Genomic DNA, 115343 nt, shown 5'->3' on the forward strand with positions numbered 1-115343 from the left:
AGCCAGGATTAAAGGAAATAAATGAGGTGGAACACTTTCTGCCTGGTGTAGGCAGCCGCCATCAGCATGTGATGGAAAACGGGGAAAAGATCATGATGTTCACCAGTAGCTTTTCCTATGATCCTGATAAAAAGATACAGTTTAGTGAGACAGACGAGAAGCGGAAAAATTCCACCTATTATACTATTGAAAAAGCGCCTGACGGCAGATCCCGGCTAACGATGGAATTCTATCTGCATAAAAATCCCGTGCGACAGGTATTGTTTAATCTTTTTGAGAGAAACAAGCTGGAATCTAATCTGCGCCAGTCGCTGGAGAATCTGGCCCCTATTGTGAAAGCGATGGTATTACCACTTGAGTTCTGAGTATTCGTTGCTGAAAATCAATCGATACATTACGCATTTTATATATCTTGCGCCCGAGGATTATCCCCCTTTCTATCAACCTATGAGATCAAGACAATTATACCTGCTGCTAACGCTTATGCTGGCAGCGATCTGTACGTATGGGCAAACAGCACCCCCTTACAAAAAAGATGTTGATAGTGCTAAAGCCTATCTTACACGCAAGAACAGAGATTATACGAAAGCGCTCCGCTTCTATGAAGCGTCTTTCGCAAAAGGCAACAATGAGCCTGACGACTATTATAATGCCGGCTGTTGCGCCTCGCTTGTACAGAAACAACCGACAGCATTCAAGTACCTGAAAAGAAGTATCCAACTGGGATACATGAGCCAAAGCTGGATGGAAGGCGATAAAGACCTGACGTCCCTTCATGCTGATCCGCAGTGGCCTCTCCTGCTTAAAGAGTTTGATAATCAGATCTTAGCAATTGAAAAGCTATTTGCAGGCATCAAGACAGTGAAGCCATCTGATCTTATTCCCTATCGTAGTGCCGGATGGTGGGGGTATATGGACAAACGCACCAAAAAGGTAATCGTAAAACCAGCCTTCAGATCACTGGGCTTTATGAGCACCTGTGCAATTTTCAAGTACAGATATGAAGATATTGAGCTTCTTATTACATCACAAGGCAAAGTGACGAAGGAGCCTATTGACGATCAAAAAGATGTTGTTTCATACTATGATGAGGCGGAGGAAGAGGCCAAATATCCTAAACACATCAGCAGTAAAGATGGTTTCAAGGGGTTCAATATGGATGAGAATGGAAAGATCACTACATTCTCCGACATCTATACCGGCGTGTCTCCCGTGTTCTTTAATATTTCGGAACCGTTTAAGCTCAATAATGCTTATCATGCTATCGTCCATAAATCCAAGAGAGACGGGATCATAGACCAGCAGGGAAACCCGTTCCCGGGTTTTAATTTTGTGCATAAAGACCTTGTATGGAACAACCGGGTACCGGGCTCATTGAAATGGTTTTATATGACTGATACGCTTGGCAAGTCAGGATTTATAAATGAAGATGGAGATAAGAAATGCTATGGTGAATTGCTAAGTTATCCATTCTATAGTAATGACAGATTTAATTTAAGCGTCCAAAACAATAAAGACAGCAGTGGCATACTGGATGTCAGTACAATGGAATGGGTGCTGAAGCCTCAACCGATCCACATCACGAGGACAGAGATCTCTCACAATGGAGACTGCCATCTGAGTAATGTAGAGATAAAAGACGAAAATATAATCGGTGTTTACTACCTGGTAGAAAAGGGCGAGAACGCGTATTACATAGATAAACTGGGCACTAAATACTGGCCTAAATAAGACAATCCAATAAAGCAATATAGAAGAGCAACCTGCGTTCGTTCCGGACGGGTTGCTCTTTTTGTTATGTATCTCTTTGCCGGGATATTTGGTTACAGTCAAGGTTAACCCAGCGCTAAGCCCTGAATTCCCTCCTTTCGGGAAATCTGACCCTTACTTCGGGAAATCCAGCTATTCTTCCACAGGGCAAAACGTATGAACTTTGAGGTATCAAAATCATTCAAACACAAACTCCTGAAAAATGAAACACGCATTAATTCTGACACAAGATATGGCTACTGCCAGTACTCAACCTTCAACCCGTAAAAATCTTATTGTGCGACTGGCACAACAGGTTGGCGATCTTAATCTGCCTTTCCTGTTTCTTGCAACTGCGATGGCCGTTATGTTACTTTGGGCCGGCAGTTATAAAATGACAAACCCGGGAGCAGAGGGCATCGTACCACTTGTAACGAATAGTCCTTTGATCAGCTGGCATTTCAAATTCTTCGGTCCCTATATTGGTTCCGATCTGATCGGGCTTACGGAAATAACGGCTGCGGTACTAATCCTGATTGGACTATTTAAACCAAAGGCTGGAATTGTAGGCGGATTTATTGGCGTGGTTATGTTCTTTGTTACCAGTACCATGGTAATCACCACACCTGACGCAATTACGCACGTGAATGGCATGGGTTACCTATCCTTCATGGGATTGTTCCTGTTCAAAGATCTAATAGCACTTGGCGCTTCTCTTTATCTTATCAGTTACTTTGGCAAGAAGGCAATAAATGAAGAAAATAAGGGGAAATAGGCCCCTGAAGCATGGCTTTGATACGAAGACGGTTGTTTTGTTCCGGTGGGATTACGCAAACCTGTAGTTGATGTTGCGCCCTGTTTCATAAAGATGAACAGGGCGCTTTTATTTTATACCGATCATTTAATGATCTTCTCGATCCAATTTTTAGTTGCTTCAATCAACAAAGGCATCGTATCTACCTTCCTACCAGCTTTAAACGAATGATCGGCGCCTTCCAGTTTGACAAGGCTGGCCTTTTTCAATGGCTTGCATACTGCTTCAATCAGGTCCCATGTAGCCAATGTGTCTTTCGTTCCTTGCAAAAACAACATAGGAACTTTTACATCTTTCAGATGTTCCGCACGATCGGTCGAGGGTTTACCTGCAGGATGCAAAGGGAAACCATAGAAAATAATTCCTTTCACATCCTTACGCTGATGTAATGCCAGGTATTGAGAGGACATCCGACCTCCGAATGATTTTCCGGATATAAGTAACGGAAACGAAGGATATAACTCAAGTGCTTTATCAATAGCAGCTTCTATTGTCTGATGGGCTACAGCAGGTGTATCGGGCCTCATCTTCTTTTGCTCAGTGAAAGGAAAATTAAAGCGCAGCGTAGCAATACCCACTTCTGCCAGGCCTGCTGCCAACGTTGCCATAAATGCATGATCCATACCGGCTCCTGCCCCATGAGCTAGTGTCATGATACAGGTCGCATTTTTTGGGACCATTGATATTGCGGATACTTTTCCCGGGGCAGGCGATATAGTTAGTGACAGAGACTTTGTAGCCATAATTCATCGTTTATAAGAATCAAAGATAAGAATGGTTATGAATTGTTTGGGGCCTCTGACTGCATGCAGTTATAAACATGAACACATATCATTGCGTTAACATATCTTTGCTTCCATATTACCAATACCTGTGTAATGACAACCCTAGCTGTTATATTTCAATTGTTCATTCTGGTTGCATGCCTGCGCTCATCTCAAAGCAGAAATTATACAAAAAAAGAACGGTCAAGGCAGTTGACGTTCACAATTATGAATTATCCTGAGTGGGAAGACTTCTGGATAAAATTCAAGTTCGCTTTTTTACAGAAAAGCAATCTTCAGATATTAGGACTTGTAAATTTTCCCTTGTTGCAGAATGATGAAAATGTGGGCGACATTGAGTTCCTGGATAAATGGGCATCACAGCTTAATGGTATTGAAACTGCAACAGAACCGGTAGAAGTTGAAGATTTCCCTTCATATGCAAAACACATTGCTCATATGGATACAGTGCGGCATATCAACTTTGAGCAGATGGATCTATATTTTGCAAGAGTAAATGGTTACTACCGGCTTGTTCAGATAATAACTCCGCGATAAATAATAAACGACCGCACTATGTCTGACAAAAAACGCCCATCCGGACCATACGGGAAAACTTCCTGATGAGAAAGGCCGCAAAAAAATGCTCGATTTCATCCAGCAACTGTAAAAGTCTGCTACCTTTACGTCTCCATATACCACCAGTCAAATGAGCCGAAACAACTGGACAAACGACAAATTGTTCGAACGATTACTAAACAATAAGTCCACCGACACCTACAGAGATAACATTAAAGCACTATGGAGCCGCCCGGAAAAAGAGGTGCTTAAAAAGTGTAAAGAGCTTACCAGGTCGGCAATTCCCCGGGAAAGGCGTATAGGCATAGATGTACTCTCTCAGCTGGGCGGGATGGACCGTCCTTTTGGAGCGGAAACCCTGGCATTATACCTAAGGATCCTGCCAAAGGAGAAAGATCCCAAAGTACTCGAATCGTTGTTACATGCCATCGGACATAATAATACCGGGCTGGAAAATAAGGACATCGATCAACTTTCATCTCTTAAGAAACACAGTTATGCAGTAGTCCGCTTCGGATTGGTCTTTGCACTTAACGGCATAGACAAGCCAGTGGCGATCGATACGCTGATACACCTATCCAGTGATAAGGACACGGATATCCGTAACTGGGCCACTTTTGCGTTAGGTGAACAGATCAGCAGAAACAACAAAGCTATACGTGATGCGCTGTGGGCACGAGTAGACGACCAGGATGAAGATACCCGGCTGGAAGCCGTAATGGGCCTGGCGAGGCGAAAAGACCCACGGGTATATGACGTTATTACCAGAGAACTGGCTAACGGAGAAGCAGGTACCCTGTTATTTGATGCAATTGCCGTGTTGGGTAGTGCTGATTTCCTTTCAGCGCTTGAAAAGTTACAGCAGAAATCTGCAAAAGATGATTCGATCCATCCCAGCTGGCGGTTGAAGCTCCAGGAAACGATTGACGCATTAAAAAGCTAGACGGGTTTTAATCTACCGTTAGTATCATGTCATATCTATGCATCCCATTGGAATAGCCGTTTTCGGTATACTTAACGGTAACAAATCCATATCGTTCAAAAAACGGTCGGCTGTGTTGTGTGGTATCCAGGATAATACTGGCGCCAGGGTACAATTCCCTGATCTTACTAAGCCGGTAGATCAGTAATTGTTTTCCGAAGCCTTGTTTATGAAACTTTCTGTCCACTAAGCCCCAGGCAAAAGTTACTTCGTTTTTCTTTTCATCATAGCCAAAGCCTCCGCAACCAACTAAGGTCTTTCCGCTGATAGCGACGTAATAATGGCTATGTTCCTTTTCTGCCACAAACAGGTCCAGCCAGTTTTCATACTGCGATACTTCGGCTTCTGTGAAGTAATCAGGTACATTGGAGATAAACGCATCAAGACATTGCTGTCTCCAAGTGCTTGTATATTCAGTGATATGAATGGGTTCGGGTAATGACATTTTGATACAGGTAACAGCAGACCTTCCTCCTGACTGCAATTTACCGAAATAAGCGGCATAAAATAATATTCCATTTGTACATTCTGAAATATCAGAATAACGCTTGCATTTTATTGGCACGTTTTACTTATCTGACGCTCCTGCGAAGCCATACCAATAAGTTGTGGCAGAAGCATCTATGGTGCCACCGTCCCAACTTAGCATTTCCATATCGAATGAAAATGTTTTACTAAAGGGGATAGCATCCAGAATCCTCGTACGGGTGAAAGTGTTATAACCTGCAGAAGAGGGTTGATCGGCACGTGGCGCATTGGCAAAAGGTGTCTGGTACAGGACTACAGGCGCCCAGGAGGTGTTGTAATAATCTTCCAGTCCGGTACCGAATTCTGATGGGAAAGTTTCCTGATCAACGTATGCCTTTGCGTCTCCTTCGCCATACCAGGATTTCATATGATTGTTTACAGATAAGGTATTACCCAGATACACTCCTTTTCCCCGGATACTGGCAAAGTTCCAGTCGATCGGACCGGCAGGGTCATTCTTCGCTACCTTGCCTGCATCATAGTCCCATTTGGCGTCTTTTATGTCCTGTTCGAATTTATAAGTAGTATGGAAATACATGGTACGATCATTCCACCTGAAAGGCGTAATAGTAGCTTTAACATCGAGGCTTATTTCGACGTCATATTTATTCTCGATAGTAAGAACGGCAGATTTACTGTAGGGCATCACCCAACGACTAGTAAGTGTGCCGGAATCAGATAGCTCCCGATACCAGCTTTTGACCGGCTTTCCACCAAAACCGCCGCCGATGAAATCGCCTAAGGGACATAATACTGTCTGATGTCCATCGAATTGTATTTTAAGCATGACTGAACGCCACAGTTTTTCCTTGTCTTTTTCATCAATAGATGTAAGACCTAATTTTAACATGCGGATGGCGGCAGCACCATTGGGCATAGAGATCGATGCCGTTTTGCCGGGGGCCAGTTTTAGATGCCTGACAACATCTTTTCCCTTAACAGGGGGAGGATTCCAAAGTACCGCTTCTGCTTTATCAATAGCAGTTTTGTAACGTTTAAGATCATCCGTAGCAAAGGTCTCGACCCTGGTACCGGGAGTATAGGTCCGGTAGTTGATCTGGTAATAATGCGGCGTCTTCATGTTGGCACTGTCCGCAAACTGCCAGGTGATCTTACAATGCTTCTGATAAGGTACGGGAAAGTAAAGTGTGTTACCGCCTTTGCCTTGCGGTTCATAGCTGGAATGCGGATTCAGCAATCCCGGGCCTAAATCGAATCCGGCTTTCATCAGGTCGAAGTCGGATATGATCAATGATGCGTTTTCTTCGTTATCAAAATAAAACCGCATTGTACCTTGTTTTGCAAGCGTCGTCAACCAGAACCGGACAATTACTCCCGGGCCATCTGCGTCCATCATTACAAACTCATTGTGATCATCTTTCTTTTCCTCACGGATAAACTGATTGAAGTCGCCATTAGCGAACCAGCCGGGTTGCTCCGGAGAGATGGACCTTCTATCATAACTACTGGCCTGTTTTAGTGTAAAGGATGGAGATGGGAACTTTGTGACAGCATCAAAATCCGTCATTTCATTTAACAGGGAATTTATAGTAATGACAGGTTGCGCATTTCCTTTGTAAAGGCCTAAAGTACAGAGCAGCAAAAGTACGATGGTGGAATTTATCTTCATATCAATTCAGTTGATAAGTTTAACAAGTGCAGAGAGCAACAAACATTTCTGAAGCTGACATATGTCAGATTTACCAATTTCACAGCCTCCTATTTTTGTGCAACAAACAAACGGTAATGAACATATTTACGCTAACGGCTTTCACTGACCTGCTTGCGGATACGGCTCAAGCTATCCTGGTGAATTCCCAGAAAGGACGCTATATATTTCAAGGGTACGGACCTGATAACTTCCGGTTGTTCCCGCAACAACTTCAGATATCGTTCTTCAGCACTGAGACATATGGCGTTGATCTGTCCATCCTGCAGCCATGAAAGGAGACGGTCCATGATTGTCATTTCAAGTTCATAGCCATGATGGAATTCCTTGCGGATGATAAACATTTCTTCTTTACCCCATTCCAGCACTTCTATATCGGTCAATGCTTCCAGCGCACATGTAGAAGGCGCCCCATTAGCGAGGTATAGAGGTGTAGATATAAAGTCATTACTCGATATAAGCCCCAATGTATAGTCAACCTCATTATGCACGCGGAATAGACGCACAATGCCTTCATTCAGGAAATAAAGGCGCTCCACGGGCCGCCCTTGTTCCATGATCACAGTTCCCCTGGGGATGGTCCTGTGAACGGTAACTGACCGGAATACTTCCTGTTCAGTATCATTCACAAAAATTCCCCTGGCTTTTATATAGCCGCATATTTTTTCATATGGAATATTTTGCATCACCATCGTTTGACCAGATTGATAAATATAATAAAAATGCCGTGTAACCAATATAGTGGCACGGTGCCATCACTATAAACATTTTATATCCACCACGACATGCCTAAAGTACCCTGGTGGGGGGTGTTAACTCCAAATATCATGCGGCCAGGATTCACCTGGCTGCTTTTTTTTGCCTGATAAGCGACACCTATTAAAAACGCATGGAAGTGAACTGACTGGCTATCAAAGGTGTTGGCTCTTTATATCATCAGCCCTGAAGATCAATATTCATGAAGATTCAATACATTACATGGTAATATGTTTTGCATAATACCGACAGATATATTAACTTGCCTTAACTTAAATCCCATATATGAAAACATGCCTGACTATCATATTTTCAGTCATTTACCACCTCTCATTTGCACAAACAGACCAGGAGCTGTCGACCACCATCATCCGCCTGGACAGTCTTTTCTGGGCGACATACAACAACTGTGACACTACAAAAATGGGATCTTTCTTTACGGAGGATGTAGAATTCTATCACGATATAGGAGGTCCTACCCTGGGCCTCCATGACCTGGTCCATTCATTTAGTAAAAATCTTTGTAGCAATAAGGATTTCAGGCTTAAAAGGGAGGCCGTAGAGGGTAGTTGTAAGGTGTATCCGCTAAAAAAGGACAATGTGATATATGGCGCTATACTTTCGGGCGACCATGTATTTTATATCCTGGAACCGGGTAAAGGAGAGAGACCGACTGGTCAGGCCAAATTTACACACCTCTGGCTACTTAATGACGGAGTATGGAAGATGAAGAGGGTCTTAAGTTATGACCATGGTCCTGTTCCATATAAGAACAAGAAAAAAGAGATCGTTTTATCAGAAAAGGAAATAGCAAAATACACGGGCATATACAAAGGTCCGCAGTCTGGCGATATAGAAGTATTAGCCGGAGCAGGATATCTGATCATGAAGATAGGCGAACATAAGTTTAATATATATCCCGAAAAAGAAAGTGTCTTCTTTGATAAAACCCGGGATCTGACCTTTGAGTTTGTGAAGGGCGAAAAGATGATGGTCAGGGAGAATGGGACGGTAGCAGAGGAACTTATCATCGTTAAATAACACCCTTGCTTTTAACGCCTTAAAACAAAATAAGCTTTCAATATGTTAATGTATCGATCTATGGTACTTATTCAGCGTGTGAGATAAAACGGACTTCTTCCTGTAATTCTTAACTCCCAAAACTTAAAACTGATGAATCATTTACGATTTGCCTACGTACTCGTTTATGCAACTGTAATGATTTTCCTGACCGCCTGTGGTGGAGGCGGAAGGGAGAAAAACACGGCGGACACAACGCTTACAGACACCGACACCGCTGCCAGTAGTGTTAGCGCGACAACCGAAACAAATACGACTATTACGACACCGCAAAATATGATGCTGGTGAGACACAAAGTAGCCAATTTCTCAAAGTGGCTACCCTCGTATGACGAACATGATTCCATGCGGTTGGCCAATCAGATCCATAGTTATGTGATCGGTCGCGGTGTGAAAGATTCCAATATGGTCGTTGTTGCTTTAAAAACAGATGATCCAGACAAGGCAAAAACCTTTGGCAAAGATCCCAGTCTCAGGAAGGCGATGCAAAAAGGTGGTGTAACAGGAGCGCCTGATATCACATATGTTACTATGACCTACCAGGATACTGTTATGCTCCAATCGGACGTAAGGTCATGGACAACCTTTACTGTCAAGGATTGGGACACCTGGCAGAAAACATTCGAAGCAGGCAAGCAGGATAGAATAGATAATGGTTTAGCAGTAAGGGCATATGGTCATGAAGCGGACGATAATAAAAAAGTGGTGGTCGTAGTGGCCGTACTTGACTCTGCCAAAGCAGCCGCATTCTGGAAATCAGACATGCTTAAACAACGAATGGCCGAAGGTGGTGTTGTGGGAAATCCTGAAAGGTTCCTGTTCCGCGTAGTAAAACGATATAAATAACATTGGCATTCCCGAAAATCTAAATCTACTCACCTGTGTTCTGTTGCCAAATATTCCGTTTAATGTTTGATCGGCATACCACAAATAAGAACGGCGGCCATCCTGGAAGGATGACCGCCGTTCTCTCTCTTAGTAATATTATATAGGGATAGTTATTTCTTTACTTTTTCTGGAACTCGTTCTTCACCGTTCTGATGACTAACCTGGTGATATTTCCCGCCCTGGGCTTCATGTCATCTTTCACAGAAGACTTCACCAACAAGCCTGTTTTAATATCTACCGTGATGGTTCCTTTCCTCGAATAGGACGCCTGGATCTCGTTGTTAACAACGGCAGCAGAAGATACTGCAATCTCCATCTCATTACCTTCCTCGGACTTCACTACATATTCTGCTCTCAATGGGCCCACATGATGGTTTTCATCTTTGTTCCATTTATCACCTATACCTATTTCTTCTTCAGGAACGTAAGAGAATGCTCCGTCAAAAATCTTTGCGATCTCCTCATTGTTTATTGTGCTGCGTACTGTTTTTCCATAACTCTGTATAACAGCCGGGTCTTCTTCTCCCATACCATCCAAAGCGATGCTGACCAGTGTATCTACACCTGTTACTTTATCCACCCGCCAGTCTGCATTAAAATATACATTAAACGACTTACCCAGTATTCCTTCGTTTAATTTACGCAAGCGGTCATTCTGTTCATGTAATTCGCCGCTCGTGCTTTTTACAACAAATTCCTTGAAATCGTCCGAGTTGAACCCTGTAATATCGTGTGTAAACAGGTGTTCATTTTTCTGATTGATTTTCAGATAAGTGGCCTTTACCATTAGCTTACCTTCCGCGGTCTTTCCTATTACGCGGAGGAACCAGCTGGTTGAATAATTTTGATTGATGGCACGTACACCATCTTCATGAATGTCGGAAATGGTGGTGTTCTTGAAAATGTATTGTTCTCCCGGATTCAATACCGGATTGATTGTCCTCTTTACCTGCCCGGATGAAATGATTGAGAAGAAGATAAGGCTCATCAACAGGACAGCACTCTTTTTGATCATAGGTATAATGCTATTGGTTTAAGTAACAAATATATCAATTTGATCATATAAATTAAACGGGGGCCTGTAGCTACCTCTAATTTTAATGTAGTAATAATATTGCGGCTTCTTGTAACCCGCTCATCTTCAGACGTCAGCACCATAAAATTGTCACGGGTATATTTTGGATCGGATGAATTCATCCTCCGGTTTCTTGTTGTAGATTAAGGTTTTGTGAAAACCATTACCGGCCAAATCGCTGGAGTAACCACATAATCAGTGTAAGCACTGCACTGACCAGGAGCATTGTTGTGATGGGGATGTAGACCTGGTAATTTTCCTTTTCGATTCTGATATCTCCCGGAAGACGCCCCAGAAACCGCAGCTTATCGCCCAGGAACCATATAATGATCCCCGCAACAACTATCAGTATCCCAATGATCACTATCATTTTACCAACACGTTCCATAGTCTTTCTTTAATATGCTATCCGTCAGCCAATACACCTGACCTTCCAAATTTAGTCTAATTTTCTCTTCCGATCCTTTGTGTCCGACGTAGTCAGATACCCAGTGTCCTACCTCATAAATCACCATTTCCTGCTATCTTAACTTTCTTCTGAACCAGTGCCGTTTCCACATCCAAAAGCCACTGAGTACCACAATGGGAAGGAAAACAAAACGAACGGCATTAGTTGCTGCGGGAATGTCAGACACCGGGCCATAAATGTATCCGAGAATGGGAATACTCAGCAGAATATGCAACCAGCGGATGATCTTTCTTTCGGTAGATGCTTTCATGATGATATGTTTGCTTCAATACAAAGCTATCAACCATGAGTAAGCAAAATATTGGAAAGTAGACTTAAGGGGTAAATGTGTAGACAAAACAGGTGCTGAGTGCCAGTCCGTTATTGAGACAACTTGCAAATATATACGCTTCGTCTATCTGCTGTTACAGTACTATCCGGGAGGCCTCACGACCTCCCGGATAGTATTTATCCCGAATGGTCGGTATATAAATACCACTTCCCCCTGATCTTCTTCATCAAACCGGAGAACCTTCCGTTGATCATTTTGCCGTCAGGGCTTTTCACATGAAAAAAGCCTGATACATAATAATATCTTTTTGATAACCTTTCCAATCGCGCACCATCCAACGTTAACTGTCCCATTCTTTCTTTAGGCCAGTACTTTTTATAAAAAGCCAGTATGCTGTCCTTTCCGTAAACTGCGCCAGTGCTGTAAATCATGCGTGTAGAGTCGGACGGAGCATACAAGTTTACATAAGCCTCAATATCTCCCGCATTCCATACCCTCTCCTCTTCCCGCATTACAGCAAGTATAGCTTTTTCATCTTTTGATTGGCCGAAAGTTGTGATTGACAGCAACAGACAGATGAGCGTGATGCAATATTTCATGATTTTAAGTATTATCAGTGAAAAGATAAGATCTATATCATTTTACTCCCAGGACTTCCCTGTGCTGCGCATCAGCGAGATTTTGTACAAACCAGTGCGGGTATAAAGGTGCAGGCCGGGTAATATCATCCAGTGTTTTAAGCTCTGTATCGCTTAATGTTACATTCACCGCATTCAGATTATCTTCCAGCTGACGAATTTTGCTGGCGCCTATAGTGATACTGGACACAACCGGTTTGCTGAGCAGCCATGCCAAAGCTACCTGCGCCGGAGAAGCATTATGTGCAGCGGCTATTTCTTTCATGACATCCACCACTCTGAAGCCCATTTCTTTATCAAAAGGAATAACGTCAAAACCGGAGAGGCGGTTATCCTGGTCTTTCAGACTTTCCCGCGTATACTTTCCACTCAGAAAACCACCCGCCAAAGGGCTCCAGATGGTCATACCTATGCCAGCATGCTGCATAAAGGGAACAATGTCATGTTCTACATCACGTCCTACCAGGGAATAATATAACTGACCATTACAGAAAGGCGCCCAGCCTCTCTCCTTCTGCATCTGCCAGGCCAGCGCCGCTTTCCAGACAGTCCAGTTAGAAAAGCCTACATATCTTACTTTACCGGCCTGTACCAGCGTATTGAGTGTTTCGAGCGTTTCTTCCAATGGTGTATAAGGGTCTTCCTTATGCACGATATACAGGTCTATATAATCAGTATTTAACCGTTTCAGGCTCTGCTCACAGGAATATATGATATGGCGGCGGGAAAGCCCGGCCTGTGTAATGGGTTGTCCTGTCCGGAAGCCTACCTTAGTCGCAATCACCACTTCCTGTCTGCGTTTACCCAGTGCTTTGCCAAGCATCATTTCCGACTGACCACCTGAATAGCCGTCTGCAGTGTCAAAAAAGTTAATGCCGGCTTCCAGGGCTTTATCTACCATGGTTTGCGCGTCCTCTTGCGTAACTTTATAGATAGCTGTCAGAGATGGATCATTACCGAATGTCATAGCGCCGAAGGAAAGCCTGGAAACAATAAGACCTGTATTACCAAGTTGCGTGTACTTCATTATGTGGGTTTTAAAATATAAGAGGATGCTTAGTCCGTTAACATTAACGAGCGGCTAATGTAAGACCCTCTCACTGAAATAGCAATATGATAAGATTAAGCTTTGCCGTTGCACGTTTATTTTTTATTTTTAATTACATTGAAAGCCGCTATAAAACCCATTCACCATGGAACAGTCCAGAAGAGACTTCCTGAAAACAACCGGCTGCCTGACTATAGGATTTTCACTCGGCGCCCTCTACACGACAACTTCCGCGTTGCCGCTGCAGGAATTACCAGGTTCACTTAAAAGATATCCGAATATCGACGCCTGGCTGGAAGTACTCGCCAATGGCAATGTACGCGTATTTACCGGTAAAATAGAACTGGGTCAGGGAATCCGTATTGCCATTGCACAGGTAGCAGCAGAAGAGCTGGACCTTGATATTCATAAAGTGACTGTTTCACTGGCCGAGACCGGCGTAACACCCAATGAATCTTATACTGCCGGCAGCGCTTCCATTGAGACAAGCGCAATGTCTGTACGGTATGCCGCTGCGGCTGCAAGGCAACAGCTGTTACAACTGGCAGCCAGCCGGTTAAATGTACCTGTGGCAGAACTGCAAATGTCCGATGGCAGGATCAAGTCAAAGGACCGCATACTTACATTTAACGAATTACTGGACGGTAAGAAACTAAGCGGTGAGATAAAAATGCCGCTACCGCTGAAAGCAAAACAAGACTATCATATTTCCGGCAGGTCCGTTCACCGGGAAGACCTTTCCGACATGGTAAGCGGAGCGCCTGTGTTTGTGCATGACCTGCGCTTTCCGGATATGCTGCATGCGCGCATTGTACGCCCTCCTGTTTATGATGCGAAACTGGAAAGTTTCAATGAGTCATCTGTAAGGTCGAAGGTACCTGGATTACAAAAGATCGTTGTTAACGGAAGTTTCCTGGCTGTTATTACTAAAAACGAATACCAGTCCATACAGGCACAAAAGGTATTGTCTGAAAATGCAAAATGGTCGTCGGTAAACCCACTTGAAGGTGGTAACAACCTTGCTGTCTATCTCCGAAAGTTGCCTGTAAATTCGCAGAGCGTGGAGAATAAGGGAAATATCTTCAGCGGTGAACCTACCCTACGCGCCAGCTATTTCAAGCCATATATCATGCACGGCGCCACTGGTCCGTCTTGTGCGGTAGCGTTGTATGAAGATCAGCAGTTGCATATCTGGACACACAGTCAGGGGGTATATCCGTTGAGGGAATCGCTGAAAGATCTGTTACAGCTGCCGGCGGAGCGTATTCATATTAAGGGTGTTCCCGGTGCCGGATGCTTTGGCCACAATGGCGCAGACGACGTAGCAGCTGAAGCCGCGCTGCTTGCAATGCAGCTACCGGGCAAGCACATACGCCTACAGTGGTCAAGGCAGGAAGAACATGGCTGGGAACCATATGGCAGTGCCATGATGATGGATGCGGCAGCGGTATTGGACGGCACTGGAAAGATCAGTCACTGGCAATATGCCTTATGGTCAGATACCCATAGCACCCGTCCTGGTGGCAAAGCAGCAAATTTATTACCTGCCAGCTATCTGGAAAAGCCATTTCCTGCAAGCCGTTCCACTTACAGCGGAGGGGCGTCCCGCAACTCAGAGCCTTATTACAATTTCCCTAATGTAGATATAAAAGCACACTCCTTCACTGGTCCGCTACGTGTATCAGCACTTCGGAGCCTGGGCGCTTTCGCCAACATCTTCGCTGTTGAATCTTTCATGGAAGAACTGGCGGTGGTTGCCGGAAAGGACGCTTACACATTCCGGCTTATGCACCTGGAAGATAAACGCGCCATTGCAGTATTGGAAAAGCTCCGGTCTATGGCCCCTGTGAAAACCGGCAGTAATGGCAATGCCATTGGTATTGCTTTTGCCCGGTACAAGAACAGCGCAGCCTATGCTGCGGTAGCTGCCCAGGTGCAGGTAAACAATGGCGAGGTAACAGTACAGAAGATGTGGGCGGTTATTGATGCAGGAGAGATCATTAATCCTGACGGCATCAAAAACCAGACAGAAGGAGGTATGGTGCAAGCTGCCAGCTGGACGCTGCGGGAACAGGTAAAGTACGACACACAGATCAGAAGCCTGGACTGGATCTCTTATCCGGTAATGACTATGAACCAGGCGCCGGCAGTAGAAGTAGCTCTAATAGATCGTCCGACAGAAGAACCTCTGGGGGCAGGCGAAGCTGTACAAGGGCCTGCAGGTGCAGCTATTGCCAATGCCGTCTACCATGCAACCGGTATACGTGTGCGTGACCTGCCGATATCACCGGAAAAGCTTTTATAGCCTGGCAGCTCATGGGGCGCTTTTTTTCTCAGTAGCTTTCCGTACCTTATTTACTTCTTCCAGCGTAAATGTTTTATCCTCCTTATTCAGATACTGGCTGACAAAGGTGAGAATGGAAGCAACGGCATGATCGTCGAGCGCATCTCTGTGCGCAGGCATTACACCATTGTAGGTTTTGCCCTTCACTTTGATTTCTCCCTGCAAACCATTCAGCACAATACTAATAAACCGTTCCTTGTTTCCTCCCAACCATTCAGAGCCACGCAAAGGCGGATAACGGTTATTATCCCCCATTCCATCACTCTGGTGACAGTTAGCGCAATAAGCATTGTATAACATATGCCCGTGCATTGCTCCGCCTTTGCCCAGGTTATCTGCTATTTCGTCCGGTGTCTTGATATAAGTGCGCGACTTACGGGCTTCCATACGGGTTAATTGGGCGTCGCCGAACCTGGTTTTATCCCCCTTATACATCACCCTCCATATCTTGCCTTTATTCGATTCTGAGATATACAAGGAACCATCCGGACCTTCCGCCAATCCCATTGGCCTGTATAGGGCATCGCTGGTATTTACGACCGTGTCTACGCCCGTAAAACCGTCTGCGAATACTTCCCATTTGCCGGTGGGTTTTCCTTTATCAAACGGCACGAAACAAACGATATAACCTGCCTGGGGATAAGGCGACCGGTCAGTAGATCCATGGAAAGCGATGAATACCCCCTTTTTATAGCGATCGGGAAACTGGTTACCACGATAAAACAACAGCTCCATAGGCGCCCAATGCCCGGGGAACCCCATTACCGGTACATCAAATTTGGCCGCGCGGCCTATTATCTTCCCATCTCCGCCATATCCCGGCTGTAGTATGTTCTTGCCCTGCATATGGTCAAAATAGGCATAAGGCCATCCGAAATCAGAACCTTCGGTCACTTTTAATAATGGCTCTGATGGCAGCACTGCCGCCTGCCAGGACGTAAATAACTGTGGATACCTGGTATGGAAATTATCTATACCATTCATTACAGCATACAGGCAGTCGTCTTCATCGTTCCATGCTATACCCAATACGCTCCGGATACCGGTAGAGTACTTGTATCCGTCCTGTTGTGTCTGACCTTCCTTATCAGCGTCGAAGCGCCATATTCCTCCATGCCATTTCAGATCCGGTGCAGGATCAACTCCCTTTCCATTTGGCATACCACCAGGACCATTTGTCTGCACGTCCTGCGCTGCGTCTGTAGGAGCTCCAAACGGAACGTACATATTACCTCGCTTATCAAATGCCATTGGTTTAGCCGTATGCCAGTGGCGTTCAACATTCTCATCTTTGTCGATCAGGATCACTTCTGTTTTGCTGTCGGGAATGAGCTGCCCCGCCTTCAGTTTATTTCTGAGCACCTGCCGGAGCGTGGAGGTGTAGAGATAACCGTTATGTACCACCATACCAACGGGCAAGCCTCCTTCATCTTTATAACCGCCGAAATAGGCGATGATATCTGCCTTGCCATCGTTGTCGGCATCACGAAGACCAACGGTGCCGCCGGCGCCCTTCATAAGATCATTATACACCAGCTTCACGTAGATATCGCCATTGTCATTTACAGCAATGTGTCTGCCACGACCAACGCTGTCGGTTACCACTACAGCTTCGAAATTATCAGGTAAGAGGAGTCCTCCGTTGTCGGGATCACCTGGCGGCAACGCTGGAGGCGGTGCTTCGTTTTTGCATCGTATAATTCCCGTAACTATACAACACAATAAGCCCCATTTGAGATAGGAACGGAATAATTTAAAAGCAGGAAAGGAGGACCTGTGCATGCTCTTCTCGTTTTAATGTAAATCAAAAAATGCTGCTTCCCTCGTTTACACTAATATAAGGGAATCCTTATTTTCATATGAGATATCTAATTAGTTAGTAGTCCAACAAAACAACAGCCAGGCCCCTGTCTTTGTTGTGTATATTAGTACGTTCCTGAAAGCTTATTATTCCATAAATTCGCCAAAAACGAATTACGTACTATGGAAAACAGCAGTCCGCAAAACAAGTTAAAACACGAACAGGTACAATACATCGAGTTCCTCTCCAGGGATCTTGCACGCGCCAAAGAGTTTTATACCAACAGCTTTGGCTGGTCATTTACTGACTACGGGCCAAACTATACCGCTTTCGAGGGCGATTATGTTGATGGTGGTTTCACCACCGGAGAACCTATCAGAGGAACTGTGCTAGTAGTCCTTTACTCTGATGATGTTGAAGCAACTAAACAAAAGGTGATCAATGCCGGAGGAATTATAGTAAAAGACATATTTGACTTTCCAGGTGGCAAGCGGTTTCAATTTACGGATCCTGACGGCTATGAACTTGCGGTTTGGTCTCTTTAATGACCTGTGTTGCATACCGGTTATCCGCTCAAAAAATCCATCTCTGTTTACGGAGCTTCACGCCATTAAAGCACCGTAAACAGGAAAGGATACTTTCTGAATAAACCGTATGCTATCGAGCTTTTTTATTGGTTTCCAGACTTTTGATATTCATACCCTATATACCTGACAATTTTTCCGTCTGTATCTTTCACACTAATGAGCCTCCCCAGCTTGTCATACTCATAGAAGTTTGTCCTTCCTGCCGCATCTGTCTCACTGGTTACGCCAATCTGTGGAGCATAAGTATAGGTAATTACCTGCGCTATGCTGCCTGCCAGTCCTGTCCTGATCTTATTCAATTCATCGCGTAGTGCCTGATCGCTGGCCGGGTTCTGAAGAACGGCCTGGTTAACGAAGGCGGCAACAATCGCATAGGTACTTCCTGCTACCCTGGCGACCGGGTATTCGTTCTTATATCCCCAGAGGTATACTTCATGTACGTCATTGGTTTTAGCCTGTTCCAGCAGGTTACCGTCGGCATCATACCGTATATAATCCAGGCGCTTTTCCGGTGTGCCGTCGCCATGCACGATATCTTTGCCTGATGGCGTTATCAAGCCATTGAAAAAGCTGAAATTGTTTTTCTCCCGGTAAGTCTGCACATTACTTCGGGTGATGATCGTTTCGATCCGTTCACTGACCATATTCCTGGCCCACATACTATCATATACGGCCACTCCTGCATAACTGCCTGGATATTTATACGTGGTGGATACCGTTGATTGATCACTGGCAACGAAGTTCTCATTGGTCATCTGAAGATTGGCAGCGTCGTACTGGTAGCTCGTTCTGGTCACCTGCACATTTCCATTAACATCATACAAGCTATCGGTTTTTGATTTCAGAACAGGCCAGTACTGACAGATCTTATACATCGATGGTATGAAACTCCAGTGGCTCGTCTCCGGGCAGGTTCCAACAGGCGTGTAGTCAGATTTACGGATACCGACTTTAGCCGCCCATATCCACTTATAATTAGGGCTTCCCGGCGTGTTGTTATAATTATATTCGTTATTGGTAGCACGTATCACTTTTCCTGCATTATTAAATACTTTATGGCCCAATAATATGCCTCTGAGGTCTTCTTTACTGACCTTCGGCGCATAAGGATAGCTGTTTCCTCCCTCGTCGTACAATCCTGTAATTGAATAGTAAAACTCCTCTCCTCCGTTTTCTGCATATTCGCCACTCAGCACACTCACTTTAGAATACCCTACTACGGAGCCCTGCGTACGACCCAGTGCAATCAGAGATGTAGCATGCCGGGTAAAATACGGCAGGTCACCATGTTTATAGGTAGCAGGCTCCCCAATAGAGGTACTCGAATTACAGTAATAGGAGGTAAAGGATATATCCTCGTACTTCGGATAGTCCAGCAGTATGCCGGAAGAAATACTGTCATTCAGCATATATTTATATCTCTTCACAATATCGTTACCGTGACTGATACCGTCATACAATGTGATTCTCTTTATCCTGTTGCCGCCTGCCATTTTGCTATATACAACAGGCGCCGTATAATAGTTGTATTTCTTATAGGTAACCGTGATACGCGCTTGTTCTGTAGCCTGATCGCGGCTGGCAATGAAATAATATTTACGTCCCTTGCTAAGGCTGAATCCCGTCAATGTAAGTGTCTGATTATGGGAGTCGCCTGCTACCGCCACCAGCTTCCTGTTCTCATCATAAATGGAAACTTCCGCAAGTGCGTCACCGGCTATTCTTCCTTTTACAAAATAAGTTACAGCAGTTACCTGTCCGGGAATATCCGGGATAACCAACTCCAGTGTGTCTGCGGCCCTGGCAGGTATGGCTGACAGACCAACTGTATTGGCGGCGGAGGCGGTGATAATGACTGTCGAGTCTTTGTGTGTAGGCGAATACTGGTAAGTGCTGTTGAAATAGGAATACCTGTGCGGTTCATACTCAAAAGTAGCTGTTCCACCGGTAGGATAGGTAATGGTTTGCAACAGTCCTTTCTGCATACTGGCGCTGTCGGGTTCTCTGTTGGCACCATCAAGCATTACGCCCAATCCATCATTATACGCAGGAATGAGCGTATTGTTATGCTGACCGTTGTAATAGCCCCAATGGTCCTGCGAAAAGGATCTTTTAGAAGGGAGATCTTCCGGAGAAATGTATGTAAACCTGTATTTCAATGTATCTGTCCCACCGATCTCAAAAAAGGATGATAGCAGCATCCTCTTTAACATCGGACTGGCGGCGGTGCTGTTAGTATAAGCCTGGTTGAAGTTTACTCTTTTATACAGGGTATATGTTGTTCCTGTCGCCGTGTAAATATTCAGTGCGCTGACCCTGTATTTATTACCGGAATTAACATCCTGTCTGTCGGCCGTAATGGTCAGCTCCACCTTCCCGCCATTATATACAACAGACGAGAGTACATAAGTATTTAAGGTCTGATAGTTCATCGTTGTGCTTTCCCGGTGAATGTCCATCGAACTCCCTTTAGGACCGCAGGGCGTATGTGACTGGCCTTCTATGAGATCGTAGTACGACAGTGAAGGTAGTCCGTCTTCAAACGTATATGTGACCGGTGTATAGTTAAAGCCGATGGTATCTCTCAGATTAGCAGAAACAATCCTGTTCAGGAACCAGGCAGATTTTCCGGCTACGATACTGATACCATCTCCCGGATAAGTTTCTGAGCTGGTGGAAGAGCTTTCAATTGTCCTGAACTCATAACGGGTACCGTTTTCAATAGTAATAACGAATCCATTGGCTACACTTCCGCTTATTTTCCAGGCTTTAAAAGGAGAAAAGAACGGCGCGCCATTTTTATCAAAGAACAGTTTAGCCGATTGACCATCAAAATTGAGATAATATAGGTCGGGCGACATATCAGTCCGCCCTTCACCGATGTCCTTCTTATTACAGGTGGTAATAGTGTTAAGCCAGTTGGCGGGATTAGCGTCTGTCCACAGTGGCATTTTCAGTTGTGTAGCAGCAGCTGTATATCCGGGTGTAGCTGAAGTCTCGTCCGGCTTTCCCAGTATGGAGCGGCTGATGGCTCCTCCTACAGACAGGTCCCAACCCATACCTACCCAATTGCCCTCCTGCTCCACAGGAATTCCTCCACCACCGTTATAATTCAGGTTAATGGCATGTTTCAAGCTCCCACACCTGATCGTGAAAAGAGGGAAATCAATCCGTGGCGTACCACTGTATGCGCTTACAGGTACATCGGCAATACGGACCATTTCAGCAGCATTTGACGATGGTTTATAAACAGCGGTGGGCGCAGTAAGGTCAAATTTTGCCAGCTGGCCATATACGTGCAATGAATGAAATGCTGCAAAAAGGAATAGCAGTCTCTTAAAAGTGGTAGTACAGGACATGTAAAAGAATTATGGTATTAAAGGATATTAACTGAACCTCTGTAAGGTTGTCAGATTTGGGTAACTATCCTTCTATGCTGATAACGCCAGTGGTTCTTTGGGCTACAAACGGCATATTCAGTATAAGGACTTCTTCACAACAGGCTTAACAAGTAAATGCTGACCTGACGAAATAAGGAAATATCCGGCAGACAAATAATAGTTCCTGAAAATGAACGAATAATGAACAATTGAGTAACTGGCTTTTGAGCAAATAAGGCAATTCATGATTAACCTGGGATCAGCAGGGGGGAAATTTGGCGCATTCTCCCCTGTAATTTGCCCTTTTCAGCCCCCCTCGCCTGGCGTTAACAGATTTATATTTGTACTGCAAACCACACACTCCATTATGACATAGAAGTATTCACGGTCTGCATTAAAACTTAAAAAAATGGCAATAGTAAGTCCTTATCTGAACTTCCAGGGCACCTGTGAGGATGCTTTTAATTTCTACAGATCCGTTTTTGGCGGTGATTTTATGAACGGCATTATGCGGTTCAGCAGTATGCCGGAACATTGCAAGCCGGGAGATGAAAACCTGGTAATGCACGTCGCCCTCACCATTCCAGGCGGTAACGTTATTATGGGCAGCGACTTTCCCGACTCGTTTGGAGAGTTTAAAAGAGGAAATGATTTTTCGATGGCCATTTCCGCTCAATCGGAAGCAGAAGCCCGCAAGTTATTCGATGCACTCAGTGCTGAAGGCAAGGTAGACATGCCGCTCGACAAAGCTCCCTGGGGTGCATTATTCGGCCAGTTGAAAGACAAATATGGCATCACCTGGGCAGTCAACTACCAATACGAGCCTATTCCCCAAAATTAACATTACCGCCTGATGTATAAGTGAGATCTTACCCGGTATTATTTCGCGACATACATCAGGTCCTCGAAATCATGTGCAGCTACGAACAGGGGAACGGAGGCCCAGGCAGCTTTGCCCTTACTTGCAGTTACGGTCAGTTTTACAAGTTCCTGCAAACGCAGGATCACGAGATACTCATGTAACTCACATGCTTGTCTTAGGTCATTGTCGCGGTATCCTTCCGACTGCATATAACGTTGATTGGCTTCCTGCAGGGGCTCATAACCTGTAATTGTCATACTGCTCTCTGACTCGCCGGTGAACTCCTTCAGCCAGTCAAGATTTTCTATGCTATGTTGTGAATCATAGCTCAACAGGTGGATGAACCAGCGTTGATATTGCGTAGAGAAACTATTCATTTCAATATAAATAGCCTTGATATCCAACTGTTCATCCACTTCTATTGTCTCATAAAACTCGTTCAGGAACTTCACCAGGCCTGATTGCAGGTGTAACAGATCTTTTCCAATGATCTGATGGAAATCTGTTTGCTGCAGCTCACTAAGCCTTGTTTCCGTCTCCCGGATCGCTTCTTCTATTTTTCCGGCCTGTATGAGGCTTTCAATTTGCTCCATGATTCTTTATTAGTTAGGGCTGCAATATATTCTATTCTGAACTTGTAAAATGATTTGCTTTTTATACCCGGTGCAGCCTCAACTTAATGCCCGTTTCAGGTAATAACCTGTATGTGACTCCGGATGCTCACACAGGTCTTTAGGTGTTCCTTCAAACATGATCTGGCCTCCTTTATGTCCGCCTTCAGGCCCGATGTCTATAATCCAGTCAGCATTCTTGATAACATCCAGATTATGCTCGATCACAATGACCGTATTTCCACCATCCACCAGACGGTCCATCAAAGAGATCAGGCGGCCAGTGTCAGACATATGCAGACCGGTAGTCGGTTCATCCATCACATAGATACTCCCTCCCTTATGCAGCTCACTGGCCAGTTTGATACGCTGGCATTCGCCGCCGGAAAGCGTACTTAGTGGCTGTCCCAGTGTCAAATATTCCAGCCCCACTTCTATCAACGTTTGTAGTTTCTTCGAGATCTCTTTTATAGTGAAGAAATCATTAGCCTCTTTAACGGTCATTTCCAATACTTCAGAAATGTTCCGGCCATTCAACTTATAAGCAAGCACTTCTTCTTTATACCTCTTACCCTGACATACCTCACAAGGCGTCTTTATACCTTCTAAAAAAGCGAGATCTGTGTATATAACGCCTGTACCCTGACAGTTCTCACAAGCTCCTTTTGAATTAAAAGAGAACAGTGACGCATCCACACTATTCGATTTTGCAAAGGCCTTTCTTATCAGGTCCATCACTCCTGTGTAAGTAGCGGGGTTAGATCTTGTAGAAGTTCCTACTGCCGATTGGTCAACCACAATTGCCTCCGGATGTTTTGACAGGAACGCATGATGCACAAGAGAGCTTTTACCGGAGCCAGCCACTCCTGTGACTACCGTTAATATCCCTGCTGGAATATTAACGGATATATTTTGCAGATTATTGACCGTGGCATGATTGACGGATAAATACCCTGTCGCCCTCCGGTAGTTTTCTTTCAACGTAAAGGCATGGTTCATATATTTTCCGGTAAGGGTATCGGATTCAAGCAAGCCTTCCAGGTTACCTTCATACATGATATTCCCACCTTTTGCCCCTGCCATCGGACCGACATCCACAATATGGTCTGCGATCCTGATAACATCAGGGTCATGCTCTACTACTATCACCGTGTTTCCCTTATCCCTTAGTTTGGTAAGCAGGGAATTAAGTCTGTAAACATCCCTCGGGTGTAAGCCTACACTCGGCTCATCAAAAATGTACAGTACATCGATGAGGCTACTGCCAAGATGTTTTACCATTTTTACCCTTTGGGACTCTCCTCCAGACAATGTATCGGTAGCCCTGTTAAGGCTCAGATATCCCAATCCCATGTCAACCAGGTGTTGCAGGCGCTCTGTCAATGTTTCTATCATTGGTTGCGCTACAGGTTCCTTTATTGTTTGCAGAAAAGGGATCAGTTCTTCCACCTCCATTGCCGATAATTCCGCGATGTTATATCCCTCTATTTTACAGCCCAATACCTGCTGATTCAACCGGGCGCCTTTACATAAAGGGCATGGCCCGTAATGCAGGTACGCGGAAACCATTTTCTGGGTACGTTCCGACAGTGTCTTAAGATCACGCTTGATATAGGAACGGTTGAATTTCTCTATGATACCCATGAAAGTCGCATTCATCGAACCTTCTCCCATCCGTAGTTTAAACTTTGTGGGAGGGCTGTACAACAGCAGGTTCATCTCTTCCTCTGAATAATCACGCAGTTTCTTATCTACATCAAAATAACCGGTGTTGCCATACATCTCTTTTTCCCAGCTTGCGAACCCTGGAACCTGTAAAGCACCTTCTCTGAGTGACTTATCGGGATCATAAAATTTGGACCCATCAAATCCCAGTTTCTGTCCTAATCCATTACACTCCAGGCACATACCCTGCGGGTCGTTAAATGAGAATGCATTTGCATATCCCACAAAGGGCTTTCCTACCCTTGAGAAAAGCAGGCGCAGTACCGGTGAGATATCTGTTACTGTACCCATGGTAGAATGGGAGCCGCCGCCCAATCGCTTCTGATCCACGATAATAGCCATGCTCAATTTTTCGATAGCATCTGCATGGGGTTGAGGATAACGCGGAAGCAGGTTCCTGATAAACATGCTGAAGTTTTCATACAACTGCCTCTGCGCTTCATTTGCAATGGTATCAAAAACAATAGAGGATTTTCCCGAACCGGACACGCCTGTGAATATGTTAATCTTCCTCTTGGGTAAACGTACATCTACATTTTTCAGATTATTTTCCCGCGCACCACGTATTTCGATGTATTCCTGGACCATAAGCATTGAATTGGGTTTACAATTAAAGTGAAGGTATTCCGGATAAAGTCGGCAAAAGTATTATTTAAATTCTGATTAAATGAAGTTATTCTATTCAATCTTTCCATGTGCTACTCATCAGGAAAACATGTTGCAGATTTATATGTCCATCATATAGCTTTCCTTTAACCAGACTACACTTTCCGGCGATATTCAGATTGCACAAAATTCAGAAAAGAACAGTAAATTTATAAACGTAGCAATCTGAAGAGGCCACTATATTGACCTAACAATATGCGCTTATGAACAGGACATTCTACGCTGTTTTAGTGAACACGCTTACCGCCTCTCTCACAAATACCATCGTTTGGTTTGCGGTAACCTTCTGGGTGTATCTGGAAACGAGGTCTGTGCTGGCCACTTCTGTCATGGCGGGTGTATACCTTGCTACAGTGGCATTGTCCGGCTTTTTCCTGGGATCGCTGGTAGACCGCCATCATAAAAAGAAAGCAATGATGATATCCAGTGTCTGTTCATTGCTTTTATATCTGCTGGCATTTCTTGTTTATGTATCCTCACCGTCTGAAAGGTTCAAAGATCCGTCATACTTCATGCTGTGGGCCTTTATTATATTCAACCTCTTAGGCGCCATAGCAGGTAATATCCGCACAATAGCACTTTCTACCCTGGTTACTATTCTGATACCTGAAGATGCAAGGGATAGGGCCAACGGCATGGTAGGCACTGCCAACGGTGTTTCCTTTCTCGTAGCTTCCATCTTCAGCGGTTTGATCATAGGCTTCCTGGGCGTATTCTGGATGCTGGTCTTCGCGATTGTGCTAACCACCTTCGCGATCATTCATTTGCTGACCATCTCCATCCCCGAAATGAAAATAGCACATACCCATGCAGAAGATGATGTAAAACATATAGATATCCGGGGTACTATCAGGGTGATACGGCTTATTCCCGGACTCTTCGCACTTATCTTCTTCAATACCTTCAATAACTTCCTGGGTGGCGTTTTTATGGCCCTAATGGATGCCTACGGTCTATCGTTAGTTTCCGTACAGGTATGGGGCATATTGTGGGGTGTACTGACGTTGGGCTTCATAGTAGGCGGGATCGTAATATCAAAGAAAGGACTTGGACAAAAGCCACTGCGCACGCTCTTCCTTTCGAATATCATCATGTGGACGATATGCATATTCTTCACTATGAAGAATTCTATCGTGTTGCTGGCATGCGGCATGTTTATATACTTATGCCTCATTCCTGTGGTAGAAGCCGCTGAACAGACCATCATACAGAAGCTGATCCCCCAGGAAAGACTGGGAAGGGTATTCGGGTTTGCGCAAAGTATTGAACAGGCGGCATCACCGCTGACTGCTTTTATGATCGGACCAATAGCTCAATTCATTTTCATCCCTTTCATGACCACCGGCGCAGGCGTTGATCTGCTGGGCAGCTGGTTCGGAACCGGAACAGACCGTGGCATCGCACTATTATTTACGATAACAGGCATTATTGGATTGATCATCACCGTACTTGCCATGCAGTCATATGCATACCGGAACCTGGCGATGAACTATCAGAAGGGCCAGTAAGGGAACATCAACCGCCAGTTCGATCCCCGGGATACTATTATTAGCACCTGGCCGGACCTCGACACATAAAAATAATAGTATATATTGCACCCTTCTGAATACCCAAACTATCGTACATGTTAGACGAGGATTTCTTCCAGTTTTTAGAATACCGCATCACTGAAGCATTTAAAGAAACAGATGATGAAGAACTCAGGCTATTCTGGTGTGATGGCGTTTTACCGGCAACGAATGAGCGCGGCCGTCTTTCCCTGCAGCATGTAAAGCATCATAGAAAGATTGTTACCCAGGCTTTTATTGGCAGAGAGGGCCAAACGAGATATGACCTGGTTTTGAAGATCGGCGATGAAGCCTTACATAGCTATACCCATAATCTCGATCTTAAGGTATGTGTTCCTGATACGGACGCCCTTAGTTGGTTTACTATAGATACTGAAAAAAGAAAAATAGAAATACAACTTAAATGAGTTGCTGATATTCCGTTTTATACTTCCGGATAGAACTCCACTTTCATAAAATCGACCCGCCACATGAAGATGCACCTACGCCCGGCATGCTAACGGCTACGTCAATACTACGCAGTCTTCAAAAAGCTTTCATATCTGGCCTATTATCCCTAAGTTCGTTTAAAAAAGTATGGGCAGGCCTGTTTCAAGACGAAAGTTCATTTTCACTGCCGCTACCGGCGGCATAGGATTGGCAACGAGTAGCCTCAATCGCCTGGTGGCGTCAACCAGTCCATTTTTGGCTACCAAAGGCACTGCCACTTTGTTTTCCGATACACGGAAAGCCCCGGGGGATGATCTATATTCGCTTAGCCATGCGCTTACGGCTACCTGGGCCAGTACACTACTTGGCTTACAGGAAAAAGAGACGCAGTCTCCCGATTATGGCGGTATACGATGCCCTGGTTATCATAACGTACATGGACGCATAGGCGACACCATTTATCCCTTTATGCATATGGCCCGCCGTACAGGCGATACCCGCTACCTCGATGCGGCAGTACTCCTGTTCCGTTGGATGGAAGCTAACGTTAGTCAGCCCGATGGTTCCTGGCTCAACGAGAAAAAAGACAGCTGGAAAGGCACTACTGTTTTCACCGTGATCGCCCTTTGCGATGCATTGCAATATCATGGGGATCTGATGGACACCTCTTTTAAAAACGCCCTGCATGACAGACTGTTGAAGGCTGGTGAGTTCATCGACAAGACTGTTAACATTGATTACGGAAACATCAATTATCCGATATCCGCATCCTATGCACTGTCGCTGCTGGACACGCTATATGACCAGCCGAAGTTCAGGGAAAAAGGAAAGCTCCTTGCCCATCAATCGATGAAGTTCTTCTCCCGCAACAACCGTTTTGTTTTCGGCGAAGGTACCCCCTACTATGAAGCTAGTAAAAAAGGATGTTTCTCTGTCGATCTCGGGTACAATGTAGAAGAGTCGCTGCCTAACCTGGCCTTATACGGCCTGTTGAATAGAGATGAGGAAATACTGGAGATGGTCACAGCTTCTCTGCAAACACATATGGAATTTATGCTGCCTGATGGTGGCTGGGACAATAGCTGGGGCACGCGTAACTATAAATGGACCTATTGGGGTAGCCGCACTTCCGACGGATGCCAGCCTGCTTATGCCCTGCTGGCCGATCGTGATCCCCGCTTTTACAGGGTCGCGTTAAAGAACACTCAGCTACTGCAACAGTGTACTACCAATGGCCTTCTCCAGGGTGGCCCCCATTACAACAGTCACCATGTACCCACAAGCGTGCACCATACCTTCTGCCATATCAAAGCGCTGACCACCATTCTTGATCATAAACAGTCAGGCCATTCTGGTGAGAAAATAACACCCATTCCGGTAGTTGCGCTCCTTCCACGGGAGACGGCTTATGGCCTGCGTTTCTTTGAGGATATCCAAACCTGGCTTGTCGCTACAGGGAAATTCAGAGCAACCGTAACAGGATACGACAGGGAATACAAAGCTATGCACAATGGTCATGCATCGGGCGGAGCACTGACCATGTTATGGCATGAACAAACCGGACCATTGCTGGTAGCCAGTATGAATGCCTATCAATTGGTTGAAAAAGGCAATATGCAGGCAGATAACGACCCACATGCTATGCCGCTGACGGTAAGGGCAGAATTGACGGTTAATGGTATCACCTACATGAATATATCCTGCCTTGACGCAACAGTCAGTACCAGCCAGTCAGGTAACAAGATCATCATCCGATCCAGCTCCAGGCTGGTCGATCAGGATCAGAACGATCCACCGCAAGGTGCGGTACATTGCCATACCGAGTATATATTTTCACCGGAAAAGATAAGCCTTTCGCTGAACTGTGATAAGGTACCTGTTACTTACAGGCAAGATGTCCGCGTCGTTGTACCGGTAATTGCTGCATCAACGGAAACGGTAGAGGTAGTGAATAACAACAGCATTAAGATCCATAAGAACAAGTCCCTGCTGACGATAACGGCAGACCAGCCACTAAACAGGTTACCTGTTACCGCCGACCGGATATTCAATTTCGTCCCAGGACTGGAGGCTGTTCCTCTCGCCATTGCCAGACCCAAAGGAACAATTGTCTTAACAGTTGAATAGTCACTTCACTTTTTCACCTTAACCATTTCTTCGTTTTCCTTCTTCCTGAATTCAACGATCCCTTTTATAAAATCCAACGGCAGTACTTCACTATTAGGAAGCTGAATGGCCGATTTACTCACCTTATACCTGCTCAATTCCTTTTCAAACTTTTTACGCAATGCATCACTATATGGATATGACAGCGAAATATGCTTAGCATATGCAGAGTAATAGATCAGATACCCGTTGTATTTGAAGCAGGGTATCTGATAACTTATCACTTCTTCCACTCCGGGTACGGCCTTATGAATAACTGTACGAATAGATTGCATTCTCTCCTGCAGTTCAGCAGGAAAACCGCTTTGGTACTCGTCTATTGTTTTATAATCAGTTTTTGCCATGTTAGAAAGGGTTTTAGCGTTGTCTTACCGCAAACAGGCGATTAACATATTCACCCGCAAGTCTCCTGACATAAAAATAAGGGCATATGAATTAAATCATACGCCCTGTAAACGACTTTTTGAGGGGGTATTTGCGACTTATTGCGAATCCCCATCCGTCTTCTCCTGAAATGCAGTCATTAACGCTTTAGCCTCTTCTGATGAAATAATTGAAACACAGCCATGACGTGCTTCTGGCGGGAACTTTACATCCTCCTCAACCTTCCAGTGCAGCAGGTCGGGCGAGTAAGACGCCCCAAAACGGTCGGTCATACAGTAATCATATAACAACAACCATCCTTTTTTATTCGGATCTTTTATCACTGTTGGACCTTCTGTAATTACAGGAACGATCTGCCCATTATTTAACGGCCCTTCGATGACCTTATAAGGCCCATAAACATTTGTGGCCGTAGCTACCCGGATAGCGCGTCTTTCTCCTGTCTTTGAGCCAAACTCTTCCTCCTTATGAAACAAATAATACTTTCCCTGATGCTCCAGCAATGTTCCGTCAATTACGGAATATGACGGTTCAAAAAATACCTTTGCGGGTGAGAATACCTTCCAGTCGCGGGTCGTACAATACCATAACCTGCTTTTCTTCCAGCCGGCATCTTCAAATGAAGAGGACCAGATCAAGATATACTCTTTGGATTTTTTATCATAAAACCATTCAGGCGCCCATATATTCCTGGCCAGTAAAGCGCCTGATTCATTCCTTACATCTTTCATCAAAGGCAACGTACCCTCCACCTGCCAATGAATGAGATCCGGTGAAGTTAAATAAAGGCAACTTGGGCCGACCTTCTCTCTGTCTTTACCGCCACCGCCTGTTGATAATATCCTCCATAATCCGTCCGGTCCACGGCGTACATAGGGGTCCCGTACATGCTGGTCCCATACCGGTTTATTATTGTTTAACGGCGTCCAATGACGTCCGTCAGTAGATAAAGCCATATGCATCTTTTCTAACAGCATAGGGTTCGGTAATGGCACCTCAACAGTGTTTCCCTTTGCATCAATTTCTATCCGTGTCGGATAACGTTGACGGAAGTAGGTTAACAACCAAACCTTCTTTCCCGTTTCTATTTTAAAGCTTTGCTGATCTGTCGTTTTTGCTGATGCTGTTTGGGATGATTGTGCCGGACTAAATGTCTCATTTTCCCATTTCAAAGGCATATTCGATAAATACCAGGACTTTCCATCCCCAGTATTATTCCCTTGAAAAAACAGATAATATTTCCCATCTTCTGCCTTAAATATATCCGGATGTCCTGACTCGCTATGATTCCACTCCCCTGCTTTCCCATTTGCAAGAAAAGGTTTTTCTGATGTACGTTTCCAGTGGATGCCATCTTTACTCTCCGCAAGCCCGATCTGCTGCGGAACATTATTATAACTGCCTGCATAAAACATATATAACAGGCCGTTCTTCTCAATCACCGAAGCGGCCTCAATACATTTGCCTTCCCAGGGTAGTTCGGGTTTCAGTATAGTGCCGTCATAAGCCTGCTTCCAATCTGCTCTTGAGAAGTCAGTCCCGGCAGGAGCCGTTGCCACGCCTTGCATCTGCACCTCTCCTTTAGGGTCCCGTGTGGCGAAGTAGAGGAAATATTGATCTTTATAGAACGTGACTTCCGCGTCAATGGCCCTTCCGCTGGTCCAACTACCTGTTGGCCGGAATACCGGATTACTGCTGTTCTTTACAAAATGGATCCCATCAGTCGAGTAAGCATGGCAGATGGCGTCTTTGGGACCATTACCATAGGTTTGATAGAAGAGGTGTATCGTGTCTTTACGAACCAATGCTCCCGGAGCACATAAACCATTCTTCTCGTATGCTTCCTCTCCATTCAAGTCTCCTACCTTTTGCCAGTCCATCAGGTTATTGCTCTGTGCAATACCAATATGCCAGCCTGCGCCATCCTTGCCAGGTATGGAATAGTACATCCAGTATTTATTCTTAAACTGTACGATCTTTGGGTCTTTAGCGATAGGTCTCCCTGAGGACGTATCGGTAAAATACATTCGCGGTTTTTCCTGTGCTAACAAACCTCCCGGTAAAAGAAACATGGTGCTGATCACCATCATGAGATAACGAAGCTGCATTTTCAATCTTATTTAGTCGCAATCAGTAAACTTAGCAATCATTTGTGTTATTTTTTAATCTTTTCTAACAAGACAAAAATGCCAGCTGCTGCCTTTTCATACGGAACTGCATATATAAGAATAAATTATAAATTTACACTTCTTATACAAGACAAGCTTGCAAGATATAGACCATGACAAAGCACATGTATGAACTTTCACAAATATTGCATTTTGTTAAGGATCAAACCGGAGCAGACGAAATATTTGAAAATAGCGACATTAATCAAGATCTGGGCTGCGATGGAGATGATTTTGATGAACTGATCAACAAATTCTCCACAGAATTTAATGTTGACCTATCAACATACCTCTGGTATTTTCACAGTGCTGAAGAGGGAAACAATATAGGCGGGGCCATATTCCCTCCCCCCAATGAAAGAGTTAAACACATTCCGGTAACACCATTGATGCTGCTTGAATTTGCGCAAAAAGGCAAGTGGGATTTAAAGTACCCGGAACATCAGATTCCAAAAAGACGATATGACCTGATCACAAATCTGATAATAATCATAGTGGTTTTCAGCCTGATCATCTATAAATGTGCGAGCAGGTGAATCAGGGTGTAATTAATTCTACCGGACCTTTAATCTCTATTTAGCCGCAGGCGTCTTTTCCGTTTTCCATTTAATAACATGGTACACAGCTCTCGTAGTGCCCACATTCTTAATACCATGTAATTGATTAGACGCCTGGAAGATAACAGAGCCAGGGCCAACACGTTTAGTGATACCGTTTACAGTCGATTCAACCGTACCCTCTTTTATAATGATCAGCTCTTCGTCCGGATGTTGATGTGGCGGGTGTGGCGCTTCTCCGGGATTCAGCGTCGTTACATGCAATTCCAGTTCATCCAGCGTTGGCGTGGCCGATTGAAGGAACTGACGTACTTCCCCCGTTTTTGTAGGCTTAGCTTTGATCTCATTCCAATCATATATTGTTGACGATAAAGGAAGCTGCTGGTCTTTATGTGCAATAATGGCCATTGGGATACACATTACCAGGATAGTGATGCAGATGAAGGTTATTTCCCGCTTTGTCATTGTAAAATGGTTTAGGTGGGATTAATTTACAAAATTTGTTATTATTCATTTCACATAAAAGTCACCGATTCTCTTTTATATTTGCGCGAATAAATCGTACTTATGCCTCAATTTGAACTACCCTATTTCGGAATGCTGGATTCCGACGCCGTTGATAACTACTATGAAGCAGAAGCATCAATAGCAGGTAATCCGGTACAGGTTGACCTGAATTTTGAAAACGAAAGCGTTAGCGCCGACGTTCTTAACAATGTGAAACAATTCCTGCTTGCAGTTGAGCAGCATCTACCCAAATGTAAAGAGTATATTCTCAATGAATACAAAAATGGTGAAATAGTCCAGGAGTATATTCAATATCATAAAGATGATATGAGCGAAGGTGTATTATGTGATGAGCTGGGAATTAAAGGAGGCGATATCGACCAGCAACTTGTAGCAAAATTGCAGCCTGTAAGGATCGGTATATATCCTGAGTCGGAGAATTATATAACGTTCGGCTATTCTTTCAGCAATGAACTTACACCGAGTGTGCTGGAGATCACTGCGAATAAAAACATCGAATTGCAGAATATGTATATGGAATACTAAGATAGTATAGCAACTAACTTCAGAAAAGCTTCAGGTCATTTCATCTGAAGCTTTTCATTTTCCCTATCAAGAAGTATATATTCAAGCAGCTCCTGATGATCTACTCAAACAAGGTGTCATGAAAACACCCTCATCTGATTTATTTGGCAAATTAAACTACTCATCGTAATTTTAGTATCAGTGATAGGTAACTAGCCATAGAAGAACGAGTTACACCCCAACAACTAATAGCCATATTTACTTACCCCAAAAACACAGGCCTTTTATGTTTGAGGACATAAATAAAAGGAATTCGTCTGTCCCATCGTCTCAAAATACCAACAATGAACCTGTAAACACTGCTTTGGAAAAACCGCAGCAATCCGGCACATCCCAGAGTATACAACTGCAGATTCCACAGGTAAACCTTCCCAAAGGAGGCGGGGCACTTAAGTCCATCGATGAGAAATTCGAAGTGAACGGCGCCAATGGTACCGCTTCTTTCAGCATTCCCATTCCATTCTCTCCTGCCAGGAATGGATTTGTTCCTACAATGGGCCTGTCTTATAATTCCGGTAGCGGCAATACCGTTTTCGGTCTCGGATGGACCTGTGATGTCCCGGCCATACAACGACGGACAGACAAGCAATTGCCCACATACACAGATGAGGATATCTTTATCTTCTCCGGGATGGAAGACCTTGTTCCCGAGCTGGAATATAATGTTGACAAGTGGGAGCCTAAGATCACCGTCATTGGTGATTATACCATCAAAACATTCCGTCCCCGTACAGAGGGCAGCTTCTCCCGTATCGAACAGATCTCGCATCCTGATAAAGGCATGTACTGGAAGGTTACTACGCGCAATAACATCACCACCATCTTTGGCCGTAGCAGCAACAACCGGCTTACACATCCGCATCATCCGGAAAAGGTCTTCAAGTGGCTGGCGGAGTTCAGCTTCGATTGTATGGGCAACTGGATCATATATGAATATGAGGCCGAGAACAGGGATAACGTCCCAAACGCCACACATGAAAAGAACAGACTGGCCCCTGCTATACAACCTTTCTCCAACAGCTATCTCAAAAGAGTGAAATACGCCAACAGGGTACCTTATTACATCAACCCTGCCGACGTATATGATCCGCAGCCACCGGATGATGAACGCCACTTCTTTGAACTGGTGTTCGATTACGGTGAACATGATACGGATACACCACGGCCTGCGCCTGATACCACATGGCCATGTAGGGACGATCCCTTCTCAGATCATCGCGCAGGCTTTGAGGTACGCACCTACCGCCTCTGCCGCCGTTTCCTGATCTTCCACTACTTTGAAGAACTGGGGAATGATGCCTGTCTTGTACGTTCCCTCGATCTCACACATAAAGGTTCATCTATCAATAACAGCGGACAACATGAGCTGACCTATCTCTCCGCCGTCAACCAGTCCGGTTATATCCGCAACAACAACACTTATTCTAAAAGATCATTTCCGCCCCTGGAATTCGAATACCAGGAACTACAATGGAACAAGAGTATCCGTACCGTTTCTCCGGAAAGCACCGTGCATATGCCCGCAGGTATCAGCAGTGCCTACCAGTGGGTAGACCTTTACAATGAAGGCATATCAGGTATCCTTTCGGAACAGGGGAACGGCTGGTACTATAAAAGCAACCTGGGAGATGTGGATGAAGCGAAGGAAGTAAAGTTCTCTCACGCCAGTCCTGTCATTCCCAAACCTTCTTTTCTGGGCATCCAGGCAGGCACACTCACCATACAGGACCTCGATGGTAATGGCAGCAAACAGGTGGTTGTCAATTCTGAGGGATTACAGGGCTATTTTTCGCTGTCTGACGACCAGGAGTGGTTACCATTCCGTCCATTCGAACAAAGGGCTAATATAAGGCCTAAAGACCCCAATATCCGTCTCTTTGATGTGGATGGGGATGGGCTACCAGATATCGTGATGAGCGAAGACAATGTTTTCTCCTGGTTCCCCTCCAAAGGCACCAGAGGATATGACGCCCGCAGGAACGCCTTCAAACCTTTCGATGAAGAGCAGGGCGCTGCCATTGTATTTTCAGATCCCCTGCAGAGTATCTTTCTCTCCGATATGACGGGAGACGGCCTTACTGATATTGTCAGGGTACGCAACGGGGAAGTATGCTACTGGCCGAATACCGGCTTCGGGAACTTCGGCGCTAAAGTAACGATGAGCAATGCACCCGTATTTGATCATCCCGACAATTTTAATTCTTCTCTTCTCCAACTGGCGGACGTCAGCGGTACTGGTGTCAGCGATATCATTTACCTGGGCAGGAACAGCTTCCGCGCTTTCCTCAACTTAAGCGGTAACGCCTGGAGTGATGCGCATGAAATAGATCCTTTCTTCCGCATCAGCAAGCCGGGACAACTGGCGGTGATTGATCTCCTCGGTACGGGTACTGCCTGTATCGTATGGTCTTCCGATCTTCCCGGCGATAGTCTGGCCCCTATGCAGTACATAGACCTCATGGACAGCAAAAAGCCGCACCTGCTAACCAGATACAAAAACAACCTGGGAAAGGAAACGTCCGTCAGCTATAAAAGCTCCACCTGGTTCTACCTGAAAGATAAACAGGAAGGAACGCCCTGGATCACTCGTCTGCCTTTCCCTGTGCATGTGGTACATAAAACACTGCTGGAAGATAAGATCAGTAACTCGAAGTTCAGCAGTGAATATCGGTACCATCATGGTTACTACGATCATGCAGAACGTGAGTTCCGGGGCTTCGGTAAGGTAGAGCAGATCGATTCTGATTTTTTCGCCACCTGGCAGAAGAACAATGCAGGTACACAACTGGAACCTTCTGAAACATTGTTTCAGCAACCCGTACTCACCAGAACATGGTATCACACCGGCGCATTCATCGGCCGTGAAAAGATCCTGTCACAATATGAGCTGGAATATTGGTACAACATCCTGGAGCAGAAAGGTTTTCCTGTTGCGACCACAGAGCCTTCCCTTCCGGATGCGCTCATTACCATTGCAGGCAATCTCGCGCCACAGGTCACTGCGCTTAGTACAGAGGAATACCGGGAAGCCCTGCGCATCTGCAAAGGCATGATGTTACGGCAGGAAGTATTCTCCCTGGATACCCCATTACTAAATCCGACCGACGATGAAATAAGACGGGGTCTCACTCCTTTTTACACCGCGACACACAACTGCCACATCAAGCTTTTACAGCCACGTGCGCAGAACAAAAATGCAGTTTTCACTGTCACCGAAAGTGAGGCGCTCACTATTCAGTACGAAAGGAATCCATCCGATCCCCGGATGTCCCATACACTTAACACTGTCGTGGACGACTTCGGACTGGTACTCGAAAAGGCGGCTGTTGTTTATCCCAGGCAGGAAGACGATGCTACTTTGCCTGCGGAGGTCATAGCAGCGCAGAACAAGACCTTTATCTGCTATAACCAATTCACATTTACCAACGATATTACAACGCCTCTCATCTACCGTCTCAGGTTACCAGCTACCTCCCGTAGTTATGAGCTGACCGGTATTTCAAAAACAGGTACGTTGTATCGTTTATCTGATTTCAACAATGTACTGGCCGCCGCTACCACCCCAATCGCATATGAACAGACAGCAGGCGCCATTCCAACAAGGAGGCTGATAGAAGACCAATGTACCACTTACCTGGATGATACCCTTACAACGGAATTGACCGTAGGTCAACAAGGCGCCGTTGGGCTTAAGTACCAGCAATATCAGCTGGCGTTCACTTCCTCATTGCTTCAACACATCTTTGCACCAAAGATCAGTCCTGCGGAAGAAAACACCCTGATGACCAGCGGCCATTATGTACAAAGGGCAGGACATCCTGGCTGGTGGGTATCTTCCGGTATCATCTATAACGTTTTGAGCGGCGAGACCATTGCAGATGCAAAGGCCCGGTTCTATGCGCCCCTGCTCTACACCGATCCTACCGGCGCTCCTACTACTGTGAGTTATTACAAAGATTATTTCCTGTTGATACAATCCACAGAAGATCCATTGCAGAACAGCACGCATGTGGACGCCTTTAACTTCCGCACGCTGCAACCTGCTATTGTAAGAGATAGCAACGACAATATCACACAAACCCTGTATGATGAACTTGGTTTATTAAAAGCGGTAGCCTTCCTGGGTAAAGACCTCAATAATGATGGCATCGCGGAACTGGATATTTCGGATGATCTATCCGGTATAACAGAGCTGACCTTACCCGCTGAACAATCTGCCATAACAACGTTCTTCAGTACAGAAGACTCCGTAGCGCTGATGACTGCCGCAGCAAATTTACTGCAACATGCTACCATCCGTTATGTATACGACTATGACAAGTACCGCACCAACGGTGCACCGGTAGCAGTGTCTACCATCACACGGTCAGTACATCATGCTGACGTATCACCGGATAATCCACTGCAGATCTTCATTGCCTTTGAATATACCGGTGGTGCCGGTCAGCCCGTCATGGCAAAGATGCAGGCCACACCAGGTATTGCCACCAAAGTAGTCGTGAATAGTGATAATACATATACCGTTACACAAGTAGATACTTCTGCTCAGAACCCGCAAAGGCTCAGATGGATCGGTAACGGCCGTGTTGTGCTCAACAACAAAGGAAAACCGGTTAAACAATATGAGCCGTATTTTTCAGCTACGCCATTCTACGAAGCACAGCCGGAACTGATAGAGACAGGCGTCTCTCCTATTGTCTACTACGACCCGCTGGGCAGGATGGTCCGTACGGTATTGCCGGAAGAAACCTTTACAAGGACAGTCTTCACACCGTGGAAACGGATGGTGTACGATGTGAATGATAACGTAACGCTGTCCAACTGGTACCTGAAACGCATCAACAATGAAATAGACGCAGAACTGATTGCTGCAGGTAAAGATCCGGCACGGGAGAAAGAAGCGGCGCAGCAAACTGCAGCGCATGATGATACACCTTTTACCATGCACCTCGACCCGCTGAACAGGGACATCTTCAGCGTAGAGCATAATGTGGCAGATGGATCGGATGAGTTTTACAACACCTTCACCATCATGGATATTGAAGGTAATATCCATTCCATCACAGACCCGAGGAACAATGTTGTGATGCGTTACCGGTACAACATGCTCGGACAGGCAGGTTACCAGCAAAGCATGGACGCAGGAGAACGCTGGGCCCTAAGTAATGTAACAGGTAAGCCGATTAAAACATGGGACAGCCGCAATCACACATTCCTGTTCACCTATGATGCTTTGCAACGGCCGCTGGACTCCCGTGTTACGGGTGGTGACGGCCCTGTTCCACTAAACAATGTATTCAGCAGAACAAGTTATGGAGAAGCGGCGGCAGATAATAAACAACACAATCTCCGTGGCCGGGTGCATATTGCCTATGATTCAGCAGGGAAACTGGAATCAGTTGACTACGACGCCAAAGGCAACCTGATACTTTACAACCGCCGCCTTACGACGGATTATAAAGAACTGGTGAACTGGTCTGTTCCCAATCCGGATACACTATTGGAAGCAGATACTTATCTCACAGGTGCAACGTATGATGCCATTGCCCGCATCACCCGAAATTCCTTTCCCGATGGCAGTATGCTTGAGCCCCGTTATAATGAAATGAGCCTGTTAAGGGAGATCCGGGTGAACGGGACTCTCTTTGTGAAGAACATTGATTATAACGAGAAAGGACAACGCAAAAGGATCGTATATGGCAATGATCTCAATACCCGTTACAGTTACGACAAATTCACCTTCCGCCTCAACCGCCTGGAAACCACACGTAATAACAACGATCCCCTGCAGGACAATTATTATACGTATGATCCCAGCGGCAACATCACACATATTGCTGACAAGAACATCCCGGTGGTATTCTTCAACAACCAGAAGATAGAAGGTGTTTCCAATTACCGCTATGACGCCGTTTACCGCCTCATTGGTACTTCCGGCAGGGAACATTCCGCAACAGCGGGTTTTGATCCTTCGGATAACTTTAATGACTTTCCCTTCCTCCAGGAATACAGTCAGGGCAACGCGCTTGGATGGCGAAATTATACCCAGGACTATCAGTATGATTTCGCCGGCAACCTCAAACAGGTAAAGCATACGGCGGCAGGAGGCGATTGGACAAGGGACTATACTATAGACGGCGCCAGCAACCGTTTGCTATCGACTACCACAGGTGGCCCTGCATTCGCGTACCCGCATCATCCTACGCATGGTTATATCACAGGCATGCCTCATCTCACGTTCATGCAGTGGAACTTCAAAGACCAGTTGCAGGCGGTGTCCAGGCAAGCCGTCAATGCCGGCACACCGGAAACCACCTGGTATGTGTATGATGGCGCTGGCCAACGAATAAGAAAGATCACTGAAAGGCAGGCAGCAGAAGGCGTCACTCCATTGAGGAAATCACAACGTATCTATCTGGGCGCAGTTGAGTTGTTTGAAGAATATGACAATGCCAACAACCCCGTTCTGCAACGTAACACACTGCATATACTGGACGATACGCGCCGCATTGCCCTTATAGAAACACGCGTTTCGGGTAATGACGACGGTCTGCAGCAACTCGTACGTTACCAGTTCGATAATCACCAGGGCTCCGCCTGTATTGAAACAGACCAGGATGCCCGTGTGATCAGTTATGAGGAATATCATCCTTTCGGCACTACTTCCTACCAGGCAATTGACAAAGATATTAAAGCAGCCTATAAGCGATATCGCTATACAGGTATGGAAAGGGACGAAGAAAGCGGGTTCCAGTATCACAGTGCCCGTTATTACGTGCCCTGGCTGGGCAGATGGCTTAGTGCCGATCCTATAGGTATCGGCGACGGACTGAATGTATACCGTTATGCGAGGAACAATCCGCTGATGTATGCCGATACCAGCGGTACCTGTTGCTCCGATTCCGTCGCCATAGAAACCAATGAGAAGAAGACCAAAGAAAAGAAGGAAAAAGAAGAGTTAACAGAAGCCGCTGTATCTACACTTACAGGAAATGCTCCTGGTGGCAGTTCCAAAGGTGGTGGCGGTTTTGGCGGCAGTTCTAAAGGAGGAGACGGCCCTTCCGGTAAATCCGGTGATGCAGGCGGTTCAATAGGAGACAGCATCCTGAACGGACTGAAAGGCCTGGGCAAATGGATAGGTGAAGGTCTTAGCAAATTATGGGACTGGATCAAAGGCGCAGCATCTACCGTATGGAACTGGATCAAAGGGGCTGCAAGTGCTGCCTGGGATTGGATAAAAGGCGCCGCAACTACTATCTGGGAGGGCATTAAAGGCGCCGCCAGCGCAGCGTGGGACTGGATCAAAGGTGCTGCTGCCACTGCCTGGAACTGGATCAAGGAAACGGCCAGCGCTGTATGGGAATGGACCAAACAGAAAGCGACTGAATTCTGGAACTGGTTTGCCGGTGATGACGGCTTCCTGGAAGATTTCCTGGAAGTAGTAGGCCATCTCACATGGGGATTGCCCGCTACTGCAGCAGGTTTTCTTTTCAGCCTTGTCAACTTCACCATCGGCAATATCGTAGTAGCTATCCATAACGCCATAGAACCGGCAAACAATCAATGGGAATACGCCAGCATTTCTATTGGCGGACCTAATAACGAAAATGACATCATCGGCAACTACGGCGGTCTCCTTAATCTCGGCGGGCTCCAGGAAGCGGTAACATTAGGCCCGTTCGTATTCTTCCAGGGGTCAGGCGCAGCAGCAACATCCGCAGGTGCCACAGGTATACAGGACTATTATGCAAACCATGAAAACGTGCAGCCGATCTACCTGTCAGCTACACCTCTTCGCGTAGCAGATCATGAAGAAGGACATGAAGACCAGAACCTGTTGTATGGTCCGTTCACCCTACTACTTGGTTTTATCTTCAGTCTCATACCTAACTGGCTCAAGAAACAGCATAGCACCGGATGGTTCTGGTACGACAGACAGGCCAATAAATGGTCAGGCGGCAACAGTATTGCCAATCCAAATCCGAACGTACATCCATAACATATACATTCATACTTAAACCCCCAAAAAATGACAGATCCTAATTTGGTTTACAGGGTATATGGCACCGTAACTGACGTACAGGGTTTTCCTGTTCCCAATATACTCATCAGAGCTTTTGACCGCGACCTGCGTACTGAAGAACTGCTTGGAATGGGCCAGACGGACGGTGCAGGGAAATATGAAATACGCTACAGCCCGGAATCCTTTAAACGGGCGGAAAAACAATATGCAGACCTTTCCCTCAAAGCATACGATACCACAGGGAAACAGCTGCTCTATGAACAGACGATAGATCAGATCATTTTTAATGCCCCTGCCGACAAAAGAGTGGACATCGTCATACGCGTGGCACCGAAGCCATTGGAGAATGAATTTGATACCATCCTGCGTGCACTGCCACCGCTTATTGAAAACGTTCCTCTCACCACTTTACAGGAGGACGCCAAAACCCGTGATATCACTTTCCTCACAAGGGAAACGGGCATTCCTGCCCAACGGTTGCAGTACATCGTTGTTGCACACCGTCTGCAGGAACTTTCGAAGATAGATGCCGCCTTTTTCTACGGCTTGTTCCGCAAAGACACCCTGCTGAAACTGGACCTGGCCAAAGCATTCAACGCCCGTGTACAAATAGATATCAATGCCGAACCTAAACCTATCCTCTATGATGCAGCCCTGGCGGATGAGAAGCTGATCGATGCTGATATCAAAAATGCTATCAAGGAATTGATCATCCCCCAACGTGTGGCGACACAATTGCGGGAAATAATGGCCATGCTCAGCCAGTACCGTGAAGAGGCCCGCAAATTCGAAGAAGAAGAAAAGCGGAAAAGGATCACAGATACGCTGACTAACTTCCTGATGAAAGATAAACTGGGAGAAATGCAGCAGCTCTTTGATGCCAACAGGCAGGACTACACTAAATTCCTGGATGCTATCTCTGCCGCCAATTTCTTTGCTACTGCCGATGATAAAAAACGTACGCAGGTAACTGTCGCCCTGGGCAATGTACTGGGCTTCAATGATAAGATCATCAATACGGTAGCTGCAACACAAAAGATCGACAAGCCACAGGATATTAAGAAACTCGCAAAGCTGAACAGCGCCGGATGGCGGGATGTACTGACGCAGTCTTCCAAAGACCTTAACGTAGATCCGGAGCTCATTAAAGTACATGCTTCCGCGCTTGCCAGGAAGATGGAAACTGAGTATCCTACACAGGCATTTACTGCGCAACTGGAAAGGGCCAAAGAAAAGACAGGGCCACAACATGATGCTATCCTGAAACTACTGACCGAGAACGAGGATTTTGACCTGCAACGTTCTAATATAGATACCTTCTTCCGTGGTAAAGGTACACGTGATACAGAGAGCGCTGAACCTGCGTTAAGAGAACTAAAATCAGTACAGCGTGTATTTAAACTGGTACCTAATTATTCAAAGACCACCGCACTGCTTTCTCAAAAGGTCCATTCTGCTCAAAGCATTGTAGCTACCGGCAGGTCACGGTTCGTAAATGAGGTCGGTCCGGCTGCAGGCATCTCTGAAAAAGAAGCCAATACTATCTACAATAAAGCCAGCAATGTACAGGCAGCATCCATGCTCATTGCAGGAGAATTGCAAGATACTATCAGCAGTATGGAAATTGCTGCACTGAACGTCAATACGCTGTCTGCCAAACTGAAAGCCATCAGTAAAGATTTCCCTAATCTCAAAACCTTGTTCCAGTTGTCCGACATGTGCGCCTGTGAGCATTGTCGCTCGGTATACAGTCCGGCAGCATATCTCGTAGAATTACTTCAGTATCTCGACAAACGCACCGTAAGGAACCTGGACGTAGATCCTAATGCACCTGTACGTATTGCCAAAGACGTGCTCTTTGAAAGAAGACCTGATCTGGGTGAGATAGACCTGGGCTGTGAAAATGCCAATACACCGCTACCTTATATAGATCTTGTTTGCGAGCTCCTGGAAGAAGCCATTGCTCCCGATGCAGGTATTACCTACAACGGCGCACTGGCTAACGGAAAGATCCCTGCGCCCCTGCAAACATTGCTTAATACCAACAAGATAGCCGTTACAGACAAAGCGCTTGTATATGCACCGCTCGATCCTGTGATCAATCCGGCTTTCTACTTGCGGGACGAAGGTATTGTTTGCAAGCTATCTCCTATTGCAGCTAACCAGTGGCAGGTAAAACGACTGCATCAGACATTTGCATCAGCAGAAGAACTGGCGGCAGCACCGGAGTACGTGAATGAAAATGCCTATACGCTGTTAAGTACGCAGCAATTTGCTTTTAGCCTGCCGTTTGACCTGCCACATACAGAAGCACAGGCTTATTTCTCCCGTTTCGGTATCACCAGGACGAAACTCATGCAGGACCTGCAGATAGGCACTACTCCTCCCAATGAATCTATTGCCGCGGAGATCCTGGGACTGACAGATGCAGAACGCAAGCTCATCATCAATGCAGATGCAGCTAACCAGGAACTCTACTGGAATACCGGCGCACCTAACGCAGTGGACTATATGAAGGTGGTAGACAATATGCTGCAAAAAACAGGACTGACCTATACAGCGCTTAACAACCTGTTATCACTTACCTTTATTAATCCGGACGATAAACTATTCATCAAACACCTCGATACTGGTTGTGATACCACACAGAAAGAGATCGCCAATTTCGACAATGCAGCGCTTGACCGCATCCACCGTTTCCTGCGACTAACAAAGCTTACGGGGTGGAAGCAGGAGATCCTTAATGAAGTGATCATGCAGACGAATCTGGGTAATAAAAAGCTGGATGATGCATGTCTGATCACCCTTTCGAAGCTGCAGATCATCAACCAAAGCACCGGTATCAAAAGAGAAGAGTTGATCGGCTTTTATGGAGAAGTACCGCATACAATTATTCCCAATGCTACCATAAAACCGCTCTATCAGCAGGTATTCCTCAATAAAGCTACTACCGGTTTCCTCGATGAAACACTGCTGCCTGCACTGGTAGATGGCAGTACTACGCTGGATGCTCATGCTGTAAGCCTTGCTGCCTGTCTGCAACTCTCTGCGTTGGACCTTAGCCTTATTACCGGCGCTATGGCCAATACAGATCTTACCTTTGCAAATATCAGCCATCTGTTTGCCGTAGCGCGGCTTTGCAGGAAGCTGAAGATCTCAGTAAGCGACTACCACCTGTATGTTACGCTCACCGGCCTGAATGTATTCAGTTCACCTGCTGTTACGCTTGATTTTATTAATCACGTTAACATCGGCAAAGGTGCGCCACTCAAACCTGCAGAAGTAAAGTTCATGTTGCGGCATGAAGCGGATAATCTTGCAGAACGGGAGATAACAGATGATAAGGTCACTGCCTTCCTCACTGCATTACAAGCGGGTTACCAGCAGGCGTTCAATACCAACAAGTCCCCTTTTGATGCATTACTTACAGCAGATGAATTACAGGAGCCACTAAAGAACGGTCTTGCTAAACTACCCGGCTTCGCGGAAGAGATCACCAATAACTTCCTGAAGATGGCAGACGATACCTGGGCATCTCCGCCTGACCCAGTTGCCGCTACCTACATCAATGATCAACTGTTGCCTTTCTTTGCACCAGCTGTCATCACAAATATCCAGACCTTACAGGCTGCCATTGTCGCCGCACCGCCAGCCGGTCTGGAGGCAGCGCGTAAAGCATTCCAGGAAGCCATTTTTACTGCCTTGTCGGAATACTTCTTTGTAGCGGAAAAAACAGACCTGCTGGTCACCTCACTGGCAAGTACCTTCAAAGCTGAGAATGATCTTGTAACAGCTATACTCAGTGCCGCCAGGCTGAAGCAACCTGCTCCCGGTACAGCCTTCCTGCGGGACATCCTGTTGTCGGATACACTCATAGATAAAGTAGCAGAACCTCCGGTACCACCGGTTATCACGCCGGCAGGTTTCGTGCAGCAATACAATGCCATACGGTTGCTGCATAAACTCTTCCCTTTTGTAAAAGCACTCAAACAAGATCCGGATACCATCGCATGGCTGATCACTACCAGTCCCGCGCTTGGATGGCTGGAACCTGACCGTATACCATATGCAGGTCTGCAAACACCCATTCCATATACCACATGGGAAAGTTTCGTACAGCTGCTTTCTTTGATAAATACGCTCACGCCGGTACCTAATCCGGGAGATGCGGAGAAACCGCTTACGTTCTCTTTCCTGATCTCCCTCCTGCAGGATGGCGCCACTACACGTCAGCAGTGGCTCGATGCCTTTGCTTTGCTCAATGGTTATGACCGTGAAGTGCTGGATGATGCTGATCTATATTTCGGCTTCTCCAATCCGGACCTGGCGCAGTACCGTAAGGTAGAAACATGGATCAAATTAGCCACCGCCATGCTGGACCTACGTATATTAGGCACTAACGCCACCGTGGCGAAAGAATTCATCAAACCTGTTCTCAATAGTACCGATACCAGTCAGCTGCGCATGACGCTCAAAGCGCGATATGAAGAAGACCTCTGGCTGGATACACTGAAAGAGATCATGAACACCGTGCGTCCCCGGAAACGCGATGCGCTGGTAGCTTATCTGCTGGCCACCACACCGGATGTACATACAGTTAATGACCTCTTTGACTACTACCTTGTCGATACACAAATGGAGGCCATCATGCCTTCCTCCCGCATCGTACAGGCGCACGGCACCATCCAGCTCTTTGTGCAACGTTGTCTGATGGGACTGGAACCCACTGCCGCTGCAGACAGGAACAGTGATTCCGGCTGGGACCAGTGGAAATGGATGAAGAACTACCGTGTGTGGGAAGCCAACAGGAAAGTGTTCCTCTATCCGGAGAACTGGATTGAACCGGAGCTGCTGGACGATAAATCATATCTATTCTCCGAAATGGAAGAACAGCTGTTGCAGGACGAAGTAAATGAATTTACTACGGAGGATGCGCTGATCCGTTACCTCGAAAAACTGGATGAAATAGCCTTCCTGGAAGTAGTGGCAGAATATTACCAGGCAGACATCTACACCCTTCACGTCTTTGCACGTACGAAAACCGGTGATCCTGCCACTTATTACTACCGCCGTCTTGAACAGGAGCGTTACTGGAGCCCATGGGAAAAAGTAGATCTGGACATCACCAGTAATCAGCTGCTGGCCTTTGTGCACAACAACCGTCTCTGCCTGGCATGGCCGATCTTCAGCGAAGTACCCAATCCTACTCACCAGGTAACCATCCCCGGTGTATCTGCCAGTGAAAGCGCTCCTAAAGACATGAAGAAGGTGGAACGCAAACTGAAGATCCAGCTGGCCATCAGTCAGTTCGCCAATAAACAATGGCAACCTAAGAGAGTGTCCAGAGGTGGTATCATGACGCCGGATGATTATGTTACAGACAAGTTTGACTATGATGTTTACAACCTCATGTACTTCGAGTTCTCTCAGCAGATCATGGTCTTCCACACGCAGATCGAGAACATCCAGGAATATCATTATATGGACGGCCTGTTTGATCTTGCGGGCTGTAAAGGTTATCCGGAACTCACCAGTACCAAACCAAACTGGTTCCCTGACTTCTTCCCTGATTTCAAAGACACCCTGCTTGGTTCAGACAGGTATGTAGAACAGGGCCTGGATGCCAGCAATGCGCTCTCCGTACGTAACGCATTTCTCTTCTTTAATTTCTTCGACCTGCTGACGCAAACGCCCGGCACCTTCCGTCTCAGTTACCCGCACCAGTTCACCTGGGTAGATATGCTGGCAATGCTTTACCAGATCATCATGAAAAAGCTGCTTGCCAACTTCTCCGATCTTGGCGGCCGAAGCATCAAAGTTCCGCTGGGTACTTTATTGCCTTACTTCTTCGAGGACAGCAAGCATAACTACGTGATCGTTCCTGGTTTCTATGGCGTTGATAAAGACCCCCAAACAGGAGAACCGGTAACTATCAGGAGAACCTACACAGACGTATTGAAATTGCTGGAAGCAGTGATAGCACTTTACAATAAGTATGTACAGATCGTCAAGGAAAATCCCAATATGCCTGCAGCTGAGCTGGTGGCCAAACTTATAGCAGATCCTGACTTCCAGGCTATCGTCGCCGAATGGAAGGTCTATACACAGCTGAAGTACGGTGAACAGTTCCGCAATTTCTATCACCCGCTATTATGCATGATGCGCAAGACGCTTTACAAAGATGGCATCCCTGCATTGATGAAACGGGAAACACAACTGACTGTCACTAACTTCAAGTTTGCTGACTATTATAAGCCGACAACATTCGTTCCCGGACCGCTGCCTATAGAAGACATAGACTTCAACAGTGACGGCAGTTACAGCAGCTACAACTGGGAACTTTTCTACCACACTCCTATGATGCTGGCCACAAGGCTTAGCAGGGACCAACGTTTTGAGGAAGCCCTGGTATGGTTCCATTACATCTTCAATCCGACGGGCGCACTGGAAGGTAATCCTCCGCAGAAGTACTGGGTGACTAAACCTTTCTATCAACGCCTCTCACCAGAGTACCTGGAACAACGCATCGACAATCTGCTCACTAAGATAGCAGACCCTGGCACACCTGAAATCAAGGAACTGGAGTTTGCCATAGACCAGTGGCGTACCAAGCCCTTTATGCCGCATGTAGTGGCCCGTTTCCGGCCTGTAGCCTATCAGAAGGCTACCCTGATGAAATACATAGAGAACCTCGTGCAATGGGGCGATAATCTCTTTCGCCAGGACACGATGGAATCTATCACACAGGCTACACAGATGTACATCCTTGCGGATAAACTGTTAGGGCCTAAACCGCGTATCATTCCACCAGCTGTTAAAGTGCCTTATGAAACATACAATCAGCTGGAACCAAAGCTGGATGCCTTCGGCAATGCGCTGCTGGAATTTGAAAATCTGCTGCCGGATCTTTCTGTCCTGCCACATGGCGGCGATGAACTGCCTCCACCTCCTATTACGATGTCCAGTCTCTATTTCTGCGTTCCCCCGAACGACCAGATGCTGGCCTGGTGGGATGTCATTGCTGACAGGCTTTTCAAGATCCGCAACTCACAGAATATAGACGGTGTGGAAAGAGTGCTGGCACTCTTCGCTCCTCCTATAGATCCGGGCATGCTGGTACGCGCTGCTGCCGCCGGATTAGATCTGTCCAGCGTTATTGCAGGACTGAATGCACCATTGCCTATCTACCGTTTCAACGTCATGGCCCAGAAGGCTACAGAACTGATCCAGGAAGTCCGCGGACTAGGTAGCGCACTCCTGCAAGCCCTGGAGAAGAAAGATGCGGAAGCACTTGCCCTGTTGCGCAACGACCTTGAGATGAAACTGCTCAAGAGCATGCTGGATATGAAAAAGGTACAGCTGAAAGAAGCGAAACAACAGATAGAAATACTCAACCGCACCAAAGTCATCACAGAAGAACGGGACGCATACTTCACTGCCATAGAAAAAATTAGTGCCAGTGAACAACTGAACCTTGACAAGTTATCTGAAGCGCACGACTTCCAGATGGCCGCCCAGATAGTACAAGCTACAGGAGCTGTACTAGGCCTGATCCCCGACTTCGGTTTCGGCGGACATGGTTTCGGCGGTTCTCCTGCTGTAGACGTTACCTGGGGTGGTACTTTCCTCGCGACCGCCGCCACTGCCGCAACGGGCGTCCTGAACATCCTCAGTGGAGCGGCTTGTTATGAGGCCAACAGGGCCTCTATCCTCGGAGGTTTTGACAGGCGTTTCAGCGATTGGAAGCTACAGGAACGACTGGCCAAACTGGAAATAAAACAGATAGACCAACAGATAGCCGCCGCCGAGATCAGGGTTGAGATCACTGAAGCTGATATCAAAACTCAGGAACTCCAGATCGATAATAACCAGAAGACGGATGAGTTCATGCAGGACAAGTTCACCAACAAAGACCTGTACCAATGGATGATCGGGAAGATCAGCGCCGTCTACTTCAAAGCCTACAAACTGGCATACGATGTATCAAAGAAAACAGAGCGTTGTTATCAGCATGAACTGGGTAATACAGACACCTTCCTGCAGTTTGGCTATTGGGACAACCTCAAGAAAGGCCTGCAAACAGCAGATCAGTTGTTCTATGACCTGAAACGTATGGAAGCCAGTTACCTGGATACCAATAAACGGGAATATGAAGTTACCAAACATATCTCCCTGTCCATGTTAGACCCACTGGCCCTTATCAGGCTGCGTGCGACCGGTGTTTGCGACTTCCAGGTACCTGAAGCGCTCTTTGATATGGACCATCCGGGACATTACTTCCGTCGTATTAAGACGGTAAGCATCACGCTACCTTGTATCGCAGGTCCGTATACATCCGTGAGCGCCAAGCTGTCTTTGATCAACAACAGGTATCGCAAGAACACTGCGAAGGCGGTCGGCTTTACTGATGATAAGACCGCTTATGAAGAAGTACCTGGCAACGACGACCGTTTCGTTTACAACATCGGTACTATTCAGTCCATCGCTACCAGCAACGCTCAGAACGACAGCGGACTCTTTGAGCTGAACTTCCGCGATGAACGTTATCTGCCTTTCGAATACACTGGCGCAATCAGCACCTGGCGATTGGAACTGCCTACAGGCGTACGTCTTTTCGATTACAATACTATCGCTGATGTGATCATCCATCTCAAGTACACCGCCCGTGAAGGTGGCAGCACCTTAAAGACCCTTGCTTCAAACACCCTGAAAGATAAACTGGCAGAGATAGGCCAGCAGCTCAGTGAAACCGGTCTTCACCTGGCGCTGAACCTTCGCTACGACATGCCTGATGAATGGAACCTGCTGAAGAAAGATGGTACTGTCAGTATGCAGATTGCCAAAACAAGATTGCCTTATTTCATGCAGGCTTTTGCCGCTGAAATCGACAAGGTGATCATACTGGCCAGGTTCAAAAATGCACCGGCGTTAGTAAACGTAACGCTCAATGGCGCGACTAACCTGCCGCTGAATCCAAAACCTGAATGGTCTGTCTTCCTGAATGAGACAATGGTTATTGAACTGGATACGCCTTTCACACTCGCGGCAACACCTGCTATAATGGCTGAAATGGAAGAGCTGATGATGATAGTGAAGTATCAGTTCCCCTGATAGCTGATGATGTACCGGTTTTCTTTTGCGTTGTACGCGGCGCAAAAGAAAACTGGTGTAGCTTTCATTTTTATGCTGTGTATCTTCTTCAATATCTCCGTTTAGTATCGGGAGTTATTAATCACCCGGACTTGTATATGCTATTTTAGACACGCTGTTAACGTGGATTTTTATACTGATAATTTTCGGTTTCAAAACACCCTATCTTTCTGATCACACCACAAAGTTAACCCGAAAACCTATGCGGGATATACGGATTTTATTCGACACATAAATTTGACTATCAACAACTTACACAAAATCATCAAAATGCCAGTTTACCAGGTTCTGATCTTCATTTAAAGTTCATTCTAAAAAGGGTTATACAAGGATTATCTTACGTTCATCTTACGTTCAAAGACGTAGGATTAACGTAAGTTAATCCTTGTATAAAGCTTGTATGATGCTAATCAAATGGGGAGAGTTTCAGCCTTATGATAAGACTACCTGAGAGTGTCAGTAAGATATTAATAATTTAATATACCTTCACATCAGCGATGTCCGCAAATCATTTTATTCAAGAACGAACCTATACCTCATACTACAACATTTAAAAATAATGAAACATCCGGGAGTTACTGAGATCTATGGCTCGGCAGCAATGAGGACACATCTATCTCTTGAAGAGTTAGCAGAAATAATTTCGAAACAATTGTTCGGTGGCATACCATTCGGCGGAAAAGACCGATCCATCTGGGAAGAAATACCAGCGGTGTATATCGAAACTCCGGTATTAGGCTCGTTGGTAATTTTAGGAGAAGGAAATAATCAGGGAGCTCCCAGTAAATGTTATATCTTAGACGTAAGCCCCTGGGAAAACTTTCATAGATATATTTATAGAAACAAAATATCGCATAGAAGATTTATCCAGGATAACTATCCTATCATTTACTAAAATTTGGATTGCAGAATTTCCCTCAAGTGGAGATATTGGAATCCGATTTTGAAAGAGAGAAAGAATACCTGTTTAATTGGCAGATTGCGTTGTTCGTAATTTTAAAAGAAGGTTCAAGTATGATAAGGAGCTCGCCGGCTCAATGTTATTTAGCGAGTCGGCAATAGATAGCACCTCTCTGAAAATCGCATTTTCAGATACGAAAGACAAAATCGTTTGCTCACTCAGCTTGCATCCGCTGGATATGCCCTGGGCTTTCAGGTCAGAGTAATTACTGAACAAGGTGCTGAATTTGAGTTGCAAACAACGTGATCTAATTACAGCGCCGAGTAATCAGGGATTAATAAAAGAATATTATCTCCAACGATTGGGTAACCATATTGCCGTCCCTAATCCAATATTATTAAAACAAAAAATGGTAAAGTATATTTTTCTTTTGTTTACAGCATTTCTGCAGAGATCTAAAGATACCGAGTTTAAAAAAATAACCTTATTCGATGGCAGATTCGCTTTTGCAATTCCAAATAATATGGAAGAAGATAGTTCAGCAACCTATTTTCGGGATAACTTCAAATATAACAAGTACTTTCTTACTAAAGACTCAATTCTAGAAGTACAAATAAAAGTTCGTTATGAACAATACATTCAATTACGTTCATACATGAAGTCTGAAGAAGAAGAATTGCTATTTAGAGCTAGTGGTGTAGATAAAAAAATCACTAGTAAAGAAGTTCGTCCTGTTAACAACAGGACTGTATTATTTATTTCCTGCGAGTATTTCCGTCCCGGTACTAAAAAAGAAAAGTACGTTGGTAAACGCATGGTGTTTAATACTTCAGCGGGATTGGTTGGGATTAATATGTTGTATGGCTATAATACTAAAGACGAAAGAGTAATTGGAGAGCAATTATTTCAAAAGATTATCGGCGGAGTTGTGATGAGATAGTCCTGTAAACAGAAAAATTTTCTTGATTCTTATTCTTTATAGGTCTTTCCCATTCCGTCTTTCGTACTGATTCCTATAGGCAAATTTAGCGTAAGAATCGCATCGGGAGGTAATCATGGAGCAGGTTCATTCTTAGGTCATTGGTTAAGATCTTCTCAAGACAATATCCGTGTACAAATTAGAGTCATTAATTTGGAAGTAAAGAAACAAGTAGTTGCACAATGAAACAATTTAAATATTTCTTAGATAATAAGTTAAAGCAGGCAAACGCTTATAAATCAAATATAGATACAGTAGCGATTTGTAAACTGTCAGTCAAAGACCAAGATTATTTCGATTTCATTTCATTCATTGAGAATGGAGGTTTTTTCTTTGGTCAATCCCTCCAAATTTATGATCACAGCAATAGTCACGGGTTCAATAACATTATAGTAGTGAATAGTATGTTTAAAAAGGAGTTTAACTTTCTATTTAAAGATGTATTTTCTTTCGGACAGGATATATTTGGAAATCAATTTGTGTTTGATGAACATAATGGAGAAGTTTCTCTTTTCAATATTGAATCTGGCCAGATTGATCGTCTAGCTAAAAACTTCGCTGAATGGATGGACGTCTTTGTTGCAGATGTTGAGTATTTAACAGGGAGGATTTATGAACAAGAATGGAAGGCTGATCATGAGTTCCCATTTGATAGTCGGTTACAGCCTAAATTACCGTTTGTTATGGGTGGAGACTATTCTGTCAGTAACTTTTACATTAACTCTTATCCAAGTTATATCTCCTACAATGCAGACATGGCCAAACAAATATATAATCTGAAAGATGGAGAGAAAATAAAATTAAACATCAAATACTAGTTCCTCCCATAAATAGCAGCCAATGGTTACTATTTACAGACGCATTGAACCTGCACAGACATCGCAGATATTTAGTTAAACTACGCAACAACGATTGAATCGCTCAAAATGAAACCTGTATTCAAAACACTATCGCCTTACATAATATGTTTCATAACACTTCTGCTTATCATCTTTTACTACCACATTGATAAGCATCTAAAAGGAGCTATATTTGTATCCCTAACCACGCTCATCCCGATAGGAATTACAATAATTCTGATATACTTTCTTAAAGGCCTATGTGCAATGATAATGGACAGATCCAGGATATCCTTAACATCAATTATCCCCACACTTCTCTGCCTTCTTTCATTATACTACACTTTCTTCAGTCCGTATCGCTTAAGTTCAGAGGTTATCGAAAGTAACGTTGTTATCAGAGCTTGTTACGAAGGCACACAGAATCAGGCTACACTAAAATTCAGAAAAGACAAGTCTTTCGAGCTACATTGGACTGGAGTTTTCTTTTCCGACATGTGGTATACCGGAACATGGGAGCAGAATGGTACCGTCCTGTATTTGAAATATGAGACTGAGAAATCCAGCCGTTTAGGTGATACGCTAGTGATAAAGGATGGCTACTTACACAAGATCTCTCAATTATCTATGGAGAAGACAAGACCAATGTTTTATTTGGGGTACTGCAGGCATGAAAACTAAAGGGTTCTTATAATCTTCTGATTTGTTCCCGGCGCAAATACAATGCGTTTATAATCATTTTCTTTGTTTAGCAATGGATTTGGTAAAACACTATAAATAATGTACAACGAATGTGTTATGTGATTTTTCGTACTGTTTTATGACCTTTGCCAACAAGAAAAGTTTTACGTTGCCCAATAGCCGTTGTGGTTACCTATACTTTGTTCGTATAAAATCAGCATTTTCAATTTAGATCTTAGCCTATACATATGAATACTTGGATTATTGTAAGTCGGCTTACGATAAATCTGCGCAAGCTTGTTTAGCCCTTTCTACGAGATAGGAAAAAAAAAATCGTTTACTTTTTCTAAGCAAAAATATGGCTGATTGTACGTACAGCTACAACATTCAAAATGCAATATATGACCAGCAAAAAGATTCTATCGACCGTTCTTATTACATCAATGCCATTCTTCGTGTTTTCGCAAAATACATTTACTAATGACGGTACAAACGTTGGTATTGGAACAACTACTCCGGCAGAAAGGCTTGAGGTAGTCACAAGCGGCTCATCTAACCTTCAGTTGAGCAATAGTGGTAATGTATTTGGCGCCGTTGGTGCCCTCAAGTTCAGCATGGCAGGGACACATGTGGGCGGAATAGAGATGGAGAGAACGATATCTGCGGGAACGCTGTCTGCCATGAAATTTTTGGTACGTTATGGTAGTGGAGTGACTGGCGAATTTATGCGTATTACACAAGACCAGAGATTGGGAATAGGAACCAATTCCCCGAATGTTAAAGTCAGCATTTATGGTCCAAATGACAATGATGCAGCAATTTCACTACAGTCTGCAGTTAATAGCAGGTTTTATATTCAACAGGGTGGGCAGTATTTAAAACTTGGCGGAACAGCGCCTAATGGTGATGGCGCAATAAATATATCAAACAATGGATCGGTTGCTATTGGTACAACGACTGCCGGATCTTATAAGTTAGCTGTAAAAGGCAGCATTGGTGCTATGAGAGTAAAAGTAAGCCAGGCTGATTGGGCTGATTTTGTGTTTGAACCGGAGTATCATTTGCCATCACTGACTGATATGGAGGCTTATATAAAGGAGCATAGGCATTTACCAGATGTGCCTTCAGCGAAGGAAGTGTCAGCAAAGGGATTGGACTTGGGTGAGATGAATAAAATATTACTGCAAAAGATTGAGGAACTGACGCTGCACCTGATTGAGCAGGATAAAATGTTACGCACGCAAAAAGAACAAATTAACCAGCTAACTAAAAGTTTGAACGAGAATCGATAGAAATATTTCAGAACTCACATTTGTATGACTAGCAGACGAATCCTAATATTAATTACATTCTATTTAACGTGTTGTCTTTTTGTCGAAGCCCAAGATGTCAAATAGGCGACTTCTTAAAACCGAACAACAATAGCGGTGTAATAAGGCAATACTACCTGAGACGTTTTCAAGATCGCGAGGCTAATCCTAATCCAGCAATTAAAATTCGGAGATAATGAAATATTATATAGTGATTTGTGCTTTTATATTTTTGGGCTGCAAACAGGAAAAGCTTCAACGAATACAATTGCCGGAAGGCATATGCAGTATCTCTATTCCAAAAGAGATGAGAGAATTTAAACCTAAAAATTCGTTTGAAGATGGGTTGAAATTTAGGCTGCATTTTATAGTCCCTGATTCCTCTATGTTGATAGATATAGAAATGCGGTTCCACCCCGACAAAAACTTGACATCAAGACTTAATATGGAAGAAGAAATGATTAAAAGTTTGAATGGCGACTGTGTAATAATAAAAAGTGAGGTATTAAGATCGCCTAAAGAATCATTGCTGATCACCTATTCAATTCCTCAAATGGCCAATAAGGCTAATAGATATCTCGTTAGCAGAATGTTGTTCAATACAACAAAAAACTTATGTATTTTGAATCTCTATGCGAACTATAGCAATGATGGACAGATGTTGAGGAGGAAAGAATTATTTAAGAAGATAGTTAGCAGTATCGAGATTCCTAATAATTAGATATTATTTACTTCCGAAGTACATTGTCACACAGATCGCTCTAAAGCAACCAGGAATTCTATATGCTGCAGATGAACTGTCTGATAAATAACTAATGAGCGACAAGGCAGCTTAGTTGAAAACTAAAGTTTCTATAATCTTCTGATTTGGCCCTCAATGAAAGCCAGCAGGATGTGTTCTTTGATAATGTTGTTCTAGGCGTGAGTAGCGGGCCATTGTTGGAGGAGACTCATTATTATCCGTATGGGTTGACGATAGCGGGGATATCTACGAATGCGTTGAAAGGAATGAATTATTCGGAGAATAGGCTGAAATAAGATAGTAAGGAATTACAGAATAGGGAGTTTGGCGATGGGAGTGGTTTGGAATGGTATGATTATGGAGCCAGAATGTATGATTCGCAAGTGGGGAGATGGCATGCCGTCGATCCATTAACTGAGGAAATGAGACGACACTCTCCATACAACTACGCCTTTGATAATCCAAATAGATTTATTGACTCTGAGGGAATGAGTCCAGAAGATATTATACGCGTAAATGCTGAAGGATATGTCGTAAGTGTGGAACAGGCAGAAGGCCCGCACAAAATCATTGATTCGGAGGGACATGAATTGAAATTTAACGATCAGCCTCTCGATGATCAACAAGTCGACGCTATGCTCGGTGCTCCAGAATTTCGATATAATGTAGCTGATTGGGGCGGTCAGGACAGAACCCGGATATTTACCACCATTTCCGACAATAAAATAGCATCAATTTTCAATAGTGTGGGAATTGGGCAAATCAAAACTCTACATAAGGCCCTTGATGGACCAACAACAATGGATGCGTTAACTTCACTGGCTCATTTATTCGGTTTGGGGCATGGTGCTTTTGATTTTGCGGATGAAATGGTTAGTGCTTCCCGTAAAGCAGGCAATGCAACAGGAGACAATGGTGCTTTTCCAGAGGAGGGGCAAGGCGGATTTATTAAATTTGACAGAGATAATGGATTATACAATCTTTCTGATGCCGGCAACTTTCTAACGGGCAAAGCTTTTAATTTGATTGGTGTCCCACTTGATGATTTGAAAACAGGCGCCAATCTAAGTAGTATAATAACCTTCAATGGGATGGATACTAATGCTGACCAGCGGGCCATAACCAGAGGATACATTTATACAGGTGTACAATTTGTTAAAACAAAGAAATAAACTCTATGGGCTTAAAAAAACAAGCTACATTTTCATTTTGTGTTTTTGGAATAATTGTACTAAAGTATCTACTAGTGAATCTATTGGGGATCATTAACCCCAACAGCAGTTGGCATAGAATACTTAGCAGCTTTTTCATAATGCCCCTATTGTTAGCTGGAGTCTATTATTCACTAGAAATAATAATCGATAATTACCGAGAAAAGAGGCAGTTGCGAAAACTTTTAATTAATTGGAATGTAATCATTTCGTTGCCAACATTGCTCGTTTTTCTCTTTTTATTGGGGCAGATAATTTCACTGTTTGTGACAATTCCTTAAGTGAGAAACTGACAATGGAGAACTTATTTTGAGGCTGACCGGAAAGTCTAAAGTGTCCGGTTATCCGCCCCTGGCAATTGCCAGGGGCATTCTTTTTCAAACGTTAACGTCCTGCAAACTTCTTGTTAGATCATTAAATTACTTGATGCCCTATGGAAAAAACTAAATAGTTCGACTATAATAGAAAATAAAAATTTATGAATATCAACTCGATTTGGGTATTTCATGGCATAAACGGGCGGTTTGCTAGCGGTGTTTTTACTGAAAAGGAACTTGCCGAAGAATGGATTTTTTTGCATAAACTAACAGGTGTTCTAACAGAATATCCCCTTAATGTCGGGGTTTACGACTGGGCCATTAATTCGGGAACTTTTAAGCAAAAAAAGGAAGAACACTCCACCTCAGAGTTTATTGGTAAGTTTACTACGGCCGGTCAGGAACATATTCACTATGAAAATGGTATTCGTGGGTAAAATTTATCGTATCTCATCTTATTCCAATTTCCAATGTATTACACATGAATAGAACTTATTGATCGTCTTTTGTTCCTCTTGCGACAGATCAGCAAATCTCGGAAAGAAGTATGTTCAGGACTACACAGGAGCTCAAGGGATACTTAGCCTAATGCAATTATTAAGGTCAATAAAGAAAAAATGCGCTATTTAAGTTTTTTGATACTGTTATTGTTCTTAAATAAAAATATTAAAGCTCAAATCAATTGGGAATGCGAATGCACTTACTCTTCTTCATTTGATATGAAATCTTACATTTCAACTTTAGATAGTATAGTTAACAAAGTAAGAACAAATAAAAAAGAAACTGTTCAGGTGATTGGCAGCCGGGGCTTAGCAGCTGCAATGGTTACCGTTATTGTCATTAAAAACAACTCAGAAAAAGTTTATTGTTATAACCTCAGAACAAAAAAATATAAGATCATTACTGATAATAATACAAGCACGTGGTTACAATGTTTGGTCAGGGATAGTTCGTTTATACATACAGCAAAAAACAATCCTTCGCGAATGCCTAGCCACGATTATAGCTATTTTATTTCATTTGACTATCCATCTGTGCAGCTGAAAGAAATATGCAACTCTGTCTTGCTTAATAATTTTGATCGTCCCTTTACAAAGTGCCTGAAATTATACATATTCTTTTTAGAAGAACAGACCAAGTGATTCATTTTTAAAGGCAATAAGCAAAAGCCGCCGCGCACATGGGAACGTTAAAATCTATAAAGATACTAAACATTATAAATACGCGACTATTGTGAGTCTGCTTACGGAAGAGTAATTTCGGTAAAAAAATACAATAGGCAAATCCGGCATCTACATACTTGCGTGATCCGTTCAAATTTAGTAGTGATAAAAGGCTTGAAGATAAAATTGAAATTGAAGTTCAAAAACAAAGATTGAAGGATTAATACAGGCTCTTTCGTCAAAAGTGCTGGTAGTATTCTAAAGGTCTATCAAAATATGAGACAATTTTCATTCATAGTTAAATATTTCTAGATAAGTAGTATGATATTTACATTTTGTTTATTAGCACTCTTCAAGTTCAACTATACCTATTCCCAAAATCTATCTGAGTGCAAATGCTCCTACAATTCCCATTATCGCTTAGATCGGTATTTGTCCGAAGCTGATAGCATTGGCAATACACTGTCAAAAAAATATACGAATATAAAAATCATTGGGGTCCGGGCGTTTGCCCAAGCCAGTTTGATGTTTGTGGTTAACGACAAAGGAAAAAATAAAGGGATGTGCTATGATTTGATGAATAAAAGTCATAAAATTCTCTCCGGTCAAAAGTTAGATAGGTTTCTTAGAACAATTATTTCGGATAGTATTTTCTTGCAGAAGACTAAACCTCTGCCTACTGAAAGCCTCAGTAAGAATTTCAGCTATTTTATATCATACGATTATCCTAAGAGTAAAATCTTCGAGGTTTGCTATTCACAACTACTAAGAGATATTAATAGACCATCCTCAGTTGCATTGATGCAGTTCCCGGATGCACTCAGATAATAGTATCGTATTCCTACGACCTTACAATTTGCAAACGAGTATTATGCTAATTTAAAGTCATTACCAATGTAAATCGAAGCACCACTCCCCGCTTCCATGCTCCAACAACCTTTCACCGGTCCTTTAGGCTTCCCCTGAATAATTCTCAATATTGGGAATTTACCTTACATTGTACCCCGAATCTATACCTAATCAAACATACAATTGCAATAACCCTCTTCCATGTATACACTCCTCCCTACTACCATTCAAAAATGGTTGTTGTCTCTGATCTCGTTCTTTTTATCAACGCAGATCTTTGCACAACCTGTAATTCAATCATTTGCACCGGTTTCAGGCCCTGTTGGTACATCAGTTACTATAACAGGTACTGGCTTCAGTGCAGTTCTTAATAATAACATAGTTTTCTTTGGCGCTGTAAAAGCCACAGTAACAGCTGCAGAAGCCAATTCGTTGACAGTTACTGTACCAGCGGGAGCTACCTTTATGCCCATTTCCGTTACTGTCAGTAATCTTACGGCTTATTCGGCCCGACGGTTTATTGTGACTTTTCCGGATGGAAGCCTGGAGGGAGGTGGCGCGTATCCCTATCCGGATACGCTTGTATCCTCCTTATACCCTTATGCCGTTGCCATTACAGACTTGAACAATGATGGCAAACCGGATATAGCGGCTGTCTGCAATGCTAACGTGCCCGCTTCTACCTTATCTGTATTCAGCAATACCGGAACGGATGGGCACTTGTCATTCGCCGCCAAAAAGGATTTTCCCATTGCCGACATGCCCTATGACATTGCCGCAGGAGACCTGGATGGTGATGGCAAACCAGATCTGGCAGCGACTTATGTTTCCGGCGGTGGGAATGTATCGATATATAAGAACAACAGCACGGGAGGAGCGATTTCACTCGCGGCGCCTGTAACCTATCCAACGGGTTCCAGTCCTTACAGAGTATTGATAAGCGATATCGATCTGGACGGAAAGCCCGACCTGGTAACATTAAATTATGTATCCGGCACTATTAGTGTGCTGAGAAATACCAGTACGGGCGGAACGATATCTTTTGCTGCAAAAGCTGATATCCCTACAGGGCTTTTACCCTATAGCATCAGCATTGCTGATTTCGACGGTGATGGCAAGCCCGATATAGTGACCACAACACAGCAGGCAGCCATTGTATCAATACACAGAAATACAAGCAATTCAGGAACTTTTTCATTTGCCACTAAGATAGATGTCGCTGTCAAGGCCGAATCTTCAGGGGTTACAACAGGTGATGTGGATGGCGATGTAAAAACAGATATCGCTGTCAGTCACAGTTCCGGATTTTCAATACTACGCAATATCTCAGGAACGGGTGCTATCTCTTTTGCACCCGAAGTAGATTACCCTATATTCAACACCCTCTATGGTCCGTGGGATATAACAATGGGCGATCTGGACGGCGATGCCAAACCGGATATTGCCATATCAAACCCTAACGGAACACTATTAATATCTCAAAATATCTCTGCTGCGGGGAGTATCTCTTTCGGACCAGTAGCGACATATTACGCTCCGGGTGCTTTCAGGGTTGCTATCGGAGACCTGAACGCAGACGCAAAACCAGAACTGGTGGTACCTGAATTTACCGGCAGCTCCGTTATGGTATTCAGGAACCGGGCGAACGAACCTCTTATCATTTCTTTCGAACCGGTTGAAGGCGAAGAAGGAGACACGATCACAATAACAGGTAAAAATTTTGCCAAAGTAAACACAGTAAGTTTCGGAGGTACGCCAGCATCTTCTTTTACAATTGTGAACGACGCGACCATCAGGGCAGTTGTAGGAAAAGGAGCATCAGGCATGGTGACGGCGACTAATGTATATGGTACGTCAAAACTTGACGGCTTCATCTTTCATGCACCACCTGTTATTACTGCATTTACACCTACCGCCGGCAAAACAGGCGACACTATCACAATTAAGGGAACTGATCTTACCGGCACAACTGCAGTCCGTTTTGGCGGTACGCCTGCTGCCTCATTTACCATAAATTCCGCTACGAGTATTACTGCTGCTATTGCGGATGGATCAGGCGGTAGTGTAAGCGTTACTACGCCATATGGAACATCTTCTTTAACAGGGTTTACCTATTACCCGCCTCCTGTTATTACTTCTTTCACACCTACTGAGGGAGATCAGGGCACTGTTATTACGATTACAGGTACTGGTTTGTCAGGTGCTTCCAGCGTACTGGTAGGCGGTGTGCCAGTGGCATCATTTACAGTACAATCTGCAAATACTATTACGGCAGTGATCAGCGAAGGTGCTACCGGAAGTGTTGTGGTGACCGTACCTGGTGGCACCGATACCTCTTCAGCTATATTTTCATTTCCACCGCCTGTTATTACATCCTTTTCACCGCTTGCCGCTCCGGCCGGATCAACGGTAACTATTACCGGTGCCAACTTCCGGAGTGATGCTGGCGCTAACCAGGTATTCTTTGGCGCTGTGAAAGCAACGGTTACGGCGGCCTCCCGTACTTCACTTAAAGTAACCGTACCAACGGGTGCTACTTATGCACCGCTGACAGTTACCGTGAACAATCATACAGCCTATGCCAACAAACCGTTTAATACGACCTTTATTGGTGGAGATACGGCATTCACCGCGACTTCGTTTGTCTGGAAAGAAGGGCCAGAAGCTATCAATGAATGGTACCACGATGGAGGCCGGACAATTTTCATGGCAGATATGGATGGTGACGGAAGGCCCGACCTTGTGTCCCGCAATATTGATTATAAACTTGTTACAGTGACACGAAATGTCAGCACGAACGGTATCGTATCATTCGCCTATCAAAAATATATTGGCGACTTTAACGATGCAGATCGTCCTGTCCGCGCAGCTGTTGGTGATGTGAATGGCGACGGAAGACCTGATATTGTCATCAACGACAACGGCACACAGATCCAGGTTTACCGTAATACCAGTACGCCGGGCAATCTGTCATTCGCACCCAAATCCACGGTAGCTCAAGGTATTGGCCTGAACGATATTATCATCAACGACTTTGACGGCGATGCGAAAGCGGACATTATCGCTGCCGGGAACAATGGACAAAATGCTGCATTAATAGCCTATAGGAATACGGGTAATGATGGCGTCCTTTCATTTACACATGGAGCGGACATCATGCTGTCTTCTGCTGCAAACCATCTCCGCACTGCGGATTTTGATAATGACGGCAAAACAGATCTTTCTTTCACTACCGGCAATATAACTATCAATGTATTAAAGAACACAAGTACAAAGGGCAGCATTTCCTTTACAAATAGCGCTTCTATCTCACTGTCTAACGATGTTGCCGGAATGGCTTTAGCAGATTTCGACAATGACGATAAAATGGATATGGTGGCCAGCATTTCTAACGCCAAGTCATTTGTTGTTTATAGAAATACAACAGCCGCCGGAAACATCTCTTTCGTACCTGCACTTACTTACAATATTGGTCATGGCCAGGGTTATATTGCAGCAGGACAGCTGGACGGCGACGGCCTGCCTGACATTATGGTAAAAATAGACAGTCTAGATAATAATGGAAATCATAGCAGGTTATTGTTATTCCGCAATACGGGCGCCCCGGGCATTATTTCCTTTGCTATTCCAGGTTATTATGATGCGAAGAAGTACTTCAACAATGACATAGGAGATGGTGAGATCGGAGATATTGATGGAGATGGTAAGGCAGATATTGCGGTAACAACTTATAACGATAATTACATTTCCATCTTCAGAAATCAACAGGATGAAAAGACAGTAACCGTTTGTTCCACAACGGACACTACGCTTACGACAGATATTACCAGTACAAAGTATCAATGGCAGGTGAATACTGGTAGCGGTTTCAAGGAAATTTCAGATAATGCAAACTATAGCGGTGCTGCAACGTCGACACTAAAAATGCATAACGTTCCGGTCTCCTGGAATGGCTATTACTATCGCTGCGTGGGGGATGGCACTGCAGGTAAGGGCATCAATCTGATTGTGTATCCTACGGAGATACAAACAGGCACGATATCAATCGCACCCGAGATCTGTGCTGAGCTTCCGGTAACCGTATCATATATTGGAGCTCATACGTATCCCAATTCAAAGATTGAACTATGGCAAAGTATTAATGGCAGCACTTTTTCCGCAATATCTTCTCAAACCTATTATAGTAGCCAGCTGGATTTTGAATTACCAAAAGACAATATAGCAGGCAATAAAAGATATTTCTTTGCTATTATACCACCGGCAACTCTTCCTTGCGCAGCGGTGACTTATACGGATACATCCTTCTCAATCTCAACACGTATAGAGACCCCGCTGGTTGCAGTTGATGGAGATACGTTAACGGTAACCAATCCTGATACTGTTGTTACCTATGCGTGGTTTGTTCAATATCCAAACTGGGAGTGGGAAGAGGTTGGTAGCGGCCCCATACACCTGGCTGCCAGGACAGGCACATACCACGTACGCGCATCTAGGAGAGTATCCTGTTACGAAGACAAGGATTCAGACCCTCACACTATTGAGACATTGGAAATACCACTTCTTACAGCCGAAGGATTCACCTTAACGGTAACTAATCCTGATACTGCCGTCGTTTATACATGGGAAATGAAGAACACAAGCGGTAACTGGGAAGAGGTAATACCCGCGGCGGCTGATACTGTATACAGAGCACTCAAAAAAGGCACGTATAGAGTTAAAGGCGTCCTGAAAAGCAACGGTTTGAAAATTAAGTATTCTGAAGAACAAACTGTTCTTATAACGGGTATCGATCCTGTAAACGCTGAAAGCGTGGGTATTAAACTGTATCCGAACCCTGTCAGTGTTGCACTCACTATCGGCCCCTTAAAACTAACCAACAGGTGGCAGACGCTGGATATATACAGTGCAGACGGCAGGCTTGTATTGGAAGGGTATAATATCAGTAATCAAACTACCGTTACGCTGAATACAGCGCATCTTGTAAGTGGCGCCTATACAGTCCTGCTGCGGAGAAAGCAAGGACCGCCGGTGTCGATCAAATTTGTAAAGCAATAACAGATAAAATAAAACCGGCAGCCTCAAAAGCAATTGAGGCTGCCTATTTCTTTATTGGGATAGCGCAATTTAAATTTTTAATAAGAATTCGTACTTTAGCGCCCTTAAATCAGAACCTGGCGTGAAACTCCAATCCCTTCACGCCGTTAACGCTAACTTATATATGAAAAGACGTAATCTTGTTTCCCTATTAGTTGTCCTGTCAGGACTCTTTTCTGCTATGTTCGTAACATCCTGTGGTAAAGATGGCGCTCCTGGTCCTGCTGGTCCGGCCGGTCCAAAAGGCGATTCCGGTTCCGGCAATGTGATCTATTCCGAATGGCTGGACCTGCCGTTTAAGCCCGATACCATACACACATCAGGAGGCACTATTGATACGATAGGCTACTATGCTGTTATTGACGCACCTAAACTCACTGTGGAGATGTTGAGCACTGCAGATGTAAAAGCATACATCAACACTGACGAAGCAAGTGATCCTCTTATTTATCCATTGCCTTATGTTGGTAGCAACGGTATTAACATCGAGCTCAGGGCTTATGCGCAGAAGATTGAGTTGTTTTCCAATGTGGACGTAAGTACCTATTCTGCTAATGGTAAGAAGTATCAACAATACCGGTACATGATCGTACCCGGAAATAACGAGGCAAGATCTGCTGCTAAAGTAGACTGGTCCGATTATACCGCGGTTAAAGCATATCTCGGTTTGAATGACTAAAACGAAGAAGCCGCCTCATTTATTTAATGAGACGGCTTTTTTGTTTTTACTCAGGTGACCAATGTTAAAATGGCGGTTATTATAGTTTATTCTTCTCTGGCAGTGATACGAACCGGATAACGTTTTCGCCGCTTAAATACTTCTCAGCGGCTGATTTCAAGGACTTCCCTGTGATCTGCTTCAGTCTTTCTTCCACATCGGGTAATGGCTTCAGCTCCTCCTCTCTCTCTAACTTACCCGCGATGTATTGCAGCCAGAAATCATTGCTTTTAACCTGCAACTCAGCCTGTTTTCTAAATCCGGCTTTAAACTTCTGCAGCTCATCGCTTGTAGCGCCTTTTTTTTGCAGGTTGATGATATCCTGCTCTACTAATCCCACCAGGTGATCCACATGCTCCGGTGCACAACCAAAAGAAACATTAATGGCAAAACGCTGATCAGGCTCTTTCATCATGCTGCCCTGGGCAGATGGCGTATACACTTCCCCTGCTATCTCGCGCAGGCTGGTCAACAGTCTGTATTGAAGCACTTCCGTTAACGCCTGGATCTGCAGGTTGGCTTCCGTACTGTATTCACAGTCGCCGTTATATACCAGCAATACTGTAGCTTTATTGTCTTTACCTTTTTCCACTACCTTCACCAGTTTGCCTTTAGGCACTTGTGAATGCAGGGTGATCCCCTTTTCCTTCAGGTTCAAAGCAGGCAATGCTCCCAGATAACGTTCCAGCAGCGGCTGAATGCTGTCTTTGTTGAAGTTGCCTACGAAAACAAAATTAGCCTGAGAAGCATCTGCAAAACGGTCCTTATAAATAGACAAGGCTTTATTAAGATCGATGCTATCCAATCTTTCCAGCGTAAGAGGACTTGTACGGTAGCTATAACCACTTAGTACAGTGCTGACAGTGTCTCTGAATACGTTGCCAGGATCATCGTACCTGGTCCTGACAGCTTCTTTAGACCTGGCGATCGCATTGTCGAATAACACCTGGTCTTTACGCGGAGCTGTGTAGCACATGTAAATGATCTGCAAAGCAGTTTCCAGATCTTCTGACCTGCAACCACCATTTACCCCCTGGCTACGGCCGCCGATATATGCACCTACGTTCACTGATTTTCCATTCAGCATTTTTGATAATTGAACTGGAGAATAGTCGGCCAGTCCGCTACCGCCGATAATGCCGATAGTACTGGCAGCCGTAGGATACTCTTCGTTCGGGTATTTATTGATCCCACCCGGGGCAAAAGACATAAACTGGATCTGATCATTTGTATAGCTGGTAGGTTTAAGCCAGACTTTGATACCGTTGCTTAATGTCAGTTGCCGGATCCCCAGCGCGTCGACCGTAGCGCTGGAAACAACTTTACCGCCTTCCGGAATGGTCTTCAGTAAAACACCGGTTGTTATTGAATCGCTGTATGGCTGAATAGCGGCAGTGGTCATCTGATTAAACCAGGCATCTACAGTAACTGAATCCGGAAGGGAGCCTTTTTCTTTTTCGGGCGCTACCAGGAAGATGTCCCTGTTGGTGGTTGTAATAAACCAGTCCGCAACCTCTTTGATATCATCTAATGTGATCCCCGGCATTGTTGCTTTTACGAAATCATATTCCCAGTCGAGGCCCGGAGAGGCCGCGCCCTGGAGGAACAGCTGCTTGTATTCCTCAACATAACTGTTAGATGGCGTTTTGCTTTTCTCCTGCCGGGCAGATTCCATATTTGTTGCATAGCTCAGTTTAACCCTGTCGAGCTCCGCCTGGGTAAAACCATAACGTTTTACCTGTTCTATCAGCAGCCAGGTGCCGGCAAATGCTTCCTGCAATTTTCCCGGTTTCGCAGTAATTGAATAGGTAAACTGCTCAAGCCCACCGGAAAAGCCCCCAATACCCGCTTTTACGCCCAAAAACGGAGGATTTGTCTGTTGGCTTAACTCCCCTATCCTGTGGCTCAACATCTGGTTAAACAGGCCCTTTTTAATAGCATTTCTATAATCGGCCGTGGTGATCATTTTAGATCCCGGATGTTTGATCAGCAGTTCCAGTTCCGTTGCTGTAATTTCAGGATCAGTCAGGATCTTGAACTGGTTCTTACCTGTCAGCTCAATTTTATACTCCGGTCGGGGACGTTCATTAACAGGATTCTTCAGGTCGGAAAACTGTTTCCTGATCTGCTTTTCAACCGCATCAACATTAACATCACCAACTACGATCAGCGCCTGAAGGTTAGGCCTGTACCAATCTTTATAGAACCTGTGGATGGCGGCTACCGGGAAGTGCCTGAGGATACTGTCGGTACCGATTGGTTGCCTTACAGCATATCTTGAATTATTCAGCAGCAGCGGAAGGGTCTGTTCCTGGATCCTTGCTCCTACCCCCTCGCGTAACCGTTTCTCTTCGAGGATGACGCCTCTTTCCTTATCAACATCTTCTGCTTCCAGCAAAGCCTCGTGTGCCCAGTCACGCATGATGTTCAGTCCCTTGCCTACCATAGCGGGATTATCTGTCGGGATAGGCAGCTGGTATACTGTTTCATCGAAAGAGGTATAAGCGTTCAGATCTGCACCAAACCTTACGCCTGCTTTCTGCAAATAATCGATCAGGTCATTCTTTTTAAAATGGGTAGTACCGTTGAAGTTCATGTGCTCCATGAAGTGCGCCAGCCCAAGCTGATCTTCATCTTCCAGGATAGAGCCCACTTTATTTACCAGGTAGAATAAAGCCCGCTTTTCCGGCTCTTCATTTCTGCGGATATAATAGGTAAATCCGTTCGGCAGCTTTCCTGTGCGAACAGCTGTATCAAGCGGTATAGGCTGGTCCTGGTGCTGCGCAAATGCCGTCTTTCCGTTTATCAACAGCAGTACTAATCCTGCAGCAGCCCAATGGCGATAATGCATAAAATCTTCTTTTTGTTGTAACATCCTCTTTCGGAGGACTATAAGTTTTGAATTATAACATATCCAATATTCCTTCATTCTCGATAATGATCATACCCTGCCTGTCTGTTGTAATACCTTTCTGCAGCTGATATGTATACTGAGGAACGTTGTTATTCATGATGGTAGGAAGAAACTCAAACCCGATCTGCGTGCCGCCATTATTCAATGCATGTCCGACCTCAAATATGTGCGTGGAGATGATGAAGAAACAATCTGTAAAATCAGTGAAAGCTTCCGTTACAGCCAGCGTGGCATCATAAGCATCTTTAACGTTCGTACCTTTAAAAAGTTCATCGAAGATGACAAATAAGGATCTATCCGCAGCAACTTCTTCTGCCACCTTTTTCACTCTGAGCACTTCTGCATAGAAGTGGCTATATCCTTTATTCAGATCGTCAGGGACATTCACTGAAGAATAAATGCCATCCAGTATAGAGAACTGTACTTCTGTTGCTGCTACCGGGAATCCCATATGTGCAAGGTAAATAAGGATACCTGCAGACTTCATTAACGTTGACTTACCCGCCATGTTCGCACCGGTAAGGAACAATACATTCGTACCTGCGTTAAAGGATAATGAGTTGGCCACACCTTTATCAAGCCCCGGATGTCTTAGTCCTTTGGCTTCCAACATATTCCGCTCTTTGGGCAAGGCCTGCGCATAGGAGAACCCTTTAGCTTTGGCCACTCCTGCAACTGCTATATACAGATCTGTTTCATAGATGAGCTCCAGCAGCGTTTTTAACTGACTACGGAATATGCCTGTCAGTATATGATGTAACCGGACATTATCAAGCAGAGATCTGGAAGGCTTGTAAAAATCCTTAAACCGCACATCTCTAACGATGCAGCGTACGATCTCCGACCATTTATTCCAGGGCTGATCTTTATCCCGTCCTTCCCGCTCCAGTTGTTGCAAAAGCCTTTCGCAGGCTTTCAATATGGATAAGCTGCTGTCTATGCCTGTTAAGACCAGTTCGTAGGTATCATCTTTTACCAACACTGCTGCCGCCTTCTTCCGGCTCAGTTCCCAGAGTGCAAAGACATAACTTCCGTCGCCGCCTTCGTCCATGTAGGATTCCATGCGTTCCAGCTGCCTGCCATCAAAAGGGAAGTCGACAGGATGCTCATTGAAGTAACGGAAAGTAGCACTCCTCTTATTGATCGCTTCTACTTCCGATAACGGATGAAGGAACATAACATCAAGTAATTTCTCTGCACCTCTGGTCTTCACCTGGTTAAAAAGACTAAAAACAGAGCCAGGGTTAAACTTCCCTAACAAGGACAGATCGTCCAGCGTTTGTTTGTCTGCAATAAAGCTCATGCGTTATTCTTTACTGTTTTTTTTCTGGCCAATATATCCAGGATACCCTCATTTCTAATAATTACCATACCGTGCCTGTCGGCCGTAATGCCCGGTTGCAGCCTATGCGTGTATACAGGCTTACTACCTTCCATTAACGTTGGCAGAAACACAAAGTTGATATTTTCACATTGCGTCTTAAGCACTTCACCTGCTTCAATGATATGTGTAGAGACCATAAACATGCAGTTCTTTCTACGGGCAATGGCACTGGTAATGGCAATGGTAGCCTCATGCGCATCTTTTACATTTGTTCCACGGAACAACTCGTCGAAGATGACAAAAAGATATTTATCCCTGCTTAATTCCCTTGCAACATTTTTGATGCGCAATACTTCGGCATAGAAATGGCTGGCGCCCATGCTAAGATTGTCGGGCAGGTTGATCGTTGTAAAGATCCCGTCTCTCACCGAAAACGCCATTTTCGAAGCAGGTACGGGAAACCCCATCTGCCCCAGGTATATACAAATTCCCAGGGCCTTCATGAAGGTAGACTTACCTGCCATATTAGCACCTGTCAGGAAAATTACATTACTGGCAGGAGTAATAACAATTGAATTTGCTACAGGCGTCGTTAACGAAGGATGGTAAAAATCTTCGAGGATAACGGTCTGTTGTTCACGCGGCAAAGCAAGCGGGAAAGAGAAATTCTTTTCCGTAGTGATGCGGGCTACGGAGATATAAACGTCTGTTTGATAAAGCAGATAAAGTAGCCGTTTCATTACGTCCCGTTGCCGGAAGCGGAGTACTTTATCGTACTCCGCAACTTTGGCAAAGGGTAGTTTTAGTCTGGCAGATTCATGTAACAACGGCTGCAGTTCCTCCTCTTTCAGGAGTTGCTCTATAGCCGCAAGCTCTTTACCGTAAGAAATAGCCATTGCCTGTTGTTGTATACTTTCAGCAAACCGGATGGTAGTTTGTAATATATAGATCAGGCTTTCTACGCCTTTCTCGATAGCTTTGTAGGCATTATCCCCGGCTATGAACTGATTCAACTTCCTGCTCAGATTATCCTGCTGATCACTAAGCCGGCTGCGTTCATCAGTATTCTGTAAGTATTGCTCCGCCCCATCGAACCAGGTCGCATCGTAAGGAAAAGTCAGACCGTTGGCTCCGAAGGAACGAATGGCAGTACTGCGTGCATTGATTGCATCCACTTCCGACAAAGGGTTGCGGAACATCTCCTCCAGTAGTTCTGATCCTCCTCTTGTATGCGTGCGGTTGAAAATGGCATAGATACCATTGCTGCCGCCTTTACCGAAGATATTCAGATCATTCAGTGTTTGTTTATCCGTCATCAAGCTCATACCAGCGAATATTTATTTTCTTTTTCTTCTGATCAGCAATATGGTACTACCAATTAATAAGATTCCCGGGATGGCCCACATCAGCGCATACTTCGCCACTTTCACACGCACCTTAGTGAGAGAAGTATCATTATCAGAAGAACGCGGACGGCTTACATCCACCGGTACGGTACCATAAGATAACCAGTGGAACATGCCTGGTATAAACGAGAAGTTAGAAGCACCATAACGCCTTATTGGCGGGTTCATACCACCGTTACTAATACAGTCGGCATCTCCCATGATCATAATACGCTGTTCTTTATTTCCTACCTTTCTTGAAACGGCATAGGCAGTCACAAAACTGTCCACCTTTTCACCGGATGCAACATCTACTGAAGCAGAATCATTAACGAAGTCGATTGTCTGCAGCTCATTCCATGTTTTCATTGTATCTATAGTCTGCAACACGGGAACTGCTTTAAAACCTTTATCAGGGCTAAATTGCAGGCCAGCACTTTTCACCATACCGACATATCTGTGCTGCTCGCGCATTAGTCTGAATATTGGTGCAACATTCTCAGCAGCTTCTGTAGCTATTGCCATGACAACGTTTCCTGCTACATCAATTTTAGGCTGTACCAGCTGACCAGGAATAGTTTTAACACCAAACTGCCCGATAAAAGATTCCATTATAGGCGAACCCGGTTTGAGTGTGATGGCGAGGTTACCGCCATTCGCAATGTAGGCATCCAGTTTCTTCTTAGTAGCAGTATCCATTGCTTCCTTCATATCTGAAATAACAATGATGTCGATTCCTTTCGGGATCTCTTTATCGCCGCTAAGATCAAGTGGTTCTACATCACATCCCTGATTGGTCAGTGCATAACGGAAAGTTTTTACAGAAGAGAAGAGTGTATAGTCTTTCAGTCTATCGCCTTCAATACTTCTTTCTCCATGCCCTTGCAGGAAACCGATCTTTGGCAGTTTCATAACCATTCTCTTGAACATAGCTGAGACTTCTCCTTCATCAGGGAATTTCATCATGTCCTCATAAATCCTCAGCCAGGCCTTCTGTCCATTTCCCCTTTCAACCAAACGAACAAAGGTGTTGCCCTCATCTGTCAGGTTGATCTGTTTTTTGATCTGCTCTGGCGTCAGGAACATATCAATATCCAGATCGCGGATAGCCGCTTCTTTTTGAGCGATTTCGGCGAGCGTCTTATTTTTATACACATAATCCAGGCGCGGATTATTGCTAGGCTTATCGTAGTAATAAACGTACTTAAGCTTAGTTTCCGGTTTAAAGCGGATATATTGTTTTAAACGCTGTTTATCTTCATTCACCTGACTGGGAATACCATTGTAGTACTCTCTGTCAAGCAGGTTCACGTAGGTAGTGATTGTCAGATCACCATCCAGTTTAGCCATAATAGCCTGGCTATTGGGCGTAAGCGTATTGCGCTTCGTTTCTGTAGTATCGTAATATGCCATCAGTATAGGACGGGAGGTAGCATAACCCAGCATCATCGCCAGCACTACCACCACCGAGTACTTGCCCCATACCAGTGCATATGAAGCATGAGTTCTGTTAGCCTGTAATTTCTGAATACTCAGGGTTAAGAACATGGCAACGACTATAATAAAATACAGTACATCTTCACTGCAGATCAATCCACTTATCATTTCGTTACAACGACCTGAAATAGAAAGCCAGTAGGTGATATCACGAATAAAATCTATTTCCTGCCATACCTTATTCATGTAGCTGAGTGCAGCCAGCAGCACAAGTGTTCCCAATGCGGCAACCACCTGGTAAGAAGTGAGGCATGACATAAAAAGACCAATAGCGGCATATGCGCACATCAGGAGGTACAACGACAATAACCCCGAGCATACAGAAGGCAGGTCGAAGTGTGCAACACTGCACATCGCTATCACTACATATATCATCAGTATACCGACAAGCATGAGGCTGTAAAGCATCATAGCGGTGAATTTCCCATAAATGATCTGTGCAGAGGTTACAGGTGAAGAGTACAATAACTTGATAGAACCACTGCTAAGCTCACGGCTCATCAATCCCATGGTCAGCAGAGGCATATACAGATAGAGATATCCCTGAACAGTCTTAAACAGACCGATCTCGCCTGAAAATATGGAAGCTGTGATAAAGGAATTACCAAAACCTATCTCCTTTGCGCGAAGGATCTCCTGCAAATGCTCGACAAAAGCCATTCCTGTCTGGAAGGCAAAAACGACCAATATCATCCAGGCAATAGGCGAATAAAATAAGGTAAACAATTCTGCCTTGGCGATCTTAAAAATGCGTCTCATTTAATATCTTATTATCAGCTTTTATTTATTTGATTTCTTTGACAGTCTGGCAAACACTTCATCCAGCGAACTTTTCTCTATGATCAGTTCCATCAGTCCCCAGTCCTGGTTCACACTGGCAGCAGCAAAACGTTGCGCAGTTTTCTTTTCACCATCATAACCAAGACGGTAACGGTAAGGAGCCAGTTGCTCTACCGATCTGATACCTTCCACACTCATCAATGCATCACTTACAGGAGGTGTATCCAGTGTTACTACGAGTGTATTAGGCTCTATATAATTATCAAACATTTCCAGTGAACCTGAAAATACCATCTGTCCTTCTTCGATCATTTTAATTTCCCTACAGGTGGCCTGCACTTCTGTGAGAATGTGTGTAGAGAGCAATACAGCGCGGTCAAGTGCAATCTGTTTGATCAGGTTACGCACTTCAACTATCTGATTAGGGTCCAGGCCATTGGTCGGCTCATCCAGTACCACAAACTTCGGATTGTGCACGATAGCCTGCGCAATGCCCACACGCTGCTGATATCCACCGGAGAGATTACGAAGCAACCGTTCCCTGAAATGCGCTACACCACATCTTTCGAGTACATCTGTGACCGATTTCTTTATCTGGTCTTTTTCTACCATTCTCAACTCGGCGCAATAGGTTAAGTATTCTTCTACCGTAAAGTCGAGATACAATGGCAGCTTCTGCGGCATAAAACCAATATTACGCTTAGCAGCTACAGGATCATTCTTCAGGTTGATACCATTGATAAATACTTCTCCTTTAGACTGCTTTAACACCCCACAGATGATATTCATTGTGGTAGATTTACCAGCTCCGTTGGAACCCAGTAGTCCTACAACTCCCTGGCTGCTGATCTCAAAATTTATGTCTCTGACCGCCCACTGTGATGCGTACCGGTGAGACAAGTTTTCAACTTTTACGATGGTATTTTCCATTCATTACGGATTATCAAATAATAAAATAGCTGGCGTAAGCCTGTGCTTACACTATTAATGGCATAAATATGAATCTGGGGGAAGTACCGGTCTTCCGATTGCCCGGGGACTTTAACCCCAGGCAATTGGAAGGGATAAATATCAATATGTGGCGTTTGCAATAGCGCGTACGTCAATATTGAACTTGGATCTATAGTAGTTGACCAGTAAGTCAAATTTTTGTTTGATCATCGGATATGCGAGATATGACGCCATCTGAGCATCGGTACGGGTAAGGATAGCATTAAGGTAGGTCGTAATGTCATTACTCTTCGCCTGTGGCCAGGAATAAGTGCCATAGTACCACTCAGATGCAGACCCGTCGGCACCGTAAGAGGACGGTAAAAAACCTCTTTGCCTGAAGGCCTCGACGTTATCCGGATTAGCAGCATTTATCGGAGATGCAGGATAAGTTTCATAATCACTAACATCATAAAAAGAAGTTGGTATATCCATGATCTTGTTCTGGATATAGTAGTTCCAGATAACTCCTATCAATATATTTCTCTTTTCAACCTTCGCTGCGGACGTCATTGTGCGTAAGGACGCGTTCATCCCTGCGAAGGTGATAGATTTGCCTACTACTTTATAGTCGAAATACAGGTATTCCCTACCCGGCGGAAATCCCACACGATATTGCTTGATCGTATCGGCCATCATCACACGATAAGGAATACCCTGATCTTTCTTAAAGTCTTCCGGCAAAAATTTAAGCCAGATGTCATCCAGGAAATTCAGCATATCCATTGTATAGGCCGGGTTACCCAATACAGCTGTATCGATCTTAGAGAACCCTCCACCGGTAGACGGCACCCACAGGAAGTCCTTCTGTGTAAACTTGTACAAGAAGTAGGATCCGTATGTATTGAAAAGGGATTGGATCTTATCATTAGCATCAGCCGGAGCATCTCCCTGAGGCAGGACATAATCTACCGGCACATCAATAGGCGGACCGATAGCTGGTTCTTTTTTGCAGGAGAACAGCGCAAGGCAGCAAAGGCAGTTGATAAAAAATATATACTTCATAGATAATGAATTGCTTGTTAGTATTATTATTGTCCGACTCTGTCAGGCATCTGACCAGATACACTCTGTTTAAGTCCGGCGTTTCTCAGTATCACACTTGTAGGAAAAGGCAGTACATACATAGGATCTCCTTCCTTGAGTTTGTATTGCAGTACGCTTTCTCCCAGATCATGTTGATAACGATGTGAGATCTCAGGCATACCATAGCGGCGCAGATCGAACCAACGGAAGCATTCGTAGCAGAACTCTTTACGGCGCTCGTCTCTCACAGCCTGCAGTAAGGCGGCTTTATCGCTGATCACTTCATCAACATATCCTTCGATACGTTTACGTCTTAAATCGTTCAGGTCTTTCAGTGCAGTACCCAGATCATCCAATTGTACACTTGCCTCTGCCCTGTTAAGCAAAGCTTCTGAAGAGCGAAGCGTTTGTGCCAGATCGAGCCCGGTAGGAAGTTTTGAAGCAAGCGATACACCTGTATTCTGTAAAGAAAAACCAACGCTGAACCTTGCATCCTTCCTGTCGAATGTGGAAAGGAATTTTACAGCAGGTACATAAGTGCTTTGGTTAGGCTGTGTATTGCCGCCAAACAGCCACTCTACTTCGGGATTGTTGTAAGTGAGCCATGTGCCGGAATGTTCATCCAGCGAAGTCATGTCTACCAATTTGCCTCCCTGCTCAAAAACTTTATTAGCTTCAGCAACGCTCTCTTTCCATTTTTCCATATACAGGAATACCCGGGACAACAGAATGTGAATAGCAGGTTGATTGATATGATAGTCTTTACGCATGATCGGCAAAGGGTCCATCAGTGATGACGCTTCCTGTAAGTCATGTACCACCAATTCATATACATCAGCAACTGTAGCCTGTTCCAGCGGAGTAGCGACAATACCTGATGTAAGCTTTAATGGCACACAAAGCGACTGCGGGTTGTGGTTATAGGGCTCTCCGTATAAGTTGGCCAAACGGAAGTAATACATGGCACGTACAGCCAATGCTTCACCCTTTACCCTGTCTTTCTCCTGCTGCGTACCTATCGATTTGTCGATATTTTCCAGTACTGCATTACAACCCATAATCCTGGTATAGTACTGTGCATAGGCTGTAGCGGAAGGATCTTCAGCGATCAACTCGCCCACTCCATTCCTGTCGGCCAGTTTAGGCTGCCAGGTATACCATAAGTAATTGAGCTGCGCTTCATAAGTACCAACAACATTTGAAGGATCGTTGTCATACTCCAGGAAAAAGTCTACATCATCATCCATGAAATACAGGAAGTTCATAGGCTCTGAATTATCCATGTATCCGGACCCTATCAGTAATTCCCTGAAGTCGATAGCTGTTTTAGGGATCACTTCACTCTGCGATTTCTCTTCCAGAAATTTAGAACAACTGCTTAAGGTGAGCAGACCGGCAATACCGGTTATTAAGAATAACTTTAGTTTCATGCGCTTCAATGTTAGAGTGTCATGTTAAATGAAATCGACGCCATACGTCTTGCAGGCCAGCCTGCTGTTTCAGGATCATACCCTCTCCACTTCTCATCGAAGCTGATCAGGAAAGGATTGGTTAAGCTGAGTGAGGTGCTCAAACGCTTAATGTGTATTCTTTCAAGGATTGATTGTCCGAATTCATAGTTAAGGGATAGCTGACGACAACGAATAAAGTCCGCATTTGCCACCATATAATCGGATGAGTTATACATCGTAAATGGCGTCAGGGTAGTAGATCTGTTTAATTGTGGTAAAGTCAACTCATAGTAGCGTGGATTGCCCGGAGGAATAACCGGTACATCAGTATGTAATTCATCTCCGGGATGCTGCCAGCGGTCTTTCAGGATACGCGGAACATTCTGTTCAGGTGTTGGCGCGCCACTGGCATTATAAAATGCGGGTATACGCTTGCTGGCGCCAAATGCCACTGCAAACTGCGCATAGAATGATATGTTCCTGTATCTCACCATCGTGTTCGCGCCACCGGAAAAATCAGGGTCCAGCTTTCCGGATTTCACAAGGAAGTCAAGATCATTTGCTGTAAGCTTAATATCCATATTGTTAAACATAGGGATACCGTTATTGTGGTTAAGTCCTGCATATGAGTAAGAATAGAAAGTAGAGTATGCCTCACCGTTAACAATAGCCTGACCATTCAAATAATCCTCAAGCATATTCACCCGTTCATTCTCTTTCACCTTATTCTTTGCCACGCCCGTGTTTACAGACAACTGCCAGGTGAAGTCCTTCGTTTTAACAGGGACGATACTTACTATCAGATCATATCCACGGTTTTCCATTTGCGAGCCAAAAACTGTTGCTGCAGCCATACCGTTTTCAACAGGCACCTGGTGGGTAGCAAGTACATTACTGATCTTTCCGTAATAGTTGGCAGTGGCATTCAACCGGCCATTCCAAAAAGAGATATCCAGTCCAAAATTCCAGGTCCTTGTTTTTTCCCATCCCAGATCAGGGTATGGCAGGGACTTAATATTGAGCGTATATTGTTTGAACTGACTGTTCAGTCCTCCGTCTGTAGCAATGAGATACGGAGAAACCGCTTCTACCGCGTTCCCCTGGAAGCCATAGGTAGCGGAGAGGTCCAGCGCATTCAACCAACTGCTGGTACTGAGAAATTTCTCGTTGGCCACACGCCATCTTCCGCCTAAAGACCATGTAGGTTGAAAACGTTTGTTCTTATCCTGACCAAAACGGTTAGAGGCATCGAGGCGGGCGTTAAAGTTGAAGATATAACGGGAGTCATAAGCATATACAGCTGAGAAATATTCACTGAGGAAATTGCTTTCCTGGTTTACAATGCGCGAATTAAGACGCATCTCCTCGTGCAGACTAGCGGCACCGTTATTGGTGATCATTGCCGGCATTAAAGGTACCGGGGCAAAGCTTTCACCACGATAACGCAGATAACCGTAACGGGTGTTTAAACTACCTTCTGTAATGGAAGATCTTGCTTCCACCCCGCCTTGCAGGGTCATACTATGGCGTTGGCCAAACAAGCGGTTGTATATAAGGGCGTTCCTGACGGTATACCCTCTGACGGAAGCACCTTCCAGCTGGGTCAGTCCTCCGAAAGGCAGGCGGCTCGCCAGTTCTTCAGGGCTGTTGGACGATACACTGCCAAACTCATACCCTCTGTATTGAGTAGCAAAATAAGAGAGCTCTGTAGCAAAGGATTTCAGGCTGGAGGTGGCTGAAGTGTAAGCCAGGAGGCCCTGGTACTCCAGGCCTTTTGCCAACTCGTAACGCACGTCAATAGTTGACCCCAGCGTGGTGGTAGTGTTCTTATTGCCGGTATTGTTTAATTCATTCTGGATATTGTACAGGTATGAGAATTTACTGGGAATAGAAGTACTGGCGATGGTGCTTACTTTTTCGTGGAAGAAGAACGTTCCGTCATCATTATACATAGGGATTGTTCTGGCTGTTTTGTAAGCGTAATCAAAAGGCGCCACGCCATATCCAAAACCATCGGTTTCACGGATCGTACCATTCAACAGGAAGTTCACAGTCAGCTTTTTACCAAATTTCAGTGTCGTATTAGTAGAAGCGGAAAAAGTGGTCAGATCATTTCCTTTCGCTTCACCTTTCTGCTGTTGCATATTAAATGAAGTTCTGTTCATGATCTTTTCTGTTCCTCCTGAAATGCTGACGCTGTGGGACTGGTTAAATGAATTGCGAAAGAGCAGTTTAAACCAATCTGTATTCTGGTTTTCCATTTTCCTGTACCTGGCTAAATAAGTCGGGTAGTCAATTTCCTTATTCTGCAATTGCTGAATAAGCTCACCATAACCAATTGGGAGAACGGTATTGGTATAACTGTCACGATTGGCATATACCTCTTTGGAGAACTGCATCAGTTCTTGTGAGTTCATCAGATCATACATGCGATAATCCGGGCGCTGGCCAACAGAAAAACTGTTGGAATAAGAAACAGCCAACTGGCCGGGACGTCCTTTCTTGGTAGTGAGAACGATCACGCCATTTGCAGCCTGTGAACCATAAATGGCGGTGGCAGACGCATCTTTCAATACGGTAATGGTTTCTATATCATTAGGATTGAGCCAGGCGATAGCGTTAGAGGCAATCAGCCTGAGCTCGGAAACATCACCAGCAAGAGAACCGTTACCATTAGGGATAGGAAGCGGGTCACGCTGGATGATCCCATCAACAACCCACAGCGGTTCCTGGTTGCCCAGGATAGTAGATGTACCACGGATGCGGATCTTAGGACTGGAACCTACCTGTCCTGTCTGTGTCATTACAGACATACCCGGAACGACACCCTGCAACATCTGGTCGATCGTCGTTTCACCGGCAATTTTGATATCATCGGCCTTTACTGAATATACCGCTCCAACATAGTTGCCCTTGTTAACGTTCATATACCCCGTGATCACCACGTTGCTCATTTCATAGTCCTTTCTGTTCAGGGTAATATTCAACACCAGGTTATTACCTTCTGTAACCAGCAGGGAGCCTGCCTGGGCCTTATTGACCGTATAGGCGGAATAGCCGTTGGCCGATTTCCGTACTGCTATTTCGAGCGATTCAAATCCCAGCATGGAAATCTGGATAACTGCATCTTCGGGCAGGTGGTTGAAATAGAAAGTACCGTTGTTGTTGGTAATAGTACCGTTAACGGTATTTTTAATTCTTACTGACACGCCAGACAGCAGCTCACCGGTAGTGGCATGTATCACACCTGTGATAGTGGTAGGGGCCGGTAGTACATCCATTTTGCGTGACAGTACAATGGTTTTGTTCTTAATAAGATAAGTAACTGGCAGATCTTTCAGCATTTCGTCCAGAAATGCCGTTAAGGGCATATCCCTGGCAGAAAGTGAGGCTGTTGCGGTTTCGCTGATAGTATTAGTATTACTAAAAACAACATATCCGGTTTGCTGCTTTATTGCAGAAAAAATTTGTTTGTAAGGTATAGTTTCCCCCGATATAGAGACTGTTTGCGCGTGGCCGGTGGCAGCGGCCTGCAGGATGAAGGTGACTAGTAGTACAGCGGTAAGTTTCATGGCCAGAAAGATTTTGGTTAGGTTGGCCCTTATGACCCGGCAATCGGGTGGCCAATAGCGATTTTTTTGCATAAATTGCAAGAGATTTGGTTGTTAATAATTGTGAATTGCAAAAGACACTTTGAACTAACCAGGTCGTATAAAACGTCACGGCCGCAATCCGTGACGTTTTTCGTTGATTGGTTAGTTTTTGACAATAAGAATCCTGACCGGAGTAATCCAGTCTTTAGTACGCATCCGGCATAGCCTTGATAATTTTATTTATTAAGTACGATCAGCTTACGTCCTTCCACTCTAAAGTCGACCTGGAATCTTTTTAAAATATCCAGTAAATCCGTTAAGGCAATTTGTCTGGTCATTTCCCCGATAAACTTATCTGAATCAGGAATACCGTTTTCATAAACTACTTCTATATCATACCATCGTTCTAATTCCCGCATTACCTCTTCAAGGTTTGCGCCGTCGAAGTTGAACAAGCCATTTTTCCAGGCTAATACTTTCTCCGGATCCTGGTTGTCTGTTACAGTGATCAGCTTATCTATTACTTTCGCTTGTTGATTGTGTTGCAGTGTTACAGCTTTCTTGAGATCTGTTGATGGCACTCCGACCCTTATACTACCGTTGATAAGTGTGGCGCGGATGGAGCGTTCGTTCTCGTAAGCATTCACATTAAAAGAAGTACCTAAGACTTCTATGTCAATCTTATCTTTGACTACTACTATAAATGGTTGATTTGCATTTTTTACTACATCAAAATATACTTCTCCGGTAACTTCCACCCTTCTTTCATTACCTGCAAAGCTGGTAGGGAACCTGATAGAACTGGCGGCATTCAGCCATACGTTCGAGCCATCAGGCAGTGTTACCTGGAATTGCCTGCCTGCCGGTGTGGTCATCTTATTATACTGAACATCCATGTTTCGCGCGGCCGTCGGGTCGTATACTAACTGCCCTTCAGACAATACGATAGAAGCGCCGCTCTGACTGGCTACTATACCGTTGCGCAAACTATCCAGTACGACTTCCCTGCCATCGGCCAGTGTTAGAATAGCACCTTGTCTGCCGGGCTCGATATTAACCTGTACTGAAGCTATTCCACTATGATCATTACGCAGATGGGATGTCCAATAATACGACCCTCCCATCAACAGCACAGCTATAGCTGCTGCCCAGCCCCATTTTCTCAGGTAAACGGGGCGCATACGAACAGGTACTGCATTAAATTCAGGAATACGCTGGCCGATCTTATGGCTTATTCTATCTGAATCATAGGCATAAAATTGTTGCACCTGGGAGATCAGCCGTTGAGGATCAGTCATCTCTGTAAAGAGATCACGATGGTGCTCTTCAGCATTGATCCAGGTTGTCAACTCGGCCTCTTCAGCTTCATTGAGGCTGTTATCAAGGTATTTGACAATTAATACGGCGATATAATGATCCTTCTCTGTCATGCTATACTACCAAAACAACTAACCCTACATTATATACCGGTCTCTTTTAATATTTTTTTTACCGGTGGAGCATATTTAGGGCTAAAACGAGCATAGGCAAGGATAATAACTTATTTTTAAGGACGGCGGTGCGTAATAATCCCACTCCTTTGGCCTTTTGATTCAGTACTGTCTGATAGGCCATATTTAATTCAGCGGCAATTTCGGGAGCGCTTTTCCCTTCTATAATGGCAAGGTGTACAACTTGCCTGCACTGTGGCGGGAGCTTTTCTATTTCCCCTGAAATGAACTGCAGGACCTCTGTTTTGATATAAGCATTTTCTACATCTATAGAATAACGGTCGGCCCCCCTTTCTATTGAATGATGGATATCATCGTGCCGTTTCTGTGCTTTAATGTAATTGAGGGCCGCATTTTTAGCTGCAGTAAATAAGAAAGACTTCAGTTGACCTAACGAAGGAAAATCCTCTTTTCGTTGAAAAGCGTTGATAAAACATTCTGAAACAATATCCTCTGCTGCCATAGTATTACTTATCAGCTGTTCTGTAAAAAAACAGAGCGATCGCTGGAATAGCGTATATACCTGGTGCAAAGCCTTTCTATCTCCCCGTTGAAAGGCGGAAATCAGCTCAAATTCGTCATATGCTGTTCTGGTTGACAATTCGTTAATTAACTCCAATTGGAATCACAAACTATGTCCAAAAAATTAAAGCTGCAAGTGTAGGGCTTAAATATTTTGGATATAATTAAACGGTGTCTAATATAATATGCCTGTTCGCTTATAAAATTCAGCTTCCTGATTTTTGAAATTACTTCCCTTTCAGCCGTTTACAACGGTACCGATCACCTGACCTACTATCTCTCAGATTATTAAGCTATTTAGCCTAAGTCCCCTGCTTTAGTTACACCTTGACTTTAGCTCTTAACACAACCAAATCGAGATGATCCTTGTAATAATAGGTAAACCAAACCATTCTCGTTATGAAAAATAAACATGTATTTGCCATGACCGCTCTCGCGCTCGCTGGTTTTACCTCTTTCTCATCCTGTAGTAGTGACGACGATGACGGGCCGATACTCGTGTTTGAGATCCCACTCAATGCTAAACTGGAGAACCCGGCACCTGCAGGCAGATCGGAAACGGGTTTACTAACCATGCAACTTTATGCAGACAATACCCTTGATTACAGTTTCAGAGTAGATAACCTTACCACCGGCGACGCACTTACTATGGCTCATTTCCATACAGGCGATCCGGTAACCAACGGGCCAATTATTCTTCCCTTCCCATCCTGGACCGGTAACGCCAGCAGCGGCACGTTCAGTTTACGGCAGTCTTTAGCGGATAGCCTGAAGAACCGGAGTAATGACATCTATTTCAACGTTCACTCCACTCAGCACCCTTCAGGCCTGGTACGCGGTACGGTAAACAGTGACCTGCTGCTGGCAGAAACCATAAATATGTCCGGCGCAAACGAAGTGCCTCCGGTAGTGACCACCGCCACCGGCGTCGCTTTGCTTCGCCTTACAGTGGACGGGAAACTATATTCTAAGGTAACCGTAACGGACCTTCCTCCTGCAGATGCGCTCACCATGGCACACATCCACGCCGGTGCTACCGGCGCTAATGGGGATGTGCTCGTCCCCCTCTGTGCCACAGCAGCTGACTTCGGAGTGTCCAAAATGACTCAGCTAAATGAGGCTACCGCCAATGCGCTGCGTACTCAGGCATTATATGTGAACGCGCACTCCAACAACTGGCCTGACGGCGTGATACGCGGACAGATACGTTAACCGGAACTGATCGGATATATGGTAATACAAACACGATGCTGCTTGCCGTTTACGGTAATGGCAAGCTGTCGTTTTGTACTGGTATACTAATAGACTTAAGTGAATTATTGTAAATCCTTTTCATCTGATCTTTCATATTTTCAGCACTCAATCCCCAATATTCAGGGAGATTGACTAAAGAGTCTCTTCGTTTTTTGTTTAATGTAGGATTGAAAATCACACCATCTGTACTGCTATTATCAATCCAGTATTTAATCTTAGGCACATTTTCAACATAAAATGCTGACATTGGTTGAGGTGGTGTATTCAATATCTGGTCAAAATAGAACTGACAGCTGTCTTTCTCTTTTAAGGCGGCATAACTGTAGCTGATCCAAAAGAGTATTTGTGGATGCCTTCTGACACTCAAAGCTTGCAGCAATTGAGTGTTAGCCTCCTTATACTTTTTCTGTTTGATCAGCTCTAATCCGTTCTTGTAAAACTTCTGAATATCATTAGTAGAAGAGGAAAAAGAAAGTAATCCTAGCAGGACGACGATCATAAATGAACTTTTCCTGAACATGGGTTAGAATTTAAAGTTTAAAGTATCGTTGGGAACTGTCAGATCGGGCGCTTCGTTATGAACGGGTTGTCTTATGAACATTACATCTTTGCGAACAAATAAGCCATAAGCAATTAAGAACACACCAAGAATAAGAAACAACAGACCTGGTGAAGAACTCACTATTCCTCCTTTTAATCCTTTCAAGTCAGATGTGAACTTATATTCGCCCTTTATGCCCTCATACATCATCCTCCAGCTATGCCTTACGATTTGAAAACCGATGATAAGGCAAACTAACTTCAATATAAACAGCATCCAGAGGTTAGTCAGAATCAGGTTATTGTAATCAATTTTGGTATTCATTCAAGCGCAATTAAAAAGGGATTAGTTAACCAGATGATGCCCGAAGCACGCCTTATTCCATACTTTTCCGTCTCAGAGCATGCTTCAGAATCTTTTTAAAGACAAAGTTGGGCAAACTAAAATTTAATAACCATACCAACTAGTTTGTATTTTTAAGTCTCTGGCGGCTTCCCGCAACTAAATCATACAAACAAAAGCCCGGCCTCTAAAGAAGCCGGACTTTTGTCACACCCAATAATTCCAGGGGCAATGGATGAAGACCGGTTATTCAATCGCGAAACTCACCAACAGGGAGAGATATTGATCCTCAACTGGTTTAAAGTAAAAATTCTCTTCCACTGTAGCTTCCTGGGGGGTAAGGTCTGTGACCATCAACACAGGGCCTAGTTTTTTATTGATCGTTTTTGCAATAATGGCAGCTTTATCTCTGCTATTGAGAAACGCGGTCTCGAAGTGTTTTTCATTTTTTACGACAGGTTTGAACTTTACCCGTGTGTTTGTGATGTTAACAACGTTGCCGTTCGCCAGTCTGGCAGCCTTCAACAGTTCATCGCGAGAAGAGGTTGTGAAAGTATATAAACTTCCTTCCCTGAAAAGCTGTAAGGCCTGGTAGCTCATTCTATCTTCTTTAAACTGACTTTCGTTCAGACCAGCATCCTTTGCCTTTTTGAAAAAGTTGTTTTTAAGGTCTTCGAAAGATTTCCTGCTTTCTGCTTCTCCATACTCCACCGCTATGGTAAAATCTATCAGGTAAACTTCTACTTCACGGTTTATTTTGGCGATGCCACTAACCTGGATAGAGTGCATTTGCTGTTCCTGGGCATAGCTCCTTAATACGGACACCAATATGATGGCCGCCAATATCATTTTTTTCATCGTTGAAAGTTGAGTTGTGAAAGAATAATGCTAGGCAATCGTAAAGAGGAAGGACGCAACGATCATCCATGCGCCCACGATGATGCCCAGTATACCCAGTCTACCCTGCTGGGGTGCAACTTGTGCACGAATACGTACTGCCTTTTCCTTTGCCTTTTCGTTGCCGGAAAGGAAGAATTTGTTGATGAGCGGGAACCCCAGTAAAAAACCCAGGCATGCTTCCACCAGGCTACCTGCAGTCAGCGTGATCCACCAGATAGGTGCGGAGGCAAGCCAACCTACATTTAAAACGGCGGTTACAATACCCCATATACCCCAGAAACAGAAAATAATCCCGATCCAACCCTGGTAGGGCTCCACCTTTTCCAACAGCTCCTTTGCATTGGGTTTTCTGGATAAAATCAGAGAGGGAACGGCGATGATGCTCAACAAGATTAATGTTATTCCGTAGATCATAATGTTGCATTTTTAGTTAAGAGATTGTTTGATACGGTATTGTTCCGTTTTGTTATGCAACAAAGGTACTCTGCTACGGAGGGGGCGGCAACATCGTATTCAGTGAAATTCAATACCCTGTTTTCAGGGGGTTAACTGAGGAGGCCTAGTTTGACGGCGTACCTGGTAAGGCCGGCAAGATTACGCACTTTCAGTTTTAGAATGAGGGTTTTACGATAACTTTCAATAGTATGTTTACTCAGGAAGAGTTTGTCAGCGATCTCCTGGGTGGTGTATTCTTCCGCGATCAGCTTAAGTACATCCTTCTCGCGGGAGGTGAGCATTTCAAGGGTTTCTTTTTCTTTGTTGAAAACGCTCTTAAGGTACTCCTGTTTCACAGCCTCTGAAAAATATTTCCCACCTTTGAGGATCATTTTGACAGCTGCCAGTAATTCGTCTGAATCTGCATTTTTAGATAAAAAACCATCGACATTATTTTGGATAAGCGTATCTATCATATTACTGTCGGTGTGCATGCTTACCACCAGCGTGCTGATCTCGGGTCTCTTTTCCTTGATGTAATTATTCAGCGTGATGCCATCCATATCCGGCATGCTGATATCAGTAATAACAAGATCGACCTGCTCACCCTGATGCTGGTCGAGATAGTTCATCACCAATTGGCCATTATGCGCGTAGTAAAGCACATGAAGGTCTTTTTCCTGTACTATCAACCTGATAAGGCCTTCAAGGAATAATTTATGATCGTCTACAAGGATAATATTATGCTTCATAGCATTCCGCATTTAAGGGTATTTCAATGTCAATTACTGTGCCTTTCATCGGAAAGGAATCAATGGAGACTACGCCATCGAATAATTTCAGCCGCTCGTAAATATTCTGAAATCCTATACCGTATTTCACTGTTTCCGGGGAAAATCCCCGGCCATCATCTTCAAACAACAACTTCAGCATACCATCCAGTTGGGTGAGCTGTATTTCTACTTTTGAAGCGTGGCTGTGCTTCAGAGCATTGGTGATCAGTTCCTGAATGATTTTATAGACCTCCACTTTCAGGGAGGTCCGGATCCGGTCAATTTCTTCGTCGGGAAAAGCATGGAAAGTGATAATAGCGTTACCTGGCACGTTGAATTGTCTGATGTAGCCGGCAATAAGTTCGGCAAAGCCGGTGTGACTGAATTTCTGCGGAACAAGATCATGAGAAAGGTCACGTACCTGGTGATAAGTGTCGTCCACCTGCCGTATAAGCGCCTCCAGCCTGTTCTCTCCGGTTTGGTTGGAGAGTTGGAGTTTGATGGCAGCAAGGTTGCCGCCAATGCTATCGTGCAGTTCACCCGCAATCCGTTTTCGCTCCTTTTCCTGACCGCTAACCGAGGCCTTTAGCAATTCGAGTTCCTTGTCTTTTAGCAGTGCTGCGATCTCCTGCCGGTTCATTTCTTCTAATGTAGTATTCAGTTTACTTTGCGCCTGCAGTTTCTGATAATACATATATAGCAAACCTATGATAGGAAGCAGGATAATAAGAAACCCTATCAGCAAACTATATTTAACCGTTTTCTGATAGTTTAGTTCGTTTTCCTTGTTCAATATTTCTTTTTCCTTCCGGGCGGTTTGATATTTTATTTCGAGTTCATTGATCTCCTTTTTATTCTGCATATTCAGTAACTCCCGGGAAATACCCACGTACTGGGTCATGAGTGCATAGGCGTTTTTATAGTCCCCCATTTCCGCGTGTACGTTACGCAGGCTGTTCAATACTTTCAGCTGCGCTTTCAGGTCATTCCATTGAAGGGCGTTAGAGTAAACAAGGGACAACAACATCTTTGCATCATCATACTCCTTCCGGGCAATCAGCAGGTCGCCCATCCTTTGTCCTGCATCACTGTACAGATCGTAAAACTGTTGTTGTTGCGCATTATTCTTCACATCATTGTAAATAGCATACGCTTCATCCGCCTGCTGATTGAATTCGGCGATGATGCCAAGCGTTAGTTTTGCCTGCAGTTCTTTTTTCTGATGATGTTGCTGTTGAAAATACGCCAGTGCTTTCTCCGTATACTGTTTCGCCTGCGGCAGGTCTTTCCGTTCCAGAAAAATAATACCCAGCCGCTCATACACCAAATGTTTCAATTGTTCGTCCGGGCCTGTATTCAGCAGGTCATTGTATGCAGTTACAGCCTTGTCGTGTTCATTACGGGCAGCATATACGTTGGCGATGCCTAGTTTATTGTTATTGACGGCGGTTCTGTTGTTAATGGATTCCGCAATCTTTACCCCCTGAAGATAAAACCGTAGCGCTTCATCATACAGGCCTTCCTCACTGTAAGCATTGGCCAGCGTGAGATAAAGTGAGACCTGGTAAAAAAGTTTATCTGCAGATGGAAGACTACTTTGATTAAGACTATTAATGAGCTCCTGTGCATAATGGATCACGGAGTCTGTAGTGCCATGGGTGGCATGAAAAGATAACAGCGGCTGTACTGCCTGCATCTTTGCTTTGACGTCGGTGGCAAGATGAATTTTCTGAATAAGGGAGTCGGGCGTTTTTACGGGAACTTCTCCGTAACCTGTGAAACTGGTCGCACTTTGAGCCTGGCAGCAGCAGGATACGATCAGCATGCCAACAAAAAAAAGCAGTGTTAACGCGCTGCTTCGTATAGCTTGGGGAGATATGGTAACTTCCGTGATCAAGAATTCTTCTTTTGTTTAGAGCATGGAAGATAATAAATAAATATTGGGTGAGTGTATAGCGGCACGCTTGTCTAACGCTTATTGATCCCTCCATTGGTTGCTGTGCTGGCATTTTTTACAAACAAAAAGCCCGGCTTCTATTCGAAGCCGGGCTTTTGTGATCCCGCTGGGACTCGAACCCAGGACCCATACATTAAAAGTGTATTGCTCTACCAACTGAGCTACGGAATCATTCCCTTTTTTGTGATTGGGATTGCAAAGGTATAAAATATTTTATTCCCTCCAACTTTTTAGCAACTTTTTTTCAAACAATTTCACAAAAGCCGCTACAGACAAAATAAACCATCATATCTCATTTACCCCTATTTTTGCATTTGAAAAAAAATCATAATGCAAGATAAGGTCGTAGTCATCACCGGAGGAACATCCGGAATAGGAAAAGCGCTGGCAATAGCTTCCCTCCACGCAGGAGCAAAGGTAGCCGTTTGCGGCAGAAAGTCCGAAACCCTGCAGGCATTGGAAAAGGAAGTGGCGAGTGACAACCTATATACATATACCGCGGATGTAAGTAAGGAAGATGACTGTAAATACTTTATTGAACAGGTAATTTCCCGGCTGGGAAAGATCGATATACTCATCAACAACGCCGGGATCTCTATGCGGGCGTTGTTCCGTGACGTAGACCTTAGTGTACTCAGGCAGCTGATGGATATCAACTTCTGGGGTACTGTTTATTGTACTAAATATGCATTACCATCTATATTGGCGAACAAAGGGACGGTTGTAGGTGTATCTTCTATAGCAGGTTACAGGGGGTTACCTGCCCGTACCGGATACTCCTCGTCAAAATTCGCTATGCAGGGCTTCCTGGAATCATTACGTACCGAGAATCTGCATACAGGCATCAACGTAATGTGGGTATGCCCTGGCTTCACTTCTTCTAATATACGTAACACCGCATTAAATGAAGAAGGACGCAGCCAGTCAGAAACTCCACTGGATGAAGGAAAATTAATGAGTGCAGAAGCAGTAGCCGATGCGGTCCTGAAAGCGATCAACAAACGGAAACGAACACTGGTACTTACTGGTCAGGGCAAACTGACTGTATTACTCAGCAAACTGTTTCCTGGCCTGCTGGACGGAATAGTATATAATCACTTTAAAAAAGAACCGGGTTCACCGCTTAAATAATTAACTTTAAGCCGTTCGGCGCCAGTAGCTGATTACAAGGCAATTAGCACGAACGGCTTAACTTTAATCTTTTACTTTTTATTCTATTTTTTTTTGCTTATAAGCGCCCCAAACCCCCGACCCCGGCCCTTTTATAGTTATTCACATCTGAACAAGTAATTGGCTGTTTAGTCACAGCTACATGCAGATTTTATATTTCTTTGCATTACAAAACAACGCCAATGCCCCAATGGCATTCTTTTTGGGTAATTGGTATTCATTCATAACATGTCCATAATAACATTAACATCAGACATAGGGTTACAGGACTACCTGGTAGGCGCCATCAAAGGGCAGCTGTGGCAACACTGTCCCGGTGCTCCTGTTATGGACATTACACACCAGATATCTCCGTTTAACCTGCCACAGGCTACTTACATATGTAAGAGCTCCTTTGCTTATTATCCGCCACGTACATTCCATATTGTACTGATTAATCTGTTCGACCGTAAAGCAGATCACGTACTGCTGGCCGAACACAACGGACAATATATAGCCTGTGCTGATAATGGACTGATTACAATGATTGCTGGTGGTACTCCTGCCAAAGTCATTAAACTGCCTTTACATAAAGGACAGGCAAGGGATACATTCTCTATCCTTCAACGCTTCGCAGAAGCTTACAGAGAATTACAGAATGGTAAATCATTAGCTGAACTAGGTGAACCAGCCACCGGATACATCATCAAGAACAATCTGCAACCGATGACCGGTCAGGATTATATCGATGGTCAGATCATTCATATCGATAACTTTGAGAACGTAGTAGTAAATATCACCCGCCAGCAATTTGACGAACACCGCCAGAACAGGCCGTTCTCCATCTACTTCCGCCGTGACGAGGTGATTACACAACTTTGTGAAACCTACGCCGATGTACCGGAAGGGCATAAACTGGCACTGTTCAACGCCGCCGGCTATCTCGAAATAGCTATCAACAAGGGAAATGCTGCCGGTCTCTTTGGTTTACAAGGCTTTACCCGCGATCAGCTGACTTCAGGCTTCCAGAAATTGTCATTCTACCAAACCGTACGTATCATCTTCGGCTAAAATCAGCCGAAGCCCCCCTCCCATTGCCTTATCACCCTTATCCACTGTTAATCAATTACTATCCTCATCCTCCTTTTTCCCGGCCCATCTGGAAAAAAAATTACTTATTAAAGAAAAAGTTAAAACTGTTATCGCTAATTATCATAATTTGCTTCTTTTTCTATTTTTGTCGGACCTAAAACATCCTTATGAATTTTAAAAGGACCAACAACATTGTAGGTTGGGTTATCTGTATCATTGCCTGCACGGTCTACATTATGACTATGGAGGCCACCGGCAGCCTGTGGGACTGCGGCGAATTCATTTCCAGTGCCTACAAGGTACAGGTTCCGCATCCTCCTGGAGCTCCTTTATTTGTGCTGTTAGGTAGATTATTCACTATTCCGCTGGACCCATCACATGCAGCGTTAGGTGTAAACTTAATGTCCGCCCTTGCAAGTGGTTTCACTATCCTGTTCCTCTTCTGGACCATTACACACTTCGCCCGCCGTGTCATCGTTAAGAACGGTACACCCATCACCCGTGAACAAATGATCGCTATCATGGGCGCCGGCGCTGTTGGAGCACTGGCCTACACATTCTCTGACTCTTTCTGGTTCTCTGCTGTTGAAGGTGAGGTATACGCAATGTCCTCTCTCTTCACCGCACTCGTTTTCTGGGCTATCCTGAAATGGGAACATGAATCAGACGAAGCATATGCCGACCGCTGGATCGTATTCATCGCCTTCATGATGGGTCTCTCTATCGGTGTCCACCTTTTGAACCTCCTGACCATCCCGGCTATCGTAATGGTTTACTACTTTAAACGTTACAAAGTAACCCCTATGGGTACTTTCTGGGCGTTTATCGTTGGTTGCGGTCTGACAGGTATGGTACAGAAGTTCGTTATCCAGGATACTATCAAGGCTTCCGGTCTGATGGACGTTTTCTTCGTAAACTCCCTCGGCCTGCCTTTCTATACCGGTTTCGCATTCTACTTCATAGCACTGGCTGCCATCCTGATCTATGGATTGAAAAATCCTAAATTCGGACTGTATGCACCGCTGATCCTGGTTGCTTCCGTTATTGTTATTCCGGCATTTACCGACGCTAATGGTACCGGTATGAGGATTTTGAAGCTGATCGTTGCAGCTGCGATTATATTCATCCCTTACTTTATCAAACAGTTCGGCGCAAACGTAACATCCAGCAACTTCCTGCATTTTACGAAAGTGACCATCTATTCTATACTCTTCCTGTTATTAGGTTACTCCACCTACATCACTACAATGGTACGCTCTACCGCTAACCCATCCGTAGATATGTATAATGTGGACAACCCGATCTCCCTCGTAGGTTACCTGGGCCGTGAACAGTATGGCGACTTCCCGCTGATCTACGGACAGGTATTCACTGCCCGCCCTACTAACTATGAAGATGCAGGTAACATCTACGCCCGTGGCAAAGACAAATACCTCATCGCCGGTAAAAAACAAGTACCTGTTTACGCGGCGGAAGATAAAATGCTGTTCCCTCGTGTATGGGACGCAAGCAATGACCAGGGTCACGCAGATTACTACCGTGATTATCTCGGCCTTGCAGACGGACAAAAGCCTTCCTTCGGAGATAACGTACGCTTCTTCTTACAGTACCAGGTAGGTTTCATGTACCTGCGTTACTTCATGTGGAACTTCTCCGGTAAACAAAACGATACCCAGGGTTACGGGAACGTACGTGACGGTAACTTCATTACAGGTATCTCCTTCCTTGATAACTGGATGTATGGCGATCAGTCAACAATGCCAGACAGCCTGAAAAATAACAAAGGACATAACAAACTGTTCTTATTGCCTTTCCTGCTGGGTTTTGTAGGATTTGTATTCCATTACAATAACCACCGCAGAGACAGTCTCGTTGCTGGTCTGTTATTCTTCTTCACCGGCTTCGCTATCGTTCTGTACCTCAACCAGGCAGGTAACCAGCCACGTGAACGTGACTATGCATATGTAGGATCTTTCTATGCTTACGCAATATGGATCGGTTTAGGCGTACTGGGCATCTACCAGTTCCTGAAAACCAAAACCAAATCTGCTATCGCTGCACCACTGGCAACCATCGTGTGCCTGCTGGCGGTTCCCGTACTGATGGGCTTCCAGGAATGGGATGACCACGACCGTTCTACCAAAACCATCGCCCGCGACGTAGCTTCTGACTATCTGCAGTCCTGCGCTCCTAACGCGATCCTCTTCACCGTAGGTGATAACGATACTTATCCGCTGTGGTATGCACAGGAAGTAGAAGGTGTACGTCCCGATATCCGCGTGATCAACCTGAGCCTCCTGGGCGTAGACTGGTATATTGACCAGCAACGCCATATGGTGAACCAAAGCCCTGCAGTTCCAATGACCTGGTCGGCCGACAAATACCAGGGTGAGAACCGCAATTACATCCAATATTATGACGGCGGTAACTTCCCGCAGGATAAATTCTACAATCTGAAAGAAGTAATGGGCTTTATGGGATCAGATGATCCTCGTGCTAAACTGTCTACTACAGATGGTTCACAGATCAACTACCTCCCTGCTAAAAAGCTCTTTATACCAGTAGATGTTGCTCAAGTGATCAAAAATGGTGTTGTTGATATCCATGACAGCGCCAGGGTTATGCCGCAACTGCCTTTCCAGATCAACAAGACTTACCTGCTGAAGAACGACCTCGCTGTATATGATATCATTGCAGCCAACGACTGGAAACGTCCGATCTACTTCACCAGCCCAACCGATCTCGGTCTGAATGACTACCTCCGTATGGATGGTCTGACTTACCGCCTCGTGCCGCTGAGAAAAGAAGAAAGCAATGATCCTATGGGTGCTGAGAAGAATGTGAACGTTCCTGTAATGTACCAGAACCTGATGACGAAATTCGCATTCGGTGGTGCAAACATTGAAGGTACTTACTTCGATGAGCCTAACCGTAAACTGTTGCAGTACATCAGGAATTCTTACACCAGACTGGGTACCGCCCTTGCACTGAATGGCGACAAAGATTCTGCCCTCGCAGTGCTCAACAAGGCCGATAAAAACCTGTTGGAAAACACCTTCCCATATGCGATGACAACTCCGGGACAGATGCATAACTACAGCTCTATGCAGACTGTATATGCTTACTACCTGGCTGGTGATATGAAGAAAGGTGACGAGATCGCCCAGAAGATCATCAAGGATTGTACTCAACAATTACAGTACTACCGTGGTCTGCCAACTTCCAAATTAGGTAGCTTACAACGTGATGCCCAGATGGCCGAACAATTCATTACGCTGTTACAACGTATGAAAGAGGATTTCACCCATCCGCAAGGCAATCAGCCAGGCCTGGAACAAAATCAACCTATACAGGTTGATACCCAGGGACCAGCTACTGATGCACCGCAAGGCAACTAATCATCAACTTATAAAAAGGAGGGGCTCGTCATTGTGACAAGCCCCTCCTTTTTTTTACCATTGTCTTAATGCGATGTCTGTACCTACCCCTTCGCCCTCTCGGACACCAGCCTGCAATGATCGCATTTCAGATCAAATTTCTCCAGTAACTTATTTTCCAGCTGCCATTCTCCTCCACAAGAAGGGCACCTATGTTCGTTCTTTTTACTATCATAGTTAAACAAATAATAGTAACTGGGCTTGCCCGTCAGCTCCTCCAGTTTGGTACATATACTCCTACCTTGCTTCGTCAATGGGCTCTTTATGTCCGATAAATAATTGTGAAATCGTTTTTCTCCCATAGAACCTCTGAACCAAAGTCCGTCGATCTCTTCGTAACTCCTTGACCAGGAATTAATATCATCATAACTCCTGTAGCGCGTGTTCGTATATGGAAAATTATACAACGGGATCTGATCAAAGTTATCGCCCGACCTGATGGGAGACGCGCCTCCCCAGTACAATATCAGTGAACTTGATGAATCAATTTCGGCTGTTGAAACAGATACCAGGTGCTCCCCCACATACTTATAGGAGATAGTGACATTATACCGTTCCATGAGAATGGATGTCCACTGATTAACATAATCGCTGTTATAACGCTCGTCCAGCGAGTCTTTTTTGAGACATTGTACATGAAGCCATACACTGTCTTCCTGGAAGAGGAACACATCGTTTATCGATACCAGCTGACCATTGGAACGTAGAGATCTGATGAAAAAATCGGCGTCATGCAGGAAAGATTCCATTTCTGACTTAGGCCAATCCGCCTTTTGAAACAGGATTTGATAGATGAACATAGGGATAGAATTATAGGATGATAGTCAATAGAATGGGTAACTGCAAACAGGGATATATTAAATATAATGAAATATTGCAATTATAACAAACCACTACCCCAAACAATGCTACTGATCTTCCGGAATAAAAAAAGCCCCCGCTTTCGCGGGAGCTTCTATCAAACATTACGATGCCTATTATAATTTGCCAACTTCCTGCCACCAGAACTTCACACACTCTTTCACGTCAGGAACACTGTTATCCCAGTTGTATTCATATTCAACGGAGAACATGCCTTTGAATTTCTGTGCCTTCAATTCAGCCAGTACTGCAGGCATGTTACAAACGCCATTGCCCCAGATCACATCATGTGCATCATGAGATTTTTCGTTCAAGTCTTTGAAATGCAGGTGCAGTACGTGCCCTTTTAACTTTTTGATACAGTCTACAGGCTCCATTCCGGAACGGGCCCAGTGACCGATATCCGCACAAGCACCAAACAGCTTACTACGGCCATTTACAGCTGCCAGTACGCTATCCGGATGCCAGTAATAGCTTGGTTTCGGATGGTCGTGAATAGCTACCTTGATCTGGTATTTATCACACAGGCGGGATATTGCGTCCCAATGCTCGCGTTTAGGCTCAGCAGTGATCACCTGGATACCCATTGCCTTTGCAAATTCGAATACTTCATTCCACTCCTGCTCACTACCCGGAGATACCACTCCGTAAGCAACCAGTTTCTTCTTTTTTGATTTCAGCAGCGCTTTTACCTGTGCCTGTTTGGCTGCATCCATTCTCCAGTCGAATTTACCTTCGATGCCGTTGCCGATGGTTTGGCCATTATAGCATTCTACGTACTGTACACCTACGCTATCCATTTTATCCAGCGTCTGGGCCAGGGTAAAACGGTTAAAGGTATATGCCTGTGTTCCTAATTTCCAGCCCAGTTTGTCTGCCTTTCCTTGCGCAAAACTCAACGTGGATGTCATCGTCGCACCAGCCAGGATTCCAGCCAGTAACAGTACGCTGCTCAATTTTTTAATCATCTGCAATAGTTTTAATTTGATAATCAGTAAAGACCTTCGCGAAAAATAACAGCTTTCCCTGAAGAAAGCAAGCTATGCATGGTTAACCGGCGAAGATCCGTTGGTAAAGGGGATATTTTCCCGAATAAATAGCCCTCGCAGAACAAACTTACAATGTTAAAAATTCAATAAACAGTAAACATATTATAATCCGCCACATGCATAATAACCTATAAATTATCGAAACTTTTCGTTACATTCCGTTTAGATTGCCGTCTGTGGACTATGTACACACATCATCCAACTAAATTCGCTAATTTTAGAATTATTATGAGAGGCATACATTTTTCCAAATTTGAACCCGATGAGCAGCAGGGAAAATCGCCCTTTGAGAAGCTACTGGATGTGTTCACCCAACTGCTGACTTACACCAGCGGAGATGTTAGTGAAGCATTACAATGGCTGACCGAACTGGACAAAGAGTACCAACTTACTAATGAGGATTATGGCATCGGAGATTTTATACAAGAGCTTAGGGATAAAGGATACATCCGGGAAAATGAAGAGAACGGAACCATCCAGATAACCGGCAAGACCGAACAAGATATCCGCAAACGCGCACTGGAAGAAATCTTCGGTAAACTTAAAAAATCCAACCAGGTTGGTAATCACAATACCCGCAAATCAGGTCAGGGAGACGAACTAAATGCAGACAGCCGTCCTTACCAATTCGGCGATGCACTGGAGCAGATCGATATGACGGCCTCCATCCGCAACGCACAGATCAATCACGGCATTGATAGTTTTTCCATTCAGCAGGACGACCTTGAGATCCAGGAAACAGACTTCAAAACACAGACGTCTACAGCCCTGATGATCGATATCTCCCACTCCATGGTACTCTATGGTGAAGACCGTATCACACCCGCCAAAAAAGTAGCGATGGCGCTCAGTGAGCTGATCACCACCCGCTATCCGAAAGACACGCTCGATATTATCGTGTTCGGTAACGACGCCTGGCAGATAGAGATCAAAGATCTTCCATATCTCCAGGTAGGCCCTTTCCACACCAATACCGTAGCGGGACTGGAACTGGCAATGGACATCCTTCGCCGCAGGCGCAATCCGAACAAACAGATCTTTATGATCACCGACGGTAAGCCTACCTGCCTTAAGAACGGGAAAGAGTACTATAAGAACAGCTTCGGTCTTGACCGCAAGATACTCAATCGTACGCTGAACCTTGCTGCACAGTGCAAAAAATTAAAGATTCCAATCACCACATTCATGGTAGCTACCGACCCGTGGTTGCAAAAATTCGTAACAGAGTTTACTGAAACCAACAACGGGAAAGCCTTCTTCTCCGGTCTGGATAAACTGGGACAATTCCTGTTCTTCGACTTCGAGAATGGAAAAAGAAAAATGCTTTAATAACAGCATCGCAACATCATATCATCGATAATCCATTAATACAACATGAATATCAACATAAGTACGTTAGGTGAATTAAAGAAGAGTGGATACAAACCTAAATCTGTTAAAGAAGAGATCAGACAAAACCTGATCCGAAAACTTCAGAATAAAGAGAATGCATTTCCCGGTATCATTGGTTATGAAGATACCGTTATTCCAGATACAGAAAGAGCCCTGCTCTCCCGCCATAATATCCTGTTCCTCGGTCTCCGCGGTCAGGCTAAAACACGTATGGCCCGGCAGATGATCTCCCTGCTGGACGAATATATTCCCATCGTAGAAGGCTCCGAAGTGAACGACAGCCCCTTTGAACCACTGTCCCGTTATGCGCGCGACATCGTGGCCGAACTGGGTGATGCTACGCCTATCTCATGGGTTTCCCGTGAACAGCGCTATAGTGAGAAACTGGCTACGCCGGATGTTTCCGTCGCCGACCTGGTAGGTGATATCGATCCTATCAAAGCCGCCAACATGAAACTGAACTATGCAGATGAAAGAGTGATCCACTTCGGCATCATTCCCCGTTCTAACCGCGGCATCTTTGTTATCAATGAATTGCCCGATCTGCAGGCACGTATCCAGGTATCCCTTTTTAACATCCTGCAGGAAGGCGATATCCAGATCCGTGGTTTCAAAGTGCGTATGCCCCTGGATATCCTTTTTGTATTCACCGCTAACCCGGAAGACTATACCAATCGCGGATCCATCGTTACGCCGCTGAAAGACCGTATCGAAAGCCAGATCATCACCCACTATCCTAAAAACGTGGAGAACTCCCTGCTTATTACCGAACAGGAAGCCAATGTACATGACGAACAAAAACATGTACATATCAGTGATATGATCAAACGCCTGATCGAACAGGTTGCTTTTGAAGCGCGTAACAGTGAGTATGTAGACAAGAAAAGCGGTGTTTCCGCCCGTCTTACCATAGCCGCATATGAAAATGCAGTGAGTGCAGGCGAGCGCAGGGCCATCCTCAACAAAGAAAAAAGCACGTATGTACGTATAGCGGACCTCCAGGGTATTATTCCTGCCATCACCGGTAAGATCGAACTGGTATATGAAGGTGAACAGGAAGGACCGTTGCAAGTAGCAGTGAATCTGCTGGATAAATCCATCCGCAGCGTTTTCTCCCAATACTTCCCTAATCCGGATTCCTTCAAAAAGCGTAAACAAACCGCGGCTGCAGAAAATCCTTACAGGGCGGTGATACAATGGTTCGATAAAGGCAATGCGGTGCAGTTATTACAGGACGTAAACGACAAGCAATACGAGACATCCCTCCTGAAGGTTGAGGGCCTTAAAGAGCTTATAAAGGGCAAATTCCCGCATGCTAATGCTAAAGAACAATTACTGCTGATGGAATTTGTGTTACATGGTCTGGCTTCCTACTCCCTGATCAGTAAGAAGGTAGTGGAAAATGAGACCCGCTTCAGTGACCTGCTTGGCACCATGATGAACTTTGGTACCGGCGGAGAAGAAGAGAACGACGAATTCTAGAACATATTCTTCCCGTAAAAAGCGCGGAATACCGGACGATATCTGCTAAGATTGGAGTTGCATCTTACAATTGAAGTATATATCTTTCAGTATTCCGCGTTTTGCATTCCATGCGCCGCGTTCATTGAAAAACACTATATCAACTACAGTTATGAACAACTCAAGAAGACACTTCATCCGCTCTGCCTCTACCCTGGTGGCCGGAGCCGGATTGGTCAGTGCGTTACCCTCTTCTTTACGCGCTATCGCCCCCAGTGATAAGATCAATATTGCAGCCATCGGCATTAACGGTATGGGCTGGGCTGACCTGAATGCCATGCTCAAAAGCCCGTACGCCCAATGCGTAGCTTTATGCGACGTGGACAGCAATGTGCTCCAGAAGAGAGCCGGCGAACTGGCACAGAAAGGTCAGAAGGTGCAGACCTACAACGACTATCGCAAGCTGCTGGAAGATAAGACAATTGACGCGGTGATCATCGGTACGCCCGACCATTGGCATTGCCTCCAGATGACCGATGCCGTATCTGCCGGAAAAGATGTCTATGTAGAAAAGCCTATCGGGAATTCCATTGCGGAGATCAGAGCCATGGTGGCCGCACAGGAACGTACCCAAAGGGTCGTACAGGTCGGCCAGTGGCAGCGCAGCCAGCAGCATTTTAAAGATGCTGTCGCCTTCGTTCACTCCGGCAAACTGGGTCAGGTGCGCCTCGTAAAAGCCTGGGCTTATATGGGCTGGATGCATTCCATTCCTAAACAGCCGGATGGCAATCCACCGGCAGGCGTTGATTACGCAGCCTGGCTAGGCCCTGCGGAAAAGAGACCATTCAATCCGAACCGTTTTCATTTCAACTTCCGATGGTACTGGGACTATGCTGGTGGCCTGATGACCGATTGGGGTGTACATCTGCTGGATTATGCCCTGTTAGGTATGAAAGCCCAGCATCCGGTGTCGGTTATGGCCGCAGGCGGCAAATTCGCCTATCCTGATGATGCAGCCGAAACACCCGATACACTTACCACCGTATACGAGTTTGACGGATTCAATATTCAATGGGAACATGCTACCGGCATTGACGGCGGCCCTTATGGCCGCGATCATGGTATTGCGTTCATCGGTAATAACGGCACACTGGTACTGGACCGTGGCGGTTGGGAAGTGATCCCTGAGAAAGGAAAAATGGAAGCGGTCCCCCGTACCCCGTCCGTAGACAATGGCCTTGACAAACATGCTATCAATTTCCTGGATGTGATCAAATCCCGTAAACTGGCTGATCTGAACACTCCCATTCAGGCAGGTGCACATGTAGCAACAGTTGCACAACTGGGCAACATTGCATATAAAACAGGCCGGAAATTACACTGGAATGGCGAAAAGGAAAGATTCGATAGTGGTGCAGCCAATAAGTTCCTGGCAGCCGACTATCACAACGGATACAAGCTACCAAAGGCATAAGCTATAAAAATACATAAGGGCGTTCAATTGGTGAACGCCCTTTGCTTTATTGCAAAATCCACTCTTTTAATTGTCTGCATCAACAGCGTCCAGCAATTCTACTCCCTCTGCATTCCCCTGCTGCGCCGCCAGGTCTATTGCAGTCAGTCCACGATTTTCCCGCACGTACTTGTCAGCTCCATGATCCAGTAAAAGCTTTACCAGGTTATTACGTCCGAACATGGCAGCAAACATCAGTGCTGTACCGCCATTACCATGCTGTAAATTCAGGTCTGCGTTATGACGTATTAGTAGTGTCGCTATATCCGGATAACCTTTAAAACATACTCCCATCAATGAAGTATTGCCGCCATAATCAGCTGCATTCACATCAGCGCCTGCTTCGAGTAATATCTCAGCTGCTTCCAGCTGACCGTTATAGGTCGCAATGATCAATGGTGTATATCCGCGACTATCGCGAACATTAAGATCTTTCATTTCACCAATATGCTGCCGGAGAAAAGCCAAATCTCCCGTTCGGGCAGCATTAAAGAAATCATCAGTTAAAGTTTGCATGGTTCGTGCTCATTTTGAGATTAACATTACATCGCTTCTACAGAAATAACCTGCTGTTCAATTAAACAGCAGTCTCAAATATTAAGCCCGAAACATACTGCCCCACATAGCAAAAGGAAGCTCTTCCTTTACATGGCAGCAAATCCGCACCCTCTTACACCTGATAGTTGATATACTTTTCAGTAAAATCACCATTGGCAAACAATTCAATCAATCCGTACCCTGGCGCCGTCTCCCTGTTGTTGCCATTCCACCACGCTCCGCTTACCGCACCATTACACAGATAGGTCACATTATTATACACTACTTTATCTTTCAGATGAATATGCCCGCTAAACAAAGCTTCACATTGGGATGCTGATAGAACAACCGAATGATCTTCGCTACGTCTGTATGCATATCACCACTCAGCAGCCTGTGTACCGAAAACAACCCTCATGAGGCTCGATTTCCCATATCCGTTACGGCCCACCAACGCATGAATGTGGCCTCCGACAAGTTTCATATAGCCGCCACTGATAACAGTTTTAACTCCGTAAGAAAGCGTAACGCTGTTTGTTTCCAGTACATCCATTAATAAACGTATGAGGTAATTTTGAAGCAGGCGCAGAACAACAGGAAATCGAGAATAAAAGCTGTACCCACGAGCGCCGCGTAGTTCAATTGCAGGTTGTAATAATAATATAGTTCCTTGCTTTTATAAGCGACATATGCAGCAAATGCAAATGCAATAAATTTTAATGCAAACACAGCATGCCCCATGCCAAAATTATATTTAGCGTTCCTGTAATACAGGTAACAACCACATATAGAGAGGACCAATCCGGGAATGAGGAAAAAGGAACGGTAAAAGAGGAGAAGACCGCGTATTCTTGCCATAAATTACACTTAGGATGGTTGACTCATCCTTCAGCACAATTTATAAATATTTGAGGCCGGCCGTAACCAGCCGTAACACAAAAAAATGTTAAATCGGCAGCGTCAGATCGCTGTACCCGCATTTTCATTTTCCTGTTCCAGCATCATAGACAGGTATACTGCATCGCTGATGGGATTATCGTAGTATGCTGCAATCGGCTGGAAACCTAAACTTGTATATAACTCGATCGCCGGGCGCATATGTGCAAGCGTATCAAGCAACATACGTTTATAAGCTAACTCTCTGCCTGCTTCTATAGCTCTTGTGGCGAGTGCTCTGCCTACCCCATGGCCTTTAAAGCCATCACGTACAAAGAGCCTTTTCATTTCACAGGTGGAGTTCTCAAAATGACGTACTCCTACACAACCTGCCGGTTGTCCGTCTACCAAAGCAAGGAATAACGCACCTTCCGGCGCTACGTAATAAGGATCGGGCAAACTACTCAGCTCTTCTTCAAACCGTTGAAAACTAAGATCAACACTCAACCAGTTGGCATACTCCCGGAATAGTGATTTCACCTGCTCCAGTAATTTCTGATCACCTTTTTTTACTTCTACAATTTCTAACATACCGCATCTTTTTAGTACATAAAACACAAAAGCCTCCTGAGCATCAGAAGGCTTTTGCTGGTTCCGGATGGAAATATATTGTTACTAACATAGTACCATCCCAAACTATTTACTGTAAACGATATAACTATTACATTAACTCATTGTCAGCATTCACAACTTCACTTTTAATCAGCCTTACTGCTCACCTCCCTGATTTTTTAGGGGGGAAACAAATATAACCAATTTTAGTTAAAAATCACAGATGCTGAAAGAAATACTTTATGTCCTATTTACCGGCTGTATGTAGTGCTTTTAATTCCGCGGCCAGGGCCATTACCGTGTTTACACCCCAGTGTTCATGATACTTACCGTCCTTTACAGTTACCATGTCCATTACATGAATTGTTACAGGCTGATGTGTGGCAGGTATGCCCATAAAGTCACCCGTATGTATACCAGCGATCGTCTTCAGCGTAGTTACTCTATCGCCTTCTCCCACCTGTTCATAAATAGTTACTTTCAGATCTGAAAATGCAGGCCGTAATATATGTTCGAACATTTGGATCAGGCCCGCCGGACCACTGTCAAATCCTTTTGCCGCCGTATGATTGATAAAGGTATGGGCCACCAGTTCCTGGAAGCTCTGCGGATTACCTTCTTCAATGATCTCTTTATTGAATCGTTTTACCACCGCCTTGTTCTGTTCAATTGTTGCTGTCATGATCTATAGTTTTTATACAGCAAAATTAGGCTTCGGCGGTACCGCGGTGTTATTCCCCGACGTTCAGAGTTTGTGCCTGGACGTTCATATTTTGTTCCTGGTAAGCCGAGGGCGTAACACCGAAGATCTGGCGGAATGATTTTGAGAAACTTGAATGACTTTCATATCCCACTTTATCATACACATCTCCTGGTTTTGTTTGCCGGTCTTTCAGCAGGCGGGCCGCCACCTGCATCTTTTGCTGCAGTAGCCATCGTTGTGGAGAGGTGCCATAGATCTTCGTAAAACGCCGTTTAAAGGCAGACAGGCTCATACTGCATAAAAAGGCCAGTTCCTCCACTGTTACAGGACGGGTGACGTTACCTTCCACCGCTTTCCTGATCTCAAAATCCTGCATACTCCCATGCTGGTTAACCCTGAATTGCAGTAAGGTCTCAGGAGATGTTTGTAACAGATACAGCAGCAGTTCTTCAAACTTCAGTATACAGATCTCCTGTGGTAAGGGCTGGTCCAGCAGCAACATCAGTCGCAGGGACTCTATGTAGTTACGGAGGAACGTATCTTTCTCAAAAGTAATGAACGATGCTGTGGACTTCACCTGCCGGTGTTGCTGTACCAGACGATCATACTTCATGTAGAAGTCCAGCATGGCGCTATCGCTGAAATAAAGCAGAATGGCCTGGTAGTCGCCTTTATCAGATAATACGCTGGTGGTCAAACAACTGCCCGATGCCAGGAACAGGAAAGCATCATCATTGACAGTAGTTGATTGTCCGCCGTAGATAACCGTCTTACGGCCTTCTATCAGCAGGTGGATCATATTCCTTTGCAGGATCACTTTGTTCTTTTTCGTCTTACAAAGCGAAGTAAAAGGCCTTAGAAGGATATTATCCTCCTCACGGTATTGTGCCGGGTTCAGGTCCTGGGGAAGATTAATGACTTGCATTCCTGCAAAGATCACAAAAAGTTTCAGGGAATAATACCCCGGCTCCGGAAATCATCAAAGATCCGGAAGAACATTTCCTTTGTCTCCACATAATCATGAAAGCCGGCCCTGCGCACTTTAGAACTATCTGCAAATACATCATAGTCCCAGGCGAATACAAAGTCGGCAAAGCGCCAGGAAGACAATTGTTCATAAGGGATATCCGCCAGACCATACTTCTTTTTCATTTTTTCCCATAGAGGTGCTTTATCGGCCATGATCACTTCCAGTGACATTGGCAACGGCGGCGATACCTCCAGATCGAAATAGCGGGCTATTTCCGGCCACATCTCATTCCACCTGAACAAATCCCCATTTACGACGTTAAACGCCTGATTTGCCCCCTTTCCGTCTGTTGCAGCCCATGTGGTAGCTCTGGCCAGCAAACCGGCGTCCGTCATCTCAAGCAATTTATCATACGCGCCAGGCATACCAGGGAAGCGCAATGGCAATCCCAGTTCTTTCGAAATAGCCGCATACAGGGCAATAGCCAGGGCCAGGTTCATGGGGTTGCCCAATGCAAACCCGCCCACTACAGAAGGTCTCAACGCCGACCATGTCCATTTTTTACCAACCTGCTGTTGCTCCAGGAACTCCTGCTGGTCGACATTGAATTCCGGCGGCATGTGTCCGGCGTCAGACTCTCTCGCAGGCGTCTTAAACGGCCCCAGGTGAGCGCCATACACTTTGTATCCCTGCATCAGGCTGATATGCTGCAATTCTTTTGCTACCGGCTCCACGACTTCCACCAGGTTTTTCAGCATAGCAAGATTAGGTGGCACCAGCTCCGCCCAGGTAGGCGCATCGACATATGCTGCATAAAAAATGTGGGTGACTTCCGTGAGATGATGTATCTTGTTGTAGGTGTCCTTCTTATCTTGCAGGTCGACCGCTATATATCGTACGCCCCCTTCCGTTTCTCCTCCCCTTCTTGACAGTCCGATAATATCCCAGTCGCCAAGCGCCGCCAGGTGTGCAGCCAGGTTCCTGCCAATGACGCCATGTGCGCCAGCTATTAGTGCTACTTTACGTTGTCCGTTCATACAGTTCGATTTTATGCCTCAAAATTACCTGGAGTAGTCAGCCTGGCATTTGTACATTGGTAAGGATTATTTGTATTTTGCGTCACATGCAGCGATATGTTCAACATGAGTTCCTGAAAGTCTCTCATTTCACCTGTGCAGAATGGCCACATCCCCTGCATAACCATAACCATTTTGAACTGATCTTCATTCACCAGGGAAGCGGCTCACACTGTTTGTCAGGCATGAAATACCCTTACGAAGCGAAGTCATTGTTCCTGTTGCACCCTGCGGATTATCACAGCTTTGAAATAGACGTTCCTACTACTTTTACGTTTATCAAATTCAATAGTGCTTATATTACGCAGATAGGTCATCTTCCGCCGGACCATCACTGGAACCGGCATATGGACGAACTACTGGTTTGCAGCCGCAGGCAGGAATTGCCGATACTTAAGTCAGCAGCCGATGCGGATAAAATTGATAACCTGCTTCGCCTGCTGGTCTCAGAGTGGAAGGAAACAGCTAATAAAACCAGCGAGACTATTTTCTTCCTCCTGCAGTCTGTGATGTCTATTGTGAGGCGTAACATACACGAACAGGCCGATGCTCCTGTCAAACAACAGGAAAAGATCACGCAGATCGTCCATTACATCCATCAGCATATCTATAATGCAGCCGATACGAGGCAAGAACACCTGGCAGCTTTATTTGGATTTTCACCAAGACATTTAGGCGCTTTTTTCCGGGAACATATGCAGGTGCCTTTGCGGGATTATATCAATCAGTATAAACTTCATATTATCGAGAACAGGCTGAAGTATAGTTCGTTATCACTTAAAGAGATCAGTGAGGAACTGGGCTTTACTGATCTTAGCCATTTCAATAAATTCTTCAAGGCACATCACAAGATAAATCCATCACAATACCGGGAGAAATAAGAGTCTTTGTTTATGCATATAAAAATATTATATTTGTATAACAAGTGTTCGTACCTATGAATGCATGGCGTAACAACGCCGGCTGACTATCCTAAATTCCGATGTATCCTATGAAACGATTTAATCTCTTTGGTAAAAAGCCGGTAGCAGACAATCTGCCCGCAAGTCTAGCCCAGCCAAGCAACGACAGGAACTTTGTGGACGATCTCGTAAATTATTTCAGTTCTAAGCAGGAAATCACCGCTGCCTATTTCGGCTTCGGTTATAACACAATTGATAAGCAGTATCAACTATTCCTTGCCATAGACCATGATATCAAAGCGGATTCTGTTTCACAAATGACCTGGTCACTCAAATCGCTGCACATGAAAGACACGCACATAGAATATGCGTCTCCTGTTCAGAGTAGCGATATGCTGGAATACATCAGTCAGCATAATCCGCCGTTCTATCACAGAGATGCACCGGCTTTATTACATCAGAAAATAATGAAGCAGTGGTTCAATGTAAAAAAATACAAGCAGGAACTGATTGATACGCTGAAGGAGTCTAAAGTATACACGCTGGCAAATCAGCCGGAGAAGCTGAGTGATCGCATTGGCTTCGCAACTTTCGTCAAACCCAATGGTGAATTTGTTCCGTTGTTCAGCAGGCAGGATATGATCTCAAGAAGCGGCATGACTGAAATACCGATGGGAATGGCCGCTGTAGAAATGCCTTTTGAGATCATTTTAAAGATATTAGGTAATGACCAGTTCTTTGTACTGAACCCTGGTACTCCGTTTGAAGTGGAACTGCGTGCCTAAAAATGCTATCTTGCAGCCGCTGCCTACCTTCCTGTTTTAATTTAATAGAGCGGGAAGCACGTAAAAACAGCAGCGACACGACGCATGATAGAAAATCTGGAAGAACTGCTTTCCGAACTAAAACCAAATGACATCTCCAGGTTCAGCCTGGCGAGTGCAGAGACACTGTGGTTAACCTTAAGGAACACATACGCAAAAGAATTCAACGGCAATACAGATATCACTTCGGATATTTTCGACAAAGCCTGGCTGCTGGTAGCTGGTCAGCTCAAGGATACAACTGTCGAACAGCTGGAAACTGCAGCCAAAGATCAGATCCCCGATCTGGACAATTTCATGGACATCTTTGAATCAGCCTGGCGTACAGCCCTTGCATCTTCAGCACAGAATGCAGCTACAGGTGTGTGGCTGGCCATCTGCGGACTAGCCATAGAACCGCTGGGAGCGGCGCTTGACACTGTTGATATCACGGCAAGCACACTTGACATCCTGATCAGCACACAGTATAGCATCCAACATGGTAATGAAGCATTCCCAACTGAGGAGGATATAGAAGGACACCCTTTATATCAGGGTGAAATGCGCAGACAAAGGGATGCTATCTACGCGTTAAAGAATGGTAAGACGGCCGATTTCAGGTCTGAGTTTGTAACACTCCTGAACCTTGAATCACTGGGGCTTCCCGAGGAATAGATCTAAATTGGAATACCCTTTCCCATCGCCGGGAAAAGGTATTCTTCTGTTCACGTCCTACCAGATCCCCATGATTATGCAGGAAAGATCTGTGGCAAAATGCTCACGTTGAAATCAACGATATCTTTAGTGGCCTGATTAATAGCTGCAAATTTTTCTTCCATTGGTCCACCGCCAACGATAGTCCAGATAGGTCTTTCACCTTTAGGTTGCTCAACCAGTTTCAACATCGCATCAGCTACCTGCTGTGGATCACCACTTTCAGGAGTTGGTACAAAATACTGCAGCAACGCACGTTTGAAGTCCAATGTATCTGCACCGTATTTTGCTTCTACTGCTTCATTTTTTCCGATCATGCCTTTGCTGGTCATATCAGTCGTCTGGAAAGCTCCCGGCTGAATAATTGCCACATCAATACCTGAAGATCTCAGTTCATAATGGTACCCTACAGATGCTGCATCAACTGCCGCTTTTGAACCGTTATAGGTACTCAGACTTGGGATATGGTTCCTGGACTGTACACTGGTTACATTGATGATCAATCCTTCTTTCTGCGCGTGCATATATGGCAATACGGCCTTCATGGTACGTTCGGGTCCGAGTGTGTTCACCTGGAACATCTGTTCTGTCTGTTCCATTGACAGTGCTTCACCCAGTCCATAATAAGTAACGCCGGCATTATTGATCAAAACATCAATCCTCCCATTTGATTTCTTAGCTATTTCGGCAACTGCGCTGTTAACAGAAGCTGTGCTGGTTACATCCAGTTCTACTACTTCTATGTTCACCTTCTGTACCTGGGCCCACTCTTTTAGTTCCTTTGCCACTCCAGCGTTAGCTCCATTTACGTTACGCATGGTTGCGTATACGGTATGTCCTTTTAATGCAAGGGTTTTAGCCGCTTTCAATCCGAATCCGCTGGCGCTTCCTGTTAAAATGATCTGTTTCATTGTTTGTTAATTGTGAGTTTTAATATTCGATTTATCTGGCAATTCATTTACCTACATACAGGTAGGAAATATGGATAAAAAAATTTGTATCTGCTAAGTGTCTCCCTAAAGCTACCTACATGCAGATAGGTATTGTCTTCAAAAAAAATCCTCTTACGAAGATTTAACAGTCTGTCTGAGTGATTGTATAGTACGGTCGAAGGCTGGCTTCCCTCCCGTACGGCCTACCAGCAAAGCGCCGGGCATCATTGCCATCCAAACGTTTGCCATATCTTCAGCAGGTTGCTTAAAGGAAAATTCCCCTGATTCCTGGCCCTCCTTTAAAGTAGCAACCAACCAGGATGTTACCAGCTCGGCATATTGAGAGGCTGCCAGCTGCATCCGTTCCGTGATCTCATTATAAGAAGAGCTGAATGTACTGATCACGCAAAGCTTTCTGCCCTCTTTGAAGTAATATTCATAATTGGCTATTAAAGCCTCCAGCTTGTCCATCGCCTTTGCCTTCTTCACCTTTTGGGTCATGTAAATGAAGTCCTGACGGTCCTTTTCTATTACAGCCAGTCCGAGATCTTCTTTGGATGGGTAATAATGGTGAATGGAAGCATTTTTGATGTTCAGCTCCAAAGCGATCTGCTTATAGTTAAAAGAATGGTAACCAATCTTTTGCATATAATCCCTGCCGAGTTCCACTATCCTGTCTTTGGTATTTTGTGCTGTATTCATCCTAAAGTTTGGCTTTGATGAAACAAAGATACCTACTTACAAGTAGGTATCCAAATTTATTTTTTAGTTTTTCCGATACCGAGGTGAATCAAAATTTTGTACTCCAAGCTCCAAACTTTTTCTAAGGGATTAAAAAGCTTGTAATTACTTGGCCTACTATGAAAAAAAACGCACAATGTTGGCAGAGCAATAATTGCATTCCAATCAGCAAAAACCGCCCTATGTTTTTCTCTTCTCCATATAAATATCAACTATTATTCCCAGTGAATAATAAACTCCGGCCAACAAAGAAGGATTATGAAAAAACTGCTCAATATACTACGTATATTACTATTGTTATTGATGATTCCAAATCGATTCACCAAAAGATATTTTAAACCAATGATCATAAAAACATACAATGAAAATGTAGCTTGCTTCTTTATTTGCATTTTTTAATTAAATGCTTTCTCGGTCAAACATTTTCAGCATCAGAGAGGCTATACAGTCTATTGTCTTTCTCAACTTTGATAAAACCGACCTGTCCTTCATCGGAAAAGCGTCACTATTTCTTGTCGCATTACCTGCTTTACTCGAAGCCTCAACCATCCTGCCTACGAAATCAAAGGCACTGTGACTTAAGACAAAGGACTGCACCAAGGAGGTTAATACATCCATTGTCGTTGGTCCGTCAAGAACCTGGTGCAGATTTATACTCCTCTAATCTCCACATCGTTGAAATTAGAAGCAATTTTACTGTCTGAAACTGTTCCAACGGCTCTATCATTCCGAACGCATAACTAAAAGGCCAATGCCTCCAACTTCTCCACAACAAGATCACCTATATGCCATCTTCCTAACTTCTGATCATACATTCCCGCATCATAATCATACAATTTCAACCCCCGAACATCGGCTAATTATTATCCTGCAATTCCTGTTCGCTATACTTTGCTCGATTCACTTACCAGGAACGCCCATCATCAAATCTTTCAATTATGCTCTGGATCATTAGCCACATCTAAAAGCATTATCCGAAAACGGATATGTCGATCCAGATAGCAACGGCACAGGGACAATGATCCAACTCTTACAATCTTTCACTAGAACTAAATATTCGCAGGTAATGATCATCGAGCAGATAGAGGATAAACCCGGATTTTGGGCCGAAAGCTGGAACTACGAGAGAGATAGCATAACTGACAAACAAATCAAATAGTTTGTCTATCAATTATGCTTTTCACTTTGCATTATTTGTGCAGAATCAAATTTTGATTAATTCGAGATACATGCATCTTTTTTCACCTTTATATTAAGCTTAATGAAAATGTTTCCAATTATAAGGCTTTTTACATTTCCGATGTCTTAACCACATTGACCATAAAATAACCAGATTTAATTCTCAAACAAAAGAACCAAACATTTTCAATCCCCTCCACCTTCGTTGGATTTTCAGCCTCAATCTCCGTTTGTAATTCCAACTTTCCTTTCTCCCCTAAAAACTTTATTTCAGCAGGGTTCAGTTCTTTACTCCACAAAACCATCGCTGCACTCACATTAGCCGCTTTTACTTGGCTAATATATGTTCCTCCCCTAAATTCCGCAATAAATGTATATGTCTTCATACGTTGATTTACTAATTACTACCTTTTGCCTTCTTACTATGGTTTTCTCCGGTATTGTCCATCTTCTTCTTTTCATGATCTACGCTCCTCTTTAACTTCTCTAGCGCTGCTTTATCTTCTTTCGTCTTATTGGGTTTGCTTTTTAACGCATCGTATTCTTTTTTCACTTTCTCATATCTTTCTTTTGCCGAATCTCTAGCTTTTTGATTTGCGTGTTGCCCGTTCTTACCACCACCATGTCGCTCTGGTACTGTTATGGATTCTATTTTCCCTAATAGTTCCGCCGCTCCTGGTGCTACTGTAGGTTTAGCTTTCATATCTAAAGCCTTCTCCGGAGCTTTCACTGAAATTGCGGTTTCATCTTTGGCAACCGGTGCACCTGCTTTTTCGTTAGGTCTAGTGACATCACTCGCCGTCACTTTTGATAATAAATTCACCACTGCCACTGTGGTTGCAGCTGCTCGATAAACTCTATAAACTTCATACCCTTCAATAGCAAGCTCCAGTCCGTAAATAATGATAGGTATTACGATAGGAAATTTACCATCTGGATCTCCATATTTCGCAGGATTATTGAATGCAAAATGGTATGGTGTTAAATTTTCCTGATCTGTCTCTATAAGAGGGTCCATTTGGAGAAATCTACCCATCTGTTCATCATAAGTCCTTGCATTAAAATCATATAACTCCAGGCCTGAACCATCATTAAACTCTTTCGATTGTAGTTCATTTCCATTGTATTTCCTCCTATTTGCTGAATAACTTGTCCCCTTTAACGTACTTGAAGATATCCCCGCCATCGTCAACCCAAACGGATAATAATGCGTCTCCTCCAACAACGGTCCACTACTCACTCCCAAAACAACATTATCAAAGAACACATCCTGCTGGCTTTCATTACTAGTATAAACATACAAAAATCCGCTCTTCTCCACCGCCATTTTCTCCATTCCAAGTGTCTGCAACTCATCTGGGCTTTCCTTCACCTGCCTTACACCACTATTATTCTCCACTAATTTAAAATCATCATCGAATAAAACAAAGTTTAAATAAGCTTTCGGACGACCAGATTGACCATTTTCACGGTTCTTCTCCTTCAATCGTTGGTAATCATTATTATAAAAGTCCGCACTAAAAGGCGTATTGTTAGAAACAGCCTGTGAAGCGTGTGAGCCATTTTCGCTTACGTTACCGCCAAAAGCCTGCACCAACCCTGCCACAATATCCTCTACTGGCGCTTTCTGACTATTATCGGTCGGGCCTTGCGATTTATAGAACGCTCTTGCTTTTATCTGCACGGTATCTCCTGCCATTACTCTCAGCACCAGCGAAGGACCGATCTTCTTCCCTCCTGACTTTGCATTCAGCTTCGCCACAGACTTATTTGTTTCTGTAGTCTTATCTTCCGGATAACCGGACGGTTTCTCTGATCGCGTTTCTTCTATATTACTAAATAATGCAACTTCTTTAGCCGCCGTTTCTGTCTCCATAGTAGCCGCATACATCGTAAAATCAGTTTGATCGGTCAGTACTGTTCTGACATTTCCAAGATGATCCTTCTCAAAATAGTCATAAGCATAACGAATAGAATCCCCTGTTTTATAAATAGGACGAATACGTCCTTCCTCATGACCTATCAATTCCAGGCTATCCTGTTTGTATACAAACCCGCCGATATAGTCAGTTACTGTCGTCTTCGGAGTGCTGCCTGTATTGTCCACAACGGTCTTACTCAGCTTATTCCCTACAGCATCATACTGGTAAGTGATCGTGCCTTTACCGGTAATAGTAATCTGAGTGGGCAGATTTAAATGATTATAGCTGATTGATGCAATTTTCTTATTCAGATCTGCGATCATGTTTCCATTCAAGTCGTAAGAATAATCATCTACCGCCGTATTACCATCTATAAAGTCACCCAGCATTGCCGATCTGGTAATGGACGAATCTATATCACGTACACCTCTCAATCTGTTGCTAATATCATTTGATGCATAAGTATATGTGAGGCTGTCTATCGTTTTACTCGTCGTGCCAACCATACCTTTCTGCAACATAGTCTTAATATTCCCATTAGCATCGTAACTGAGATTGCTGACAGAAAAGTTCTTTTTGTCCTGTGCCCAGCTGCCTCCATTTTTCTGTGTAAAGTAAGCCCCTGTCAGACGATTGGCCTTATCATAATTATAACCATATGCCCAGGCACTATCCGCACGCGTCTTCCACCTAACACCGGATATATTACCATTGTATTGACTGGAATCAAACCCATAGTCATAACTCAACTCCTGTCCGAACCAGTTAGACGTACTCGCACCACTGTTTACAAAATTTCTATTTATCCCCTGCATCCAGCCACGAATGTTATATGTGTAGTTCAGGCTGTCGATCACACTTCCTGAACTGCCTACTCCGAGACGCTTCTGCTTTAATTGCCCTAATTCATCATAACTGCTTGCTGCTATCAGTTTCTCTTGGCCGACATTGTCGTTTAGTCGCTTCCTGATCGTAAGCAATCTGCCTCCATTATCGTAGGTCATACTTGTGAGCAGGGTACTTTGTGGTGTAATACTTTTTGGGTTCTGATGACGAAGATAGGATGATAACACAGCGCCTTTAAAGTTATAAAGCGTTGTTACCATATCCTTCCCACCAACATTGTTCTCGCTCACTATCTGTATAGGCCTGCCCTTGTCGTTATAATACGTTGTTGTTGTAAGCCATTTATCGGTACCAAGAACCCTTACCTTACTACCCGTAACAAGGCCTTCCGTCATACCGCTAACTGGCAGCTTCTCTGGATATAGAGTATCAGCTGCTACCAGTTTAGCCGTGTCTGTACCAACAAAAGCCAATTTTCCGGTGTAGTTGTAGTCGTCGTAAAAGGTATATGTAAGTGGCGTTAAGTCCGATGCGGGTATGTTAGGAAGCGGGTTCGTAGCAGTAATAATTGTCGTATCTGCAGCTGCTGGGTCTATCTGCATGTCGGTTTCCGCATTGCTACCAGAATCAAATCCATCCAACACCGCAATACTATTTGTCGCTGTATATAAGGAACTACCATCATGACTATACAGAGCCAGATCTGCCTCCGCTGGAGACGCATATGAAATAGACTGGGACGCCGTCGCTCTGTTCATTCTTGCCTGCAATGTATCTCTTGTTGCCGTTCCTTTATAGAGCGCCGTCATTGTTGGACGATTCATCCCGTCATAAAAGGTAACATGCCATTCCATAGGAGATTTGGCCCTTTGAATCGCATCCTGGGTGAACACCAGCCTATCCCGGACATCGTAAACCATAAAAAATTGTCCGGCGCCTGGTACCTTCTTTACTGCTACACGCCGGCGTTCATCATATTGATACTGAAAACACAAGTCGTCTGCAATAGCCGTGCTTATCGTCCAGGTCCCTTTGATCGCATCGACAGCCAGTGGTGGTATAACGAATCGCAACTCATTCAGATCATCGTATACATAATAGGTGCATAACCAACCAATGTGTCCAGTGCCGGGGCTATTCCCAACTTGTACCTTTCTTAGTAAAATATTCCCGTCTTTATCTTTATACTCGATTGTCTGGTTTCCCTGCTCGTCTATAGTCACATTCTTCTGTAACTGGCCAGCCCCATAGTTACCACTACTGGAAGGTAGTCCTGTACCAATACTCCACAGTCTTACAGAATCGCTCACTGCATTAAACTGATACCGCATCTCAACAGGGCGATTAACCCAACTGTTACCTTGTGAATACGCTTTAAGCGTTCTGTTAAGAGGAGACGCCTCAAATCCCACTTGACTATAAAAAATATTCTCTCCTATAACTCCCGGATTAAGCACACCATTCTGATAAAATGCCTTCTGTGCACTAAATGGATCGGTCTTAAACTTACCATCATTGGAGTTACCGGATTGCGGCACATATGGAAGGTATTTATATTGTTCCCGTCCGAACTGATCGTATATAACCGGTGCAACAAGGTCTCTGCCACCTGCACTTATGCCTTTAGAAACTGTTTGCAATGGTCTTCCCAAACCATCAATATATTGAGTCGTCTGCTTAACTTCTCTTATCTTTCTTGCCGTCGACTTAACAGCTGCCGTATCTGTCATTGCCATGTCAGGCTCCCAGGTCCTGACATAATTGACGGAGGTATT

The 115343-nt window shown here is 44.6% G+C and carries 84 protein-coding genes and 1 tRNA gene (2 of these 85 cut by a window edge); 38 read left to right on the plus strand and 47 right to left on the minus strand.

Annotation, left to right across the window (positions count from 1 at the left end; translation table 11 throughout):
• The 3 genes from C7475_RS04200 to C7475_RS04210 all read left to right on the plus strand — a co-directional run.
• Positions 1-365, plus strand: partial view of a DUF2652 domain-containing protein gene (locus C7475_RS04200; protein ID WP_110052808.1) — the end only. 718 nt of this gene lie to the left of the window's left edge; only the last 365 of its 1083 coding nucleotides appear in the window; the start codon falls outside the window, past its left edge; its stop codon occupies positions 363-365.
• Between the two features lie 82 nt (positions 366-447).
• Positions 448-1731: a hypothetical protein gene (locus C7475_RS04205; protein WP_146217459.1), complete on the plus strand. Its 1284-nt coding sequence runs from the start codon at positions 448-450 to the stop codon at positions 1729-1731.
• 241 nt (positions 1732-1972) lie between these two features.
• Positions 1973-2524: a DUF417 family protein gene (locus tag C7475_RS04210; RefSeq protein WP_110051411.1), complete on the plus strand. Its 552-nt coding sequence runs from the start codon at positions 1973-1975 to the stop codon at positions 2522-2524.
• A 122-nt stretch (positions 2525-2646) separates the two neighbouring features.
• Here the strand turns inward: C7475_RS04210 and C7475_RS04215 are convergent, their stop codons facing one another.
• Positions 2647-3216 (minus strand): alpha/beta family hydrolase, encoded by a 570-nt coding sequence (locus tag C7475_RS04215; RefSeq protein ID WP_233259759.1) that lies wholly within the window; start codon positions 3214-3216, stop codon positions 2647-2649.
• Positions 3217-3555: 339 nt separating this feature from the next.
• Here C7475_RS04215 and C7475_RS04220 point away from each other — a divergent pair, with 339 nt between their 5' ends.
• Together C7475_RS04220 and C7475_RS04225 are read left to right on the plus strand one after the other, a co-directional pair.
• Complete coding sequence (locus tag C7475_RS04220) at positions 3556-3885, plus strand: hypothetical protein (RefSeq protein WP_110051416.1); 330 nt, start codon at positions 3556-3558, stop codon at positions 3883-3885.
• A gap of 151 nt (positions 3886-4036) precedes the next feature.
• On the plus strand, positions 4037-4849 hold the full coding sequence (locus C7475_RS04225) for a HEAT repeat domain-containing protein (RefSeq protein ID WP_110051419.1): 813 nt from the start codon (positions 4037-4039) through the stop codon (positions 4847-4849).
• A gap of 7 nt (positions 4850-4856) precedes the next feature.
• Here the strand turns inward: C7475_RS04225 and C7475_RS04230 are convergent, their stop codons facing one another.
• The 3 genes from C7475_RS04230 to C7475_RS04240 all read right to left on the minus strand — a co-directional run bounded on the left by C7475_RS04230 (position 4857) and on the right by C7475_RS04240 (position 7771).
• The gene (locus C7475_RS04230; RefSeq protein ID WP_146217460.1) at positions 4857-5333 is read right to left on the minus strand and encodes a GNAT family N-acetyltransferase; all 477 of its coding nucleotides are present in this window, start codon (positions 5331-5333) and stop codon (positions 4857-4859) included.
• 123 nt (positions 5334-5456) lie between these two features.
• Positions 5457-7046 (minus strand): glycoside hydrolase family 172 protein, encoded by a 1590-nt coding sequence (locus C7475_RS04235; protein ID WP_110051423.1) that lies wholly within the window; start codon positions 7044-7046, stop codon positions 5457-5459.
• 131 nt (positions 7047-7177) lie between these two features.
• On the minus strand, positions 7178-7771 hold the full coding sequence (locus tag C7475_RS04240) for a Crp/Fnr family transcriptional regulator (protein ID WP_233259760.1): 594 nt from the start codon (positions 7769-7771) through the stop codon (positions 7178-7180).
• Between the two features lie 355 nt (positions 7772-8126).
• Between C7475_RS04240 and C7475_RS04245 the strand changes: the two genes are divergently transcribed.
• Together C7475_RS04245 and C7475_RS04250 are read left to right on the plus strand one after the other, a co-directional pair.
• The gene (locus C7475_RS04245) at positions 8127-8882 is read left to right on the plus strand and encodes a nuclear transport factor 2 family protein (protein ID WP_110051427.1); all 756 of its coding nucleotides are present in this window, start codon (positions 8127-8129) and stop codon (positions 8880-8882) included.
• Positions 8883-9014: 132 nt separating this feature from the next.
• On the plus strand, positions 9015-9767 hold the full coding sequence (locus C7475_RS04250) for a hypothetical protein (RefSeq protein WP_110051430.1): 753 nt from the start codon (positions 9015-9017) through the stop codon (positions 9765-9767).
• 160 nt (positions 9768-9927) lie between these two features.
• Here C7475_RS04250 and C7475_RS04255 read toward each other — a convergent pair whose 3' ends face one another.
• The 5 genes from C7475_RS04255 to C7475_RS04280 all read right to left on the minus strand — a co-directional run bounded on the left by C7475_RS04255 (position 9928) and on the right by C7475_RS04280 (position 13289).
• Positions 9928-10824 carry a DUF6263 family protein gene (locus tag C7475_RS04255; protein ID WP_110051433.1) on the minus strand — a complete coding sequence of 299 codons (897 nt, stop codon included), beginning with the start codon at positions 10822-10824 and terminating at the stop codon, positions 9928-9930.
• A gap of 223 nt (positions 10825-11047) precedes the next feature.
• A complete protein-coding gene (locus C7475_RS04265) occupies positions 11048-11272 on the minus strand; it encodes a DUF2905 domain-containing protein (protein ID WP_110051438.1) in 225 nt (74 codons plus the stop codon).
• Between the two features lie 133 nt (positions 11273-11405).
• Positions 11406-11603 carry a hypothetical protein gene (locus C7475_RS04270; protein ID WP_110051440.1) on the minus strand — a complete coding sequence of 66 codons (198 nt, stop codon included), beginning with the start codon at positions 11601-11603 and terminating at the stop codon, positions 11406-11408.
• 197 nt (positions 11604-11800) lie between these two features.
• Complete coding sequence (locus C7475_RS04275; protein ID WP_110051443.1) at positions 11801-12223, minus strand: DUF4440 domain-containing protein; 423 nt, start codon at positions 12221-12223, stop codon at positions 11801-11803.
• Between the two features lie 37 nt (positions 12224-12260).
• Positions 12261-13289, minus strand: a complete 1029-nt coding sequence (locus C7475_RS04280; protein WP_110051446.1) for an aldo/keto reductase — start codon at positions 13287-13289, stop codon at positions 12261-12263.
• Between the two features lie 166 nt (positions 13290-13455).
• Between C7475_RS04280 and C7475_RS04285 the strand changes: the two genes are divergently transcribed.
• Positions 13456-15615 (plus strand): molybdopterin cofactor-binding domain-containing protein, encoded by a 2160-nt coding sequence (locus C7475_RS04285; RefSeq protein ID WP_110051449.1) that lies wholly within the window; start codon positions 13456-13458, stop codon positions 15613-15615.
• A gap of 9 nt (positions 15616-15624) precedes the next feature.
• Here the strand turns inward: C7475_RS04285 and C7475_RS04290 are convergent, their stop codons facing one another.
• On the minus strand, positions 15625-17436 hold the full coding sequence (locus tag C7475_RS04290; RefSeq protein WP_110051452.1) for a c-type cytochrome: 1812 nt from the start codon (positions 17434-17436) through the stop codon (positions 15625-15627).
• A 201-nt stretch (positions 17437-17637) separates the two neighbouring features.
• Here C7475_RS04290 and C7475_RS04295 point away from each other — a divergent pair, with 201 nt between their 5' ends.
• Positions 17638-18000, plus strand: coding sequence for a VOC family protein (locus tag C7475_RS04295; protein ID WP_110051454.1), 363 nt, complete (start codon positions 17638-17640; stop codon positions 17998-18000).
• 125 nt (positions 18001-18125) lie between these two features.
• Here the strand turns inward: C7475_RS04295 and C7475_RS04300 are convergent, their stop codons facing one another.
• The gene (locus C7475_RS04300; protein ID WP_110051457.1) at positions 18126-21401 is read right to left on the minus strand and encodes an RHS repeat domain-containing protein; all 3276 of its coding nucleotides are present in this window, start codon (positions 21399-21401) and stop codon (positions 18126-18128) included.
• 430 nt (positions 21402-21831) lie between these two features.
• Between C7475_RS04300 and C7475_RS04305 the strand changes: the two genes are divergently transcribed.
• Positions 21832-22263: a VOC family protein gene (locus C7475_RS04305; RefSeq protein ID WP_110051459.1), complete on the plus strand. Its 432-nt coding sequence runs from the start codon at positions 21832-21834 to the stop codon at positions 22261-22263.
• Positions 22264-22301: 38 nt separating this feature from the next.
• Here C7475_RS04305 and C7475_RS04310 read toward each other — a convergent pair whose 3' ends face one another.
• Positions 22302-22877 carry a hypothetical protein gene (locus C7475_RS04310; RefSeq protein ID WP_110051460.1) on the minus strand — a complete coding sequence of 192 codons (576 nt, stop codon included), beginning with the start codon at positions 22875-22877 and terminating at the stop codon, positions 22302-22304.
• A 78-nt stretch (positions 22878-22955) separates the two neighbouring features.
• Entirely contained in the window at positions 22956-25214 is a 2259-nt protein-coding gene (locus C7475_RS04315) for an excinuclease ABC subunit UvrA (RefSeq protein WP_233259761.1), read from the minus strand.
• A gap of 275 nt (positions 25215-25489) precedes the next feature.
• On the opposite strand from C7475_RS04315, the gene C7475_RS04320 reads away from it, so the two are divergent.
• From C7475_RS04320 to C7475_RS04330, 3 genes are all read left to right on the plus strand, one after another.
• The gene (locus C7475_RS04320) at positions 25490-26794 is read left to right on the plus strand and encodes an MFS transporter (RefSeq protein WP_110051462.1); all 1305 of its coding nucleotides are present in this window, start codon (positions 25490-25492) and stop codon (positions 26792-26794) included.
• A gap of 116 nt (positions 26795-26910) precedes the next feature.
• Positions 26911-27261, plus strand: a complete 351-nt coding sequence (locus C7475_RS04325; RefSeq protein ID WP_110051465.1) for a hypothetical protein — start codon at positions 26911-26913, stop codon at positions 27259-27261.
• A gap of 169 nt (positions 27262-27430) precedes the next feature.
• Complete coding sequence (locus C7475_RS04330; RefSeq protein ID WP_110051467.1) at positions 27431-29410, plus strand: hypothetical protein; 1980 nt, start codon at positions 27431-27433, stop codon at positions 29408-29410.
• 5 nt (positions 29411-29415) lie between these two features.
• Here the strand turns inward: C7475_RS04330 and C7475_RS04335 are convergent, their stop codons facing one another.
• Together C7475_RS04335 and C7475_RS33115 are read right to left on the minus strand one after the other, a co-directional pair.
• Entirely contained in the window at positions 29416-29793 is a 378-nt protein-coding gene (locus tag C7475_RS04335; protein WP_110051469.1) for an iron chaperone, read from the minus strand.
• Positions 29794-29931: 138 nt separating this feature from the next.
• Positions 29932-31941: a family 43 glycosylhydrolase gene (locus C7475_RS33115; protein ID WP_199236167.1), complete on the minus strand. Its 2010-nt coding sequence runs from the start codon at positions 31939-31941 to the stop codon at positions 29932-29934.
• A 173-nt stretch (positions 31942-32114) separates the two neighbouring features.
• Between C7475_RS33115 and C7475_RS04345 the strand changes: the two genes are divergently transcribed.
• The gene (locus tag C7475_RS04345) at positions 32115-32537 is read left to right on the plus strand and encodes a DUF1493 family protein (protein WP_110051471.1); all 423 of its coding nucleotides are present in this window, start codon (positions 32115-32117) and stop codon (positions 32535-32537) included.
• Between the two features lie 36 nt (positions 32538-32573).
• Here C7475_RS04345 and C7475_RS04350 read toward each other — a convergent pair whose 3' ends face one another.
• Positions 32574-33023, minus strand: a complete 450-nt coding sequence (locus C7475_RS04350) for a cupin domain-containing protein (RefSeq protein ID WP_110051473.1) — start codon at positions 33021-33023, stop codon at positions 32574-32576.
• Between the two features lie 102 nt (positions 33024-33125).
• Between C7475_RS04350 and C7475_RS04355 the strand changes: the two genes are divergently transcribed.
• The 14 genes from C7475_RS04355 to C7475_RS04430 all read left to right on the plus strand — a co-directional run bounded on the left by C7475_RS04355 (position 33126) and on the right by C7475_RS04430 (position 65588).
• The gene (locus tag C7475_RS04355) at positions 33126-33611 is read left to right on the plus strand and encodes a DUF2004 domain-containing protein (RefSeq protein ID WP_110051475.1); all 486 of its coding nucleotides are present in this window, start codon (positions 33126-33128) and stop codon (positions 33609-33611) included.
• Positions 33612-33876: 265 nt separating this feature from the next.
• Entirely contained in the window at positions 33877-41649 is a 7773-nt protein-coding gene (locus C7475_RS04360; protein ID WP_110051477.1) for a SpvB/TcaC N-terminal domain-containing protein, read from the plus strand.
• A gap of 30 nt (positions 41650-41679) precedes the next feature.
• On the plus strand, positions 41680-50784 hold the full coding sequence (locus C7475_RS04365; protein WP_110051480.1) for a neuraminidase-like domain-containing protein: 9105 nt from the start codon (positions 41680-41682) through the stop codon (positions 50782-50784).
• A 598-nt stretch (positions 50785-51382) separates the two neighbouring features.
• Positions 51383-51718, plus strand: a complete 336-nt coding sequence (locus C7475_RS04370; protein ID WP_110051482.1) for a hypothetical protein — start codon at positions 51383-51385, stop codon at positions 51716-51718.
• A gap of 283 nt (positions 51719-52001) precedes the next feature.
• Positions 52002-52664: a hypothetical protein gene (locus C7475_RS04375; RefSeq protein WP_146217461.1), complete on the plus strand. Its 663-nt coding sequence runs from the start codon at positions 52002-52004 to the stop codon at positions 52662-52664.
• A gap of 221 nt (positions 52665-52885) precedes the next feature.
• Positions 52886-53521 (plus strand): SMI1/KNR4 family protein, encoded by a 636-nt coding sequence (locus C7475_RS04380; RefSeq protein ID WP_110051486.1) that lies wholly within the window; start codon positions 52886-52888, stop codon positions 53519-53521.
• Positions 53522-53629: 108 nt separating this feature from the next.
• Entirely contained in the window at positions 53630-54223 is a 594-nt protein-coding gene (locus C7475_RS04385; protein ID WP_110051489.1) for a hypothetical protein, read from the plus strand.
• A 401-nt stretch (positions 54224-54624) separates the two neighbouring features.
• A complete protein-coding gene (locus C7475_RS04390) occupies positions 54625-55515 on the plus strand; it encodes a hypothetical protein (protein WP_146217462.1) in 891 nt (296 codons plus the stop codon).
• 214 nt (positions 55516-55729) lie between these two features.
• Positions 55730-56254 carry a hypothetical protein gene (locus tag C7475_RS04395; RefSeq protein WP_110051495.1) on the plus strand — a complete coding sequence of 175 codons (525 nt, stop codon included), beginning with the start codon at positions 55730-55732 and terminating at the stop codon, positions 56252-56254.
• Between the two features lie 362 nt (positions 56255-56616).
• Positions 56617-57447: an RHS repeat domain-containing protein gene (locus C7475_RS33120; RefSeq protein ID WP_255412630.1), complete on the plus strand. Its 831-nt coding sequence runs from the start codon at positions 56617-56619 to the stop codon at positions 57445-57447.
• Positions 57448-57964: 517 nt separating this feature from the next.
• Positions 57965-58240 carry a hypothetical protein gene (locus C7475_RS04410; RefSeq protein ID WP_110051499.1) on the plus strand — a complete coding sequence of 92 codons (276 nt, stop codon included), beginning with the start codon at positions 57965-57967 and terminating at the stop codon, positions 58238-58240.
• Positions 58241-58420: 180 nt separating this feature from the next.
• A complete protein-coding gene (locus tag C7475_RS04415; protein ID WP_110051501.1) occupies positions 58421-58945 on the plus strand; it encodes a hypothetical protein in 525 nt (174 codons plus the stop codon).
• 1071 nt (positions 58946-60016) lie between these two features.
• Positions 60017-64870 carry an FG-GAP-like repeat-containing protein gene (locus tag C7475_RS04425; protein WP_110051505.1) on the plus strand — a complete coding sequence of 1618 codons (4854 nt, stop codon included), beginning with the start codon at positions 60017-60019 and terminating at the stop codon, positions 64868-64870.
• A gap of 163 nt (positions 64871-65033) precedes the next feature.
• Complete coding sequence (locus C7475_RS04430) at positions 65034-65588, plus strand: hypothetical protein (RefSeq protein ID WP_146217463.1); 555 nt, start codon at positions 65034-65036, stop codon at positions 65586-65588.
• 79 nt (positions 65589-65667) lie between these two features.
• On the opposite strand, the gene C7475_RS04435 is transcribed toward C7475_RS04430, so the two are convergent.
• From C7475_RS04435 to C7475_RS04480, 10 genes are all read right to left on the minus strand, one after another.
• Positions 65668-68478 carry a pitrilysin family protein gene (locus C7475_RS04435; RefSeq protein ID WP_158286420.1) on the minus strand — a complete coding sequence of 937 codons (2811 nt, stop codon included), beginning with the start codon at positions 68476-68478 and terminating at the stop codon, positions 65668-65670.
• Between the two features lie 52 nt (positions 68479-68530).
• A complete protein-coding gene (locus C7475_RS04440) occupies positions 68531-69844 on the minus strand; it encodes a DNA mismatch repair protein (RefSeq protein ID WP_110051513.1) in 1314 nt (437 codons plus the stop codon).
• Positions 69841-71190 carry a DNA mismatch repair protein gene (locus tag C7475_RS04445; RefSeq protein ID WP_110051515.1) on the minus strand — a complete coding sequence of 450 codons (1350 nt, stop codon included), beginning with the start codon at positions 71188-71190 and terminating at the stop codon, positions 69841-69843. Before C7475_RS04445 ends, C7475_RS04440 begins: the two co-directional genes overlap by 4 nt.
• Positions 71191-71202: 12 nt before the next feature.
• Positions 71203-73506, minus strand: coding sequence for a Gldg family protein (locus C7475_RS04450; RefSeq protein WP_110051518.1), 2304 nt, complete (start codon positions 73504-73506; stop codon positions 71203-71205).
• 21 nt (positions 73507-73527) lie between these two features.
• Complete coding sequence (locus C7475_RS04455) at positions 73528-74457, minus strand: ABC transporter ATP-binding protein (RefSeq protein ID WP_110051520.1); 930 nt, start codon at positions 74455-74457, stop codon at positions 73528-73530.
• 141 nt (positions 74458-74598) lie between these two features.
• Positions 74599-75522, minus strand: coding sequence for a hypothetical protein (locus C7475_RS04460; protein ID WP_110051522.1), 924 nt, complete (start codon positions 75520-75522; stop codon positions 74599-74601).
• 26 nt (positions 75523-75548) lie between these two features.
• Entirely contained in the window at positions 75549-76973 is a 1425-nt protein-coding gene (locus C7475_RS04465; protein WP_110051525.1) for a RagB/SusD family nutrient uptake outer membrane protein, read from the minus strand.
• A gap of 11 nt (positions 76974-76984) precedes the next feature.
• Entirely contained in the window at positions 76985-80566 is a 3582-nt protein-coding gene (locus C7475_RS04470) for a SusC/RagA family TonB-linked outer membrane protein (RefSeq protein WP_110051528.1), read from the minus strand.
• Positions 80567-80823: 257 nt separating this feature from the next.
• Entirely contained in the window at positions 80824-82017 is a 1194-nt protein-coding gene (locus tag C7475_RS04475; RefSeq protein WP_110051531.1) for a FecR family protein, read from the minus strand.
• 58 nt (positions 82018-82075) lie between these two features.
• Positions 82076-82696: a sigma-70 family RNA polymerase sigma factor gene (locus C7475_RS04480; RefSeq protein WP_110051533.1), complete on the minus strand. Its 621-nt coding sequence runs from the start codon at positions 82694-82696 to the stop codon at positions 82076-82078.
• A gap of 302 nt (positions 82697-82998) precedes the next feature.
• Here C7475_RS04480 and C7475_RS04485 point away from each other — a divergent pair, with 302 nt between their 5' ends.
• A complete protein-coding gene (locus C7475_RS04485; RefSeq protein WP_110051536.1) occupies positions 82999-83811 on the plus strand; it encodes a CHRD domain-containing protein in 813 nt (270 codons plus the stop codon).
• Positions 83812-83860: 49 nt separating this feature from the next.
• On the opposite strand, the gene C7475_RS04490 is transcribed toward C7475_RS04485, so the two are convergent.
• From C7475_RS04490 to C7475_RS04520, 7 genes are all read right to left on the minus strand, one after another.
• Positions 83861-84352, minus strand: a complete 492-nt coding sequence (locus C7475_RS04490; RefSeq protein WP_146217464.1) for a hypothetical protein — start codon at positions 84350-84352, stop codon at positions 83861-83863.
• A 24-nt stretch (positions 84353-84376) separates the two neighbouring features.
• Entirely contained in the window at positions 84377-84718 is a 342-nt protein-coding gene (locus C7475_RS04495; protein ID WP_110051541.1) for a hypothetical protein, read from the minus strand.
• A 264-nt stretch (positions 84719-84982) separates the two neighbouring features.
• Positions 84983-85594, minus strand: a complete 612-nt coding sequence (locus tag C7475_RS04500) for a hypothetical protein (RefSeq protein ID WP_110051544.1) — start codon at positions 85592-85594, stop codon at positions 84983-84985.
• A gap of 30 nt (positions 85595-85624) precedes the next feature.
• Entirely contained in the window at positions 85625-86050 is a 426-nt protein-coding gene (locus tag C7475_RS04505; protein ID WP_110051546.1) for a hypothetical protein, read from the minus strand.
• A 131-nt stretch (positions 86051-86181) separates the two neighbouring features.
• A complete protein-coding gene (locus C7475_RS04510; RefSeq protein WP_110052811.1) occupies positions 86182-86823 on the minus strand; it encodes a response regulator transcription factor in 642 nt (213 codons plus the stop codon).
• Positions 86813-88669, minus strand: coding sequence for an ATP-binding protein (locus C7475_RS04515; protein ID WP_110051548.1), 1857 nt, complete (start codon positions 88667-88669; stop codon positions 86813-86815). Before C7475_RS04515 ends, C7475_RS04510 begins: the two co-directional genes overlap by 11 nt.
• A 230-nt stretch (positions 88670-88899) precedes the next feature.
• Positions 88900-88972, minus strand: a tRNA-Lys gene (locus C7475_RS04520).
• Positions 88973-89131: 159 nt separating this feature from the next.
• Here C7475_RS04520 and C7475_RS04525 point away from each other — a divergent pair.
• The 3 genes from C7475_RS04525 to C7475_RS04535 all read left to right on the plus strand — a co-directional run bounded on the left by C7475_RS04525 (position 89132) and on the right by C7475_RS04535 (position 94440).
• Positions 89132-89932: an SDR family oxidoreductase gene (locus C7475_RS04525; RefSeq protein ID WP_199236169.1), complete on the plus strand. Its 801-nt coding sequence runs from the start codon at positions 89132-89134 to the stop codon at positions 89930-89932.
• A gap of 267 nt (positions 89933-90199) precedes the next feature.
• On the plus strand, positions 90200-91021 hold the full coding sequence (locus C7475_RS04530; RefSeq protein ID WP_110052812.1) for an S-adenosyl-l-methionine hydroxide adenosyltransferase family protein: 822 nt from the start codon (positions 90200-90202) through the stop codon (positions 91019-91021).
• 188 nt (positions 91022-91209) lie between these two features.
• The gene (locus C7475_RS04535; RefSeq protein WP_110051552.1) at positions 91210-94440 is read left to right on the plus strand and encodes a DUF2723 domain-containing protein; all 3231 of its coding nucleotides are present in this window, start codon (positions 91210-91212) and stop codon (positions 94438-94440) included.
• Positions 94441-94523: 83 nt separating this feature from the next.
• Here the strand turns inward: C7475_RS04535 and C7475_RS04540 are convergent, their stop codons facing one another.
• The gene (locus C7475_RS04540; protein ID WP_110051554.1) at positions 94524-95279 is read right to left on the minus strand and encodes a DUF2310 family Zn-ribbon-containing protein; all 756 of its coding nucleotides are present in this window, start codon (positions 95277-95279) and stop codon (positions 94524-94526) included.
• Between the two features lie 177 nt (positions 95280-95456).
• A complete protein-coding gene (locus C7475_RS04545) occupies positions 95457-96308 on the minus strand; it encodes a sugar phosphate isomerase/epimerase (RefSeq protein WP_110051556.1) in 852 nt (283 codons plus the stop codon).
• A gap of 309 nt (positions 96309-96617) precedes the next feature.
• On the opposite strand from C7475_RS04545, the gene C7475_RS04550 reads away from it, so the two are divergent.
• The 3 genes from C7475_RS04550 (at position 96618) to C7475_RS04560 (ending at position 100716) form a co-directional block, all read left to right on the plus strand.
• Complete coding sequence (locus C7475_RS04550; RefSeq protein WP_110051559.1) at positions 96618-97718, plus strand: VWA domain-containing protein; 1101 nt, start codon at positions 96618-96620, stop codon at positions 97716-97718.
• 45 nt (positions 97719-97763) lie between these two features.
• On the plus strand, positions 97764-99263 hold the full coding sequence (locus C7475_RS04555; RefSeq protein WP_110051561.1) for a sigma 54-interacting transcriptional regulator: 1500 nt from the start codon (positions 97764-97766) through the stop codon (positions 99261-99263).
• Between the two features lie 151 nt (positions 99264-99414).
• The gene (locus tag C7475_RS04560) at positions 99415-100716 is read left to right on the plus strand and encodes a Gfo/Idh/MocA family protein (RefSeq protein WP_110051564.1); all 1302 of its coding nucleotides are present in this window, start codon (positions 99415-99417) and stop codon (positions 100714-100716) included.
• 66 nt (positions 100717-100782) lie between these two features.
• On the opposite strand, the gene C7475_RS04565 is transcribed toward C7475_RS04560, so the two are convergent.
• The 8 genes from C7475_RS04565 to C7475_RS04595 all read right to left on the minus strand — a co-directional run bounded on the left by C7475_RS04565 (position 100783) and on the right by C7475_RS04595 (position 105490).
• A complete protein-coding gene (locus tag C7475_RS04565; protein WP_110051566.1) occupies positions 100783-101271 on the minus strand; it encodes an ankyrin repeat domain-containing protein in 489 nt (162 codons plus the stop codon).
• Positions 101272-101425: 154 nt separating this feature from the next.
• Complete coding sequence (locus C7475_RS04570) at positions 101426-101611, minus strand: hypothetical protein (RefSeq protein ID WP_233259762.1); 186 nt, start codon at positions 101609-101611, stop codon at positions 101426-101428.
• Positions 101612-101671: 60 nt separating this feature from the next.
• Positions 101672-101845 carry a hypothetical protein gene (locus tag C7475_RS32910; protein WP_158286422.1) on the minus strand — a complete coding sequence of 58 codons (174 nt, stop codon included), beginning with the start codon at positions 101843-101845 and terminating at the stop codon, positions 101672-101674.
• The gene (locus C7475_RS32745; protein ID WP_146217465.1) at positions 101845-102150 is read right to left on the minus strand and encodes a hypothetical protein; all 306 of its coding nucleotides are present in this window, start codon (positions 102148-102150) and stop codon (positions 101845-101847) included. The genes C7475_RS32910 and C7475_RS32745 overlap by 1 nt, the downstream gene beginning before the upstream one ends.
• A gap of 102 nt (positions 102151-102252) precedes the next feature.
• Positions 102253-102759: a GNAT family N-acetyltransferase gene (locus tag C7475_RS04580; RefSeq protein ID WP_110051571.1), complete on the minus strand. Its 507-nt coding sequence runs from the start codon at positions 102757-102759 to the stop codon at positions 102253-102255.
• Positions 102760-103027: 268 nt separating this feature from the next.
• Positions 103028-103462, minus strand: a complete 435-nt coding sequence (locus C7475_RS04585; RefSeq protein WP_110051573.1) for an ester cyclase — start codon at positions 103460-103462, stop codon at positions 103028-103030.
• Positions 103463-103511: 49 nt separating this feature from the next.
• A complete protein-coding gene (locus C7475_RS04590; protein ID WP_110051576.1) occupies positions 103512-104408 on the minus strand; it encodes an AraC family transcriptional regulator in 897 nt (298 codons plus the stop codon).
• Positions 104409-104431: 23 nt separating this feature from the next.
• Complete coding sequence (locus C7475_RS04595; protein WP_110051579.1) at positions 104432-105490, minus strand: SDR family oxidoreductase; 1059 nt, start codon at positions 105488-105490, stop codon at positions 104432-104434.
• A gap of 86 nt (positions 105491-105576) precedes the next feature.
• Here C7475_RS04595 and C7475_RS04600 point away from each other — a divergent pair, with 86 nt between their 5' ends.
• The 3 genes from C7475_RS04600 (at position 105577) to C7475_RS04610 (ending at position 107909) form a co-directional block, all read left to right on the plus strand.
• Complete coding sequence (locus tag C7475_RS04600; protein ID WP_110051581.1) at positions 105577-106410, plus strand: helix-turn-helix domain-containing protein; 834 nt, start codon at positions 105577-105579, stop codon at positions 106408-106410.
• A gap of 110 nt (positions 106411-106520) precedes the next feature.
• Positions 106521-107216, plus strand: coding sequence for an enhanced serine sensitivity protein SseB C-terminal domain-containing protein (locus C7475_RS04605; RefSeq protein WP_158286423.1), 696 nt, complete (start codon positions 106521-106523; stop codon positions 107214-107216).
• A gap of 84 nt (positions 107217-107300) precedes the next feature.
• A complete protein-coding gene (locus C7475_RS04610) occupies positions 107301-107909 on the plus strand; it encodes a DUF416 family protein (RefSeq protein WP_110051586.1) in 609 nt (202 codons plus the stop codon).
• 74 nt (positions 107910-107983) lie between these two features.
• Here C7475_RS04610 and C7475_RS04615 read toward each other — a convergent pair whose 3' ends face one another.
• From C7475_RS04615 to C7475_RS04635, 4 genes are all read right to left on the minus strand, one after another.
• Positions 107984-108859, minus strand: a complete 876-nt coding sequence (locus C7475_RS04615; RefSeq protein ID WP_110051589.1) for an SDR family oxidoreductase — start codon at positions 108857-108859, stop codon at positions 107984-107986.
• Positions 108860-109012: 153 nt separating this feature from the next.
• Positions 109013-109582 carry a TetR/AcrR family transcriptional regulator gene (locus C7475_RS04620; RefSeq protein ID WP_110051592.1) on the minus strand — a complete coding sequence of 190 codons (570 nt, stop codon included), beginning with the start codon at positions 109580-109582 and terminating at the stop codon, positions 109013-109015.
• A gap of 1328 nt (positions 109583-110910) precedes the next feature.
• Positions 110911-111186 (minus strand): hypothetical protein, encoded by a 276-nt coding sequence (locus tag C7475_RS04630; RefSeq protein WP_110051597.1) that lies wholly within the window; start codon positions 111184-111186, stop codon positions 110911-110913.
• 11 nt (positions 111187-111197) lie between these two features.
• A protein-coding gene (locus tag C7475_RS04635) for a DUF6443 domain-containing protein (protein WP_110052813.1) crosses the window boundary here: on the minus strand, positions 111198-115343 show its 3' portion. The gene runs 144 nt beyond the window's last position; the window shows 4146 of its 4290 coding nt (coding positions 145-4290); the start codon falls outside the window, past its right edge; its stop codon occupies positions 111198-111200.

The organism is Chitinophaga sp. S165, assembly GCF_003182155.1.
GTDB lineage: Bacteria > Bacteroidota > Bacteroidia > Chitinophagales > Chitinophagaceae > Chitinophaga.

Bases quoted from the DNA above. Each gene is read 5' to 3' on its own strand.
- C7475_RS04205 (WP_146217459.1), top strand. From the start codon at position 448: ATGAGATCAAGACAATTATACCTGCTGCTAACGCTTATGCTGGCAGCG.
- C7475_RS04210 (WP_110051411.1), top strand. From the start codon at position 1,973: ATGAAACACGCATTAATTCTGACACAAGATATGGCTACTGCCAGTACT.
- C7475_RS04215 (WP_233259759.1), bottom strand. From the start codon at position 3,216: ATGACACTAGCTCATGGGGCAGGAGCCGGTATGGATCATGCATTTATG.
- C7475_RS04220 (WP_110051416.1), top strand. From the start codon at position 3,556: ATGAATTATCCTGAGTGGGAAGACTTCTGGATAAAATTCAAGTTCGCT.
- C7475_RS04225 (WP_110051419.1), top strand. From the start codon at position 4,037: ATGAGCCGAAACAACTGGACAAACGACAAATTGTTCGAACGATTACTA.
- C7475_RS04230 (WP_146217460.1), bottom strand. From the start codon at position 5,333: ATGTCATTACCCGAACCCATTCATATCACTGAATATACAAGCACTTGG.
- C7475_RS04235 (WP_110051423.1), bottom strand. From the start codon at position 7,046: ATGAAGATAAATTCCACCATCGTACTTTTGCTGCTCTGTACTTTAGGC.
- C7475_RS04240 (WP_233259760.1), bottom strand. From the start codon at position 7,771: ATGCAAAATATTCCATATGAAAAAATATGCGGCTATATAAAAGCCAGG.
- C7475_RS04245 (WP_110051427.1), top strand. From the start codon at position 8,127: ATGAAAACATGCCTGACTATCATATTTTCAGTCATTTACCACCTCTCA.
- C7475_RS04250 (WP_110051430.1), top strand. From the start codon at position 9,015: ATGAATCATTTACGATTTGCCTACGTACTCGTTTATGCAACTGTAATG.
- C7475_RS04255 (WP_110051433.1), bottom strand. From the start codon at position 10,824: ATGATCAAAAAGAGTGCTGTCCTGTTGATGAGCCTTATCTTCTTCTCA.
- C7475_RS04265 (WP_110051438.1), bottom strand. From the start codon at position 11,272: ATGGAACGTGTTGGTAAAATGATAGTGATCATTGGGATACTGATAGTT.
- C7475_RS04270 (WP_110051440.1), bottom strand. From the start codon at position 11,603: ATGAAAGCATCTACCGAAAGAAAGATCATCCGCTGGTTGCATATTCTG.
- C7475_RS04275 (WP_110051443.1), bottom strand. From the start codon at position 12,223: ATGAAATATTGCATCACGCTCATCTGTCTGTTGCTGTCAATCACAACT.
- C7475_RS04280 (WP_110051446.1), bottom strand. From the start codon at position 13,289: ATGAAGTACACGCAACTTGGTAATACAGGTCTTATTGTTTCCAGGCTT.
- C7475_RS04285 (WP_110051449.1), top strand. From the start codon at position 13,456: ATGGAACAGTCCAGAAGAGACTTCCTGAAAACAACCGGCTGCCTGACT.
- C7475_RS04290 (WP_110051452.1), bottom strand. From the start codon at position 17,436: ATGCACAGGTCCTCCTTTCCTGCTTTTAAATTATTCCGTTCCTATCTC.
- C7475_RS04295 (WP_110051454.1), top strand. From the start codon at position 17,638: ATGGAAAACAGCAGTCCGCAAAACAAGTTAAAACACGAACAGGTACAA.
- C7475_RS04300 (WP_110051457.1), bottom strand. From the start codon at position 21,401: ATGTCCTGTACTACCACTTTTAAGAGACTGCTATTCCTTTTTGCAGCA.
- C7475_RS04305 (WP_110051459.1), top strand. From the start codon at position 21,832: ATGGCAATAGTAAGTCCTTATCTGAACTTCCAGGGCACCTGTGAGGAT.
- C7475_RS04310 (WP_110051460.1), bottom strand. From the start codon at position 22,877: ATGGAGCAAATTGAAAGCCTCATACAGGCCGGAAAAATAGAAGAAGCG.
- C7475_RS04315 (WP_233259761.1), bottom strand. From the start codon at position 25,214: ATGCTTATGGTCCAGGAATACATCGAAATACGTGGTGCGCGGGAAAAT.
- C7475_RS04320 (WP_110051462.1), top strand. From the start codon at position 25,490: ATGAACAGGACATTCTACGCTGTTTTAGTGAACACGCTTACCGCCTCT.
- C7475_RS04325 (WP_110051465.1), top strand. From the start codon at position 26,911: ATGTTAGACGAGGATTTCTTCCAGTTTTTAGAATACCGCATCACTGAA.
- C7475_RS04330 (WP_110051467.1), top strand. From the start codon at position 27,431: ATGGGCAGGCCTGTTTCAAGACGAAAGTTCATTTTCACTGCCGCTACC.
- C7475_RS04335 (WP_110051469.1), bottom strand. From the start codon at position 29,793: ATGGCAAAAACTGATTATAAAACAATAGACGAGTACCAAAGCGGTTTT.
- C7475_RS33115 (WP_199236167.1), bottom strand. From the start codon at position 31,941: ATGCAGCTTCGTTATCTCATGATGGTGATCAGCACCATGTTTCTTTTA.
- C7475_RS04345 (WP_110051471.1), top strand. From the start codon at position 32,115: ATGACAAAGCACATGTATGAACTTTCACAAATATTGCATTTTGTTAAG.
- C7475_RS04350 (WP_110051473.1), bottom strand. From the start codon at position 33,023: ATGACAAAGCGGGAAATAACCTTCATCTGCATCACTATCCTGGTAATG.
- C7475_RS04355 (WP_110051475.1), top strand. From the start codon at position 33,126: ATGCCTCAATTTGAACTACCCTATTTCGGAATGCTGGATTCCGACGCC.
- C7475_RS04360 (WP_110051477.1), top strand. From the start codon at position 33,877: ATGTTTGAGGACATAAATAAAAGGAATTCGTCTGTCCCATCGTCTCAA.
- C7475_RS04365 (WP_110051480.1), top strand. From the start codon at position 41,680: ATGACAGATCCTAATTTGGTTTACAGGGTATATGGCACCGTAACTGAC.
- C7475_RS04370 (WP_110051482.1), top strand. From the start codon at position 51,383: ATGAAACATCCGGGAGTTACTGAGATCTATGGCTCGGCAGCAATGAGG.
- C7475_RS04380 (WP_110051486.1), top strand. From the start codon at position 52,886: ATGAAACAATTTAAATATTTCTTAGATAATAAGTTAAAGCAGGCAAAC.
- C7475_RS04385 (WP_110051489.1), top strand. From the start codon at position 53,630: ATGAAACCTGTATTCAAAACACTATCGCCTTACATAATATGTTTCATA.
- C7475_RS04390 (WP_146217462.1), top strand. From the start codon at position 54,625: ATGACCAGCAAAAAGATTCTATCGACCGTTCTTATTACATCAATGCCA.
- C7475_RS04395 (WP_110051495.1), top strand. From the start codon at position 55,730: ATGAAATATTATATAGTGATTTGTGCTTTTATATTTTTGGGCTGCAAA.
- C7475_RS04410 (WP_110051499.1), top strand. From the start codon at position 57,965: ATGAATATCAACTCGATTTGGGTATTTCATGGCATAAACGGGCGGTTT.
- C7475_RS04415 (WP_110051501.1), top strand. From the start codon at position 58,421: ATGCGCTATTTAAGTTTTTTGATACTGTTATTGTTCTTAAATAAAAAT.
- C7475_RS04425 (WP_110051505.1), top strand. From the start codon at position 60,017: ATGTATACACTCCTCCCTACTACCATTCAAAAATGGTTGTTGTCTCTG.
- C7475_RS04430 (WP_146217463.1), top strand. From the start codon at position 65,034: ATGAAAAGACGTAATCTTGTTTCCCTATTAGTTGTCCTGTCAGGACTC.
- C7475_RS04435 (WP_158286420.1), bottom strand. From the start codon at position 68,478: ATGCATTATCGCCATTGGGCTGCTGCAGGATTAGTACTGCTGTTGATA.
- C7475_RS04440 (WP_110051513.1), bottom strand. From the start codon at position 69,844: ATGAGCTTTATTGCAGACAAACAAACGCTGGACGATCTGTCCTTGTTA.
- C7475_RS04445 (WP_110051515.1), bottom strand. From the start codon at position 71,190: ATGAGCTTGATGACGGATAAACAAACACTGAATGATCTGAATATCTTC.
- C7475_RS04450 (WP_110051518.1), bottom strand. From the start codon at position 73,506: ATGAGACGCATTTTTAAGATCGCCAAGGCAGAATTGTTTACCTTATTT.
- C7475_RS04455 (WP_110051520.1), bottom strand. From the start codon at position 74,457: ATGGAAAATACCATCGTAAAAGTTGAAAACTTGTCTCACCGGTACGCA.
- C7475_RS04460 (WP_110051522.1), bottom strand. From the start codon at position 75,522: ATGAAGTATATATTTTTTATCAACTGCCTTTGCTGCCTTGCGCTGTTC.
- C7475_RS04465 (WP_110051525.1), bottom strand. From the start codon at position 76,973: ATGAAACTAAAGTTATTCTTAATAACCGGTATTGCCGGTCTGCTCACC.
- C7475_RS04470 (WP_110051528.1), bottom strand. From the start codon at position 80,566: ATGAAACTTACCGCTGTACTACTAGTCACCTTCATCCTGCAGGCCGCT.
- C7475_RS04475 (WP_110051531.1), bottom strand. From the start codon at position 82,017: ATGACAGAGAAGGATCATTATATCGCCGTATTAATTGTCAAATACCTT.
- C7475_RS04485 (WP_110051536.1), top strand. From the start codon at position 82,999: ATGAAAAATAAACATGTATTTGCCATGACCGCTCTCGCGCTCGCTGGT.
- C7475_RS04490 (WP_146217464.1), bottom strand. From the start codon at position 84,352: ATGATCGTCGTCCTGCTAGGATTACTTTCTTTTTCCTCTTCTACTAAT.
- C7475_RS04495 (WP_110051541.1), bottom strand. From the start codon at position 84,718: ATGAATACCAAAATTGATTACAATAACCTGATTCTGACTAACCTCTGG.
- C7475_RS04500 (WP_110051544.1), bottom strand. From the start codon at position 85,594: ATGAAAAAAATGATATTGGCGGCCATCATATTGGTGTCCGTATTAAGG.
- C7475_RS04505 (WP_110051546.1), bottom strand. From the start codon at position 86,050: ATGATCTACGGAATAACATTAATCTTGTTGAGCATCATCGCCGTTCCC.
- C7475_RS04510 (WP_110052811.1), bottom strand. From the start codon at position 86,823: ATGAAGCATAATATTATCCTTGTAGACGATCATAAATTATTCCTTGAA.
- C7475_RS04515 (WP_110051548.1), bottom strand. From the start codon at position 88,669: ATGCTGATCGTATCCTGCTGCTGCCAGGCTCAAAGTGCGACCAGTTTC.
- C7475_RS04525 (WP_199236169.1), top strand. From the start codon at position 89,132: ATGCAAGATAAGGTCGTAGTCATCACCGGAGGAACATCCGGAATAGGA.
- C7475_RS04530 (WP_110052812.1), top strand. From the start codon at position 90,200: ATGTCCATAATAACATTAACATCAGACATAGGGTTACAGGACTACCTG.
- C7475_RS04535 (WP_110051552.1), top strand. From the start codon at position 91,210: ATGAATTTTAAAAGGACCAACAACATTGTAGGTTGGGTTATCTGTATC.
- C7475_RS04540 (WP_110051554.1), bottom strand. From the start codon at position 95,279: ATGTTCATCTATCAAATCCTGTTTCAAAAGGCGGATTGGCCTAAGTCA.
- C7475_RS04545 (WP_110051556.1), bottom strand. From the start codon at position 96,308: ATGATTAAAAAATTGAGCAGCGTACTGTTACTGGCTGGAATCCTGGCT.
- C7475_RS04550 (WP_110051559.1), top strand. From the start codon at position 96,618: ATGAGAGGCATACATTTTTCCAAATTTGAACCCGATGAGCAGCAGGGA.
- C7475_RS04555 (WP_110051561.1), top strand. From the start codon at position 97,764: ATGAATATCAACATAAGTACGTTAGGTGAATTAAAGAAGAGTGGATAC.
- C7475_RS04560 (WP_110051564.1), top strand. From the start codon at position 99,415: ATGAACAACTCAAGAAGACACTTCATCCGCTCTGCCTCTACCCTGGTG.
- C7475_RS04565 (WP_110051566.1), bottom strand. From the start codon at position 101,271: ATGCAAACTTTAACTGATGATTTCTTTAATGCTGCCCGAACGGGAGAT.
- C7475_RS32910 (WP_158286422.1), bottom strand. From the start codon at position 101,845: ATGGATGTACTGGAAACAAACAGCGTTACGCTTTCTTACGGAGTTAAA.
- C7475_RS32745 (WP_146217465.1), bottom strand. From the start codon at position 102,150: ATGGCAAGAATACGCGGTCTTCTCCTCTTTTACCGTTCCTTTTTCCTC.
- C7475_RS04580 (WP_110051571.1), bottom strand. From the start codon at position 102,759: ATGTTAGAAATTGTAGAAGTAAAAAAAGGTGATCAGAAATTACTGGAG.
- C7475_RS04585 (WP_110051573.1), bottom strand. From the start codon at position 103,462: ATGACAGCAACAATTGAACAGAACAAGGCGGTGGTAAAACGATTCAAT.
- C7475_RS04590 (WP_110051576.1), bottom strand. From the start codon at position 104,408: ATGCAAGTCATTAATCTTCCCCAGGACCTGAACCCGGCACAATACCGT.
- C7475_RS04595 (WP_110051579.1), bottom strand. From the start codon at position 105,490: ATGAACGGACAACGTAAAGTAGCACTAATAGCTGGCGCACATGGCGTC.
- C7475_RS04600 (WP_110051581.1), top strand. From the start codon at position 105,577: ATGCAGCGATATGTTCAACATGAGTTCCTGAAAGTCTCTCATTTCACC.
- C7475_RS04605 (WP_158286423.1), top strand. From the start codon at position 106,521: ATGAAACGATTTAATCTCTTTGGTAAAAAGCCGGTAGCAGACAATCTG.
- C7475_RS04610 (WP_110051586.1), top strand. From the start codon at position 107,301: ATGATAGAAAATCTGGAAGAACTGCTTTCCGAACTAAAACCAAATGAC.
- C7475_RS04615 (WP_110051589.1), bottom strand. From the start codon at position 108,859: ATGAAACAGATCATTTTAACAGGAAGCGCCAGCGGATTCGGATTGAAA.
- C7475_RS04620 (WP_110051592.1), bottom strand. From the start codon at position 109,582: ATGAATACAGCACAAAATACCAAAGACAGGATAGTGGAACTCGGCAGG.
- C7475_RS04630 (WP_110051597.1), bottom strand. From the start codon at position 111,186: ATGAAGACATATACATTTATTGCGGAATTTAGGGGAGGAACATATATT.